Origin of the sequence: Zoogloea sp. (genome assembly GCF_023150065.1) — a bacterium.
In the GTDB taxonomy this organism is placed as follows: Bacteria; Pseudomonadota; Gammaproteobacteria; order Burkholderiales; family Rhodocyclaceae; genus Zoogloea.
In genome coordinates this window covers 1-111,095 of sequence record NZ_JAKLLN010000006.1, presented here as the reverse complement: position 1 = coordinate 111,095, position 111,095 = coordinate 1, and the positions used below count along the sequence as shown (strand labels likewise).

Below are 111,095 nucleotides of genomic sequence, written 5' to 3'. Positions count from 1 at the left end.
GCGGCGCACGGACTCCTCGGTCGGCGTGGTGATCGCTTCGTCGTAGGCGTTGGTGTGCAGCGAGTTGCAGTTGTCGTAGATGGCGATCAGGGCCTGCAGCGTGGTGCGGATGTCGTTGAAGTCCATTTCCTGGGCGTGCAGCGAGCGGCCGGAGGTCTGGATGTGGTACTTCAGCTTCTGGCTGCGCTCGTTGGCGCCGTACTTGTTCTTCATGGCCACCGCCCAGATGCGGCGGGCTACACGGCCGATCACCGAGTATTCCGGGTCCATGCCGTTGCTGAAGAAGAAGGACAGGTTGGGCGCGAAGTCATCGATCTGCATGCCCCGGGCCAGGTAGCTTTCCACGTAGGTGAAACCGTTGGACAGGGTGAAGGCGAGCTGGCTGATGGGGTTCGCACCGGCTTCGGCGATGTGGTAGCCGGAGATGGACACCGAGTAGAAGTTCTGGACCTGGTTATGGACGAAGAACTCCTGGATGTCGCCCATCATCTTGAGGGCGAACTCGGTGCTGAAGATGCAGGTGTTCTGGCCCTGATCTTCCTTGAGGATGTCGGCCTGCACGGTGCCGCGCACGCTGGCCAGGGTCCAGGCACGGATCTTCTGGACTTCGTCGTCAGTCGGTTCGCGCTCGTTCTGGGCGCGGAACTTGACCAGCTGCTGCTCCAGCGCGGTGTTGAAGAACATGGCCAGGATGATGGGCGCCGGGCCGTTGATGGTCATCGACACCGAGGTGGTCGGGTTGACCAGGTCGAAACCGTCGTACAGCACCTTCATGTCGTCCAGGGTGGCGATGGACACACCGGAGTTGCCGATCTTGCCGTAGATGTCCGGACGCGGATCCGGGTCGCAGCCATACAGCGTGACAGAGTCGAAGGCGGTGGAGAGGCGGTGCGCCGGCATGCCCTCGGACACACGCTTGAAGCGGCGGTTGGTGCGGAAGGCGTCGCCTTCACCGGCGAACATGCGGGTGGGGTCTTCCCCTTCGCGCTTGAAGGCGAACACGCCGGCGGTGTAGGGGAAGGAGCCGGGGACGTTCTCCTTCATCAGGAACTTGAGGGTCTCGCCGTCATCCTCGTAGGTGGGCAGGGCGACCTTGCGGATCTTGCTGCCGGACAGGGACTCGGAGGTGAGGACGGTGCGGATTTCCTTGTCGCGGATCTTCACCACGTACTCGTCGGCCGCGTACAGCTCGACGGTCTTCGGCCACATGTCGAGGAGCTTCTTGGCGGTGCCGGTGAGCTCGCCGTCCTTCAGCTCGATCAGCTCGTCAAACGAACCGGCGTCCTTGCTGCAGCCTTCGAAGAGCTTCTTGGAGATGCGCAGGGCCTGGCGCTCGCGGGCGACACGGGCCTGCTCGGCGGTGTGCTTGTGGTAGCCGCGCACCGAATCGGCGATCTCGGCCAGGTAGCGGGCCCGCTCGGCGGGGACGATGGCACGGCCGCGGCTGGAGGACTTGACACTGACGATAGGCAGCCGGGCCTTGCCGAGCTTGAGGCCCTTGGCCACCAGCGCCGGGGCGATGGACTGGAACAGGGCGGTCACGCCGTCGTCGTTGAAACGGGCGGCCATGGTGCCAAACACCGGCATCTGCTCGGTGGGGGTGGTGAACAACTCGCGGTTGCGCTGATACTGCTTGCGCACGTCACGCAGGGCATCTTCGGCGCCCTTGCGGTCGAACTTGTTGATGGCCACGAAGTCGGCGAAGTCGAGCATGTCGATCTTCTCGAGCTGGCTGGCGGCGCCGAACTCGGGAGTCATCACGTACAGGGACACATCGACGAAAGGCACGATGGCCGCGTCGCCCTGGCCGATGCCGGAGGTCTCGACGATGATCATGTCGAAACCGGCCAGGCGGGTGGCGGCGATGACTTCGGGCAGGGCGGCGGAGACTTCCTTGCCGGTGTCGCGGGTGGCCAGCGAGCGCATGAAGATGTTCGGATGCTCGATGGCGTTCATGCGGATGCGGTCGCCGAGCAGGGCGCCACCGGTGCGCTTGCGCGACGGGTCGATGGAGATGATGGCGAGCTTGAGCTTGTCGTCCTGATCGAGGCGGAAGCGGCGCACCAGCTCGTCGGTGAGGCTGGACTTGCCGGCGCCGCCGGTGCCGGTGATGCCCAGGGCCGGCACCTTGACGGCCTTGGCGGCCTCGATCAGGGCGGCCTTCACGTCGTCGCCATAGGCGCCATTCTCGAGGCCGGTGATGACGCGGGCCAGCGCCCGGCGGTCGCCGGACTTGAGGGCGGCGACGATGGTGTCGGCCCCCTTGGGCGCAGCCCCCGACAGGTCCTCGTCACAGCGCTCCACGAGGTCGTTGATCATGCCCTGCAGGCCCAGCACGGCGCCGTCTTCCGGCGAGTAGATGCGGGTCACGCCGTAGTCGTGGAGTTCCTTGATCTCGGCCGGCACGATCACGCCGCCGCCGCCGCCAAAGACCTTGATGTTCTCGCCGCCGTTCTCGCGCAGCAGGTCGATCATGTATTTGAAGAATTCCACGTGCCCACCCTGGTAGGACGTGATCGCGATACCCTGCACGTCTTCCTGCAGCGCGGCATTGACAATCTCGCCTACCGAGCGGTTGTGGCCAAGGTGGATGACCTCGGAGCCGGTGGATTGAAGAATCCGCCGCATGATGTTGATCGATGCATCGTGGCCGTCGAAAAGCGCCGCGGCGGTAACGAAGCGCACCTTGTTCTTGGGCTTGTAAGCGACGAGTTTCTTGGCAACGCTCAGGTCGGTCATGGTTGTCTCCCCCACATCATGTTTATCGATGCCTGCATGTTAGAAGGGTGACGGAACCTTAGCCATTGCCGTTGTCGACGGCTTTCGTGCAAAATCCGCCAAGCTGCAGCCGGCCCACCGGCGCCATTACCCAACGGACTGGAGGGAGCCCTTTGCCGAGCAAGCCCGCCCGTCAGGGCTCAACAGTATCAATGGGTTTCGTTACCGGCATGCTGGCCGGAATGCTGCGTCGCAACATCAACCCCGCCCTGCTGCTTGCCGAACTCGACATCGATCTTGCAGACGCAGCCACCCGGGTGCCCCTCGACCGCTACGCCACCCTCTACAACCTGGTGATCCGCGAACTGCACGACGAGGGCTTCGGCCTGTTCTCCGGCCCCATGGGGCCCGGCAGCTTCGAGTTCCTGTGCCGCGGCATGCTCGGCGCCCCCACCCTGGCCGACGGTCTCGACCGGGCGCGGCGATTTCTGGCCATCGTTCTCCCCGACCTGCAGGTCTGCGTGGTCCGGGGTGACGACCGGGCCGAACTGCACATCCGCGAGGCCCAGCCCCTGACCCCCACGCCGGACGACCCGGCCCGGGTGTTCGCCTTTGAATGGCTGCTGCGCCTGCTCCACAGCCTGTCCTGCTGGCTGGTGGGGCGCGGCCTGTCCCTCGATTCGGTGGACTTCCCCTTCTCCCCGCCGGCCCATGCGGACGATTACGCGCTGGTCTACACTGCCCGCTCCCGTTTCATCGATGGCCCCCAGTTGACGGCCCGTTTCAATGCCACCCTGCTCGACCTGCCGATCCGCCGCGACGAAGCGGCCCTGTCCAGCTTTCTGGAAGGCGCGCCGGGCCGGATCAGCATGCTCTACCGGCGCGACCGCAACACCGTGACCCGCGTCCGCGACCTGATCCGCGACGCCCTGCCGGCCAGCCTGACCCAGGACGAAGCCGCCGACCGCCTGCACATGTCGCCGCGCACCCTGCACCGCCGCCTGGAAGAAGAAGGCGCCAGCTTCCGCGGCATCAAGGAGGCCCTGCGCCGGGACATGGCCCTGGCCCGCCTCACCAAGACCCGCCAGCCGATCTCCCAGGTTGCAGCCGACCTGGGCTATGCCGACACCTCGGCCTTCTACCGGGCCTTCACCGGCTGGACCGGCATGTCGCCGGAGCGCTACCGCAAACACCTCTCCCTCACCGCGCCCCCCAGCGGCGATCCGCAGCCCTGAGCGGGATGCCCGCGCCCCCATGCCTACCGACCTCTCCGCCCTGACCGAAGACCTGATCCGCGACGCCGACGGCCTGTTTGCCGGCCTGCTGCGCAATGCCATGATCGGCGTCTACATCATCCAGGACGACCTTTTCCGCTACGCCAACCCCCGTTTTGCCGACATGTTCGGCTACACCCAGGACGAGATCTGCAACCTCCTCGGCCCCGACGACCTGGTGACCCCCGGTGAGCAGGCCAAGGTGCGCGATGCCATCGGCACCCGCCTCGACGGGCTGTCCGACACCGCCCACTACAGCTTCGAGGGGGTGCGCAAGGACGGCAGCCGCATCGACCTGGAAGTCTTCGGCAACCGCACCGAGTTCGACGGTCGCCCGGCGATCATCGGCATGCTGGTGGACATCACCGCCCGCTGCGCCGCCGAACGCACCGCCAACGAACGCCTCAACTTCATCGGCCAGCTCATCGAGGCCATCCCCAGCCCCCTGTTCTTCAAGGACGCCGAAGCACGCTACCTGGGCTGCAACAAGGCCTTCGAGGCCTTCATCCGGCGCCCCCGGGACGAGCTGATCGGCCGCTCGGTGTTCGACATCTCCCCGCCCGAGCTGGCCGCGCGCTACCACGAGGCCGACCAGGCCCTCTTCGACGAGCCCGGAGTGCAGACCTACGAAGCCTCCGTCGAGGCCGCCGACGGCATGCGCCGGGATGTCATCTTCAACAAGGCCACCTGGCTGCGGGCCGACGGCAGCATGGGTGGGCTGGTGGGCGTCATCACCGACATCACCGAGCGCAAGCAGACCGAAGCCCTGGTGTGGGTGCAGGCCAACTACGACCCCCTCACCGGTCTGCCCAACCGCCGCCTGCTCCATGACCGCCTCGGCGAGCTGATGAAGAAGGCCCACCGGGACCACGCCAGCGTGGCCGTGCTGTACATCGACCTGGACCGCTTCAAGGAAGTGAACGACGCCCTCGGCCACGAGGCCGGCGACCAGTTGCTGATAGAGGCGGCGCGGCGCATCGTCGGCTGCGTGCGCGAATCCGACACGGTCGCCCGCCAGGGCGGTGACGAATTCACCGTGCTGCTGCCGGGGCTGTCGGAGCGCACACCGGTAGAGCGCATCGCCGAAGACATCATCGCCGCCATCGACCACCCCTTCCGCCTCGGCAACGACCTGGCTTATGTCTCGGCGAGCATCGGCGTCACATTCTTTCCCCAGGACGCCCTCACCCCGACCGACATCCTGAAGAACGCCGACCAGGCCATGTACCACGCCAAGGACGCCGGCAAGAACCGCTTCAGCTACTTCTCCCCTTCCATGCAGGAGCACGCCCTGCAGCGCCTGCAGCTGGGCAAGGATCTGCGCAGCGCCCTGGCCGAGGCCCAGCTGGAGCTGCATTTCCAGCCCATCCTGCACCTGGTCAGCGGCGAGGTGCGCAAGGCCGAGGCCCTGCTGCGCTGGAACCACCCCACTCGGGGCCAGATCCCCCCCGACGAGTTCATCCCGGTGGCCGAGGAGCTGGGCCTCATCGATGCCATCGGCACCTGGGTGTTCGAGCGGGCCATCGACTTCATCCTGCGCTGGCGCGCCCTTCACCCGCCCCCCGCCGGCATGCCCTGCCCGCTGCAGATCGCGGTCAACGCCTCGCCCCAGCAGTTTCTCCGCGGCCAGTCCCTCGAAGTGCTGATGCTGCGCCTGGAGAGCGTCGGGCTGCCCGGCTCGTGCATCGCCATCGAGATCACCGAGGGCCTGCTCCTCGACGAACAGCCCGCGGTCATCGCCCAGCTGGCCAGGCTCAGCGCCGCCGGCATCCAGGTGTCCATCGACGACTTCGGCACCGGCTACTCGGCCATGGCCTACCTCAAGCGCCTGGACATCGACACCCTCAAGATCGACCGCTCCTTCGTGCGCGACCTGACCACCGACCCGGGCGATCTGGCCATCACCGAGGCCATCATCGCCATGGCCCACAAGCTCGACATCAAGGTGGTCGCCGAGGGCGTGGAAACCCTTGCCCAGCGGGAACGTCTGAGTGCTGCCGGCTGCGACTACAGCCAGGGCTTCCTGTTCTCCCGCCCCCTTCCCGAGGCCGCCTTCTTCGACCTGATCGCCCCCACCACCCCATGATCGCCCGCATCACCCCCGTCTCCACCGGCCCCAGCCGCACCGGCACCCCGGAGGAGCTGCGCCGCTACGACCTGCTGCTGGCCGGCTTCGACCTCCTCGACCAGGCCATCGCCGTGTTCGACGCCAGCCCCAAGCTGGTCACCTGGAACAAGGCCATGCTGCGCCTGCTCGACTTTCCCGAATCCATGGTGCGGGTCGGCACGCCCTTTGAAGACTTCGTGCGCTTCAACATCCAGCGCGGCGAGTATGGCGGCAGCCACCGCAGCCCCACCGAAGTGGAGCGCCTGGTGGCCGAGCGCATGGCCGCCGTGCGGGCCTTCCAGCCCCACCACGCCGAGCGCACCCGCCCCAATGGCCAGGTGCTGTCCATCCGCGGTGTGCCGATCCCCAACCTGGGCTTCGTCACCCTGTGGACCGACGTCACCGAACAGCGCCGCTACGAGCAACTGATCGAGAGCCAGAACGCCGAGCTCGAGAACCGTGTGCGCGCCCGCACCGCCGAGCTCGAAGCCGCCACCACCCGGCTCGACAACGTGGCCGCCCAGCTGGCCCGCAGCGAAGAGCGCCTGCGCCTGATCATGGACGCCATTCCCGCCCTGATCGCCTACGTGGACTCCGGCGAGCGCTATCGCTTCGCCAACAAGGGCTACGCCGACTGGTTCGGCCTCGACAAGAACGCCATCGTCGGGCGCAGCATCGGAGAGGTCTTCGGCCCCGAAGCCTACGCCCAGATCAAGCCCTACCTGGAGCAGGCCGCCGCCGGCGAACAGGTCAGCTATGAATACTCGCGCACCAATGCCGACGGCAAACCCGTCTACGCCCGCAGCGCCGTAGTGCCGGAAGCCTCCCTGTCCGGCGGGGTGCAGGGCTTCTTCGTGCTGTCCATCGACATCACCGAACAGAAAGCCAGCCAGGCAGCCCTGATCCAGGCCCAGAAGATGGAAGCCGTGGGCCAGCTCACCGGCGGCCTGGCCCACGACTTCAACAACCTGCTCACCATCATCACCGGCAACCTGCACACCCTGCGCGACAAGCTGCCTGCCCACCAGGGCTTCGAGGACCACCTGGAGCCTGCTCTGGCGGCTGCCCGACGCGGCACCGAGCTGATCCGCCGCCTGCTCACCTTCTCCCGCCAGCAGCCCCTCGAACCCACCCCGGTCGAAGTGGGCGCCCTCGTCCATGGCATGAGCCAGCTACTGTCCCGCTCCCTTACCGAGCGCATCGACATCAAGCTCGAGCTGCCCACCGAAAAGCTCCACGCCCTGGTGGACCCCCATCAGCTCGAAAACGCCCTGCTCAACCTGGCCATCAACGCCCGCGATGCCATGCCCGGCGGCGGCACCCTCACCATCGCCCTGGCCACCCGCCACGTCTCGCCCAGCCTGGCCCTGCTGGTGGAAGTCCCGGCCGGCGACTACGTGCAGTTCGACGTCTCCGACACGGGCACCGGCATTTCCCCCGAGCTGATGCCGCGCCTGTTCGAGCCCTTTTTCACCACCAAGGCCTTCGGCGCCGGCAGCGGCCTCGGCCTGGCCATGGTGTATGGCTTCATCCGCCAGTCGGGGGGCAACATCCGCATCCTCAGCACACCGGGCAAGGGCACCAACGTGCGCTTCATCGTGCCGATGAGCGACAGCCCTCCCCCACCACCGCCCGCCCCGCGCCACGCCACGGCCAGCAGCGCCAACCAGAATCGCCTGACCCTCCTGGTGGAAGACGAGCCCGAAGTACGCAAGGTCATCCGCCAGCAGCTCACCGAGCTGGGCTTTCCCGTCATCAAGGCCAGCAACGGCGTCGAAGCCCGGGCAATGCTCGAAGCCGTCGACGACATCGCCCTGCTCGTCTCCGACACCGTCATGCCCGGCCTGGGCGGGCGCGAGCTGGCCGCCGCCGCCCGCAAGCTGCGCCCGCAACTGCCCATCCTGCTCATCACCGGCTACGCCACCGGTGATGTGCCGGCCGGCGGCCCCAACATCCCGACCCTGCGCAAGCCCTTCGACCGGGCGGCCCTCGCCGCGGCCCTCGCCGCCCTCGACTACCCGGAGACCCCGGCACCATGACCACCCCCGACAAGGACACCCCCCTCATCTTCGTCGTCGAGGACGAAGCCGACATCGCCCGGCTCATCGCCAGCACCCTCGGCGAATACGGCTTCCGCACCGAAACCTTCGGCACCGGCCGGGCCCTGCTCGCCAAAGTCCGGCGCGCTCAGCCCGAACTGGCCATCCTCGACCTGGGCCTGCCCGACATGGACGGCCTGCAGGTGCTGCGCGAGCTGCAGGAGCAGCACCCCTGCGCCGCCCTCATCCTCACCGGCCGCGACGGCCTCACCGACCGGGTGCTGGGCCTTGAGCTGGGCGCCGACGACTACCTCGTCAAACCCTTCGAACCCCGCGAGCTCGTCGCCCGGGTGCGCTCCATCCTGCGGCGCTACCAGAAAGCCCCCGCCAGCGAAGCCACCGGCCACACCGGCGCACGCTTCGCCGGCTGGCACTTCGACATCGGCCGCCTCAACCTGTGCACCGAAGACGGCCGCGAAGTCTCCCTCTCCGCCGCCGAAGCCGCCCTGCTGCAGACCCTGCTCAAGCGCCCCAACAAGATCCTCACCCGCGAACAGCTGATCGGCGAGCGCGACCTGGACCCCTTCGACCGCAGCATCGACGTGCGCATCTCCCGCCTGCGCCGCAAGCTCGAGGACGATCCCCAGGACCCGAAGATCATCAAGACGGTGTACGGCGCGGGCTACCTGCTGTGCGCCAGCGTGGAGTGGGAGTGAAACTCCCGTAAAATCCCCTTTCCTGTAAGGAGGGAAAAACCAATCATGACAAGACCATTCAAAGTCCTCGGCGTCCAGCAGATCGCCATCGGCGGGCCGTCCAAGGACCGCCTGCGTACCCTGTGGGTCGACATGTTCGGCCTCGAGGTCACCGGCAACTTCGTGTCCGAACGCGAAAACGTGGACGAGGACATCACCGCCATGGGCAAGGGCCCGTTCAAGGTCGAAGTAGACCTGATGCAGCCCCTCGACCCCGAGAAGAAGCCCGCCGTGCACACCACCCCGCTGAACCACGTGGGCCTGTGGATCGACGACCTGCCCAAGGCCGTCGAGTGGCTCTCCGCCAACGGCGTGCGCTTTGCGCCGGGCGGCATCCGCAAGGGCGCCGCCGGTTTCGACATCACCTTCCTCCACCCCAAGGGCAACGAAGAGTTCCCCATCGGGGGTGAAGGCGTGCTGATCGAACTGGTCCAGGCGCCGCCCGAAGTGATCGACGCCTTCGCCAGACTGGCAGGCTGATCGCTGCTGCACGTAAAAAGGGCCGGCCTCCTTGCGGGGGCCGGCCCTTTTCCTTTTCAGGCGCTAAATCAGAGGCTGCGGGCCTGGAAAGTGTTGCACGCCGCCAGTTGCCCCGACTCCATGCCGCGCTTGAACCAGCGCATGCGCTGCTCGGCCGAGCCGTGGGTGAAGCTGTCGGGCACGGCGTAGCCCTGGGCCTGCTTCTGCAGGGTGTCGTCGCCGATGGCCGTGGCCGCCTGCAGGGCTTCCTCCACATCGCCGGCCTCGAGGATGCCCCGGGCTGCGTCGGCATTCTTCGCCCACACCCCGGCAAGGCAGTCGGCCTGCAGCTCCAGACGCACCGACAGGGCGTTGGCCTCCCGCTCCGAGGCCCGCTCCCGCGCGGCCTGCACCTTGCCCGAGATGCCCAGCAGGTTCTGCACGTGGTGGCCGACCTCGTGGGCGATCACGTAGGCCTGGGCGAAGTCTCCCGGCGCCTTGTAGCGGCTCTTCAGCTCCTGGTAGAAGGACAGATCGATATACACCTTCTGGTCAGCGGGGCAATAGAACGGCCCCATCGCCGCCTGGCCGACCCCACAGGCCGTGCGCGTGGCCCCGGAGAAGAGCACCAGGGTCGGCTCGGAATACTGCTTGCCGTTCTGGCGGAAGATCTGCTGCCAGGTGTCCTCGGTTTCGGCCAGCACATGGCGGATGAACTTCGACTCCGCATCGTTGGCCGGCGGTCCCGCAGGGCGCGAGCTCTCCGCCGGAGCCGGCGCCTGGATGGCCTGATTCAGCACGATGCTCGGATCAACCCCGAAATACATGGCCACCAGGGCCAGCACGATGGTGCCCAGGCCGATGCCCTTGCCCCCCACGGGCAGGCCACCGCCGCCGCCGCCGCCGCGGCGATCCTCGACGTTCTCGCTTTCCCGGCTGTTATCGAAACGCATGGAGTTTCCTTTTCTGGATCAGGCCGCAAGGGTGAGGCGTGGCGCCCCCTTGTTCAAGTCAATATGCCAGCAAATGACGTCAAATAGTGTGTCTCAAGCGATCATTCCAGGGGAATTAAACGGGCTGCCAGCGCCCGTCGGCGAGGCTGCCCGGGTTTTGCGCCGCAACATTTTTCTTGTGCCGTCAGCGCTTTACCACTATAGTGCGCGGTCCGGTGCAAAGCGGTTCGCACCGAGTCACATCGTCCCTGACCTTCTTATATCTCCCGTATTCGACGAGAGGTTGTCCTGATCGGTTAGTGCCGATATGCCAGTCAGGCAGCCCAACTGTTGCGCGCATTCCCTGCGCGGCGACGCGTTGCCGTTTTTTCTTCGCGGGCACCGCATCCGCAATACCAAAGATAAGGAAGCGAACATGGATTTCGCCAGCCTCGGCCTGTCCGAGAACATCGTCAAAGCCGTTGCAGACGCCGGCTACACCGAACCCACCGCCGTTCAGCAAGCCGCCATCCCCGCTGCGCTTGCCGGCAAGGATCTCGTCGTATCGAGCCAGACCGGCTCCGGCAAGACCGCCGCCTTCATGCTGCCGTCCCTGCAGCGCCTGACCGCCGAACCGACCATCAAGGCCCGCGGGCCCCGCGTGCTGGTGCTCACCCCGACCCGCGAACTGGCCGTCCAGGTCACCGACGCCTGCAAGGGCTACGGCAAGAACCTGCGCTACGCCAAGGCCGTCAGCGTGGTCGGCGGCATGCCCTACCCGGTGCAGAACAAGCTGCTGTCCAGCCCCTATGAAATCCTGGTGGCCACCCCCGGCCGCCTGATGGACCAGATGAACAGCGGCCGCATCGACTTCGCCCGCCTGGAAATCCTGATCCTCGACGAAGCCGACCGCATGCTCGACATGGGCTTCGTGGACGACATCGAGGCCATCGTCGCCAAGCTGCCGGCCAACCGCCAGACCCTGTTCTTCTCCGCCACCCTCGACGGCCAGGTCGCCCGCATGATGCAGCGCCTGCTGAAGGACCCGGAGCGCATCGAGATCGCCTCCGCCCAGACCCGCCACGAGAACATCGAGCAGCGCCTGATGGTGGCCGACGACATCAGCCACAAGAACCGTCTCCTCGACGGCCTGCTGCGTGATGTCGGCGTCGAACAGGCCATCGTGTTCACCGCCACCAAGCGCGACGCCGATGCCCTGACCCTGAACCTGGAATCCCAGGGTCACTCGGTGGCCGCCCTCCACGGCGACATGAACCAGCGCATGCGCACCCGTACCCTCGACCAGCTGCGTCGCGGCCACCTGCGCGTCCTCATCGCCACCGACGTGGCTGCCCGCGGCATCGACGTGCGCACCATCAGCCACGTGATCAACTACGACCTGCCCAAGGTGGCCGCCGACTACGTGCACCGCATCGGCCGCACCGGTCGCGGTGGTTCCAACGGCGTGGCCATCAGCCTGGCCGAACGCCGCGACGTGCGCCTGCTGCGCGCCATCGAGCGTTACACCCGCCAGCCCCTGGCCGTGCACACCCTGCCCGGCCTCGAGCCGCGCAGCACCATGCCCGCCGACGAGCGCCGCCCTGGCGGCCCGCGTCGCGATGGTGGCCGCAGCTTCGGCAACGGCGGCGGTCGCTTCGGTGACAAGCGCCCGTCCGGTGGTTTCGGCGGCGGCCGCGGTGACCGCGAACCGCGTCGTGACGCCGATGGCCGCCCCGCCAGCCCCTGGGCCGGCAACGGCGAAGGCCGTCGCGATTTCCGTGACGCGCCCCGCCGCGCCGACGGCGCCCCGCGCCACCCGGAGCACCGCACCGAGTTCCCCCACGTGGCCAAGCGCAGCTCCACCCACCACAACAGTGGCGGTGGTTTTGGCGGCGCCCGCAGTGAAGGCACCGGCGGCAAGCCCCGCGCCGGCCGCACCTTCAATCGCGACCGCTAAGACAGGATCCGGCCGGGCTCAACCCCGGCCTATCCCGCAAAGGGCGCCCACGGGCGCCCTTTTTCATTGCCCCACCCCGCGCCGGTCGGCAGGAATAGGGGCAAAAGCCCCCTCACTTCACGGGGTCGAATTGCGCCCCCCTGTCTATGATGGAAGAAAACAAACGCGCAAGCGGACCTCCGCTCGCCCTCCGCTTCCATTCCAAAAGGGGAAAAACCATGAAGATCACCAGTCCCATCGTTGGCGAAGTCGACGTGTCCGCCGATCGCATCATCGACTTCCCGGCCGGTCTCCCCGGCTTCGAGGCCTGCCGCCAGTTCACCCTGCTGCACAGCGAAGGCAACGACGCGCCCAAGCTCTTCGTGCTCCAGTGCCTCGACGACCCGGAAGTGGCCTTCACCGTCACCCCCCCCGACATCGTCGGCCTCAATTACGAATTCACCCTCACCGACGACGAAGTCGCCAACCTGCAGCTGGGCAATGCCGACGACGCCAGCGTGCTGCTGATCGTCAGCCGCGGCGAACCGGGCGCCTCCCCCGTCCGTGCCAACGTGATGGCCCCGCTGGTCGTCAACACCGCCACCCGTCGCGGCGTGCAGAAGATCATCGGCAAGGTGGACACCAGCGTGACCCTGAAGGCCGTGGCCTGATCCCATTCCGCTGCCCGATGAAAACGGGGCGCCCTCGGGCGCCCCGTTTTTTTGCCATCTGCCGGCCCCTCAATACAGCAGGAAGGCCTCGCGCAACTCTTCCCACTCCCGCTCGTCGGCGAAGGCCTGGGCATCCAGGTCGCCGGGGCGGGCAGTGGCGTCATCCACCCACTGGCGCAGGCTCTCCGAGCCATTGATGAGGTCGATGGCGAGCCGGTTGTGCTCGTACTCGTAAGGGAAATCCCGCCACAGGGGGTAATCCCGCTGCACGCGGCGAATGGCCTTGAAGGCCAGGGCCTGCAGGCGCCAGGGGCGGAAGGCCGCATGCTTGTAGTGGGTGGGGTCTTCGACGTGGATCTGCACCCCGTTGCACAGCTTGCCCACGTGCTTGTGGAAGGTGGGCTCGAACCAGCACTCGCGCAGGCGGCAGCCGGCCAGCCACTTTGGCGCAATCGCCTGCATCTGGGCAATGACCTGGCGGGCGTCGATGTCCGGCGCCCCAAACAGCTCCAGCGGCCGCGTGGTGCCCCGCCCTTCCGAGAGGGTCGTGCCCTCCAGCATCACCGTGCCCGCATAGGCCCGGGCCATGGACAGGTTGGGGGCGTTGGGGCTGGGGTTGATCCAGCTGCGCTCGGTCACCGGCCAGCCGTAGCCAGGGGCCGCGTCCGGCTCCCAGCCGGTCATGGTGATCACTGAGCATTCCACGTCGAGCTTGAGAGTGGCGATGAACCAGCGGGCCAGCTCCCCCATGGTCATGCCGTGACGCATGGGCATGGGCCCGGCACCGACGAAACTCTCCCAGCCCGGCTGCAGCAGGGTGCCCTCCACCGGCCGGCCGGCGGGGTTGGGGCGGTCGAGCACCCACACCGCTTTCTTGTGCTTGGCCGCGGCCTCCAGCACATAGCGCAGGGTGGTGATGAAGGTGTAGATGCGGCAGCCCAGATCCTGCAGATCGACAAGCAGCACGTCGAAGCGGTCCATCATCGTCGCCGTGGGCCGGCGCACCTCACCGTACAGGCTGAACACGGGGATGCCGTGCTGCGGGTCAAAGTAGTCGGACGACTCGACCATGTTGTCCTGCTTGTCGCCGCGCAGGCCGTGCTGGGGCCCGAAGGCTGCCGACAGCTGGATGTCGGGCAGCGCCGCCAGGGCGTCGATGGCGTGCTCCAGGTTGCGGGTGACGGAGGCCGGGTGGGCCAGCAGTGCGACCCGCTTGCCCGCCAGGGGGCGGCGCAGGGCGGGGTCGGCAAGGAGGCGGTCGAGACCGAACTGGATCATGGTGTCGGGGCCGGTAAGGCGAAGGCAAAGCCGTCGCGATGGTGAAAATCGGGCTTGCCGGGCGGATGGCCCAGGGCCCAGTAATGGAGGCCGCCGTCAGCGCGCTCGACAACGGCGGTGATCGCCAGATGCAGCGCACCGGTGGGCAGGGCGGCCGCGGGGAGCGTCGCCTCGAGCGTCAGGGCATCCCCCGCACGCTGCCAGTCGAGCTGCGGCGCCGGCAGGGCGGGGCTGTCGATGCGCGCCCGGTAGGCGGAGAAATCAAAGCGCATCCACTGCCCGCCAGGCGAGAAATTGAACTCCCGGTAGGCCTCCCCTCCTTCCGCCCGCACGAACAGCTCGAAGCAGGTGTGCGCCCACAGGCGCTCGACGGGCAGGCCGCCGTCGGGAATTCGCAGGCCGTCCACCGCGCCCGTCAGCCGGTAGCGCAAGCGCAAGCCTCCGTCCGCGCTGGGGGCGATCTCCACACCAATCGCCCGCACAAGGGCATCCGGGGTGTCCGGGTGGCAGATGAGTTGGAGGCGCGACAGGGGCATGGTGCTCAAGAGGGCGTCGGACCCTGCAGTTTAGCGGGTCCGGGCAACACGTTAAACTCCCGTCACTTTCTGCGGTCCATCCTCACCTGCCTTTCGCTGCCACCCCATGTCCGCCCCCCATCACCCCATCCAGCGCAGCCTCTGGGACCGCCTGCGTCAGGTCGCCCTGTTCGAGATCGGCGGCCTCGTGCTGATCAGCCCGCCCTTCGTGTGGCTGTCCGGCGTGCCGGCCATGGACTCCATCGGCCTGCTGCTCATCCTGGCCCTGATCGCGGCCCTCTGGAACGGCGCCTACAACACCAGCTTCGACTGGATCGAGGGGCGCCTCACCGGCCGCACCGCCGACCGCCGCCCTTGGTCCCTGCGTGCCGCCCATGCCGTCGGCTTTGAAAGCGGCCTGCTGCTCATGACCCTGCCGGTGATCGTGCTGTGGACCGGCATGGCGTGGCTGACGGCCCTGGTGGCCGACATCGGCCTGGCCCTCGCCTACATGGTCTATGCCTTCGGCTTCAACCTGGCCTACGACCGCCTGTTTCCCATCTCCACCCCACCCGCCCCCACCCCCTGAAGAGCGAGCCTCCCCATGCCCACCACCACCCTCACCATCACCGGCATGCAGTCCGACGACTGTCTGCGCACCGTCATGAACGCCATCCAGGACCTGCCCTGCATCGGCTACGTGGATGTCTCCCTGGAAACCGGCCACGCCGAGATCGAGCACACCAGCATGGTCACCGAAGGCGACATCCGCTCCGCCATTGAAGAAGCCGGGTTTCCGACGCGCTGAGCGTTGGGATGGTCGAGTGTATTCGACCGCCTCACGTTGAACACCGGCAGACCAGTTACCGGAAACCTGCCCGCTATAATCCGGCCCTTCGCTCCCCAGGAATCCACCGTGTCCGACCGCCTCGCCGTCCTTCCCCAGTATCTGATCCCCAAACAGGCCCTCACCATGCTGGCCGGCAAGCTGGCCAGTGCGCGGGCTGGCGGGCTCACCACCTCGGTGATCCGCTGGTTCGTCGGGCGCTACGGGGTCAACATGGCCGAGGCGGCCAACCCGGACATCGCCAGCTACGCCAGCTTCAACGATTTCTTCACCCGCCCCCTCAAGGCCGACGCCCGCCCCCTGGCCGATGCCGACTTCATCTGCCCGGTGGACGGCGCCATCAGCCAGTTCGGGCACATCGACCGGGACCGCATCTTCCAGGCCAAGGGCCACGACTACTCCACCCACGCCCTGGTGGGCGGCGACCGGGACCTGGCCATCCAGTTCCAGGACGGCGAGTTCGCCACCCTCTACCTCAGCCCCCGGGACTATCACCGCATCCACATGCCCTGCGACGGCCGCCTGACCCGCATGATCTACGTGCCCGGCGCCCTGTTCTCGGTCAATCCCACCACCGCCCGGGGCGTACCCGGCCTGTTCGCCCGCAACGAACGGGTGGTGTGCGTGTTCGAGAACGACCAGATCGGCCCCTTTGTGCTGGTGCAGGTGGGCGCCACCATCGTCGGCAGCATGGCCACCGTGTGGCAGGGCCAGATCAACCCGCCCCGCCCCGGCAAGATCCGCGAATGGGACTACGCCCCCGGCAAGGTCACGCTCAAGAAGGGCGACGAGATGGGGCGTTTCCTGCTCGGCTCCACCGTGGTGATGCTCTTCCCCAAGAAACGCATCGGTTTCACCCCCGACTGGGCCCCCGCCCGCGCCATCCGCATGGGCGAAGCCATGGGCCGGCTGGCCGTATAGCCTTCGCCCGCAGGGTCAAACGGCCTCCAAGCCTGAGGAAGAACCCATGCCCGTTCTGCCGATCATCGTCATCGCCCAGCTCTTCGGCACGTCCCTGTGGTTCTCGGCCAACGCCGCCGGCGACGACCTGATGCGGGCCTGGCAGCTGGTACCCGCCGATCTGGGCCGGCTCACCAACGCCGTGCAGCTGGGCTTCATCCTCGGCACCCTCGGTTTCTCCCTCACCGGCCTGGCCGACCGCTTCCCGGCCAGCCGTATCTTTGCCTTGTGCGCCCTGCTCGGCGCCGCCGCCAACGCCGGCTTTGCCCTCTTCGCCAGTGGCATGGACTCGGCCCTGCTGTTCCGCTTCGGCGTGGGTCTGGCCCTGGCCGGGGTCTACCCCCTGGGCATGAAGCTCGTGGTCAGCTGGGTGCCGGAGCAGGCCGGCTCGGCCCTGGCCTGGCTGGTGGGCATGCTCACCCTGGGCACCGCCCTGCCCCACGGCGTGCGCTTTCTGGAGACCGGCTGGGGCTGGCAGTCCACGGTGCTGGTGTCGTCCGGCCTGGCCGTGCTCGCCGCCGGCCTCATCAGCCGCCTGGGGGACGGCCCGCACCTGGTGCGCAAGCCCGGCACCCCACCCCTGCGCCTGGGGCGCGTACTGCTCACCTACACCGAACCCCGCTTCCGCGCCTCGGCCCTGGGCTACTTCGGCCACATGTGGGAGCTCTACGCCTTCTGGACCCTGGTGCCCCTGCTGGTCGGCACCATCGCCCAGGGCAAGGCCTCCGGCCCGGCCTTCGCCGTCATCGGCATCGGCGCCGCCGGCTGTGTGCTGGGCGGCTTTGCCAGCCGCAAGATCGGCAGCGCCCGCGTAGCCGCCATCGCCCTGGCCATCTCTGCAAGCTGCTGTGCCGCCTACCCCTTCCTCAAGGGCAGCCCCGAATGGCTGCTGGCCCTGGTGATGCTGGTGTGGGGCGCCAGCGTGGTGGCCGACTCGCCCCACTTCTCGGCCCTGTCGGCCCGGGCCTGCCCGCCGGAAATCGTCGGCAGCGCCCTCGCCTTCCAGAACGCCATCGGCTTCGCCATCACCATGGTGTCCATCACCCTCAGTACCCGCCTGTGGCCGCAGTTGCAGGAGCAGGTCGCCTGGCTACTGCTGCCCGGGCCGCTGCTGGGGCTAGCGGCGCTGGCGCCCCTTTGGTGGCCCCTTGGGCGGCAGCGCTGAGCGGATGGCAGACACCACCGCTCATCCACCCGGTGCGCCCTTCCGCCTCGACAGCACCAGCAAGTGCACCATGCCCAGCACCGGGGCGGCGAACACGAGAGCCAGCCACCCGGGCGCTGCCCGGCCCGCGGCGATCAGGGTGGCTGCCGTACCCAGGGCCAAGCCAATATATTGCAACCCGGTTCCCGGCCAGGGCCGCTCATGGACGACATTGCGGAGCAGATTGGCGACAGATGCCACGCCCCATCCTCCCGCGATGACCAGGCATAGCCCCAGCCCCCAGTCGCCTCCCGGGCGCCCCCCGAGGGAAATCAGCATGACGGGCAGGAAGAACAGTCCCAGGAGCCATATCCCCAAGGCCGGGCCAAAGAGCACCGCACACTCAACGAGCAGCCATCCAGATCGAACACGCGTCATGCGTTGATCCTCAGGATTTTCACCGCCCCACCCACCACCACCGCCCCGATCAGGCTGCCGATCACCCAGTCCGGCCAGGGGTGTCCCAGCCAGGCCACGAGCAGCCCGGCGACGATGACGCCCACGTTGGCCAGGGCGTCGTTGGCGGTAAAGATATAGCTGGCTTTCATATGGGCACCGCCATTGCGGTGGCGGGCGATGAGGGCCATGCAGGTGAGATTGGCGGCCAGGGCCAGGGCGGAAATGCCCATCATGGCGGTGGCGAGAGTGGCGGAGCCGTACAGCACATGGTGGATCACCCGGCCGAACAGGCCGATGCCGAGGACCAGCTGCAACCAGCCCGCCAGATGGGCGGCGCGTAACTGCAGCACCGTACCGCGCCCCACGGCGTAGAGGGCCACCCCATAAACGGCGGCGTCGGCAAACATGTCGAGGCCGTCGGCGAGCAGGCCGGAGGACTCGGCCCACCAGCCCGCCAGGCCTTCGATCAAGAACATCACCGCATTGATGGCCAGCAGCCAGCTCAACGCCCGGCGCTCGGCGGCCGCATCAATGGCCGGGGCCGCCGGCAGAGCGCCGGCCGGGCCGCTGACCAGGCGTTCCGCGCCCATTCCCAGGCGGGCGATGCGTACCTCGATCTCATCCGTAGGCAGGCTGTGCCAGACGGTCACGGTGCGGGCCATCAGGTCGAAGGCCAGGGCCTGGGTGTGGCCGTCCAGGGCCATGCGCACCAGCTGCTCCTCGCCCGGGCAATCCATGTCGCCCACCCGGAAGGTGGAGCGGAAGCGGGCCTCCCCCGCCGCTACGCCGGCCGCCACCGATGGGCTGGCCGCCGCGCAGGCACAGGCACCCGTGCAGGCACCACTCGTTGATTCACTCATCCCATTCCTCCCTCGCGCGCCGCCAATGCGCAGGCGCCGTCGCCCGGATGGTAGCCTTTCATCCTTGCCTCACCCAGCCCGCCCGCCATGAACGCCCCGCTGATCCGCTACGTCGAGCCCGTCTTCCGCCCGCCCTCCGAAGCCGAATCCCTGATCCTGCCCGTCACCGACGGCTGCTCCTGGAACGCCTGCACCTTCTGCGAGATGTATACCGCCCCCCAGAAGGCCTTCCGCGCCCGCAGCGAGGACGAGGTGCTGGAGAGCATCCGCCAGGTGGGCGAGCGCTACGGCGACCGGGTGCGCCGCATCTTCCTGGCCGACGGCGACGCCCTGGTGCTGCCCACCCGCCGCCTGCTGGCCATCCTGGAGGCCATCAAGACGCACCTGCCCGCCGTGCACCGGGTCTCCAGCTACTGCCTGGCCCGCAACCTCAAGAAGAAGACCGTGGCCGAGCTCATCAGCCTGCGCGAGGCCGGCCTGCGCATGGCCTACCTGGGCGCCGAATCCGGCGACGACCAGGTGCTAAAAAAGGTGCAGAAGGGCGAAACCCATGACAGCACCCACGCCGCCCTCGACAAGCTCGGCGACGCCGGCATCACCCGCTCGGTGATGATCCTCAACGGGCTGGGCGGGCAGATCCACAGCGACCAGCACGCCGACCACTCCGCCCGCCTCGCCAACGCCACCCAGCCCGAGTTCCTGTCCACCCTGGTGGTGAGCTTCCCCCAGGGCGAAGCGCGCTTCCGCGCCGGCTTTCCCGAATGGGAACCCCTGGACCAAGCCGGCCTGTTCCGTGAGATGGAGCGCTTTCTGTCGCAACTGGAACTACGCCGCACCGTGTTCCGCTCGGATCACGCCAGCAACTTTCTGATCCTGAAGGGCACGCTGGGGGCGGACAAGGAGAGGCTGCTGACACAGGTGAGACAGGCCATCGCGGACCCCGGCGGGGCGCACCTGCGGCCGGAGTGGGCGCGGGGGTTGTAGCCAGCATGCGCTTGATACAGTTCCTGACCCGCGCCGCGGCGCGCACCAAGCAGCAGCTCACCCACCTGGACAGCCAGCCCCTGGGCCGGGCGGTGCTGGTGGTTGTGCTGTTGCTCGACATGTTCATCCTGATGTCGATCTTCGACGGGCTGGCGGCGCATACCCGCCAGCTCACCGCGCCGGACGAATACATCCCCCACACCTGCCGCGCGCTGGTGATCGACCAGACGTGGACCGCGGACAAGCGTCTCGGCCAGCTATCCGCGTTGGCGACGGCCGCCAGCACCAGCCCTTACCCGCCCCGCGAGCACAGGGCCGAATACCATCCGCTGTGCGCACCCTATCTGGAGCAGATCACCCGCATCCAGGCCGACAAGGCCCTAGTGCGTCTCTTCGAGACCCACCAGAAAGTCGAGCGGGAGGTGCGCGACCAGCAGCTCGCCATCGACCGCCTGAAGGGCGCCTACGACACCTCGCTGCTGGAGCGCATGGCCGGCGACGCGCCCGGCCAGACGGCGGTGGACGCCAGCCGGGCCGAGTTCCGCAGCCGCACGGCCGCCCTCGACGGCCTGAAGGCCCAGGCCGCAACGCTGGCGCAGACGATCAACGCCCACGACGACATCCAGGCTCTGTGGGCGGCCCTGGAGAAGCCGTCGCAAGCCGACCGGGAACAGCTGCGCGACGAGCTGCAGCGCCTCAACTTCTGGTTTCCGGTGAAGCAGCTGGGCATGCAGCTGATCTTCCTGCTGCCGCTGTTCCTGATCTTTTACGCCTGGAACAGCGCCAGCCTGCGCGGCGGGCGGGGTCTGCAGGCTCTGGTGTCGGCGCATCTGCTGGTGGTGAGCTTCATCCCCATCCTCTTCAAGCTGGTCGAGGCGGTGTATCGGATCATTCCGCACCGGCTGCTGGCCGCGCTGTTCGAGTTTCTTGAGGCCTTCCGGCTGGTGGCGATCTGGCACTACCTGGTGATGGCGGCCGTCATCGCCACCGCGCTGGTGGTGATCCATGTCCTGCAGAAGAAGCTCTTCTCCCGGGAGCAGCTGCTGGAGCGGCGCATCGCCCGGGGCGAATGCCAGGGCTGCGGCAAGCACCTGCCCGCCGATTCGTCCGCCTGCCCCTTCTGCGGCTACGCCCAGTTCAGCCCTTGCCCCAGCTGCCAGGGGCTGATGCACCGGCACGCGCGCTTCTGCCACCACTGCGGCCAGCCGGCGGCAGGCGATGTGGGGTCGGGTTCATCCTGACAGGGGAAGCGACTTGTGGGGGCGAGGGGTAGGGGCGACTTCAGTCGCCCATCCGCGCAGAAGTCTCCCCACCGATCGCTCCCCTATTGGCGTCACAGGAAGTCACAGCAGGGCCTTCCAGGCCACCTTATCCTTCGCCGCCCGGATCGTGACGACAGCACTGGAAGGCATAAAGACCGGCATCAGCCTGTCGGATTTCTTTACATCAAGAGGAATTAATTCACAGCCAAAAAATGGAGAGTCGCGCTAGGTGCGGAAAGCCTGAAACAGGCAGGAAGCTTGCTTTATCAGCCTGAGGGGCTGCATGTGCCCCCGGAGAATCACTGATGCGCACCCCGCCCCTGTCCAAACTCTTCCTCTGCTGCACGCTGCTGATCGTCGCTGCGCTCGCCCTGCCCACCCCTGCCCGGGCCGCCGTGGCCACCGGCGCCGCGCTGAGCAATCCGGTCACCACGCCGTCCGCCGCCAGCGAGCCCATCAGCCCCCCACCTGCCGACAACAACCTGCAGGCACTGATGACCCCCACCGCCCTCGACGAGCAGGGGCGCACCACACCCCTGTCGGCCGCGCTGGCCAACGAGCCCGCGGCCGTCGTCGCGCCGGAACCCTCCGCCCTGCTGCTGCTGGCCATCGGCATCGGGCTGCTGTGGCTGATCCGCCGCAAGCGCTAACGCGCTTTTCATCCCCTAGCCCTTACCCCATTCTCACGCCCCAGGACAGGTAGCCTTTCACGGGCGCCAGCCGGAGCCGATGCTATGCTCGACGGATTCGCCGCCGGCATTGGCCCGGCGGCCTCAGTGACATCCGGAGCCCTGCCCATGAAATCTGCCTTCGCTCTCCGCGGCACGAGCCTCGCCATCGGCCTGGCCCTCGCCGCCCCAGCCCTGCTGGCCCAGACGCAAGCCCCGATCCGCCCGATCTCCCCCCCGGCCGCCACGCTCAAGCCCGTGGTGCCGCCGGTGACCGCGCCGGCCGTGGCTCCGGTCGCGCCCGTCGCCGCTCCACCCACCGCCCCGGGTGCCATCGCTCCCGTCACGGGTGTCGCACCCCTCGATCCCAACGCGCCGCCCCCGGCCCCGCCTCCCCCGCCCCTATCCGACATCATCTTCACCAATGGCGAGGTGCTGACCCTCGACGACAAGCGCCCCACCGCCCAGGCCGTGGCCATCAAGGGCAGCAAGATCATCGCCGTGGGCAAGGCCAAGGACATCCTGGCCCGCTGGAAGAGCGAAGGCACCGAGGTGGTGGACCTGGCCGGCAAGACCCTGGTGCCGGGCTTCATCGACAGCTGGGGGCAGATGGCCCGCATGGGCCTGTACTCGGTGGCTGCCCAGGTGCAGTCGCCCCCCGAGGGCAAGGTGACCGACACCAACGGCCTGCTGCGCGAGCTGCGCGAATGGGGCCGGGGCGACCTGGCCAAGCGCTTCGGCTGGATCATCGGTTTCGGCTACGACGATACCCACCTGCGCGAACAGCGCCGCCCCAGCCGGACCGACCTGGACAGCGTGAGCCGTGACACCCCGATGATCGTGGTGCATTACTCCGGCAGCCACCTGGTGGCCAACAGCAAGGCCCTGGAGCTGGCCGGCATCGGCCGCGACAGCATCGACCCGCCGGGGGGCAGCATCGGCCGCTGGCCGGGCTCGAAGGAACCCGACGGGGTGCTCGAGGGCGCCGCCGCCACTGCCCTGCTCGGCGCCCTGCCGCAACTGCCCAGGGACGACCGCCAGGCCATGATCCAGCAGGGCCAGACCCTCTACCTGCAAGCCGGCTACACCACCGCCGTGGAGGCCCGCGCCACCCCCGACGACCTGGCCCTGTACACCCAGGCCGCCGACACCGGTGCCCTCAAGCTCGACGTACTGCTGTATGCCGACCTGGCCAGCGCCGGCGCCAGCCTGAAGGGCAACAAGATCATCGGGCCCAAGTACTACAAGGGCCACCTCAAGCTGGCCGGCGTGTCCTTCGTGCTCGACGGCAACGCCGAAGACCGCAGCGCCTGGCTCACCCAGCCCTACCAGCTGCCGCCCCCGGGCAAGCGCACCCCCTTTGCCGGCTACCCGGGCACCACCGACGAGGCGGCGACCGAGCTGTTCTCCCGCGCCTACGCCGGCGGCTGGCAGGTGGCCGTGCAGGCCAATGGCGACGCCGCCATCGACCAGTTCATCAGCGGCCTGCAGACGGCCAGCAGCAAACACCCGGGCAAGGACCGCCGCCCCCTGCTGGCCGGCGGCCAGACCCTGCGCGACGATCAGCTCGATACCCTCAAGACCCTCGGCGTGAGCCTGGCCGTGGCGCCACGCCGCCTGGGCCTGTCCCTGGCCACGCTCAAGGACTACGCCCTGGGCGAAGAGCGCACGGCCCGCTTCATCCCTGCAGGCACCGCCGCGGGCAAGGGCCTGCCGGTGCTGCTGGCTGGTGACGCCTCGCAGATCGAGCCGACGCCCTTCGCCACCCAGGCCGCTGCCATCAAACGCCCGCTGGGCGAGGCCCAGCAGCTCAGTCCCCTGGACGCCCTCAAGGCCCTCACCCTGCTGCCCGCCCGCCAGCTCGGCGAGGAAAAGCTCAAGGGCAGCATCGCCACCGGCAAGCTCGCCGACCTCACGGTGCTCTCCGCCAACCCGCTCAAGACGCCCGCCGACAGGCTCGGCGAGATCAGGGTGATCGGCACTGTGAAGGAAGGGGTGACGGTGTTCGGCGGCAGCGAAGGCGGCGTGCCGATCCTGCGCTGATACCGGCTGACGGTGGAAGGAAGGCCTGCAGGGGCGACTTCAGTCGCCCATCGCGCGTCGATCACAGGCATGCCCTTGGTCGAAGTCCGCGGGCGACTGAAGTCGCCCCTGCAAACGAGGCCACATCGACCATCGGATGACGCGTCAGACTGAGGACGCCAGGTTCATCCCACAGAAGGCGCGCTGCCTCGACCCTTTCAGCGCAGGTTCGACAGATACTCCACCACGGCCTCGACGTTCCGCTCACCGAGGCCGGAAACCGCCGCCGTCATGGGCGGGTAGGTGCGCTCGCCGCTGAGCTTGAGATAGCGCATCAGGCTGCGGCGCAGGTACTCGGGCTGCTGGCCGGCGAGGCGGGGAAAGTTTTCACCGCCGCGGGCATCGGCCCCGTGGCAGCGCACGCAGTTCTTCTCGAAGTGATCGCGCCCCTCGGCCGCCCGGGCCGCCGACGGTGTCCCCGCCGGCACCACCGGCTGGGCCGCGTAGAACACGGCGATCTGCGCCTTTTCCTCGGCGCTGAGCACCTTCATCAGGCCCTGCATGAAGGCGTCCTTGCGCCGGCCGTTGAGGAAGGCATCGATCTTGCCGAGCACGTAGCCCGGATGCTGGCCCGCCAGGTTGGGGACTTCGCCGTACTTGCTGAGCCCTGTTTCACCGTGGCAGTTGGCGCAGAAGAAGGCGGCTTTGCGGCCGGCATCCTGGGCGATCTTCTGATCCGGCGGGCGGGCCTTGTTGATCCGCTCCAGAATGTCCCGGGGATCGGGCGGATCTGCCAGCACCGCTCCGGCCATCAGTGCCAACCCCAGGCCGAGGGCGGCACAACGGCATCTGACACCTCTTGATTTGCTGACCATACCGCTGGACTCCATGGACGCTCACGACAGGCCGCCGACGGCGGAATCTGCCGAATTGTAGTTCGGCGCAGCCCTGCCCACTACAATCCTGCTTCTTTCCCCTCCGGACCCCGCCATGCAGCCCGTTTCCCCCTCCCCTCATGTCGCCATTGTCGGTGGCGGCCCGGCTGGCCTGATGGCCGCCGAGATCTTGCTCCGGGGTGGGGTGCAGGTGGATCTCTTCGACGCCATGCCCTCGGTGGGGCGCAAGTTCCTGCTGGCCGGCAGGGGCGGGCTCAACATCACCCACTCGGAGCACCTGGAGCACTTCACCCGCCGCTACGGTGAGCGGGAGGGCGTCCTCGCGCCCCTGGTGACCACCTTCGACCCGACGGCCCTGCGCGCCTGGGTCGAGGCGCTGGGCGTCAGCACCTTCGTGGGCAGCTCGGGGCGGGTCTTTCCGGCGGAGATGAAGGCCGCGCCCCTGCTGCGCGCCTGGCTCACCCGCCTGCGGGACGCCGGCCTGCGCATCCACGTGCGCCATCGCTGGACCGGCTGGGCCGACGATGGCGCCCTGCGCTTCAGCACCCCGGCGGGCGAGCACACCCACCCGGCCGACGCCACCGTGCTGGCCCTGGGCGGTGGCAGCTGGGCGCGGCTGGGGTCGGACGGCGCCTGGGTGCCATTGCTGGCCGCCCGGGGCATCGAGGTGGCCCCCCTGGAGGCCGCCAACTGCGGCTTCATCGCCGCGTCGCCACGGGTGGCGCCGGGCACCGGCTGGAGCGCCCATTTCCGCGAGCGCTTTGCCGGCCAGCCCCTCAAGTCCATCGCCCTGGCCATCGACGGCGACCCGGCCCCGATGCGCACCGGCGAAGCCATGATCAGCGACGACGGTATCGAGGGCAGCCTGGTATACGCCCTGTCGGCCGCCATCCGCGCCCGCCTCAAGGCCGACGGCCAGGCCACCCTGCGCATCGACCTGGCCCCCGGCCGCAGCCTGGAGCGGGTGCGCACCGAGGTGGCCCACCCCCGGGGCGCCCGCTCCCTGTCCAGCCATCTGCAGAGCCGGGTGGGCATTGCCGGCGTGCGCATGGCCCTGCTGCGGGAATGCCTGCCCGACGAGGCCTTCGCCGACCCCGGGCGCCTCGCCGCCGCGATCAAGGGCCTGCCCCTGCCGCTGGTGGCGCCCCGCCCCATGGACGAGGCCATCAGCACCGCCGGCGGCGTGCGCTTCGAGGGGCTGGACAAAGCCCTGATGCTGCGCAGCCACCCGGGCGTGTTCTGTGCCGGCGAGATGCTGGACTGGGACGCCCCCACCGGCGGCTACCTGCTCACCGCCAGCCTCGCCACCGGGCGCCGGGCCGGCGAGGGGGCACTGGCCTGGCTGGCTCGCCCGGCACGGTGACGCCGATTCACAGCTTGTAACATTGGCAACATCCCCGGCAGATTAGAGTCCAAGCTCATCATTCCTTCGGGAGCATTGCCATGGGCATCATTTCCACCATCGTCATCGGCCTGCTGGTCGGCCTCGTCGCCCGCTTCGTCAAACCCGGCGACGACAGCATGGGCTGGATCAAGACCATCCTGTTCGGCATCGGCGGCTCCATCGCCGCCACCTACGGCGGCCAGGCCCTGGGCCTGTATCAGGCCGGCCAGGGGGCGGGCTTCATCGGCTCCGTGATTGGCGCAGTGATCCTGCTGGTCGTCGCCGGCAAGCTGTCCAGCAAGGGCTGAGGCCCGGGGCGTTACAATCAGGGGCTGACGGCACACGCCGTCAGCCCTTTTCTTTGCTTTCTCCGGGAGCCCATCATGATGCTTCGTCCCGTCATCGCCACCCTGCTGGCGACCTTCGGCCTTTCCCAATCCGCCCTTGCCATCGAGGCCCCGGCCCGCTTCAAGTCCGAGTACGCGCGCTGTGAGAAGGTGGTGCTCGAACAACATCCCGGCAAGATCGTCAAGGTGGAGCTCAAGCGCGAGAAGGGGCGCCCGGTGTTCGAGTTCGACGTGGAAGGCAGCGACAAGACCTGGGATGTGGAATGCGATGCCCGCAGCGGCAAGATCACTGAAGTCGAACAGGAAGTGGTCAGCGCCGACTCTCCACAGTTCAAGGAGAAGGCCCGCATCAGCCTGGAAGAGGCCAAGGCCATCGCCCTGAAGAAGTACCCCGGCACCATCGTCGAAACCGAATTCGAGATCGAAGCCGACGGCTCGGCCTCCTACGAGTTCGACATCGCCCGCAAGAACGGCAAGGAGATGAAGGTGGAGGTCGATGCCACCAGCGGCAAGATCGTCGAAGCCAACCGGGAGCTGTGGCAGTCCGGCAAGGAATAAACACAGGCCGGACCGCTTGGCCGGCCGGGAACTGCACACGGAACGGGGCTGTCCATCGGCCATTCCCGGAAACGCCCCACCGTGCGCCACTCCGACGACGCCCCTCTTTCAGCACGACTCTCCGCCGTAGCCCCGGCCGCCTATGCGCAGAGCCGTAACCACGTCGCGGGCGCCGTCACCGGGCTATCGCCATGGATCACCCACGGTTGCATCCCGGTCCCGGAACTGACCGAACGCTTCGGCCTGACAGGCCAGGACATGCTGGCCTGTCAGCTGGGCTGGCGGGAGTTCTTCCAGCACGTGTGGGGCTACCTGGGGGACAGCATTCTGGCCGACATCCGCCCCGGCCTACCCGGCATTTCCTACACCGACACGCTCCCCTTTGCCCCCACCCCATGAGCTGGCGGCGCAAGTGGGCGCGCTGCTGGGACGAGGTCCGCTACTGCTCCGACGCCTGCCGCCGCAGCGCCAAAGCATGAGCATCCGCCACCTGGTGCTGGTGCTGGGCGACCAGCTCAGCCACGACAACCCGGCCCTGGCCGGCTTCGACCCCGCCTGTGACCGCATCCTGATGGTGGAGGCCCCGGCCGAAGCCACCCACGTATGGACCCACAAGGCGCGCATCGCGCTCTTTCTGTCGGCCATGCGCCACTTCGCCGCCGAACTGGCGGAGCGGGGCTGGCCGGTGGACTACCTGCGCCTGGGCGAGCACCCCCACGACAAGCTCGAGGCCGCCTGGCGGGCCGCCATCACGCAGCACGCGCCCGCCGGAGTGGTGGTCTGCGAGCCGGGTGAATGGCGCCTTGAGCAGACCCTGAAGCAGCTCGGCGAGACGCTCGGCCTGCCCGTGGCCCTGCGCCCCGACAGCCACTTCCTGGCCAGCCGGGCGGCCTTTCAGCGCTGGGCCGGCGAGCGCGAGACCCTGCTGATGGAGCACTTCTACCGTGCCATGCGCAAGCACCACCAGGTGCTCATGGACGGCAAGGAGCCCGCCGGCGGCACCTGGAACTTCGACAAGGACAACCGCCAGGCCTTCGGCCGCGGCGGCCCGGCGGGCCTGCCCCCCGCAGCGCGCTTCGCACCCGACGCCATCACCCGGGCGGTGCTGGCGAGCGTGGAAACACACTTCGCCGACCACCCGGGCAGCCTGGCCCACTTTGCCTGGCCGGTGACCCGGGCCGATGCCCTGCAGGCCCTCACGGCCTTCATCCGCGACCGCCTGCCGGGCTTTGGCGCCCACCAGGACGCCATGTGGACCGACGAGCCCTTCCTGTGGCACAGCCTGCTGGCGCCGGCCCTCAACCTCAAGCTGCTCGACCCGCGGGAGGTGATCCGCGCCGCCGAGGACGCCTGGCGGAGCGGGCATGCGCCCCTGGCCGCCGTCGAAGGCTTCATCCGTCAGATCCTGGGCTGGCGGGAGTTCATCCGCGGCGTGTATTGGCGCGACCAGCCCGGCATGGGCGAAGCCAACCACTTCGGCCACACCCGGCCGCTGCCGGCGTGGTTCTGGACGGGCGAGACCCGCATGAACTGCCAGCGCCAGGTGATCCGCCAGACCCTCTCCCACGGTTACGCCCACCACATCCAGCGCCTCATGGTGACCGGCAACTTCGCCCTGCTGGCCGAGCTGTCACCCCAGGCGGTGGCGGCGTGGTTCCTGGCGGTGTACGTGGATGCGGTGGAATGGGTCGAGCTGCCCAACGTGGCGGGCATGGCCCTGTACGCCAACGGCGGGCGCTTCACCAGCAAGCCCTACGTGGCCAGCGGTGCCTACATCAAGCGCATGAGCAACTACTGCGCCGGCTGCAGCTACAGCCCGGAGGTGAAGACCGGCCCCCGGGCCTGCCCGGTCAGCACCTTCTACTGGGATTTCCTCGACCGCCACGCAGACATGCTGGCCGCCAACCCCCGCTGCACCCTGATGTTCAAGCCCCTGGCGCGGATGGACGCAGCGGAGCGGGCGGCCATCCGCAGCCAGGCCCAGGCCCTGGGCGAGGCCCTCGACAGCCTGTAGGCCGCCGCTTGTGCAGGGGCGGGCCGCGATCGATCCGGAAACGGACTAGGGAACGATCACGAAATCCGGGTTGGCCACGGCAAACACGGCCTCCCGGTCCGGCGCCGGGGGGTAGATCCAGCGGGTGTTGATCTCGCGCTTGAGGGCCTTGCCTTCCTCCCCGGTCAGGCACACCTGCCTATCCCAGCCTTCGGTATACAGCGCCCCCCACGGCCCCAGATCCAGGCAGGTCACGTACTTGGGCTGGCTGTAGGGGTGCAGGGGCAGGCCGAGCAGCCCGGCCGCGGCGTTGTAGCCGGCAACCCGCCCGAGGCTCAGGGCATGCTGGCAGGACATCAGGGCCGCATTGCCCAGGCCGTCGGTGAGCGCATGGGCCATGTCGCCGGTCACCAGGATGTCGGCCGCGCCTTCTGCCTGCAGGAAGGCGTCGACGAATACCCGCCCCACCTCGTCCCGGCGGCCAGGCACCTGCGCACCGAGGGGGTGGGCCCGGGCGCCGGCCGTCCACACCACGGTGGCGGCGTCGATGCGCAGCCCGGTGGACAGGGTCACGCCCCCCTCATCCACGGCGCTCACCGCGGCATTCGGGACGATCTCGACACCACACTCGGCCAGCGCCGCCTCGATCATCGGGCGCGGCGCGGCCCCCAGATCGGGGCCGATCCCGCCTGCCCGCTCGACCACCACGACCCGGACAGCCGCCCCGGCCCCCAGCACCCCACGCAGCCGGTCCGGCATCTCCGCCGCCGTCTCGATGCCGGTGAGGCCGCCACCGGCAACGACGACGGTGTTGCGGGCCGCCGAGTCGGGGCGGGAGGCCAGCGCCTGGAGATGCGCCGCCAGGGCCCTCGCGCCCTCGATCTGGTCGACGTTGAGGGCGTACTCCGCCAGGCCGGGGACGGGCGGCGTGAAGAGCTGGCTGCCCGCGGCCAGCACGAAGCGGTCGTAGTCGAGAGTGAGACGGGAGCCGTCGGCCTCCACCACCACCTGGCGCGCCTCCGCCCGGATCTCGACCACCCGCCCCGCCATGTGGCGAACCCCCAGGGCATTGAACAGGGGCAGCACATCCGGCTCCATGTTGTCGATGACGGCCTCGTACAAACGCGGCCGGATGACCATCCGGGGGGCCGGGGACACCACCGTGATGCACACGCGGCCCTCCTGCCCGGCAAGGGCCACGGCACGGGCTGCCGCAGCGGCGGCCCAGACACCGGCAAACCCCGAGCCGGCAATGACGATGTTGTGCTTTTTCATGGTGAAAGCTCCTTTATGACGTGAAATGCCGGGCGCAGTGATCCCCGGCCGCAGACGTGCGGCCACCGTCACGGCGCGTCCGGCAGGCGCACCGAGTCAGAATCAGGGGAAAGGGAAGACGGACCGGAGCGGCGCTCCGGCAGCAATCAGGAGGAGGGTTCGGGAAGCTTCGGCGGGCGTCCAGGCTTCTTGCTCCTGGCCCGCTCGCCCATCCACTCGTCCACATCGATGAAGAACTCGCCCGGCGCCTTGCGCGCAAAGACCGCCGCGATGCTGCCCAGGGAGTGGGCGGCCAGTTCGCCGCGCATGGCGTCTTCGGCCTTGCGCATCACGGCGTGGATGGCACACATGCCGGAGGTGGCCCAATCGGGCGCAGCCCCCTCGAAGACGGCGCAGCGCTCACGGATCTCCTGGCAGTCGAAGAGGGGCTTTTCGCCCTCTATCGCATCGACGATTTCCAGCAGGCTGATGCGCTCGGGCGCCCGCGCCAGGCGGTAGCCGCCCCGCGCCCCGTCGCTGGCCGTGACGATCCCGGCCTTCTCGAGCCTGGGAAAGATCTTGGCGAGGAAACTCGGCGAGACCCCCTGCAGTTCTGCCAGGTCCCGGCTACTCAGGGGCGTGTCGCCCGCATTGACCAACCACAGCAGGCAGTGGATCCCGTATTCGACGCTTGAAGTGATGTGTGCCATAACGCGGACTGTACTCATCCTCGTTTTTCCGCGCAACAATAACGCGGACAATTTTTGTCTTTGTTTTACGGCGAGCGCAGGGTGGGCGATCACACCGCCATCAACCCGGCCCCGTGAGCCCCTCGGCGGCGCTGCGGGTGCGAGTGGCGGCCTCACACACCCAGTCCCGGAAGCAGGCCACCTCCTCACGGGGCGTATCGCTGGCGCCGATGAGCCAGTAGCCCCGCTCGAGCACCTGGCGGCGGGCGGCGCCGACGGGCTGGAGGCGCCCCTCGGCGATCAGGTCGGAGAGCAGCTCGGCCCGCCCGATGGCCACCCCCTGGCCGGCCACGGCGGCCTGGATCAATTGGTCGTAGTGGTTGAAATGCAGCACAGCCCGCGGGCGCACCCCCTCCAGCCCAAGGGTGGCCAGCCAGTCGGCCCAGCCCAGCCAGGGGAAGTTCGGATCGTCGTAGTTCATCAGGGCCACCGTCGGCAGCGTGTCCCGGGTCAGCTCGGTCAGGCCCAGGGACGGGCTGGCGACGGGAAAGACCGTCTCGCCGAACAGGCGCACGCTGCCCGCCGGGGCATCCGAATCGACGCAGTGGCGCAGGGCCAGGTCGATGCCCTCCCGGCGCAGATCCACCACCCGGTTGCTGCTGGCCAGGCGCACGTCGATATCGGGGTAGCGGGTCTGGAAGTCACGCAGATGGGGCAGCAGCCACAGGGCGGTGATGCCCAGGCTAGCCGTTACGGTGACCGGCAGGTTCGGTCGATCCGCACGCAGGCTGGCAGCGAGATCACCGTAATCGCGCAGCCAGCCGCTGGCCAGGCGATACAGGCGCTCCCCCTCCGGGGTCAGGGACAGGGCCCGGGTTCGGCGCACAAACAGGCTCACCCCGAGCGCCTCCTCAAGGGTCTGGATCTGGCGGCTGACGGCCGACTGGGTCAGGCACAGCTGGGCGGCGGCGCGGGTGAAGCTGAGGCTGCGGGCCGCTGCGACGAAGCCGCGCAGGGGGTCCAGGGGCGGCAGCCGGAGAAGGGGATCATCCATGAGAAAAACGCATCCTTTCGATGCCGATTATCCGTTTGTGAAGCCATGTCTGGACGCCAATACTGCAGCCATACCCGCCATCGCAATGCGCACCGCGCATCCTGAGCGGCTCTGGAGAGAACCATGACCGAGCATTCAAGCCCCCGCCGCGTGTGCCTCGAAGGCCACGCCTCGACGGTGCTGCCGGAGGGTGTCGGCACCCTGGTGGCCTGCACCTCGGGCTGCGTGTGGCTGACCCGCTACGGCGACCCACGCGACCTCATCCTTCACGCTGGCGACAGCTTCCGCATCGACGGCCCCGGCACGGTGGTGATGACCGCTCATCATGGCGCGGTGCTGCAGATCTTTCCGGGCCAGGCGCCTCTTCCGGCCCGACGCGGCCTCGCTGCCCGTCTGACGGGGCTGCTCGCACCCCGCTGGCACAGCGCCGCACGCCGCCTGGCCGGTGGGTCCATGCACGAGTGCTAGACTGAAGCGTTGCCCGGCGCCGGAGCCCCCATGAACAAACAGACCCTGGAATTCTGGTTCGAGTTCGCCAGTTCCTACTCTTACCTGAGCGTGATGCGCATCGAGCCCCTGGCCCGGGCGGCGGGGGTGACGCTGCAATGGCGCCCCTTCCTCCTCGGGCCGGTGTTCCTGTCCCTGGGCTGGAACGACTCGCCCTTCAACATCTACCCGCCCAAGGGGCGCTACATGTGGCGCGACCTGGCCCGCCTGGCCCAGCGCTACGGCCTGCCCCTACAGGTGCCTTCACGCTTCCCGCGCAACGGCCTGCTCGCCGCCCGGGTTGCCCTGGCCGGCACCGATGAGGCGTGGATGGCGGATTTCTGCCGGGCGGTGATGCGTGCCAACTTTGCGGAAGACCGGGACATTGCAGAGGTGGAGGTGATCCGCAGCATCCTGGCCGCCCTCGGCTTGCCGGCGGAGGCCATCCTGGCCCGTGCGGAGAGCCCGGAGAACAAGCTGGCCCTGCGCCAGCAAACCGAAAAGGCCGGGGAGATCGGCCTGTTCGGCGCCCCCAGCTTCGTCACCCCGGATGGAGAGCTGTTCTGGGGCAACGACCGGCTGGAGGATGCGCTGGAGTGGGTGAAGACCCGCGCCACCGCAGCCTGACAGCCCGCCCGGACGTCGCCCCGGGCGCTTACTTGCCGAGCAGCGGCGCGGCGGCATCCCCCGAGGGCTTGCCGGATTCCGCCTTGCGGGCCTTCTCGGCTTTCTTCTCTGCCGCCTTGACCGCACGCTCGTTGTAATAGGCCTTGTCGCTCTTCGCCTGCTCGGCCCGGCCCTCGGCAGCCCGGGCTTCGGCGGCCCGGCGGTGGGCATCGGCCGTGTCCTTGCGATTGCGGTCGGCAGCGGCCTTCATGGCCTGGCTCTTGCCATCCTGTTCGCGCTTGACCCGCGCCGCATCCTTCTCCGAGAACTGGCGCAGACGGGTTTCGCTGTCGGCCCGGTTGCGGGCTTCCTGTTCGGCCCGCTCGACCGCCTTGGTCGGTGCATCCCGGGCTTCGTCGGCCTTGCGTTCGTTGAAGCGCCGGTTCTTTTCAGCCAGTTCGATACGGCCCGCCTCGTTGTCCATCTCCCGCGCCTTGCGCACATCGGCCACCCGGCGGGCGCGGGACTCATCGATGCAGCGATTCACCAGAAAGCGCTCGTAACAGGCAATCTCTTCGGTCTTGAAGCGCACTTCCGCCGCCCTGCGCAGGGTGGCCGCTTCGGTCTTGAGCTTCTCGGCACGGGCCAGCTCGGCCGCAGGATCGGCAGGCACCGCAGCTTCCTGGGCCCGGGCGGGGCCACCGGCCAAGGCAGCAAGCAGGAGGGATGACAGGCAGGCGGACAGGAGAGGCAGGCGGGGCTGACGCATGGTACTGGCAGGACTGAAGGCTTTTGGACCGCTTACAATACCGGATTTACCGCCCGGTTTCCTCCCCGTCCTGCTGCCGTGATCCAGTTTCGCAACCTCCGCCTCGCCCGGGGCGTCAAGACCCTCATCGAAGGCGCCAGCCTGCAGATCCACCCCGGCTGGAAAGTCGGCCTGACCGGCGCCAACGGCTGCGGCAAGTCCAGCCTGTTCGGCCTGCTGCGGGGCGAGCTCCACCAGGACGCCGGCGACCTGGAGATGCCGGCTACCTGGACCATCGCCCACGTGGCCCAGGAGACCCCCGCCCTGTCCTGCCCGGCCATCGACTACGCCCTGGATGGCGACACCGAGCTGCGGCGCATCGAAGCCGCCCTGACCAAGGCCGAAGCCGCCCACGATGGCGAGGAGATCGGCCACCTCCATGGCCGCCTGCAGGAGATCGGTGGCTACGCCGCCCGCGCCCGTGCCGCCGCCCTGCTCGACGGCCTGGGCTTCAAGACGGCCGACCTGGAACGCCCGGTGGCCGATTTCTCCGGCGGCTGGCGCATGCGCCTCAACCTGGCCCAGGCCCTGATGTGCCGCTCCGACCTGCTGCTGCTGGACGAGCCCACCAACCACCTCGACCTGGACGCCGTCATCTGGCTGGAGCAGTGGCTCACCGACTACCGCGGCACCCTGGTGCTGATCTCCCACGACCGGGACTTCCTCGACGCCGTGGTGAATCAGATCGCCCACATCGAAGGCCAGCGGCTCACCCTCTACGCCGGCGGCTATTCCGATTTCGAACGCCAGCGCGCCGAACGCCTGTCCCAGCAGCAGTCGATGTTCGAGAAGCAGCAGCGCGAGCGCGCCCACCTGCAGAAATACGTGGACCGCTTCCGCGCCAAGGCCACCAAGGCCCGCCAGGCCCAGAGCCGCATCAAGGCCCTGGAGCGCATGGAGACCATCGCTGCGGCCCACATCGACACCCCTTTCACCTTCAGCTTCCGGGAATGCGGCCAGGCCCCCGACCCCCTGCTGCAGATCGAGGACGCCGCCGCCGGCTACGCCGACGCGCCCATCCTGTCGGGCATGAAACTGACCATCCGCCCGGGTGAGCGCATCGGCCTGCTCGGCCGCAACGGCGCCGGCAAATCGACCCTCATCAAGTTGCTCTCCGGCGGGCTCAGGCCCAGTGCCGGCGTACGCCGTGAAGGCAAGGGCCTGGAGATGGGCTACTTCGCCCAGCACGCCCTCGAGAGCCTGCGCCCGGACGAATCCCCCCTGCAGCACATGCTGCGCCTCGACCCCCAGACCCGCGAACAGGAACTCCGCAACTACCTGGGCGGCTTCGATTTTCATGGGGACATGGCGACCACGCCCTGCGGCCCCTTCTCGGGCGGCGAAAAATCCCGCCTGGCCCTGGCGCTGCTGATCTGGCACAAGCCCAACCTGCTGCTGCTCGACGAACCCACCAACCACCTCGACCTGGAGATGCGCCACGCCCTCACCCTGGCCCTGCAGGACTACGAGGGCGGGATGGTCATCGTGTCCCACGACCGGGCCCTGCTGCGCGCCACCTGCGACCGCTTCCTGCTGGTGGACGGCGGCCGGCTCAGCCCCTTTGATGGCGATCTCGACGACTACAAGGCCTGGCTCGCCCAGCAGCGCGCCGCCGATGCCGCCGCCAGCCAGTGCCCCGACAGGGCCGCCGACAAGGCCAGCCGCAAGGCCGACCGGGAAACGGCCGCCGCCGACCGCCAGGCCCGCCTGGCCGCCCGCCGCCCCCTGCTGCGCGAGCTGGAACAGCTGGAGAAGAAGCTCAAGCCCTGGAGCACCGAGAAGACCCAGCTCGACGAACGCCTGGCCGACCCCGCGCTATACACCGGCCCCGAAGCCGGCGAAGTACCCAGGCTGCTCAAGCGCCAGGCCGAGCTGAGCGGACGCATCGACGAAGCCGAACTGCGCTGGCTCGAACTCCACGAGGCGCTGGAGGCGATCCCCGCCGACTGAGCCCCTCACACATCCCGCATCCCTGTGACCTTCCGCGACGCATTCGACACAAGCCGTCACGGCGTCTTTGTTAGAATCCGGGATTCGCCAAATCAACCGCCGTCATCTGGAGCTTCCCCGTGCAACTCGTCTGTCTCGACCTCGAAGGTGTTCTCGTCCCCGAAATCTGGATCGAATTCGCGGAGCGCACCGGCATTCCCGAACTCCGTCGCACCACCCGCGAGGAGCCTGACTACGACAAGCTGATGAAGTACCGCCTGGACCTGCTCAAGCAGCACAAGCTGGGCCTGCCCGACATCCAGAAGGTGATCTCCGAGATGGGCCCCGAGCCCGGCGCCAAGGACTTCCTCGACGCCCTGCGCCAGGACTTCCAGGTCATCATCCTGTCCGACACCTTCTACGAATTCGCCATGCCGCTGATGAAGCAGCTGGGCATGCCCACCCTGTTCTGCCACAAGCTCGAGGCCAACGCCGAAGGCTTCCTGGTGAACTACCACCTGCGCATGGCCAACCAGAAGAAGGAAGCCGTCCAGCGCTTCAAGGAAATCAACTTCAAGGTCATCGCCGCCGGCGACTCCTACAACGACACCGCGATGCTCAACGAAGCCCACGCCGGCATCCTCTTCCGCGCCCCGGCCAACGTCATCGCCGAGTTCCCGCAGTTCCCCGTCGAGCGCGAATACAGCGGCCTGATGGCCCAGATCCGCGCCGCCTCCGCCCGCATCTGATCCACCCATCGCACCCGGTCGCGGCCGCCGGCCGCCGGCCGGTGCCGGACCCGCCATGCACCGCGAACGCTTCTACACCCTCTCCGCCTCCTGCCCCGACCGCACCGGCATCGTTGCCAAGGTATCCGGCTTCATCGCCGAGCACCGGGGCTGGATCCTCGAAACCGCCCTGCACGCCGAGCCCGCCGTGGATGCCGACAACCGGGGGCGCTATTTCATGCGCATCGAGATCCGCGCCGACTCGCTGCCCTTCATGCTCAGCGAGTTCCGCGAGCGCTTCCGCCCCATCGCCGAAGAGCTCGAGATGGACTGGAAGATCACCGACTCGGCGGTGAAGAAGCGCGTGGTGGTGCTGGTGTCCAAGCAGGAGCACTGCCTCTACGACCTGCTGGCGCGCTGGCAGTCGAAAGAGCTCGACATCGAGATCCCCTGCGTGATCTCCAACCACGAGACCTTCCGCGGCTTCGTGGAGTGGCATGGCATTCCCTTCCACCATGTGCCCGTCACCGCCGACAACAAGGCCCAGGCCTACGCCGAGGTGCAGCGCCTGTTCGAGGAATCCCGGGGCGACACCATGGTGCTGGCGCGCTACATGCAGATCCTCTCGCCCGATCTGTGCAACGCCCACCCGGGCAAGATCCTCAACATCCACCACAGCTTCCTGCCCAGCTTCGTGGGCGCCAAGCCCTACCACCAGGCCTACGTCAAGGGCGTCAAGCTGATCGGCGCCACCTGCCACTACGTCACCGCCGAGCTGGACCAGGGCCCGATCGTAGAGCAGGACGTGATCCGCATCGACCACTCCGATTCGGTCGAGGACATGGTGCGCTACGGCAAGGACATCGAGAAAGCCGTGCTGGCCCGCGGCCTGCGCTACCACCTGGAAGACCGGGTGCTGGTGCATGGCAACAAGACGGTGGTGTTCCGCTGACCTTCGAGCGCTCTGCCTGAAAGGCCGGCCTCGCGCCGGCCTTTTTGTTTCTGGCGGACAGACAAAAAACAACGGGCGCCGAGGCGCCCGTTGTTTTTTCAGGAAACAGCTACCGCGATCAGTTGTGGTAGGCGGTTTCGCCGTGGGAGGTGATGTCGAGACCTTCCCGCTCTTCGTCTTCCGGCACCCGCAGACCGATGAACATATCCACCAGCTTGTAGGCGATGAAGGCGACGACTGCAGACCAGACGATGGTCATGCCGACGGCGGTGGCCTGGATGATGACCTGGTCGGAGATCGAGTAGGCATCAGCCACCTTGTTCTCCACGTAGTCCCAGATGCCGGCGCCGCCAAGGGACGGGGCCGCAAACACGCCGGTCAGGATGGCACCCAGGATGCCGCCCACGCCATGCACGCCGAACACGTCGAGGGAGTCGTCGGCACCGATCAGACGCTTCAGGCCATTGACACCCCACAGACACACGACACCAGCCAGCAGACCCATGACGATGGCACCGACCACACCGACCACACCGGCAGCCGGAGTGATGGCGACCAGGCCGGAGACGGCACCGGACGCAGCGCCCAGGCCGGACGGCTTGCCCTTGATGATCCACTCGGCGAACAGCCAGGACATGGCCGCAGCAGCGGTGGCAACCCAGGTATTGACCATGGCCAGGGCGGCGACGCCGTTGGCTTCCAGGGCGGAACCGGCGTTGAAGCCGAACCAGCCCACCCACAGCAGCGAGGCGCCGACGATGGTCAGGGTCAGGCTGTGCGGAGCGAAGGACTCACGACCGTAACCGATCCGCTTGCCCACCATGAAGGCACCCACCAGGCCGGCAACGGCGGCGTTGATGTGCACCACGGTGCCGCCGGCGAAGTCGAGGGCGCCATGCTGGAAGAGGTACCCGGCAGTGGCCGTGGCAGCAGCACCGGCATCCGCGGAGGTGTAGGCATCCGGACCCGCCCAGTACCAGACCATGTGCGCCATGGGCAGGTAGCTGAAGGTGAACCAGATGGCCGAGAACAGCAGCACCGCGGAGAACTTGATACGCTCGGCGAAGGCGCCGACGATCAGGGCCACGGTGATGGCAGCAAAGGCGCCCTGGAAGACCACGTAGATGAACTCGGAGATCACCACACCCTTGGTCCAGGTGGCGGCCACGGAGTCCGCCGTGATGCCCTTCAGCAGCACCTTGTCGAGGCCGCCGAAGAAGGCACTGCCCTCGGTGAAGGCGATGGAGTAGCCATACACCACCCACAGCACGGTGATCAGGGAGAACACCGCGAACACCTGCAGGAGCACCGACAGCATGTTCTTGGAGCGCACCAGGCCACCGTAGAACAGGGCCAGGCCAGGGATGGCCATCATGATGACGAGCACGGCGGCGACGATGATCCAGGCGTTGTCGCCCTTGTTGGGCACCGGGGCCGGCGCCGGAGCGGCTTCAGCCGGTGCGGCGGCCTCGGCCACCTTGGCTTCGGCAACAGGCGCGGCTGCCGGGGCAGCGGGCGCTTCAACCGGCTTTACCTCGGCCGTGGCAGTGACGGCAGGAGCGGCCACCGGCTCGACAGGGGCCGCAGCCTTGTCTTGTGCCAGTACGCTGCCCCCAAAGCTGACCGCCAGGCTGGCCAGCAGGGCTGCAATTGTTTTTCTCATGATTGAAGGCTCCCTTACAGCGCTTCGGCACCGGACTCGCCGGTACGGATACGGATGGCTTGTTCAAGGTCGAACACGAAGATCTTGCCGTCGCCGATCTTGCCGGTGCTGGCCGACTTCTCGATGGCTTCGATGACCTGATCCAGGATCTCGGTCTTCACCGCGGCCTCGATCTTCACCTTCGGCAGAAAATCGACCACATATTCGGCACCACGGTACAGCTCGGTGTGGCCCTTCTGGCGACCGAAGCCCTTGACCTCGGTCACGGTGATTCCCTGCACGCCGATGGCGGACAGCGCTTCGCGCACTTCGTCGAGTTTGAAGGGCTTGATGATGGCAGTTACGAGTTTCATGGCTGGGTTCCTCAGGCAGACGGCCGGAACACGGCCGCCATGCGGTTACGGGAATTAGAAGCTGCGGGTCACGGACAGAACCACGCGGTCCTTGCCCAGATCCTTGCCAAAAGCGTTGGTGTACCAGGCGCCGCTGGCGTTGGTGTTGATGTAGCTGAGGCCGACCACGGTGCCGCTGAAGTCCTTGGTCACGCCCAGCTTCCAGTCGGTGTAGGAAGCACCTTCGGAGCTGGAGCCGGCAACCCGCTGACGGCCCACGTGGCCCACCAGATTCAGGGTCGGGACCAGTTCATAGGTGGCGGTCAGGTCAAGGTAGCCGGAGTTCTTGCTGCCCACCCAGCCGAACAGGTCGCTGAAGGAGTGGGAGTACTTCAGGGTCAGGAAGGAATAGCCGGCAGCGACATAGCCTTCCAGGGTGTTCGGGTTGTTGCCGTAGCCGGAGCCCGGGTAGAAATACTGCAGCAGGCCCACGTCGTAGCTGAAGTCGCCGACGGTGTTCTTGAAGCCGCCGTAGAAGTCCATCTCGATGCTGTTGCTGACGGTGGAGTTGCCATCGGTCAGCCAGGACACGTTGGAGGCCCAGGTACCGACATACAGACCGCTGGAGTGCGCGTAGTCGAAGCCACCCTGCACAGCCGGCTTGCGGTTGGTCTGGCCGATACCGCGGTAGGTGTACTCGGATGCCAGCGTCACGTTGCTGGTGAAAGTGTGCTCAGGAGCAGCATCGGCGGCAGAAGCCATGGTCGGCAGAACAGCACTGGCAGCAATCAGGGCGGAGGCAATGACGGTCTTGCGCATGATAGGGGTTCTCCTCGTAATCAAAAGTTGGCAGGATCCACTTAGCAATCGATGTGCCAGTTTGGAATATCCCTATTTTTCAGCATCTTACGGTGTGTCGCTGACGCTTGCTGCGGCGCAGGAAAAATGCCGCGCGCACCAACTTGGTATCATGCACCAATAGAGGGCGCCACTTTGGTGCGCCCGGGGCGCCGGCCGTGCGACGACGACGGTGCTAAACTTTGAGCACAGGGGTTTCATGCCCCAGCCCTCCCCCCACTTCTGAGGTAAGCACCATGGCCAACCCGAAAATTCTCGACGACATCGGCTCCAAAGTTTCCGAACTGCTCGCCAGCAGCCCGGCCAAGGACATCGAGAAAAACGCCCGTGCGCTGCTCACCAGCGGCTTCTCCAAGCTTGATCTGGTGACCCGTGACGAGTTCGAGATCCAGCGCGAAGTGCTGGCCCGCACCCGCGAAAAGCTGGCCGACCTGGAAACCCGGGTGGCCCACCTGGAGGCCGAGCTGGCCGCCCGGCCCGCCTCCGCGGACTGAACCCGCACCGACACCCGCTGTCCCAGCGAGGGCGCTCAGGCGCCCTCGTTTGCTTCCTGCCCCTACTGCGGAGACACCCTTGAAGAAAGCCCTCGCCCTGCTCGCCTGCATCGCCGCCCCGGCCCTGGCCGCCCCGGTCAATTACACCGTCGACAGCAACCACACCTTCCCGGTCTTCGAGACCGACCACCTGGGCTTCTCCACCCAGCGCGGGCGCTTCAACAAGACCAGCGGCAAGATCACCCTCGACGTGGCCGCCCGCAAAGGCAGCGTGGACATCAGCATCGACGCCACCTCCATCGACATGGGCTTTGCCAAGTGGAACGAGAACATGCGCGGTGAGGGTTTCTTCAACACCGAGGCCTTTCCAACCATCAGCTTCAAGGCCGACCGTCTGCACTTCGAAGGTGACAAGCCGGTTTCCGCCGAGGGCAGCCTGACCCTGCTGGGCGTGACCCGGCCCGTCACCCTGAGCCTGACCCGCTTCCACTGTGCGCCCCACCCCCTCAACAAGCGCGAGACCTGCGGCGCCGACATCACCGCCCGCCTCAAGCGCTCCGAGTTCGGCATGACCAAGAACATCCCCTCGGTGAGCGACGAGGTGCGCCTGGTGATCGGCGTCGAGGCTTTCCGCGACGCGCCATGACATCCTGATACCGCGGGGCGCGCCCTGCGGTTAGACTCGCGCTTTACCCGAATCGGATAAATCGTGAGCCTGGCCATCCTGACAAGCCGCGCCCTCGTCGGCCTCCTCGCCCCGGAAGTCACCGTCGAGGTTCATCTCGCCAACGGGCTGCCGGCCTTCACCCTGGTCGGTCTCCCCGACGTCGAAGTACGTGAAGCCCGCGACCGGGTGCGGGCTGCGCTGCAGACCTCCCAGTTCGAATTTCCCCAACGGCGGATCACCGTCAACCTGGCCCCCGCCGACCTGCCCAAGGAAGGCGGCTGCTTCGACCTTCCCATCGCCCTGGGCATCCTCGCCGCCTCCGGGCAGATCCCGGCCGCAGGCCTGACTGGCTACGAGTTTGCCGGGGAGCTCTCCCTCACTGGCGAGCTGCGCCCCGTGCGTGGAGCCCTGGCCCTGGCGCGGCAGGCCGCCAGCAGCGGGCGCACCCTGATCCTGCCTGCCGCCAACGCCCCCGAAGCCGCCCTGGTACGCAGCGTCACCCTGCTGCCCGCCACCAGCCTGCTGGCCGTGGCGGCCCACCTGTGCGGGCACACGCTCCTCACGCCCTATGCCGGCCCGCCCCTCGTGCAGGCTCCGGGCTATCCCGACCTGGCCGACGTGAAAGGCCAGGCCCAGGCCCGCCGGGCCCTGGAGGTGGCGGCCAGCGGCCAGCATTCCCTGCTCCTGTTCGGCCCCCCGGGCACCGGCAAATCCATGCTCGCCCAGCGTCTGCCCGGCCTGCTCCCGCCCATGAGCGATGACGAAGCCCTTGAAAGCGCCGCCGTGCAATCGGTGGAGGGCAGCTTCCGGCCCGAGCGATGGGGCGCTCGACCGATGCGGGCACCGCACCACTCTGCGTCCACAGCGGCGCTGGTGGGCGGTGGCGGAACGCCCCGCCCCGGCGAGATCAGCCTGGCCCACCACGGCGTGCTGTTTCTCGATGAGCTGCCGGAATTCGAACGTCGTGTCCTGGAAGCCCTGCGCGAACCCCTGGAGAGTGGCCACATCACCATCTCCCGGGCCGCCCGCCGGGCCGAGTTCCCGGCCCGCTTCCAGCTGGTGGCCGCCATGAACCCCTGCCCCTGCGGCTACCACGGCCACCCGGACGGGCGCTGCCGGTGCTCCCCCGATCAGATCACCCGCTACCGCAACAAGCTATCCGGCCCGCTGCTCGACCGCATTGACCTGATCCTCGAAGTCCCGGTGCTGCCGGCCTCCGACCTTCAGTCGGCCCACAGCGGCGAGCCCAGTGCCGTCGTACGCGCACGGGTCGAGCAGACCTGGGCACGGCAGCTTGCGCGCCAGGGCAAGCCCAACGCCCAGCTCGCCGGGCAGGAGATCGAGCAGTGGTGCCAGCCCGGAGAGAAAGGTGCACAACTGTTACAAACCGCCATCGATCGCCTCGGCCTGTCAGCCCGCGGCTACCATCGCATCCTGAAGGTCGCGCGTACAATTGCGGACATGAACGGCGCCGATACTGTCGGCGCCTCCCATGTGGCCGAAGCCATCCAGAGCCGCAGGGGCCTCTGAAACATCGTCCAATCCCATCAGGAGTTCTCTCAAGTGGCATCCACCCCGTCTGCGGGCGCCCCCCGCGCCAAGAACTGGCTCGCCTGGTTCATCGGCTTCATCGTCGTGCTCGTGGCCCTGCTGGCCGGCTATACCTGGCTGGTGCTCAACTGGAGCTATTCGGCCGGTGAGCGTGCCGGTTACGTGCAGAAGTTTTCCCAGAAGGGCTGGCTGTGCAAGACCTGGGAAGGGGAGATGGCCATCGTCGCCATTCCCGGCAGCCTGCCCGAGATCTTCAAGTTCACCGTGCGCGACGACAAGGTGGCCGCCGCCATCAACGCCGACATGGGCAAGCGGGTGTCCATCTCCTATGAACAGCACGTGGGCATCCCCTCCACCTGCTTCGGCGAAACCGGCTACTACGTCGACAAGATCCACGTCATCGAGTAAGAACCACGCCCGCACGGGCGTGTCGAAACCCGCACCTCCTCCCGGCTCCCCTCTCCCATGCCCTACATCCAGCTGGCGGCGCTCCTCGCAGCGCTTGCCACCGTCGGTCCATTCTCGATCGACACCTATCTTCCGGCCCTCCACGCCATCGGCGCGGAGCTGAACGCCACCCCGCTGGAGGTGCAGCAGACCCTCACCGCCTACATGCTGCCCATGGGCGCCATGGTGCTGTGGCACGGAGCCTTCTCCGACGCCTGGGGCCGCAAGCCGGTGATCGTCGTGTCCATGCTGCTGTTCGCGCTGGCGTCGGTGGTGTGCGTGTTTGCCGACAGCATCGAGGCCCTGCTGGTCGGTCGGGCCCTCCAGGGCATCAGCGCCGGGGCCGGCATGGTGGTGGGGCGTGCAGTGGTACGCGACCTGATGGAAGGCCCCAAGGCCCAGCGCCTGATGAGCCATGTGAGCATGGCCTTTGCCATCGGCCCGGCGGTGGCACCCATCCTCGGCGGATGGATCCACGCGGCCTTCGGCTGGCGTGCGGTGTTCGTCTTCCTGGCCCTGCTCGGCCTCGCCCTGGCCGCCCTGAGCGCCTGGCGACTCCAGGAGAGCCACCCGCCCGCCGCCCGCCAGCCCCTGCACCCCGGCCCCCTGGCGCGCCGTTACCGCAGCGTGTTCTCGTCGCCCGGTTTCCTGCTGCTGAGCGTGGCGGTGAGCCTCAATTTCAACGCCTTCTTTATTTATGTACTGTCGGCGCCGGTGTTTCTGATGACCCATCTCGGCCTGGGTGAGACCGAGTTCGGCTGGATGTTCGTCCCCGGGGTGATCGGCATGATGTCGGGCTCGGCCCTGTCGGCCCGCCTGGCCGGGCGTCTCTCTCCCGCACGCACGATCCGTCTGGGCTACAGCCTGATGCTGGCGGCGGCGGGGTTCAACCTGGCGGTGAGCTTTCTGCTGCCCCCCGGCCTGCCCCAGTCGGTGCTGCCGATCATGGCCTACAACTTCGGCATGGCCATCGCCATGCCCAGCCTGACCCTGCTGGCCCTGGACCACTTCCCCACCCACCGAGGGCTCGCCTCCAGCTGCCAGAGCTTCGTGCAGATGCTGATCAGCTCGGTCACCGCCGGCCTCATCGCCCCCGCCCTGTGGGGCTCGGTCAGCAGCATGGCCGTGGGCATGGCCATCCTGCTGCTGCTCGGGCTGGGCTGTTTCATGGCCTGGTGGTGGCTGTTTCACCGGCACACATCCAGCACCGGGCCGGCATGAACTGGGCCGAGAGTATCGACCTGTACTGCGAGCGTACCGACGCCAGCCTGTGGTCGGAGCCCCTCAACGCCCTCAGCAACCTGGGTTTCCTGCTGGTCGCCGTGCTGCTCTGGAAGCGGGTGGCCGGCCGGGGGCGGGATCTGCAGCTACTGGACGGGCTGATCTTCGCCATCGGTCTGGGCAGCCTGGCCTTCCATACGCTCGCCACCCGCTGGGCGGCGCTGCTGGACATCGCTTTCATCGCCCTGTTCGTGCTGGTCTTCCACCAGCGCTTCCAGGTGCGCATCGGCGGCGCCGGCAATGCCAGGGCCTGGGCGGGGAGCGCCCTGTTCGTGGGCCTCGCCGTGCTCTTCTTGATGGCCACCCGGGCCCTCCCACCCCTCCCCCTGAACGGTTCGGAAATCTACCTGCCCCCCTTCGCCCTGCTACTGTGGTGCGCCGCGGCGGCGCGCCAGGTTCAGCCCGCCGCCGCCCGCTGGCTGGCCCGGGCCGCCGGGCTGTTTGTCATCAGCCTGGCCTGCCGGGTCAGCGACACCCTGCTGTGTGACAGCTGGCCCGCGGGCACCCATGTGGGCTGGCACCTGGTCAATGCCATGGTGCTGTACTGCTGCATGTGCGCCCTGCAGCTCACACCCCGTTCAGCTCCCGCTCGGCCCAGTACAGGGCAGTGATGGTCTTGGCGTCGGTGATGCGCCCGTCAAACACCGCTTCCCGGGCCTCGGCCAGGCTCAGGGTCAGGATCTCCAGGAATTCGCCTTCGTCCCAGGCATGCCCCACATGGCTCAGGCCCCGGGCCATGAAGATCTCGATGCGCTCGTTGGAGTAGCCGATGCACGGGTGCATCACCCCCAGGTAGCGCCAGTCTTCGGTCACGTAGCCGGTCTCTTCCTGCAGCTCGCGCCGTGCACAACGCAGGATGTCCTCGCCCGGATCGATCTTGCCGGCGGGCAACTCGAGAAAGGCGCGGCCCACCGGATAGCGGAACTGGCGCTCGAACACCAGCCGGCCATCGGGCAGCACCGGAATCACCACCACCGCACCGGGGTGCTTCACGTACTCCCGCACACCTTCCTTTCCATCGGGCAGGCTGACCCTGTCCCGGAACACATGCAGCAGACGGCCTTCGAAGACGGCCTCCGACGACAGGGCTTCTTCATGCAAGGGGTCCTTCATCCCGCTCTCCATTCCAGCTCTCGCTCAACACAAAGGCCGCAGCATCGCACCCAAGGGCGGCGGCTGACCAGTCCATCCGGCATAATCGTGGCACCTGGCCCCGGAAAACCGGAACGTGCACGACCCCTCCCCCGCCCTGCGTGACCACCTTTTCGACCCCAGCGGCGGGCTGATCTACCAACTGCGCGCCCTGCGCTACCGGCGCACGCTGTGGGCGGGCTTCCACGCCGCCGTGGCCGACTGGCTGAACGGCTGGCAGCCGGGCTGCCCGTCCCTGGTGATCATCGGCCCGAACGCCGGCCATGCCCTGCCGGCGGGCTTTCTGGCGCGCTTCGAACAGATTGTTGCCCTGGAGCCCGACCCCCTGGCCCGCCACCTGCTGGCACGCCGGGCCGATGCCGGGGGACTGCGCTTCGAGCGCCTTGACTGTCTGGCCACGTCGGACGGCTTGGCCAGGCTGGCGGCGCGCTTCCCCGACGCCGCCTTCCTGTTCTCCAACGTGCTCGGACAGGTCGCCGCACCGGGCGGCAGCTGGTCGTCCCTGCTCGTCCGCCATCTGCGCGAACGCCCCTGGGCGAGCTACCACGACGTGGTCTCCACGACACGGGCAGCGGTACATCAGGTACCGCTGCAGAGCGCGGCCGCCCTCGACCTGGAAGCCCTGCTGGCGCACTTCTGGGGGCGAGGCGAGATCACCGTGACCGACCACGAAACCCTGCATCTGGGCGGGCGCGGCCCCTGCGGCTATGCCGTATGGCCGATCACCCCGGCGCACTGGCATCTGGTGGAATGGGTGGTGAATCAGGCGTAGGTGTCGAGGGCCAAACCGGTGGTCGGGGCGCTTCCCCCGGTTTCACCGGCCCGCAGCCGTACGCGAACGCACGCTTTCGCCACCGGCGCGACCAGCGGGCGCCACCGCAAATGGGCTGAATGCCAAAGACGGACCGAGGGGAGAGATGGACATGGCCAGACACCTGCAACCGACGCTCTCAGCCTAGACGCTCAAAACCCCGCCGTCAGCCCGGCTGCGGCACTGACGCCAACAATGCCTCACTCCCCCAGATAGGCCGCCCGCACCTTCGGGTCAGCGAGCAGATCGGCGCCCGAGCCGCTGAGGGTGATCGCCCCGGACTCCATCACATAGGCCCGGCTGGAAAACTCCAGGGCCAGGTTGGCGTTCTGCTCCACCAGCAGCACGGTGACGCCTTCGGCAGCCACCGAGGCGATGACCTCGAAGATCTTTTCCACCACCAGCGGCGCCAGGCCCATGGAGGGCTCGTCCAGCAGCAGCAGCCGGGGCCGGGACAGCAGCGCCCGGCCGATGGCCACCATCTGCTGCTCGCCGCCGGAGAGGGTGCCGGCCACCTGCTGCAGGCGCTCCTTGACCCGCGGCAGCATGCCGAAGATGCGCTCCATGTCGGCGTCCACCGCGTCGTCGTCACGCCGGCAGTAGGCGCCCATGCGCAGGTTTTCCTCGACGGTCAGGCGGGTGAAGATGCCCCGCCCCTCGGGCACCAGGGCCAGGCCCTGGCGCAGGCGCTTGTGGGCCGGCAGCTTGTCGATGGGCTGCCCCTGGTAGAGGATCTGCCCGCCGACGGTGCCCAGGGTGCCGGCGATGGCGTTGAGGGTGGTGGTCTTGCCGGCGCCGTTGGCACCGATCAGCGACACCAGCTCGCCGGGGGCCAGCTCCAGGCTGATGCCCCGGACGGCCTCGATGGCCCCGTAGGCCACGCGAGTGTCGCGCAGTTGCAGGATGGGGGTGGCGTTGCTGCTGGCGCTCATGCGGCCGCTCCTGCCTTGTGGGTGCCGTGGCCGCCCAGGTAGGCGGCAATCACCGCCTCGTTCTTCTGCACCACCGCGGGTACGTCCTCGGCGATCTTCCTACCGAAATCGAGCACCGCCAGGCGGTCGCACAGGCCCATCACCAGCTTCACGTCGTGCTCGATGAGCAGCACGGTGACACCGTCGTGGCGGATGGTCTGGACCAGCTCGCGCAGCTTGCCGGTCTCGGTGGCGTTCATGCCGGCAGCGGGCTCGTCCAGGGCCAGCAGCTGGGGCTCGGTGGCCAGGGCCCGGGCGATCTCCAGGCGGCGCTGGTCGCCATACGAGAGGTTCTTCGACACGGTGTCGGCAAAGCGCTCGATGCCCACGTAGCGCAGCAGCTCAAAGGCGCGCTCGGTGATCAGGCGCTCCTCCTCCTTCGCCTGCCGGGTCTGCAGCAGGATGGAGAAAGGGTTGGCCCGGGAGCGGATGTGATGGCCGGCCATCACGTTCTCCAGGGCGGTCATCTCGCGGAACAGGCGGATGTTCTGGAAGGTCCGGGCGATGCCGGCGGCCACCACCTCGTGGGGCTTGCCGGTGGGCAGCTCGGTACCGTTGAAGACAACCTCGCCCTCCTCGGGCACGTAGGCGCCGGTGAGCACGTTGAAGAAAGTGGTCTTGCCCGCGCCGTTGGGGCCGATCAGGCCATACACCTCACCCTTGCGGATGGTCAGGGACACATCCGACAGGGCGGTGAGGCCGCCAAAGCGCTTGGTGATGTTGCGGGCTTCGAGCAGGGTGATCATTTGCCCGCCTCCCCGACGCCCACCACCAACTCGGGCCGGGAGTAGCGGCTGTGGGCGGGGATCAGGCCCGCCGGGCGCAGCAGCATCATGAAGATCATGGCCAGGGACAGGAGCAGCATGCGCAGCACCTCCGGGTCGAGCAGCACCTGGTTGAACACCGCCTGCTGCACCGGCACCGCCACATGGCGCAGGATTTCGGGCAGGGCGGTGAGCACCAGCGCCCCCACCACCACACCAGCCAGGTTGCCCATGCCGCCAAACACCACCATGGTCAGCACGGCGATGGACTCCATCAGGGAGAAACTCTCGGGTGACACGAAACCCTGGAAGGCGGCAAACAGCCCGCCCGCCACGCCGCCGAAGGTGGCGCCCAGCGAGAAGGCCAGCAGCTTCATGTTGCGGGTGTTGATGCCGATGGCCTTGGCCGCCAGCTCGTCGTCACGGATCGCCGCCCAGGCCCGCCCGACCCGGGAAATCTGCAGGCGCTGGACCAGGATGATGGACAGCACCACGAAGGCCAGGAAGACGTAGTAGTACAGGAACAGGGAGTTGATGGTGATCTCCTCCCCTATCCTGATGGGCCGCGAGATGTCCCAGCCGAACAGCACCAGGGGGTCGATCATGTTGATGCCCTGGGGCCCGTTGGTGATATTGACCGGGTGATTCAGGTTGTTCAGGAAGATGCGCACGATCTCCCCGAAGCCCAGGGTCACGATGGCCAGGTAGTCGCCCCGCAGGCGCAGGGTGGGCAGGCCCAGGATGATGCCGGCCAGGGCCGCAAAGACGGCCCCCAGGGGCAGCACCAGCCAGAAGGGCAGATGCAGCTCGAAATGGGGCGATGCCAGGAAGGCAAAGGTATAGGCCCCCACCGCGTAGAAGGCGATGTAGCCCAGGTCGAGCAGGCCGGCAAAACCCACCACCAGGTTGAGGCCGATGGCCAGCATCACGTAGAGCAGGGCAAAGTCGAGGATGCGCACCCAGGTCTTGCCGAAGAACATGGCGATCAGGGGGGCGGCCAGGGCGAGGGCAATCACCACCCAGCGGGCCGCCGCCGGGTTGCGCTTGCCGAGCCAGGGGATGGCGTTGGCGAGTTCGTTCATGATCAGATCGTCCTCAGGCTCGGTCTGCCACGCGCTCACCCAGCAGCCCGGTAGGCCGGAAGATGAGCACGATGCCCAGGATGATGAAGGCGAAGATGTCCTGGTAACTGGAGTTGAGGAAGCCGAAACTCAGGTCTTCGATATAGCCGGCGCCGATGGACTCCACCAGCCCCAGCAGCAGCCCGCCCAGCATGGCGCCGCCCAGGTTGCCGATCCCCCCCAGCACTGCCGCGGTGAAGGCCTTGAGGCCAGGCATGAAGCCCATGGCGTAGTGGGCGATGCCGTAATTGGACGAGAACATCACCCCGGCCACCGCAGCCAGGGCCGAGCCGATGATGAAGGTGGCGGCGATGATCTTGTTGGTGTCCACGCCCATCAGGCTGGCCACCTTGTGGTTCTCGGCGGTGGCACGCATGGCGCGGCCGAGGCGGGTCCTGTTGACCAGCAGCACCAGGGCCACCATCAGCACCGCCGACACCACCAGGATGACGATCTGCACCGGGGTGATGAACACGCCGGCGATGGGCTCGATGGGTGTCGTGGACACCAGCTGCGGGAAGGTGTGGTAGTTGCGGCCCCAGATGATCATGGCGATGGTCTGGAGCAGGAAGGACACGCCGATGGCGGTGATCAGGGGCGCCAGCCGCGGGGCGTTGCGCAGGCGGCGGTAGGCGGTGCGTTCGATGGTGTAGCCGAGGATCATGCACACCACCACCGAGATCGACAGCCCGGCCAGCAGGGTAGGGATGAGACCGAGATCAGGGGCGTGGAGCTGGAGCAGGCGTATCGCCTCCAGGGCCACCAGGGCACCGATCATCAGGATGTCGCCGTGGGCGAAATTGATCAGGCCGAGGATGCCATAGACCATGGTGTAGCCGAGGGCGACCAGCGCATACACGCTGCCCACGACGAGGCCGTTTACGGTTTGCTGGAGAAGGGTTTCCATGGAAACGACCGAAAAAGGGAAACAGGGGCACCGGGGCAGAGACGGCGTCGGGTCGAATTCATTCGACCCCATCCGCCAGAGACCGCCCCGGCAGGTTCAGACGAGCGTTACTGCAGCGCTTCCCACTTGCCGGCCTTGAACTGATAGACCGTCACCGCACCATCCTTGATGTCGCCCTTGGCGTCGAAGGCCACCGTGCCGATCACGCCGGGGAAGTTCACCTTGCCGATGCTGCCGGCGTACTTGGCCGGGTCGGCGCTGTTGGCGGCCTTCATGGCCTCGATGATGGCCGAGGCGGCATCGTAGGAGTACGGGGCGTAGATCTGCACGTCGGCGTTGAAGCGCTTCTTGAAGCGCTCGTTGAAGTTCTTGCCCCCGGGCATCTTCTCCAGGGGCAGGCCCGGCTGGGTGCAGTAGGCGTTGCCGCTGATGGCATCGCCGGCCAGCTTGATCACCTCGCCGGTACAGCCACCGTCACCGGTGATGAACTTGGCGTTGATACCGAGCTGCTTGATCTGCTTGAGCATCGGGCCGGCCTGGGTGTCCATGCCGCTATACACGATCACGTCGGGGTTCTGGGCCTTGATGCGGGTCAGGATGGCCAGGAAGTCGGTGGCCTTGTCGCTGGTGAACTCGCGCCCGGTGAGGCTGCCGCCATTGGCCTTGACGGCCTTCTCCACTTCATCCGCAAGGCCCTGGCCGTAGGCGGTACGGTCGTCGATCAGGGCCACCTTCTTGCCCAGCTTGGTGGCCGCGTACTTGCCGATGGCCAGGCCCTGCTGCACGTCGTTGGCGATGGTGCGGAAGGTGGCCTTGAAGTTCTGCTGGGTGAGCTTGGGGTTGGTGGAGGCCGGAGAGACCTGGGGCAGGCCGGCTTCGTTGTAGATGCGCGAGGCGGGGATGGAGGCGCCGGAATTGAGGTGCCCGACCACGCCCTTCACACCACTGTCGGCCAGGCGCTGGGCCACGGTGGTGGCAGTCTTGGGGTCGGCCTGGTCGTCCTCGGCCTGCACATCGAACTTGATCTTCTTGCCGCCGAGGGTCACGCCCTTGGCGTTGTACTCCTCGATGGCCAGGCGGACACCATTCTCGATGTCCTTGCCCAGGTGGGCCTGGGTGCCGGTGAGCGGCGCGGCGACGCCCAGCTTCACAACTTCCTGGGCGTGCACGGCGGATGCACCAAGACCGAGCACAGCAAGGGCGACAAGGCGGATTTTCATGCGGGTTTCTCCTCTGATTTGTGGGGTACGACGCTGACTAGCAACTTCGGGGCCGGTGAAGGGGGTGAGCACTTCCTCAGGGGCGGGCTTCCCACTTTCCGGCATTGAACTGGTAAAGCGTCACGCCGCCCTCGCGGCTGTCGCCGCTGGCATCGAAGGCGATGTTGCCGGTCACGCCCTTGAAGCTCACCTTCTGCAACTGAGGCAGGTACTTGGCCGGATCGGTGGAGCCGGCGGCCTTCATGGCCTCGATCAGGGCGGTGGCGGCGTCGTAACTGTAGGGCGCGTAGAGCTGTACCGACACGCCGAAACGCTTCTTGAAGCGCTCGTTGAACTCTTTCCCGCCCGGCATCTTGTCCATGGGGATGCCGGCCTGGGTGCAGTACACGTCGCTGCTCATGGCCGCGCCGGCAATCTTGATCATCTCGGCGGTGCAGGCGCCGTCGCCCCCCAGATACTTGGCGCCGATACCCAGCTGCTTCATCTGCTTGAGCAGCGGCGCGCCCTGGGCATCCATGCCGCCGTAGAAGACCGCGTCGGGCTGGGCCGCCTTGAGCTTGGTGAGGATGGCGGCGAAGTCGGTGGCCTTGTCGGTGGTGAACTCACGCCCCACCGGTGGAGTGCCGAGCTTCTTCAGGCTGTCCACCAACGCGTCGGCCAGGCCCTGGCCGTAGGCGGTGCGATCGTCGATCACGGCGATGCGCTTCGCCTTGAGTACCTCGGTGGCAAAGCGGGCCATGGCCGCGCCCTGCTGCAGGTCGTTGGCGATGACCCGGTAAGTGGTGCGGAACTTCTGCTGGGTGAGTTTGGGGCTGGTGGACGACGGCGTGATCGCCGGAATGCCGGACTGCTCGTAGATGCGCGAAGCCGGAATCGACGCGCCGGAGGTGACATGGCCCACCACACCCTTCACGCCGGCATCGGCCAGGCGCTGGGCCACGGTGGTGGCGGTGCGCGGGTCGGCCTGGTCGTCCTCGGCCTGCAGCTCGAACCTGATCTTCTGCCCGCCGATGGTCACACCCTTGGCGTTGGCGTCGTCGAGGGCCAGCTGGGCGCCGTACTGCTCGTCCTTGCCCACGTGGGCGATCGGCCCCGTCAGCGGGCCGGCAAAGCCGATCTTCACCACGGTCTGGGCCAGGCTGACAGAGCTGCCCGCCACCAACACGCCGGCCAGGGCCAGCTTCATTGTGCTGTGTTTCACCTGTTCGTCCTCCGCCAAGAGTCTTCATGCCAGAATGGGCATTCGGCTTTCTGCCCACAATGAGGTGGATTGTAACCAAGCCCGGCCGCTTTGGCGGGACGCGGGCCCATCCGGAGATCCTTCGATGCGCAGGCTGTCTTCCCTCTTTTTCGGCGCCGTCGCCGTGGCCGGTCTGGCCGCCTGCGATGCCGTCACCCTGAATGAACTCAAACCCGGCGTCTCCACCGGCTACGAAGTGCGCGACAAGCTCGGCAAGCCCGGCATCGAGTGGCGCAACGACGACGGCAGCGTGACCTGGGAGTACACCCGTCAGCCGGAAGGGACGGAGTGCTTCATGGCCACGGTCGGGCCTGACAACATCCTCAGGAGCCTCGAGAACGTGCTCACCCCCCAGAACTTCGCCCGGGTTCAGCCCGGCTGGACGAAGGACCAGGTGCGCCGCCTGCTGGGCAAACCACGCTCGGTACAGACCTTCGCCCTGAAAAAGGAGGAGGTGTGGGACTGGCGCCTGCCCCCCGAATTCAGCGCCGACGTTTTCTTCAATATCCACTTCGGCGAGAACGGACAGGTCACCACCACCAGCCGCTCGGTTCAGCCGCGGGGCTGATCCAGGTCAACAGGCCATCCCGACCGGGTAAGATTGATTCAAGACAAGGCGTACAACAGCCGTTACACGGTTCCTCCCCCAAGCCCATGCCCTGGAACCCGTCATGCGCCAAAATCTGCCTGTCACACAGAACGAATATCCGATTGCCGAGGGTGCGGCGATCATCAGCCGCACCGACCTCGCCGGAAAGATCGTCTATTGCAACGACGAGTTCGTTGTCGCCAGCGGCTTCAACCGTGAAGAGGTCATCGGCGAACCCCACAACATCCTGCGCCACCCGGACATGCCGCCAGAGGCCTACCGGGACATGTGGGCCACCCTGCAGCAGGGGCGCCCATGGAGCGGCATCGTCAAGAACCGTCGCAAGAACGGCGATTTCTACTGGGTACGCGCCACGGCCACGCCCCTCGCCGATGGCTCGGGCTACATGTCGGTGCGCATCAAGGCCCGGCGCGAAGAAATCAGCGGCGCCGAAGCGCTCTACGCCCGCATGCGCCAGGACCCGGGCATCCGCCTCGCCGAAGGCAGCCTCGCCCCGAGCGGCGTGGGCGCCGCCATCACCCGGGCCCTGCCCCGCACCGGGCTGGCAACCCGCATCGGCCTCATCAATGCCGGCCTGGCCGCCCTGTGCCTGACCATCGGCCTTGCCGGGCTGAATGCCACCGACCGGGCGCGCAGCACCATCGACGCCCTTCACCAGGGGCAGGTCCAGGCGCTCCAGCAGGCAGCGCCGGACACCCCCGCCCGGGAGCAGCTGAAGCGTCTGACCGACACCAGCGAGGCGGCCCGAAGCCGCATCGAGGCTGACTATGACCACACCCGGAACCTGCTGGGCGCCTTAGGTGCCGGCGGCGTGGCCGTGGCCGCCGTAGCCAGCTGGCTGCTCATCCGGCGTCTGCGCCAATCGGTTGACGCAGGCAAGCGCGTGGCCGAGGCCATCGCCGCCGGCAACATGCTGCAGCCCCTGCCCGCCGCCAGCAGCGACGAACTCGGCCAGCTCATCGTGCACCTGGCGGTGATGCGCAACAATCTGCATGAGCTGATCGCCTCGATCCGCAATGAGGTGAAGGTGCTGCTCGGCAACGCCAGCAGCCTGAGCGGCACCGCCAGCGACACCCGGATGCTGGCCGAGGCCCAGTCGGAATCCGCATCGGCCATGGCGGCCGCCATCGAGCAGCTGTCCGTCTCCATCGACCACATCAGCGACCACGCCCGGGAATCCCGGGAGCTGTCGGAGCATTCAGGCCAGCAGGCGGCCCTGGGCTCCCGGGTCATCGGTGACGCCCTCAGCGAAATGCGCGGCATCGCCGATTCGGTCAACCACACGGCCCAATCCGTGCGCAACCTGGAAGGCCTGTCCGGCGAGATCTCGATGATTGTCGGGGTGATCCGCGAGATCGCCGACCAGACCAACCTGCTCGCCCTGAATGCCGCCATCGAGGCCGCGCGGGCAGGCGAATCGGGGCGGGGCTTTGCGGTGGTTGCCGACGAGGTACGCAAGCTGGCCGAACGCACGGCCAACTCCACCGCCGAGATCACCTCGATGATCGAACGCATCCAGGCCGCCACCCGCAGCGCCGCCGACGACATGGATGGCGGGGTCGAACGGGTGAGCCGCGGCGTGGCCCTGGCCGATCAGGCCGGCAGCACCATCCACACCATCCATGACAGCAGCCGGCAGGTGCTGAGTTCGGTGGAGGGCATCACCCTCGGCCTCAGCGAGCAGTCCACGGCGGCCCGGGACATTGCCCAGCGGGTCGAGCAGATCGCCGGCGCATCGGAATCCAATGCCGCCAGCGCCGCACGCATCACCCACGCGGCCGGCGAACTGGAAGACCTGGCCCGGACGCTGGAGACCCTGTCAGGCCGCTTCCGGATCGCCTGAGCGGCATCCGCTGGAAGGACAGGTGCTCCATCGTGCACATCGCATGGAGCACCTGCTCCATTATTAAACACCACCCCATGCCAATTGCTGCGACGCGGCATTCTGAGACAGTCCACACAAGAGACTGATAAAGAAAGAATTTCTCCCCATAAGCAAGGCTGATCACCCCCTGGCACGGCCCCTGCTGATAAGGATCAACGCTGCACGAAGCGTTTTCAATCCAAATCCAGGAGGAGACTTCCATGCTGTATGCACTGCCCGGTTCCGCCGACGCCAAGGTTCAATACAAGTCCAAGTACGACAACTTCATCGGCGGCAAGTGGGTTGCCCCGGTCAAGGGCGAGTACTTCGACGTCATCACCCCGATCACCGGCAAGGCATACACCAAGGCCGCCCGCTCCACCGCCGAGGACATCGAGCTGGCCCTGGACGCCGCCCACGCTGTCGCCGACAAGTTTGGCCGCACCTCCGCTGGCGAGCGCTCCAACCTGCTGCTGAAGATCGCCGACCGCCTGGAAGCCAACCTGGAACTGCTGGCCTACGCCGAGACCGTCGATAACGGCAAGCCGATCCGCGAAACCCTGAACGCCGACATCCCCCTGGCCGTCGACCACTTCCGCTACTTCGCCGGCTGCCTGCGTTCCCAGGAAGGCGCCCTGTCCGAGATCGACGAGAACACCGTCGCCTACCATTTCCATGAGCCCCTGGGCGTGGTCGGTCAGATCATCCCCTGGAACTTCCCGATCCTGATGGCCGCCTGGAAGCTGGCTCCCGCCATCGGCGCCGGCAACTGCGTGGTCCTGAAGCCCGCCGAATCCACCCCGATCTCCATCCTGGTGCTGGCCGAGCTGATCGCCGACCTGCTGCCCCCGGGCGTGCTGAACATCGTCAATGGTTTCGGCCGCGAAGCCGGCATGCCGCTGGCCACCAGCAAGCGCATCGCCAAGATCGCCTTCACCGGCTCCACCGCCACCGGCCGCGTCATCGCCCAGGCCGCCGCCACCAGCCTGATCCCCGCCACCCTGGAACTGGGCGGCAAGTCCCCCAACGTGTTCTTCGAAGACATCGCCGCCGCTGACGACGCCTTCTTCGACAAGGCCATCGAAGGCCTGGTGCTGTTCGCCTTCAACCAGGGCGAAGTGTGCACCTGCCCGTCCCGCGCCCTGATCCAGGAATCCATCTACGACAAGTTCATCGAACGTGCCGTGGCCCGCGTCAAGCTGATCAAGCAGGGCAACCCGCTGGATACCGACACCATGATCGGTGCCCAGGCCTCCGCCGACCAGCTCGGCAAGATCAAGTCCTACCTGGAAGTGGGCAAGGCCGAAGGCGCGCAAGTGCTGGTTGGCGGCGACCAGGCCCACCTCGGCGGCGATCTGTCCGGCGGTTACTACGTGCAGCCGACCCTCTTCAAGGGCCACAACAAGATGCGCGTGTTCCAGGAAGAAATCTTCGGACCGGTGCTCGCCGTGACCACCTTCAAGGACGAAGCCGAAGCCCTCGCCATCGCCAACGACACCGTCTATGGCCTCGGCGCCGGCGTGTGGAGCCGTGACGGCAGCCGTGCCTACCGCATGGGCCGCAACATCAAGGCTGGCCGCGTGTGGACCAACTGCTACCACGCCTACCCGGCCCACGCTGCCTTCGGCGGCTACAAGGAATCCGGCATCGGCCGTGAAACCCACAAGGTCATGCTCGACCACTACCAGCAGACCAAGAACCTGCTGGTCAGCTACAGCCCGAACGCACTGGGCTTCTTCTGATCCAAGTGTTGTACGTGTAAGGCAAGGTGTTACGGGGCGAGGCCACTCGCCCCGTTTTTTTCGTTTACCTCACCCGAGGACGCAACGATGGTCGATCGCATCACCGCCACCGAGGCCGCCCTGCAGTTCATCGACGAACTGCGCGCCGAATTCGGCCCCCTGCTGTTCCTGCTCTCCGGAGGGTGCTGTGACGGCAGCGTACCCAACTGCTACAAGGTCGGCGAGATCCTGCCCGGACAGACGATGATCCTGCTTGGCCAGGTCGGCGGGGCCGACTTCTACCTGGGGCATCAGGAATTCCAGTACTACGAGAACAGCCAGCTGATCCTCGACGTCCGGCCGGGCAACGGCGGCGACTTCTCCCTCGACTGCGGCCGGGGCAAGGCCTTCCTTACCCAGTCACGCCTCCTCTCCGACGCCGAGCTGGCCACCCTCAAGCCCATCGACGGCGCCTGAGGCGCCGCAGGGCATCCTTACTCCGGCACCACGACCAGGGAGCCGTCGGGCAGACGGTAGGCCGTGCCTGCCCGAACACCCCCTTCGGCCGTGGTCGCCGCCCCCTCACCCTGAAAACGCTCGACTTTCGGGCCATCGGGCAGCGCGCGCGCGCCCTGGCCTGCCGGGGGCATGCGTGCCAGCGCCAGCAGCAGGGCCGCCACGAGAACCAGGAACACGTCGATCAGATTGACCAGGGACAACAGGGGGTCATCCCCCTCCCCTTCGTCGGTCAGGCGCAGGCGGATCCGGCTCATCGGGCGAGCCCTTCCTTTTCGATGGCCAGCAGATCGGCGGCGTACCAGCGCCGGCGCACACTCACCACCATATAGCTCAGGGCAGCGGCGATCAAGGCCAGGATCACCGCCGAAAACGCCACAATCAGGCTGCGCGACACATCGCCGAGGCTGCCGTCACCGAGCGCCTTGAGGGCCGGCCCCATGGGGATCATGGTCGCCACCAGCCCCAGCAGCGGCGCCACCCGGGTGGCGATGCGGGCGAACTCCAGGCGCGCCAGGGCCAGGGCCTCCAGATCCGCCAGCAGCAGGCCGGGGTCGCGACGGCGGGCCTCGGCCAGCTCGAAGCCGGCCGCCACCCCGGCCCGCCGCTGACGGGCCTGCCACAGGAAGGCCCCGAGGGCATAGAAGGCGTGCGCAAAGAGCAGGCCGATGGCCAGCAACACGGGGATCAGGAAGAGCTGGCTGGCCGCATACATCAGGCCGTCGATGGAAGCATTCATGGTTCAGATACGGAGAGTGGAGAAAGGGGTGGAAAAAGCGGGGAAGTGTCGGGCGCAGCCCTGGCGAAACGCCCCGGCCAGCAGGAGCAGGACGATTGCGGCGGCAAGTGGGGCCGCGTCCGGCTGGGCTGAGCCCCCGCTGACGGGGAGCGGCACCAGGCGCTGCGCGGCGCGCACCTGTCGGGGCGCGGGCAGCTGCACAGGCAGCGATGTGGGGGACGTCGCGGGCACCGTCAGGGCGGGCTGGGGCGCCGCTACCACGGCAAGCAGCTGTCTGGCCCTGACCGGCCTGGGCGGGGATGCGGGAGCGTCGCCGGCGGGAGCGGCCTCTTCGAACAGCACCCCGGGCAGGGGCGCAGCGGCTGCCACGGCAGGAGGCGCCGTGCCCACGCCCCGGGCCATCCCGTCCCGGTCACCCACGTGATAGCCGGTGCGCAGGAACTCGATGGCGTCCGGGTTGCCGTCGGCAGCGGCGGCCTCGAACCACTGGCGCGCCGCGGCCACATCCCGGGCCACGCCCTTGCCCTCTTGAAGGGCACTGGCGTAGTGGAGCTTGCCGAGGGTGGCATAGGGCGAATCGCCCGCTTCGGCAGCCCGGCGCATCAGCTCCGCAGCGGCCGGCAGATCGGGCGCGCCCAGGGCGCCGTCCTGCAGCATCAGGGCCTTCCAGATCATCGCGCCAATGTAGCCGGCCTCGATGCAGCGGTCGAAGATGCGCATGGCGGTGACGTGGTCACCGCATTTCTCGAAGAGATAGCCCTTGCTGCACACCATCATGCTGGCGGGCTGATCAGCCATGTATTCGAGGGTCTGGTCGCCCACCACGTGGGCCAGGTCGGTGGGCTCGCCGGTCTGGGGCACCGGCCCACCGCAAAACAGGTTGTTGGCGGCCACGCTGCCGGACAACAGGGCCGTGACCAGCAAGGTGGCGGTGAGAAGTATCCGCATGGGCGTTCCGTAGGTCGATGACGGACGGCGCCACCCGGCACCGTCCCTGCGCAAGGACTCTAAGGCCCGCTGCCCCGCCCGGTCTGCAGCATCCTGCCCGGGTCAGGGCGGGCAATTTGCCCGTGCGGCCGGCGCCATGCGGGCCGGGCGAAATGCCCACCGTTTTGCGGGCAGGCTGACCTCGGCGGCCCCCTCTGCGGCGGGTTCTACTGGAGCCCGCCATCCGGCCCAACCCAAAAGGAGAGACATCCATGCCCCCGCATTTCGACGCCAACACCATCCCCTGGCAGCCCTTCGGCGACTTTCCCCACTTCGCCTTCTGCATCCTGCAGGTGGACATGCAGCAGCGCATCGCCGACGTACTGTTCCGCTTCGACGCCAACCAGCAGATCGTGCTGCATCGCCACAAGGCCCTCAACCACACCTTCGTGGTGCAGGGGGAACACCGCCTGTACGAGATGGACGGGCGCCTGCGCGAGGTGCGCCCCGCCGGCAGCCATACGGTGTCACCGGCCAGCGAGACGCCCCACCGGGAAGGGGGCGGCGCCACCGACGCCATCGTGCTGTTCAGCATGCGGCCGCAGCCGGGGGAGATCCTCTACGAGATCCTCGATGACGCCGGTCAGCCCATCGCGGAGATCACCCTGGAAACCCTCCAGGCCATCTTCGAGGCCCGGCAGCAGGCCGCCGCCGAAGCCGCCTGAGGGGCTCAGATCAGGCCCATGCGCAGCGCCAGCCGGGTCAGCTCGATGTCGCTGCGCACCCCGAGCTTGCTCTTGATCTGGTAGTGACAGTTCTGCACCGTCTTGGCAGAGATGGACAGACGCGCGCCGATCTCGTCGGCACTGCAGCCGTCCAGCAGCAGGCGCAGGATCTCGAACTCCCGGGGGGCCAGCTCGGCCAGGCGCTCCCGCGGGCGGTCGATGAGGGCCAGGGCCAGCTCGGGGGCGATATCCGGGCTGATCACCTGGCGCCGCGCCGCCACCTGGTACACCGCACTCACCAGCACCTCCGGCGGACTGCTCTTGGTGACGTAGCCGAGGGCACCGGCGCGCAGGGCCTGGGTGGCGAAGAGCGGCTCCCGGTGCATGGTGAAGACCAGGATGCGGGCCGCGGGGTCGCGCTGGAGCAGGCGCCGGATCAGCTCCACGCCCCCCATGTCGGGGAGCCCCAGATCCAGCACCAGCACATCCGGCATCAGCGCCCTGTACTGGTCCATGGCCTCCCGCGCGCTGGCGGCTTCGCCGACGATGAGCAGGTCCGGGCGTGCCTCGAGCAGGCGTCGGTAGCCCTCCCGCACGATGGCATGGTCATCCACCAGCACCAGACGGCAGGCCTCACTCATGATTCATCTCCACGGCCCGCACGGCCTCTGCCGGAAAATCCGCCTCCACCCGCATGCCCCTGGGCCGCCGCGGCTGCAGGGCAAAGCGCCCGCCCAGGGCCTCTACCCGCTCATGCATGCCGAGCACCCCCAGGCCGCTGCCCGCCGTCGGCTCCTTGCGCCCCGTGCCGTCGTCATCCACCTGCAGGCGACAGCCCGTCTCATCACACTCCAGCCCGATGACCACCTGCTGCGGCTTGCCATGGCGCAGGGCGTTGGTAAGACTCTCCTGGACGATGCGGTACAGGCCGGTGCGCAACGCGTCGGGCAGGGCGTCGATCTCGCCACGCAGCTCGAGCTCGAAGCGGCAGTCGGGCTGGCGGCGCTGCCATCCGCCCACCAGCTCGCCGAGGGCCGCCTGCAGGCCGAACTCCTCCAGCCCCACCGGGCGCAGCTGCAGCAGGATGCCCTGCAGGCTCTCCATCATGTGCGCCGTCACCGCCGCCACCGCGCGAGCGGCCGGCAACAGATCCGGGTCCCGCGTCTCGGCACGCCCCCTGATGAAAGCGGCCTCGGCGCCGATCGACGCCAGGCACTGGCCAAACTCGTCATGCAGCTCCCGAGCCAGCCGCCGGCGCTCCTCCTCCCGCACGGCCAGCAGGCGCAGGGCCAGGTGGCGCTGGGCAGCCAGCGTCTTCTGCAGCTGCTCGGCCAGGTGATCGAAGCCGGCGGCGATACGACGCAACTCGATCAGCCGGGGGCGCGGCATGCGCGCAGTCAGTTCGCCGGCCTCCATGCGCCCCAGCACCGCCAGGATCTGGTCGGCGGGGCGCAGGGCCCGGTGCACCGGCCGGTAGATCAGCAGATTGAGCAGCAGGATGCCCAGGGTCATGCCCAGCACGGTCTGGATCTGTTTCCACACCGCCAGGCTCTCGCTGTCCAGGTCCGGCGTCACCACGAACTCCCCCACCTTGACCCCCGGGTACTGGCCGATCACGCCCCGGTACTGCAGCTCCGGCCCGATCAGCCTGGCCAACGCCCAGCGCACGCCGGCCGGCGCTTCGCCCCCGGCGTGGAAGCAGCGCCGGACCACCGGCCGCTTGTAGATGTCGTCCACCGCCACGCAGATGCCCAGTAGCGGGCCGATACCGTCCAGGGAAGCCAGGGTCATCCCGTCCAGGCTGCGGCGAAAGGCGTCCCGGGTCTGGTCCGCCTCGCCGGCGATCAGGCGCTCCACGGTGTTGCCGGTGCGCTGGATGTGGGTGCCGATGCGCTCCACCGCCTGCTGCAACACCACCGCGCTGGCCGCCACGCCAATGGCCAGGGCGAACAGGCTCACCCGCAGCAGCAGATGACGCTTCAGGTCGACGGCGGCAGCCTCCTGCGCCTCTTTCAGGTGCTCACTCATGCTTCCCCCGGCGGCCGCGGAACCATACCATACTGAATTAGTCGGATTTACCGGATGGCGCCCTCGGCGCCTCGGGGCGCAGCTTAGCCCATCCCCGGCAGGCAAATTGCCCGACCCACAACCACAACCACAACCACAACGACAACCGCCCCCCAACAATCATGCACACCCTCGAGACCCTGCCCTTCGACAACGCCTTTGCGCGCCTGCCGTCCGCCTTTTACACGCGCCTGGCGCCCGAACCGCTGCCCCGCCCCTACCTCGTGGCCGCCAGCACCGAGGTGGCCGCGCTGATCGGGCTGGATCCGGCCGAGCTGGCTCGCCCCGAGTTCCCCCAGATCTTTGCTGGCAATCACCTGCTGCCCGGCAGCGAGCCCCTCGCCGCGGTCTATTCCGGCCATCAGTTCGGCGTGTGGGCCGGCCAGCTCGGCGACGGGCGCGCCCATCTTCTCGGCGAGATCGCCGGGCCGGGGCGCGGCTGGGAGATCCAGCTCAAGGGAGCGGGCCAGACGCCCTACTCGCGCTTCGCCGACGGGCGCGCCGTGCTGCGCTCGAGCATCCGCGAGTATCTCTGTTCGGAGGCCATGGCGGCCCTCGGCATCCCCACCACCCGGGCCCTGTGCGTGGTCGGCTCCGACGCCCCGGTGCGCCGGGAAACCATCGAGACCGCCGCCGTCGTCACCCGCCTGGCCCCCAGTTTCATCCGCTTCGGCTCCTTCGAGCACTGGCGGGTGCTGCGCCAGATGGACACCCTGCACCAGCTCGCCGACCACGTGATCGACCGCTTCCGCCCCGAATGCCGTGACGCCGCCAACCCCTACGACGCCCTGCTGCGCGACGTGGGCCGACGCACCGGCGAGCTCATCGCCCACTGGCAGGCGGTCGGCTTCATGCACGGGGTGATGAACACCGACAACATGTCCATCCTCGGCCTGACCCTCGACTACGGCCCCTTCGGCTTCATGGACGCCTTTGACGCCGGCCACATCTGCAACCACTCGGACGACCACGGCCGCTACAGCTACAAGTCGCAGCCGCAGATCGGTCACTGGAACCTCTACGCCCTGGGCCGCGCACTGGCTCCGCTGATCGGCGATCAGGCCACCGTCCAGGCCGCCATCGAAGAGAGTTACGCCCCGGCCTTCGAACGCCATTTCATGGACCTGACGCGCGCCAAGCTCGGCCTCGCCCAGACCCTGCCCGGCGACGAGGACTTCATCGGTGAGACCTTCGGTCTGCTCCAGGACCACCACCCCGACTACACCCTGTTCTTCCGCCAGCTCGGCCGCCTGCCGGCGCAGGTGGAAGAGGCCGGGCGCGTGGCCGCCGACGCCCCCCTGCGCGACCTCTTCATCGACCGCGCCGCCGCCGATGCGTGGCTGGCCATGTGGCGCGCCCGCCTGGGTGCCGAAGCCCGCCCCGACGCCGCGCGCCAGTCCGCCATGCAGGCCGTGAATCCGAAATACGTGCTGCGCAACTGGATCGCCGAATCCGCCATCCGGGCTGCACGCGCCGGCGACTACAGCGAAGTGCACGCCGTGCATGCCTGCCTGTCGCGCCCTTTCGACGAGCAGCCCGAATACGAGCGCTTCGCCGCCGCCCCGCCTGACTGGGCCGAAGGACTGGCGGTGAGCTGTTCGAGCTGAGGCCATAGCGGGGAAATGTGTCGACATTTTTTACAACCGAGCGGTCCCCTGTGACGCGGGTCACAATTTTTCGTTAATTTTCATTAACATAAAATTGTGTGTCATCTGGTCTGAGAATTGCATACCTTGCATGTCTGTCAGGTTTGACCAGCACATCGCTACTCCACCTGAAAGATCAAGCAGCCTGCTCCATCCCCGGACCTGATGATCACAGGCGCAATCTCGGAGACAACCCATGAATAACGCCGGCCCCCGCGCCACAAGAAAGCACCTATCCCTGCTGGTTTCCATGGCTGCGCTGGTCATGTCCGGCGCAGCCACCACCGCCCACGCCGCGGCAGACCTTTCCCGCCTGGAAAGCCTGCTCAGCGCGACCCCCGAAGGGGGCTGGGTGAAGGTCAGCACCAACGCCTTCTCCTCGGCCAAACCGACCGGCGCAGCCGCCATCGGCAACGGCTACAACAACCCGGGCGCCGTCGTCATCGCCTGGAGCTCCGTGGCCTGGGATTCCGCCAACGGCGATCTGCTCCTGTGGGGCGGTGGCCACGGCAACTATTCCGGCAATGAGATGTACGTCTGGGATGGTGCAACCGGCGCCTGGGATCGGGGCTCCCTGCCGAGCCGTCTCGATGCCAACAATTTCGTCGTTGACAGTGCCGCACCCCAGTCGTCCCACACCTACGACAACAACCTTTACCTGCCCGTGAGCGGCATGTTCGTGACCTTCGGTGGTGCGGCCTTCCAGAATGGGGACAGGTTCCAGACCTTCGACGGCACCACGGTCAGCCCGGCTGGTCCGTGGCTGTGGGATCCCAGCAAGGCCGACCCGAACAAGGTCGGCGGCACCACCGGCTCCGGCTGGGACCCCTCCTCCGTTGGCGGCGAGATGTGGACCAACCGCTTCACCCAGACCACCGGCACGGGCCCCGAGAGCTTCATCAACGCGGCAACCGCCTACCGCACCGAGAACGGCAAGGACGTGGTGTACATCGCGGCAGACCGGGGCGCTTCCGGCTTCCCCTCCCTGTACCGCTACACCCTGGGTGATTTCCGGAACGGGGGCCTGGACACCTGGGAAAAGGTCGGCGAGATGTACAACAGCGCCGCCTATGCGGGCGCCGCCACCATCGACACCAAGAACAATCTGTTCCTCCGGACCACGATCACCGCGGGCAAATACACGTCCAACCTGGCGGTCTGGGATCTGAACAAGTCCAACCCGGCCAATCCCGGGGCAAACCTGGACGTCGGCGTGCAACTGGTGGATGAGTTCGGCAATCCCTTCCCGATGAACACCAAGTTCTCCATCGAGTACGACTCGAAGACGGGTCAGATCCTGCTGTGGGACGGCTCCGATCAGGGCACCGTATGGGCCGTGACGCCCGCCTACGACGCCAACGGCAAAATGCTCACCACCTGGGTGGCGAAAAAGCTGATCAGCACCACCTTCGCCCAGCCCGGCGGCGACTTCATCACCGGCGTTTTCGGCAAGTGGAACTACATCGAGGAACTCGATGCCTTCATCGCCCTGAACGAGTACTCCGCCACCACCGGTGACGCAGAGGTCTGGCTCTACAAGCCGCTGTCCACCACCACCACGGTCCCGCCCGGCAACACGGTCGCGGAGCCGAGCGCAGTTGCACTCCTCATGGCCAGCCTTGGCCTGCTCGGCCTGGCCCGGCGCCGCAACCAGCCACGCGTCTGACATGACGACGCGCCATCACGGCTATCCCTGCCGTGATGGCGCGGGCGGCGGAGAGCCCCGCTCCGCGGGGCCCTACCCGCCGCGCTCACCTCCGACATTCAGGTACCGTGTGTCATACGCCACGGTTCCTTCCGAATAGTCCGGGCTCAAGCCTGCCAGGCCCTGCCGCAGCGCAAGCCACCCGTGTTAAATTTCATGCTCATATGGCTGAGCACTCAGCCAGGTCCAGCGCGCCGCCCTGCGGCAAGAACGATGGGATAAACGACTTCGGTCCCCATATCCCGCACACGGGCACCTGCTGCCCCCCAAGGAGAGGCCAATGAGCCATACCGACAAAAGGATCGGTTTCGTCCTGCTGTCGAACTCAGCGTGCCCCCTGCCGAGCACCCGTATCGCCGTGCTCAACCTTTTTCCGCTCCTGAGGGCCGCCGGCTACGACCCCGAGATCGTTTTCGAACCAGCCGATGCCACCGAGACGCCCGACCTCTCCGGACTGACCGAACGCGTAAAGGCGCGGGGCTGCAGCCTGGTCTTCTTCCAGAAAGTTCATGGCCCCAGCGTGCTGACCGAAATGCGCAGGCTGCGCGACATCGGCATCCGCACGGTCTATGGCGTATGCGATCGCATCGACGACGAGATCGTGGGCGCCACCGATGCCACGACAATCGTCACCGAGTTCCTGCGCCAGCAGCACGCACCCGAACTGCGTGAACGGATCCACATCGTGCACGACGGCATCGAACGCCCCGATATCTGTCACCCGCATGACGGCAGCGCAGGCAACACCCCGGCCTCCAGGCTACGGGCGGTGCTGGTCACATCCTCGGCCCTGGAAACGATCCCGGTGATCGGACGCCTCCCGCGCCATCTCGATCTCACCGTCGTCGGCCGCTACCCGGAGAGCCCCAGCCTCAAGCAGGCCATCCGCGGGCACCTCAAGCGCGCCCTGCTCCAGCCCAGCCAGCCCGGCCTGGGTACCCTGCGCAGCGCCGGCTTCCAGACCCGCGCCTGGCACCCCGAGCGGGTCTATGCCGATCTCCTCGACACCGACATCGGCATCATCCCCGTGGACACCCGCTTCGACCCGCTGCCCGGCCGCAAGGTGTCTTACTGGGAGGTGAAATCCGAGAACCGTCTGACCCTCAAGATGGCCCTGGGGCTGCCGGTCATTGCCAGCCCGGTACCCGCCTATCTGGACATCGTCGAACAGGGCATCAATGGCTACATCGCCCGCAGCCGCGCCGAATGGCTCGACGCCATTGACGCCCTGCGCAGCCCGGACCACCGCCGGCAGATCGGGCTTGCCGCCCGCCGCACGGTGCTGGAGCGCTTTTCGATGGAGGCCCAGGCCAGAAAGCTGATCGGCGTCTTCGAAAAGCTGCTGGTCGGCGCCGAGCAGCCCGCCTGAAGCAAACCTCTAAGTAAAGACGAATCCCCCGTGGCTCCCCGCCACGGCCCCCACCAGCACCACCAGGCTCACAGCCAGCAACACCGTGTGGAGCCGCTGGATGGTGGCCATGGCACCGACGGGATCGCGCCGGGCCCGCGCCTCGAAAACCCGGTGCAGCACGAAGGGTTCGAGCACGAAGAGCATCAGCGCGAACGCCGTCCATACCGCCACCATGCCGTGCATCCACCACCAGTTTGCCGGATCGGCAAAGCGCGCCCAGGCATCCAGACGCCAGACCAGCCACAGACCCGATGCACCGGCCAGCAGCACGCTCCAGCGGGCGATGGCGGCAAAGCGCTGCTCCAGGCGCTCGAACAGATCCAGCTGGGCCTGCCCGTCCGCCAGCGCGCGGCAGGCCGGCAACAGCACCCAGGTCACGAAGGCCACGCCACCAATCCAGACCAGCACCGCGAGCACATGCAGGGCACGGGCGATGGCAAAGTCGTTGAAACCACTCACGGGGTCTTCCTTTCCGGTTTTGGCGCGCTGAAGGACGCCTCGTTGTGGCGCGCCGCCTCGCCGCTCACCCACTGGAGCAGCGGCCCCTCCGGGTTGTTCAGCTGGGTCGTCTCGCAGGCGCTGACGCACTGGGCGCACTGGGTACAGGTGAACATGGCCCGCTTGATGTTGCGGGGCTTGAGGCGCATCGGGCAGACGTGGTCGCAGGCGCTGTAGCAGCTGGCACAGTCGGCCGCCCGGTCGCGGGTGAAGCCCACCACCATGGCCGAGCGGTTGCCCATCCAGGCGAGGCTCTGGAACAGCCCGACGGCGCAGGCGTAACGGCAGAAGAGATGACGCGCGAACAAGAACTCGGCCGACAGCACCAGCGTTCCGGCGGTGATGAAGATGAACTCGTTGCGGGTCGGCGCCCCGGCCAGAAGATGGCCATAGACCTGGAACGGCGGCAGCAGGTAGGTCAGCAGCACCACCGCCCAGACAAAGGCGAACCCCACCGCCAGGGGCACGGTCACCAGCCACCATGCCCGATCGTAGCGCACCGGCGTACCGTCGGGCTCCCGGGGCGGCAGCGGGCGCGACTCCCACAGGCTGGGGCGGCCGGTAGCACGGCGCATGTACGCGTTGATGGTCTCCACCACCGAGAAATGCGGGCACAGCCAGCCGCAGTAAAGCCGCCCCCAGCGCCACGCCACCCAGAGCAGCAGCGCCCCCACCCCGAGGATGGGCAGCAGCACCCGGCCGATCACCCGCGCCACGGCCCCCGGGGCATCGATCGCCCCCCGGGTGAAATCATCCAGGCCCGCGTGCCATTCGAAACCCAGCAGCCAGGCATGCCCGGCGACCAGATCGAAGCGCAGCAGGTCGAACACCGGCGCCAGCACGAAAAGCACGAAGAAGCCGGCCTGCGCCCAGCGCCGCAGGGACTGGCGCGGCCGGCCGGGAACGGCGGCCGGCACGATGGGGATGACGCGCGGTGCGCCCATCAGCGGGGCCCGATCAACGGAAAGCGGAAAGGCTTGCCGGCCAGCGCCCGGGCCAGGCCGATAGCCCCGCAGAAGATCAGCGTGGAGTGGCAGGTGGTGAAATACAGAATCACCACGACCCAGGTGGAGGCAGACCCGTAACCACCGGCAAGAATGATCGCCCCGTTGGCCAGGACCAGCAGCACGCCGGCCCACAGGCTGGCCGCGACGGTCTGGCGCAGGTGTCCGCGGGCCAACTCCGGGGCACTCCGGCGCTGCAGCCACCACAGCACCAGCAGGGCAGCAAAACCCAGGCCCGGAATGAGCATCAGGTTGGCGAGGTAGAGCGCCTCAGCCGCGACGGCAATCTCGCGGCCCGGGACATCCGGATCGGGGGCAGTGGGTTCCATGGGCAAAACGAGCTTAGCGCCACCACCTGCGAAGGGACTTGACCCGGGACAAACTCTTCGGGTGATACGCTCAGATCACTTCCAGCAGCTTGCTGCGCAGCTGCTCCGCTTCCCGACGGCCATCCCGGGACGAGACGATGGCGTGATACCACTCGTCGAACAGCGAGCGCAGCTCGGCCGGGCTGCGGGCCGCCTCGACCCGGTCCTGGAGGGAGCTGGTCCCCAGGGCGCCGACGAAGGCGTTGAGGGTGTTGAGCATGAAGTTGCGGGCCTTCTGCAGGCGCACCGGATCATCACCCGGAGGGTGCAGGCGGAAGGCCGTCAGGGAGGCCGGGGGCACCGGCACGCCAGCGGCACCCTGCCCGCCGGACGGGCCGATCATCTCGATGTAGGCGTCCTCTTCGAGCAGGCCCAGGGTGTGCAGCAGGTCGTCGTACTGCAGCATGCCGCGCAGCTCTTCGACGCTGCGCTTGCCGTCCACGAAGATCAGGACCCGGCGCACCCGGGGGCTCAGGCCGCCGGAACGGGTTTCAATCTCCTCGTGCCCCTTGCGGGTCTTGGCAAAAATGACACCCATGGTCTCTCCTCTGCACGTACCGGCCTGTCATCGCTGCATCCGGCCGTCCGGTGGCAGCCATTGTAACGACAATGGAATGTGGCGGGCGATCCGCCGCAACCCGCGCCGGCCTTGCAGCATGTAACGCCCGGGCCCCCCGCCCTCCGGAGAGGGTAAAGTGGAGCGGCCCGCTTCGATCCGGAGGAGAACACGCCATGCGCAACACACTGCTTGTCAGCCTGGGCCTGCTGGCCCTGCTGGGCACCACGCCAAGCCACGCCGTCGATGTGGATCTGAGCATCCGCGCACCGGGCGTCTCACTTTACATCGGCGACCGGGATCGCGATGGACGCTACTGGGACGGCCGCAGCTGGCGTGACGCGCGCTGGTGGCACGACAACTGTCATCGCTACGAGAAGCACCGCAATTTCCGCGGTCATTGCACCCCGCCGGCCCATCACGACCACCCGTCCCACTGCCCCCCGGGGCAGGCCAAGAAAGGGCGCTGCTGAGGCTGTGCCTCAGTGCTCGGCGGCCAGCTGGACGGCCAGCCGCCGGGCCTGGGCCAGACGCGCCGCACCGCCCTCCAGGCCGTCGATGAAACGGCGGGGGATACCCGCCAGCCCCACCTGGGCGCCAGCCAGGGCCCCGGCAAGGATGGCCCGGGCCTGGTTCTGCCCGCCGCCATTGACCGCATGCAGCACGGCCGACTCGAAGTCGTCTGCAAAACGCGCGGCCAGGTAGTAGGCCGCGGGAAACTGGTGATACACCGCGCAGGGCATGCCATAGACCAGCGACACCTTCCAGGCGGGCTCGATGCGGATGTCCGGGTCATGGGCAGCCGCCGCCATGGCCGACGGCCCCAACAGCGCGTCCGGTGACGGAAAGCGCCCCGCCACCGCAGCCTCCTGCTCGCCGGGCCTGGGCGCGCCGAGACGGCCACGGGTGACGGCGTGGAAGGGGAGCTCCCCGCTCTTGACCCGGGCCATCAGCTTGCCCGACAGGGCCGCATCGAGGGGATGCCCCTCCACCAGCATGCCCAGCACCGCACCAAAAGCCACGGTCATGGCCACCACGGTGCCGTCGGTCTGGGTAAGCAGGGTGTTGCGGGTCAGGGCCGCGGCCAGTTCGGCCGGTCGCAGGGCATAGCGCACGGCAATGGCCAGCCCCCGCTCGGCGGCCTCGGTGGTGTCGGCATTGCTGCCGCACTGGCCCCAGGGCAGGCCTTCGCCCACCCGGCGACGCCAGGCTTCGCGGATCGACTGGCTGGTGTAGCCCCCCGGCCCGGCCATCGGCGTACCGTCGATCTGCGGAAAGAAATCCTCATCCAGCCGACGGCAGAAATCCGCCTCGTCGTAAGCCCCCCGGGCCACCAGGGAATCCAGCGTCAGGGCCAGCAGCACACCAGCCTGGGAAGCCTGACCGGCTTTCAGGCCGGCGTGGTAACGCCCGGGGAGGGGATCGGTATAGCCATCGATCCAGTCTCCGTAATCGGCCCGGAGCTCATCCAGGTCGTAATACCAGTGGGGGCCGAGGGCCAGGGCATCGCCGATGAAGGCGCCCATCAGCGCCCCCGCGGCACGGTCCTGCAGGGATTGGGTAGGCATGGCGGGCTCCACAGCACAAAACCTTCAGACGGCTTTGTCCGGCGCCCGTTCCATCACCGCGGCAAAGAACTGCCAGGCCAGGCGCAGGGCATCGGGGCCTTCCGGGTCGGAAAACGCCTGCCCGGCCGCGCCGCCGCTCCAGGCATGCCCCAGGCCATGCACCCGCAACAGCCGCACGTAGGGCCGGCGCCCCAGCTTCCAGTCCTGGCGGGTGAGGCGGCGCCGGCTGCCACGATGGATCTCGCCACTGCTCAGGCTCATCTTCGTCCCCTCGGGCAGCAGGTCTGCCCACAGCCCGGCCGCAGCTTCGGCGTTGGCGTAGGAGACCACCGGATCGAAGTCCCCGTGGATCAGCAGCACCGGCGGCGCAGCACGCCCGTTGAGGGCCCGGGCGATGGGCTCGGCGTCGGGGGAGCGCCGGCCGCGCATGGTCTGCCCTGCCTGCAGCGGCGTGACCGCGCTGTAGGGCGCGGCACCGGAGTGACTGCCGACGGCAGCGAAACGATCCGGAAACTCGAGACCCAGGGTCAGGGCCATCGCCCCCCCGGCGGACAGGCCGAGAGCGCACAGGGGTCCACCGATGCGCGGGTGGGTGCTCACCGCATGATCGACGATGGCCATCAGGATTCGGGTCTCCATGCCCACCCGGGCATCGCTGCCGAACCAGTTCCAGCAGCGCTGGGGGTTGGCCTCCTGGGCCTGCTCGGGCATCAGCACGGCAAAGCCACGCTCCCGGGCCACGGCAGCACAACGGGTAGACGCCGCGAAGGCGGCCGTATCCTGGGCGCAGCCGTGCAGGAGCAGCAGCAGCGGGATCGGGCGGCGGGCACTCGCGCCGCTCGGGATGAACAGGCGGTAGCGGCGCATGGCCAGCGGGCCCAGCCCCCAGCGCCCCTCATGCCAGCGCCCACCGCTGGCCGCGGCCGGCGCTTCGGCAGGGGTGGCGATGCCCGACATGACATGACGGGCCGAGCTGGCCAGACGCCCCCCCGCGGCGAGGCCCTGGCGGGTGGCGGCCTTGCCGATCTTTGTCGACTGGCGCACCCCGGCACGGGTCAGCTTGAACAGGGCGGATACGAGGGGAGACTTGCGACGGGCCATGGCGTGGCTCCTCGAAAAAGCAAAAAGGCCCCGAAGGGCCTCTTTGCATCAATCCGCAAGGATCGATCGATTCATCAGGCAACCTTCAGGGCGCTGGCAGCGGCCTTGGTGCCCTTTTCAACGTTCTCGACGGCAACCAGGGTGGCCTTCTCGACGCTGGCCTGGGCGGCAGCGGCGACTTGCTTGGCGGCCTTCTGGGCACCTTCGTAGGCCGAGCTGGCGTTGGCCAGGGCGGTCTTCACGGCCTTGATGGCGGGCTCGGAGCCGGCCGGGGCGTTCTTGAAGAGGTTTTCCAGGGCGACATCCACGTTCTTGGACAGGGCGGCGGCTTCGGCTTCGACCAGCTTGGTCAGCTCTTCCTGGGTGTCACCACCGATGCCGGACAGGCTGCGGCCGTAGGCCACGGACTTCTCGACGGCGGGGGTCACGGCGCCCAGGTTCAGGGCGGCCAGGGCCTGCGGGTCCTTGGCGGCGAGCACAGCCTTGGAGAAGGCAACGCTGTCGTCAAAGGCGTTGCGGGCGGTGGCCAGGTTCAGGCTGGACACGCGCTCGACGGCGGTGAAGAGGGTGGTCACGAAGCTGGTGGCGGACTTCAGGCCGGCTTCAGCGTTGGCTTTGGAGGCGGCGACGATTTGCTCGGGGGTAACGGACATGATGATCTCCTCAAGTGGGTTGGCTTGCGATCACCGAAAGTGATTCGGTATGGCGCTATGTTGCACCGCACAAAAAAAGAAAGCAAGCGTTTTTTGTGCGGTGCACAAATTATTTTGCGTGCGCCATTTTGCCCCCTCGGATCACGCCTTTCCGTCCACCTCGAAGGCCTCTCCCGTCGCAAAGAACTGACCGCCGGAAACATAGTGGATGCTGCTCCGGCCCTGCTCCGGAAAATGCCAGCGGCCGTCCGAATACATGTCCGGATCGGCCCATGCCGCCACCACCTCCCCAAGAAAGAGATCATAGGTGCGCTGGATGTGGGGTTCGTCGATCACCCGGCACTCGAGCCAGCCGATGCACCCTGCCGGCAGGGGCGCCAGGACCTGGCTGGCCGGCAGCACGTCCAGCTCCAGCGCCTCGAACTTGTCACCCTCGCGCCCCGAGCACGAGCCGGCGGCGAGGGTCCGCTCGGCCAGATCACGCCCCGGAATGGCGAGCACGAACTGGCCCGAAGCTTCGATCAGCTCGCGGGTCAGGGTGGCCTTGTCGATGACCACGGCCACCTTGGGCGGGTCGAAATCGAGGGGCATGTTCCAGGCCGCCGCCATCACGTTGCGACGGTCGCCATGGGCAGACGAAACCAGCACCGTGGGACCGTGGTTGAGGAGGCGGTAAGCCTGGGTCAGGGGAACGGACTGGAGAGGGGACGGGGCGTTCATGGTGATGGGAGACAAATCAAGTCGGTAAGGGAGGCTGGCCGCGGGGCATGTCCCGGCAGTTGACGGACACCGGGCACAGGGCGGCGGCGATGACCTGCACCGCCCGCTCGGGCCGCGCCGCACCGCACATGAACACATCCACCGCGGCAAAGCCGTGTTCCGGCCAGGTGTGGATGCTGATGTGGGACTCCTGCAGCAGCAGCACGCCGGTGACCCCCAGCCCCGGGCCGAAGGGGTGGAAGTGCCCACCCACCGGCGTGGCGCCCGCGGCCCGGGCGGCTTCGCGCAGCAGGGTCTCGATGGCCAGGGGGTCGAGCAGGCGCTCGGCAGGCACGCCATGAAAATCCGCCAGCAGATGCAGCCCCCGGGGCAGATGGGCGTCGGCGCTCACTTGTGCCCCCCGCCGCCGGACGACCAGCTCCCGGAGCCACTGCCGCCGCTGTTGCCCCAGCTGCGGCCGCCACTGCGGTCATTGACGTGCTCGAGGTTGAAGAGTGTGACCATCACCAGCACGACCACTCCGAGAACGATGTAGCTCATCCGTGACATCGTTCAGTCGTCCAGTACGTCGGTGTAAACCGGGAGCCACAGGATGCCGATGGCGATGACGATCAGCACCCAGCTGTACAGCCCGCCCATGAAGGCGATGGGCACATTCACCAGCAGCACCAGCACCGTGAAGACCCACGCCAGGGGGCGCAGCTGGCCCCGGTCCACCGTGGCGACGGCGGCGAGGGAGTCGAGGGATGCGACAGGGCCGGTGATGCGCCCCTTCTTGCCGAACCAGCCATCCACCGTGGCGGCCGGCACCCGCTGGGCCAGGGACCAGCCCAGCTCGGACGGGCTGCGCTCGCTGGTGAGGGTGCCGCGGCTGCCCCGATAGTCCGTGATCGAAACGCTGTCGCCGACCTTCACCCGCCAGTTGAAGGCGCCGGCGGCCCGAACCACCTGGGCACCGTAGGCCTGCATGCGGGTGTAGGCAGCGCCTTCATAACGCACGGCGCTGGACGAAACGGACTCCGGCCAGGTGTCGAGGACCCGCACCTTGTCCCAGCCGGCCGTCGACTCCACCAGCCACAGGAAACCGGCGATCTCGTTGAACAGCAGATACTCGACCCATTCCTCCGCCTCGCCGATCTCCCGGCACTTCATCAGGCCGATCAGGGTCCAGGGCTTGCCGTCGATGCTGGCCTCGTCGCCCAGGGACAGGGTGGTGGCCTGCATGGCTTCCCGGCGGCTGGCGTCCATCACTTCAAGCGTACCGGTGCTGGCGTCGCTCTCGGTGCCGCAAGCCGGGCAATGGAGGTGGGCGGCCACCGCCGGACGCCAGGTGATGGCGGTTCCGCAGGCCGGGCAGGCCAGGGTCGCAGCCTTGCCCTTGAGGCGGCCGGCGCTGCCGGCGATCTCGTCAGGCGAGCGCAACAGCTGGCAGCGCAGGTCCTCCAGCTTCACCGCCTTGCCCGCATAACGGCGGGGTTTGGGGCCTTCGGAATAATCCAGGGTAAGGAAGCGCACGCCCTGGCGGTAGTCCGCCACCTTCGCCTCCCAGCCGGGGCCGACCTGGAAAGGCAGCTCGCCCTCCCCGGCGGTACAGCGCGCGGTGCGCAGGTCGGACGCGGTGAAACTGGCACCGTCCCAGGCGTACTGCCCGCCCGGCACGATCTGGCCGAAGGGCGGGGCATCATCGGCCAGCCCGGTATCGAGGGTCACCGCGTACTGGCCGGAGGCGTCCGACAGCCAGCCGGCGCTGCCGTCGTCGAAGAGGATGTACCACTCGTTCCAGAAACCATCCTCGTAGCGCAGCTGGATGCGCCCGACCACGCCGAAGGCCTGGCCGGCATACATACCCGAGGTGGTGATGCGGATGGGGGAGTAATCCTCCAGCACCACCGCCATCTTGCCGGCGTCACGTACCGCATCGCCCTCCCGCAGCAGGGTGCTGTGGCAGTACTCGCACACGGCCATGGCCGAGGTGGCCGAACGGAAGGCGACCTCCGCGCCGCAGCTGGGGCAGGCGAGCTTGAACACCCGGCGCTTATCCGATCAGCTTCTTGAGGATCTCCGCCTTGGCGGAATCGTAGTCGGCCTGGGTCACCAGGCCCTTGTCGAGGAGGGCCTTGAGCTTGGCGAGGCGCGCCTCCGGATCATCGGCAGCGGCAGCCGGGGCTGCGACCGGGGTGGCGGACGGAGCCACCGCGGGAGTCTGGCTGCCACGCAGGGCATCCATCATCACCTGCCCCATGCCCACGCCAGCGGCCAGGCCGGCGCCCACCCCCGCCAGGCCGCCCTCGTTCTGGGCCGCCAGGGGCACCGAGTTGGCCACCTGGTACTGGGTATATTTGCCCAAGTCGCCCACCATGCCCATGGAGATGCGGGTGTCGATGGCCTTCTGCAGCTCTTCCGGCAGGGAGATGTTCTCCACGGCGAAGTTGTCGAGCGCGAGGCCATAACGTTCAAAGGTCGGCGTCATGGCCTCGCGCATGCGATCGGCCAGCAGCACCTGGTTGGCCGCCATGTCCAGGAAGGGCACATCCGCACCGCCCAGGGTGGCGCTCATGGTCGCCACCACCAGGTTGCGCAGCTGCTGCTCCAGCTCGTCTACGGTGTACTCGGCGCGGGTACCGCTGATCTCGGTGAAGAACCTGCGCGGATCCGCCAGCTTGTAGGAGTACATGCCGAAGGCGCGCAGGCGCACCATGCCGAAATCCTTGTCGCGGAGGGTGACCGGCTGGGGGGTGCCCCACTTGCGACCGAGCTGCAGACGGGTGCTGAAGAAATACACATCGGACTTGAAGGGCGACTCGAAGAGCTTGTCCCAGTTCTTCAGGTTGGTGAGCACAGGGATGGTCTGGGTGGTGAGCGTGTACCTGCCCGGCCCGAACACGTCGGCCACCTTGCCTTCATTGACGAAGACCGCCATCTGCGAGTCGCGCACGGTCAGGCTGGCGCCGTACTGGATCTCGAAATCCTCCATGGGATAACGCCAGGCCAGGGTGCCGTCGGCATCCTCGTTCCACTGGAGGACGTCGATGAACTGCTTCTTGATGAAGGATCCGATGCTCATGCTTGCTCCCGATGTTGGATGTTCAGGTATTCAGTGACCGCAAGCCCCGGGCGCCCGGAGCCGGAGCAGGTGAAGTCAGGACATGCAGGCCGCGTTGAGGATGCCGACCACCAGCGCCACCGTTCCGGCAAAGGCGCCGGCAGCCACGTTGTTGGCGGCGAGCTGCTCGGGGAGGCGGGGGACCAGCCGGCCCAGCAGCACATAGGTGAGCAACTGCACCGACAGGCCCGCCACGCTCCAGATCAGGAACTGCTGCAGGCTGTCGTTGTGGAGGATGCTCGACGCCACGGTGAGGGAAAAACCGATGACGGCGCCCCCCAGGGACAGGGCTGGCGCAACGATGCCCTGACGGATCAGCGAAAGCTCGCAAAAGGGGGTGACCCGCAGGTAGATGCTGGCGAAGAGCAGCACCATGAACAGGCCGGACAGCAAGTGCACGACGTAATTGTAAAGCGGCTCCATCAGCGGAATCCTCGGCGACCGGGCGAGTATTTAGCCAGCATTCCCCGTGCCCGGCAAGCGCTTTCCGGGTAGAGTCCGCAGCCATGTCCGCACCCCGAATTCCCCCCGCCACCCCCGCCTCCACCCGCCCAGCGAGCGGCCTGCCCGACCGCCTGCTGATCCTGTCGGTGTTCGTCGTGGCCTCCTGCGGCCTGGCCTACGAACTGATCGCCGGCGCCCTGTCGAGCTACCTGCTCGGCGACTCGGTGCTGCAGTTCTCGTCGATCATCGGCTGCTATCTGTTCGCCATGGGCGTGGGCTCGCACCTTTCAAAGTACGTGGACGACCGGGACGTGCTGGCGCGCTTCATCGACATCGAGCTGCTGGTGGGGCTGATCGGCGGCATGTCGGCGACCCTGCTGTTCCTGCTCTTCGCCTGGATGGCGGCCCCCTTCCGCAGCGCCCTATACGCCCTGGTCTTCCTCCTTGGCGTGCTGGTGGGCATGGAGATTCCGCTGGTGATGCGCGTCCTGCACAGCCGCCAGGCCAGCTTCAGCGAACTGGTGAGCCGGGTGCTGACCTTCGACTACCTGGGCGCCCTGGCCGTGTCCCTGCTCTTTCCCCTGGTGCTGGCCCCCAAGCTGGGCCTGTCGCGCACCGGTTTCCTGTTCGGCATGGCCAACGTGGCCGTGGCCCTGTGGACGCTGTGGTATTACCGCCGGGAGATCCCCCGGCTGCGCAGCCGCCTGACCCGCGGCGCCCTGGTCATGGCCTTCCTGGCCGGCGGCCTGGCCGTCTCCGAAAAACTCACCCACTGGGCCGAGCGCGGCCTCTTCGGCGACGAGGTGATCTTCGCCACCACCACCCCCTACCAGCGCATCGCCGTGACCCGCTGGAAGGACGACACCCGCCTCCACATCAACGGCAACCTGCAGTTCTCCAGCCGAGACGAGCACCGCTACCACGAGGCCCTGGTGCACCCGGCCCTGCAGACCCTGCCCTGGGCCCGCTCGGTACTGGTGCTGGGCGGCGGCGACGGCCTGGCGGTGCGCGAAGTCCTGCGCCACGCCCAGGTGGAACGGGTCACCCTGGTGGACCTGGACCCGGCCATGACCGACCTGTTCACCCGCAACGAGTATCTGTCCGGGCTCAACGGGCAGGCCCTGTCCAACCCCCGGGTCACGGTCATCAACGCCGATGCCGGCCAGTGGCTGGAGACCCACAGCGAGGTCTTCGACCTGATCATCGCCGACTTCCCCGACCCCTCCAGCTTCGGCCTCGGCAAGCTCTACTCGGTGCCCATGTATCGCCTCATGGCCAAGCACCTGTCGGCCCGGGGTGCCCTGGTGGTGCAGTCCACCTCACCGTGGTTCGCCCCGCGCAGCTTCTGGTGCATCGATGCCACCCTGCGCGAGGCCGGCTTCCACACCCACCCCTACCATGCCCACGTCCCCTCCTTCGGTGAATGGGGTTTCAACCTTGCCACCCGTCAGCCGGGCTACACGCCCCCGACGGCCTACAGCGTGCCCACCCGCTACCTGGACGCGGAAACCACCCGGCTGATGTTCCAGTTTCCCGCCGACATGCAGCGCCTGCCCGTCGATCCCAACCACCTCAACGACCAGCGGCTGGTGCATTACTTCCAGCAGGACTGGAACAACGTGGTGCGTTGATGGAGCGGCGCGGCTTTCTGCGGGCCAGTGGGGCCGCCGGGCTCGGACTGGCCCTGCCGGCCTGCCGCGGCCTGGCGCACCTGGGCATCCCGATCCACATCCGCCAGCCCGGCCTGGCCGAGGGGCATCGTCTGCGTGACGCCGGGCCGCTGCCCGTACCGACCCGGGAGATCCGCACCGGTGTGGCCATCCTCGGCAGCGGGGTGGCGGGGCTCACGGCCGCCTGGCGACTGGCCCGGGACGGGTATGACGACTTCCTCCTCATCGACGGCCCGGAGCCCGACGGCAACGCCGCTGCCGGCCGCTTCGACAGCCCCTCAGGCCCCCTGCCCCACCCCCGCGGCGCCCACTACCTGCCCCTGCCTTCGATGGAATCCCGGGGAGTGCGGGAGCTGCTATTCGAGCTCGGCGTGATCGAGGCCGAACCCTTCTCGGAACGCCCACGCTTCAGTGAAGCGGCCCTGGTCCACGCCCCGGACGAGCGCCTGTTTTTCGACGGCGCCTGGCACGAAGGCCTGCTGCCCACCGAACAGGTGAATGCGGACGAAGCCGGGCAGCATCGGCGCTTCCTCGCCGAGATGGCGGCCCTGACCCGCCGCCGGGGCAGCGACGGCCGCCGCCTGTTCTGTGTGCCGAAGGCGCTTTCATCCACGGATGCGGAATGGCACCAACTCGACACCCTGAGCTTTCGCGACTGGCTGACGGCCCGCGCTTACAGCGCCCCCAGCCTGCACACCTGGCTCGACTATGTGTGCCGGGACGAATACGGTGCGGGCCCGGAACACGTATCGGCCTGGGCCGGCCTGCATTACTTCGCCAGCCGCGGCGGGCACGCCGCCAATGCCGCCGACGGCACCCTGCTCACCTGGCCCGAGGGCCTGGCCTTTCTGGCCCGGGGCCTGCGCAGCCGGGTGCCCCCTGCCCGGCAGCAGCCCGGCTACGCCCTGCGCATCGATGAAACCCGCGAGGGCGTGGCCATCCTCTGCCAGAACGCCGCCGGTCCCTTCCTGCTCCACGCGCGCCGCGCCATCTGCGCCATGCCCCTGCACGTGGCGGCACGGGTCATTCCCCATCTGCGCGACTACGGCTTCGACCCGGCCCGGCATCTGCCCGCCCAGGCCCCCTGGCTGGTGGCCAACTTTCTGCTCGACGGCTTTCCCACCGAGCCGGTGGAGTCGCCCCTGGCCTGGGACAACGTGATCCATGGCAGCCCGGGCCTGGGCTGGGTCGTCTCCACCCACCAGTGGCTGCGGGCCGCCAAGCCCGCCCACACGGTCTTCACCGCCTACCGGGCCCTGGCCGACCAGGCGCCCGCCGACGCCCGGCAACGACTGCTGGCCATGCGCCCGGACGAACTTCTGGAACTGGCCGCCGTCGACCTGAAGCAGGCCTATGGCGCCCTCGAGCTGTGGCGCCGGACCCAGGCTGTGGACATCACGGTACGGGGTCACGGCATGGCCATCCCGGGCTGCGGCAGCCTGAACGACCCCGGCCTGGCCGCCCTCCAGGCCGCCGACGGGCGCCTGCTGTTTGCCCACGCCGATCTGTCCGGCTATTCGGTTTTCGAGGAAGCCAGCTGGTGGGGCGAACGGGCCGCCCGGCTGGCCGCCACCCGCTAGGGAGACCCACCTACATGCAATCCGCCCCCGAACCTCGCAGGAGAAGCTGGCTGCGCAGCCTGCTGGCTGCCCCGGTGGTCCTCTATGGGGCGGCTCTTGCCGCCATCGGCCTGAAGCAGGAAGACCTGCTCTTCCACCCGGAGCCCCTGCCGGCAGATTTCAGCTTCACCGGCCTCTACCCACCGGAGCAGGATTTCGAGGAGCTGCGCATTCCCGTCGATGGTGCCGAGCTCAGCGCGCTGCTGTTCCGCCAGCCCGCCAGCCGCGGCCTGGTCTTCTACCTGCACGGCAATGCGGGAAACCTCGTGGGCTGGACGCGCAACATCGCCTTTTACCGCCACCTCGGCTTCGATCTGTTCATGCTCGACTACCGGGGCTTCGGCAAGAGCACCGGCCGCATCAGCAGCGAGGCGCAGCTCCACGCCGACGTACGTGCCGCGTGGGCGCGGGTGACGCCGGCCTACGCCGGCAAGCCGGTGGTGATCCTGGGCCGCTCCCTGGGCAGCGGTCTGGCCACCCAGCTGGCGGCCGAGGTGACACCGGCCCTGCTGATCCTGGTGACGCCCTACACCAGCGTGGAACGCCTAGCCACCGAGCAGTTTCCCCTGGTCCCGGCAGCGCTGCTGAAATACCCCCTGCGCACCGATCGGCTGATCGGCACGGTCAAAAGCCCGATCCTGATCGCCCACGGGGACGCGGACGAGCTGATTCCCTTCGAGCACGCCCGCCAACTGGTGGCGGCAAGCGACGGACGCGCCACGCTGCTGCGCGTGGAAGGCGCCCGGCACGCGGACATCCACGAGTTTCCGGCCTACCTGGAAGGGCTGTCGCAGCGCATCATGGCCCTGGGCAATACGGGTAAAAGCATCAGCGTGCCACCACATTGACGCCCGGGCGAAGATCCGCTTCGTCGATATAACCGACGCCGCCCGGCAACGCAGCCACCAGACGGCTCACCTCGGCAGCATTGACGACTTCCCTTGGCGGGACACCCTTGCCCACGTAGCGGCGCACCGTCCAGTAGGCGGTGTAACGCTCCTCATCCGTGCTCACCCAGCGGACGAGAAAACGATTGCGCACGGCATCTCCCACGGGCAGATCGATGGGCGTCACACGAACACCCGCCACTTCCACCACCTTGCCGGTATAGATGCGCTCCACGGTCACGCGGTCAAGACGCGGCACCGACGGATGGGCAATCAGCACGACGTCCCCGGCCTGTACGGCCGGCGACAGGCCACTCAAGGCAAAGGCCAGCATCAGGGAGCCGAGGAGACGGACGCGAGGCAAGTGGCTCACCTCAGAAGGAGAAGCTGTAAGAAAGCGAGAACACATCCAGCTTCTGCCCACGGCTGGATGCGCCCAGCGGCGCATCGTAGAACGCCGATGTGAGCCCGGTATGGGTGCGCTGCCACTCAGCCTTCAGCACCTGTCCACGCCCCAGGGCATAACTCGTCCCCAAGGCAAGGGTGTGCTGATCAAAGACCAGGGCCGAATCCGCCCCCCAGCGCTGGGTCAGATTGACCACTGCGGCCCCCGGCACCGACGACGGCAGCCGGCTTCCTTCCAGTGTCGCGTAGAGACTTCGCGCATGTTCGGACGAGCGCAGCGACGCCCCATACACATAGGGCGTCCACGCCCCCATCGGCTTGAGCACCGCCAGATAGCCCGCCAGGGAGTTGGTACCCGATGCCAGGCTCATCCTCTCGCTGCGCCGCCACGCCAGCTCGCTGATGAGGCTGAAGCCGGCCCCCAGCTCGCGCTCCAGCCCGACCGACAGGGTGTAAAAGCGCACGCTGTCCTTCATCGGCACGCCAGGCCCCGGAATGCGGGGATCCGTCTGATAGTAGCCAACGCCCGGCGCCACCGGGACGTAAGGATAATCCACGCCAAATTTCAGGGTATCCAGCTGGGAATCCCAGGCCAGCACACTGACACGAAAACGGCTCTCGGCCTCCCGGACGGTAAGGATGGTCCCCACAAAAGCACCGGAAATGCCTTCATGCCAGCCCCCCGATACGGCACCGGGGACAAGCAGCGGATCATCCCGTAAATACACCCGCCAAGTCCCCTGCGCCCATCCTGCAAACCCCTCCAGATCCACATCCGTGCTACCAAGGAACCAGCTGCGGCCAACCGACAAACCGTAAAAGTCCCAGGTCGGCAGAATCGAATAGACCTCGATCGGCAGCCGCGCAAAAGGGAAGGTGGTGCCGACGTCGATATTCTCCGAATACAGCAGCATCGGGATGCGCAGCTTGCCTGCCCTGAGGATGAGCTCGTTGCTGGGCCGCCAGGCAAGGAAGGCCCACGGCAGGCGCACGTTCCACTCCTTGTCGCTGCTCTCGGACGGCGCAAACCGCGCCTGGACTGTTGCCGTCACTTCCGGCGTCAGCACCGCATCGGCCTGGAAGCCGAGGAGCGAATCCCGGGTCAGGGTGCCGTCGCTGTCGATGAAGCGCTGATAACGGTGCTCGTTCCCTGACCGGGCATAACCCAGAGTGCCAAAGGATGAGAGACGGACATCAGCGCTCTCTGCCGCATAGGCGCACGAAGAGACGGCCAGACCGGCGAGGATGACTCCAAGAAATCGACGCATGGCAAAAGCAGAGGCGAGGCGCACCGGCGCAAGGATCAGACGGTACGATTATCCCAGCAACCAACACCCGGGATGAGCAGCAATTGCACACCCCGCCGACACGGGCCGGACGGAATCAGACCTGACTCACGGCCGTGGTCGCGGGCAACGGACTGGACTCCTCCAACGCATTGTCGGAGGGAAGGACCTGCGCAAGCCCGGCCACGATGACCTGCAGGTGTTCCTCCAGGCTTTTCAGCGCCATGCGGGCACGGTTGTTGTCACCCGCATGGGCTGCCGCCTCGAGGCGCCCGGCCAGGGCCGAGACCTCGGTCATGCCGAGCAGGCCGGCGCGCCCCTTGAGGGTATGGGCGAAGGAGGCCACTTGATCCCAGGCCCGATCATCCACGGCGGCCCGCAGTTCCACCGGACCGCCGGCAAACTGCAGGCGGAACTTGGCCAGCAGGCGCGGGTAGAGGGTGGGGCTGATGCCCGTGTCGTTGATCGCACAGCGGGCGTCCAGACCTGGAATGTCGTCCAGCCCGGCCAGCACCACCGAGCCCGAGGCCGCCACCGGCAGATCGGCCAGATCCGGCGCCCCCGGGTAGTGCTGGCGCAGCACCTTGTACAGATCGCTCAGCTCGTAGGGCTTGTTGAGGCAGCCGTTCATGCCGATGGCCAGGCAGCGCTCCAGCACGGCACGGCCGCTGTGGGCCGACAAGGCGTAGATGGGCAGGTCGTCATAGGCGGGCTGGGCACGAAGCTGGCGCACCGCCTCGTAGCCATCCATCACCGGCATCTGCAGGTCCATGAACACCAGTGCGTAGTGATCGGGGGGCTGGGCGGAGAGCTGCCCGAGGGCATCCCGGCCATCCCCGGCGGTATCCACCTCGACCCCCCAGCGCCCCATCAGGGCAATGGCCACATCGCGCCCGGTGGCGTTGTCTTCCACCAGCAGCACACGCATGCCGTCGAGGGCGCCGGTGGCCACCTCGCCACTGCCGGAGCTCGCCACGACACGGCCCAGCACCGCGTCACAAAGGCGTCGCAGCACCCCGGGCAGCACCGGTTTGTCGCAGAAATGCAGGCCATCGCGCCGGATCTCCGAAGCCTCTCCGTCAATGCCCCGGGGCATGGACATGAGGGCCACGTGATGGGGCGCGAGGTCGGGCTGCTGCTGCAGGATCTCGAGGATCGCTCCACCATCCTTGTCGGGCAGCGACCAGTCGAGGAAGAGCAGGTCGTAAGGCAGCCCGTCAGTCCGGGCGGCTTCCAGGCAGCTCAGCACCTCCGCGCCACAGCTGACCGCATCCACGTCGTCGATCCCCTCGAAGTTGAGCAGATCGATGAGGGCCAGGCGGGCCTCGGGGTAGTCATCGGCCACCAGCACACGCAGGCTGGGGCCGGGCTTGTCCGCCGGAGCCGTCTGGCGGCGCTCGTCCCGGGCCAGGGGCAGCAGCACCTGGAACACGCTCCCCCGCTTGGGCACGCTGTGCACCCGGATGTCGCCCCCCATCAGATCCACCAGCCGGCGCACGATGGCCAGGCCCAGGCCGGTTCCGCCGTACTGGCGGGTAGTGGCACCGTCGGCCTGCACGAAGTCCTCGAACAGGCGCTCGATCTGGTCGGTGCGCATGCCGATGCCGGTGTCTTCGACGATCAGACTGAGCATCAGACGCCCGTCCTCCGCCGTCTGGCCATCGACCCGCAGGGACACGTGACCGGAAGGGGTGAATTTGACCGCGTTGGACAACAGGTTGCCCAGCACCTGCCCGATGCGCAGCGGGTCTCCGACGAGGGACTCGGCCAGCAGGCTGCCGCTGCCGGGGCGCGCCTCGAAGAGCAGTTCCACGCCCTTCTCCAGAGCGGCCCGCTCGACCAGCAGATAAGCGCTGGAGATCACCTCCTCGAGGCGGAAGGGCACGCTCTCCAGTTCCAGCCGCCCGGCTTCGATCTTGGAGAAATCCAGGATGTCGTTGACGGTATCGAGCAGGCTGCGCCCGGCCATCCGGATCTTCTCGGCGTAGTCCCGCTGGCGCGGCGGCAGCGGGCTATGGAGGATCAGCTCGGCCATGCCGATCACCGCATTGAGCGGGGTACGGATTTCATGACTCATGTTGGCGAGGAACATGGACTTGGCCTGGGTTGCCTGCTCGGCCCGGGCGCTGGCCTCCTTCAGCGCCGACTCGATGTCCTCACGCTCGTGGATGTCGCGCTCGATGGCCGTGGCCATGGAGTTGAAGGCGTCCCGCAGCACCCGCACCTCCTCCACGCCCCCCTCGCCCGTCACCCGCACATCGTACTGGCCACGGGCCAGCCGACCGGTGGCGGCGGACATGCCTTCAAGGGGGATGAGCACCTTGCTGCGTGTGGTGCGCAGCCCGAACAGCACCAGCAGGGCCGCGCTCCCCATGGCCACGATCACCGCGATGATCCAGTTGCGCAGGTGCTGGCGCGCCTCCTCCACCTGGCGTCCGGTGCGCTGGTCCACCTGTTCCAGCAGCCGGGCCACGGCCACCGCGACACGGGCGTGCTGGTGATCGTATTCCTGCCCATGAACCAGCTTCACGGCCAGATCGGGGTGGGGCTGCCCGTCGGAGACGAAGGCGCGGGTGGTGGGATCGTAGAGCCCCTGGGTAGCGGCGAAGGCCACCTGCTCGAGCTGCTTGAGGGCCTCGGATTCGGCCAGCACCGCCTCCAGGGCAGCCAGCTCGGCCCCCTGGAAACCCAGGCTCACCATGCGCGAACGCATCGATATCCGGGGCCCGTCCACCGGCGGCTCGAAGGCCGTCTCTCCGGCAATCACACGGTCCCAGTAGCTGGCCGCGCTGCCTTTCTCGACCGCGGGCTTCTCGCCTTCGCGAATCGCCAGAATGGCGTAGTAATAGGTGAGATAGCGCGTCTCGCGGGTCACCACGTAGCTGCGCACGAGACGGCCGAGGGTATCCATCTCGCGGCGGAGCTCGCCGACGAGGTGCAGTGCTTCGATCCGCTCGTCCTGCACCGCCTGGGCCCGGTCAAAGGCGTTCAGCACCAGCAGGGAAATCACCCCGTTGATCGCAACCATCAGCAACAGGGCCGCGGAGAAGATCAGGGATAGCTTGCTGAGTTTCATGGCCGTTCAAGAGCTTACACGGCCCCGGGCCTCAGGTAGCGTGGCAGGCTTTACGGCGACGCACAGATTCACTAAGCAGGTCGAGAACGCAGTAGAACGCCCCCGCCGCCAGGGGCGGATTGGCCACCGGCCAGCCCAGCCCGGGCAGGGCTGCGCGCCAGGTCCAGTTGCCCAGCCAGGTTCCCCACAGCTCCATGCCGAGGGACAGCAGAAACATCGTGATGTAGAGCCGCGGTGAGGGCCCCCGCCACACGCAGACCAGAAAGACCGCCAGCAGGGCCGGCCCCATCCAGTCGATGCCGGCCACCGCCAGGGCGCTGACCGCCGCCAGGGCCAGCCAGGGCGTGAGGGCAATCACCCGCCCGGGCACGCGCCCGGCCCACTGCAGGCCCAGCCAGTAGAGAAGCACGTGCCCCGGCGGCACGAACAGGGGCAGGTTGCCGAGACGATAGTCGTACAAGCCCCACACCAGCGACAGCACCACTTCACCGGCAGTGGCGATGAGCAGGCAGGCCACCAGCCGCAGGCGCAAACCTGCCGCCTGGACCATCAGCACAGCGAAGAGCAGCCATACCCACAGGCTCACCAGGGGTTGCCCCCAGGCCCCGCCATGGCGATCCACCGCCAGCCCCACCAGGATGGTGAGCACGACGAGGATGGGCTGGATGACGGGTTTCACGGTGATGCGGAGCCCGCGTCGGGCACGGAGCGTGTGCGCGCCCGACGATGGAAGAACCGGAGGCTTACTGGATGCCCTGGCTGGACAGGTATTCCTCGTAGGTGCCGCGGTAGTCCACGATGTCGCCGGGGCCGCGGATCTCGAGGATGCGGGTGGCGATGGACGACACGAAGGCCCGGTCGTGGGAGACGAAGAACAGGGTGCCGCTGAAATCAGCGATACCCGAGTTGAGGGACTCGATGGACTCCATGTCCATGTGGTTGGTCGGCTCATCCAGCAGCAGCACGTTCTTGCGCTGGAGCATGAGCTTGCCGAAGAGCATGCGGCCCTGCTCGCCCCCGGAGATCACCTTGACCGACTTCTTCACGTCGTCACCCTTGAAGAGCAGACGACCGAGCGTGCCGCGGATCAGGGTCTCGGCATCGTCACCCTCGTAGCCGCCCTCGCGCACGTATCCGCTGATCCAGTCGGTAAGATTTTCGCCGCTGGCGAAGTCTTCGGCGTGATCCTGGGCGTAATAACCCAGCTTGGCCTTCTCGGCCCATTTGATGGTGCCGAACTGGGGCGCCAGGCCATGCAGGCCGGTGCCCACCAGCAGCTTCAGCAGCGTGGTCTTGCCGATGCCGTTCTCGCCGATGATGGCGATGCGGTCGTTGGCGTCGGCGGTGAAGGTGAAGTTCTTGATGATCGGGTTGGCCGGATCGTAACCGAAGGTCAGGTTCTCGATCTCGACGGCCTGGCGGTGCAGCTTTTCCTTCTCGTCGTAGTCGAAGCGGATCCACGGATACTGGCGGCTCGAGGGCTTGAACTCCTCGATCTTGATCTTCTCGATCTGCTTGGCGCGGCTGGTGGCCTGGCGGGCCTTGGACTTGTTTGCCGAGAAGCGGCGCACGAACTCCTGCAGTTCCTGGACCTTCTCCTTGGCCTTCTGGTTGGCGTTGGACTGGCGCTCGCGGGCCTGGGTGGAGGCCTCGATGTAGTCGTCCCAGTTACCGGGCCACACCTGAATGCGGCCGTAGTCCAGATCCGCCATGTGGGTACACACCTGGTTCAGGAAGTGGCGGTCGTGGGAGATGATGATCATGGTGGAGTTGCGCTCGTTGAGCACGTCTTCCAGCCAGCGGATGGTGTTGATGTCCAGGTTGTTGGTCGGTTCGTCCAGCAGGAGGATGTCCGGATTGGCAAACAGGGCCTGGGCCAGCAGCACGCGCAGCTTCCAGCCCGGCGCCACTTCACGCATCAGGCCAGCGTGCTGCTCGGTGGGGATGCCCACCCCGTGCAGCAGCTCGCCGGCCCGGGCCTCGGCGGTGTAGCCGTCGTACTCGGCAAAGTGGCCCTCCAGCTCGGCGGCCTTCATGTAGTCCTCTTCGGTGGCCTCCGGGTTGGCGTAGATCGCATCCTTCTCCTGCATGCAGGTCCACATCTCGGCATGCCCCTGCATCACCACATCGAGCACCCGCACATCCTCGTAACCGAACTGGTCCTGGCGCAGGAAGGCCATGCGCTCGCCACTGTCGAGGGCCACGTTGCCCGCGGACGGCTCGAGCACGCCGGCCAGGATCTTCATGAAGGTGGACTTGCCGGCCCCGTTGGCGCCGATCAGGCCGTAGCGGTTGCCGTCACCGAACTTGACGGAGACGTTCTCGAACAGGGGCTTGGCCCCGAACTGCATGGTGATGTTGTTGGCGATGAGCACGGCAGGAATTCCTCAATTTTCGGGGGCCAGGGCGGCCAAACGAAAACGCCGGCGCATGGCCGGCGAAGCTGGTACGGAATTTATCATATCTTTCAAGCACCTGGGCAGATTTCACAGCACCCGCCCGGAGCCTGAAGCAGCGCTCGCCCGCCCCACGCCTAGATCAGGGAAGGGCCCGTCACGATCGCCGCCGCCTCCTTCTCCGAGATGCGGATGGTGGCGGTGGCAATCACATGAACCGTCAGCCAGTCATGCAGACGGGCCGCCCCCTCACCCTCGAAGGAAAGGAAGCGGCAACCAAACAGCCCGCCCTCTTCACCCAGCACAAAGTTCATGCCCTGCGCCATGCCGCGGATCTCGTCGGGCACGCCTTCGATCTGCAGCACAAAGGGGAAAGGACCGCTGCCCAGGGGCGGCACCCCCGCTGGCAGACTGAACCCCTCCAGGGAAAGGTCGTTCAGTGGCCGGCGCTGCCCGTCGATGACCGCCCAGAAACAGACGCTGCCCCAGCGCTTGGCCACAAAGCGCTGGCGACGGCGGCGCTCCTGATGCTCCACGCCGATACTTCCCAGATCTTCAGCCATCTAATCGCCCCGAAAACATCAAAATCACATAATTACACAAATAATTGCAAATTATTCCGAAAAAAACAATTCCAGGATACTGAATTTGAATACAAAAAAATGCAGGCGGCGAATTCATCAATTAAACAAAAACGCGGCCAACGGAATTAAACATGAATTTACAATCAAGTGTCGAGGGATTTGACACTTCTTAATGTCACCCTTTTACACACTTTACAATATATTGATTTATTTGAAATATCCCACTTCAGGCACACCTTTTGCTCAAAGAAGGCCAGGCAGCGTCGGCACCACCAAGCTGCCAATAATTTTCACAAATTTCTCACTGGAGTTCTATTCATGAAGAAGACCCTTCTGGCCCTGGCCCTGATCGCCGCCGGTTCCGCCCAAGCTGCCACCATCACCCAATCCGCTGCCCTGAACCTGGAAACCACCGAGATCCACCAGATCTTCAACATCAACAAGTTTGATTCCGCTCTGGGCACCCTGACCGGCGTCGCCATCACCCTGGACGGCGAAGCCATCTCCAGCGCCACCCTGACCAACACCGCCGCTCAAGCTCAGCGCTTCCAGTTCGGCAGCACCCTGAACCTGTACCTGGACGGCGCCGGCCTCTCCGAAGTCCTGGCCCTGAACCTGTTCAACTACAACAGCCAGATCCAAGTTGGCCAGACCGTCAACCTGGGCACCGTGAACCCGTCCGACAGCCTGCTGATCAACGCAGCTGACCTGTCCGCCTTCATCGGCACCGGCACCACCTCCTTCACCTGCGACAGCCTGGTTTCCAACAGCCAAGCCGGCGGCGGCGGCAACATCACCGTTGTCCAGAACACCCAAGCCGGTTGCGGCCTGAGCGTTGTTTACACCTACGACGTTCCGACCACCCCGCCCGCTCAAGTGCCGGAACCCGCCTCCATGGCGCTGGTCGGCCTCGGCATGATGGGCCTGGCTGCCATCCGTCGTCGCAAGTAATTCTCCCTGCATCCCCGGCCTCCGGGGAGCAGAGCAGAATGGAAAAGGCTGCCGCAAGGCGGCCTTTTTTACGTCAACACACCGGCGCACAGAACTTTCCAAGCCCATCGCCATACGAACATATGCAGGACATTTTCCCTCGACATGGCGCGGCATTTCCCCTAGCACATGAGGGATAGGCACAAGCCCGGGCGTCGAAAGATTTGACACTTCTTGATGCATATGTTTTTTGGATTTTACAATCCATTGATTTTTATACAAAATTTAAACTGGCATACACATTGCTAAAGACATGATAGCAAGCCAGCACCACCCAACAGTCCCGGCTTTCACCATTTTCCACTGGAGTTTCATCAATGAAAAAGACCCTTCTCGCCCTGGCACTGATCGCCGCTGGCACCGTCCAGGCTGGCGTCATCACCCAAACCGCTGCCCTGACCCTCGAAACCACCGAGATCCATCAGGTCTTCAACATCAACAAGTTTGACGCCACCCTGGGCACCCTGACCGGTGTCTCCGTCATCCTGAACGGCGAAGCCCTCTCCACCGTCACCCTGCTGAACACCGCCGCCCAATCCCAGCGCTTCGGCTTCGTCAGCGACCTGACCCTGTTCCTGGACGGTGCCGGCCTGTCCCAAACCCTGGCGCTGAACCTCTTCACCTTCCCCCCGACCGTCCTGCCGGTTGGCGTGCTGACCGATCTGGGCACCGCCAACCCCACCGACAGCCTGACCTTCAGCGCGTCTGACCTGAGCCAGTTCATCGGCACCGGCACCACCAGCTTCACCTGCGAAAGCCTGGTGGTTAACACCCAGTCCGGCGGTGGCGGCAACATCCGCGTGACCCAGGAAACCCAAGCCGGTTGCGGCCTGTCCGTGGTTTACACCTACGACACCCCGTCCAACCCGACTCCGGAACCCGCCTCCATGGCCCTGGTCGGCCTCGGCATGCTCGGTCTGGCTGCCATCCGTCGTCGCAAGTAATTCTCTTCGCTCCCCGGGCACCCGGGAAGCGCAGCAGGATGAGAGGGGCTGCCGCAAGGCGGCCCTTTTTTCGTCCACCATTTACACCACAGCGTCCTGCAAACCTCACCGATACCTGCGCCTCCTGCTCCGCACCCTCCTTCGGAGGCCATACCCCTTCCCTGGCCAGCACGATTGCATGGGAGCCATTCTCCCTCAAAGCGGGAACTGCAGCACATTGAGGAATGATAAATTTCCTCAAAACGATCAAAATTAACCAAAACGATAAATACGAAACACTCCGAAACAACCTGATCGGCCTAGGCTCGGTATCTTCAGGGGGTGTTGAAACGAATCCGGCCTGACGCCCGGGAAGCCCTTTTTTCCGGTCCGCACAGTGATTCAAGACGATGGGGTGCTCCGTGATCAAGACTGTTCTCGCGCTGGCGCTGGCCGCTGGCATGGCGGCTGGCTCCGCCCACGGGGCGAGCCTGTCCTTCAGCAATGCCAACTCACTGACGCCGATCTCCCAGGACGGGATCCTGGATCTCTTTGACGCCAATATCGGCACCCTGCACAAGGTCCGGCTGACCCTGTCGGGCACGGGGAACAGCACCTTCGTGCTCAACAACACGTCGGGGAGCGGCCAGACCGTCACTGCCAGCTCCGTCATCCTGATGTATTTCAGCAGCTCGCTGCCCAGCCTCAACACCACCCTGGATGTCCTCATGCCGGCCCTCCAGATGCAGGCTTCCACCGGCCCGGTCAGCCTGGATGCAGGCATGGGCGCCCGCATCGGCCCGGTGATCAGCAGCGCGACCCTGACGCTGGACACGCTGACGCCCGGCCTGTTCGCCCAGGCGGGCGGCGGCAATTTCACGATCTACTGCGAGAATTCGGACGACAGGCAGCTGGCTGGCGGCAACAGCACGGTCACGCTCGGCCTCGTCACCCAGGCCGGCTGTGGCGCCACGGTGGAATACGACTACACGCCCCGGGCCAGCCCGATTCCGGAGCCGACCTCCATGGCCCTGCTCGGGCTCGGCATGGCAGGCTTGCTGGCCACGGTCCGCCGTCGCAAGCGCGGGGGCTGAGGACCCACTCATTCGGCATCACCATCCTGCGCCGCAACCGGCGAGGCTGGCGCCCGTGCGCCGCCTCCAGGAGGTGTCGAATTCAATCGACGACGGGCTTCCGGTTACCGGCCTGCCCGTGGCTCACGCTGCGGAGGTCGAATGAGTTCGACCCCACGGGCATGTCTGCCTATTACTCCTCGTCCATTGCAGCCGAGGTGTACACCGCCTGAACATCGTCCAGGGACTCCAAGGCGTCGAGCAGCTTCTGCATGCGCAGGGCATCATCGCCAGCGAGCTCGGTTTCGTTGAGGGGCTTCATGGTGACTTCGCCGAACTCGGCGGTGAAGCCGGCCTTTTCCAGGGCCTCGCGCACATCGCCGAACTGGTAGGGGTCGGTCAGGACTTCGATGGAGCCGTCGTCGTTGGTGGCCACGTCGTCGGCACCGGCCTCGAGGGCGGCTTCCATCAGTGCATCTTCAGAGGTGCCCGGGGCGAACAGCAGCTGGCCGCAGTGCTTGAACTGGAAGGCCACACAGCCGTCGGTGCCCATGTTGCCGCCGTACTTGTTGAAGGCGTGACGCACGTCCGCCACGGTGCGGGTCTTGTTGTCGGTCAGGCAGTCCACCATCACCGCGGCGCCGGCAATGCCGTAGCCCTCGTAACGCGACTCTTCATAGGTCACGCCTTCCAGCTCGCCGGTACCCTTCTTGACCGCACGGTCGATGTTGTCGGCGGGCATGTTGACGGCCTTGGCCTTGTCCACCGCCAGGCGCAGGCGCGGGTTGAAAGCGGCATCGCCTCCACCCATGCGGGCCGCCACGGTGATTTCCTTGGCCAGCCGGGAGAAGACCCGGCCGCGCTTCTCGTCCTGCCGGCCCTTGCGGTGCTGGATATTGGCCCACTTGGAATGACCCGCCATGATTCTGTGTCCTTGCTTCGCGACGTAAAGGCGCGATTTTACCCCGCCACCTGTTTTTCGCGCAGCTTCGCGACTGATCCGCGTCAATTTCAACCCGATTCCACCGGATTTCATACCCAAGGCAGATCCTTGCCCGATAATCCCGTTCACCGTTTTTTCGCCCCGTCTGCCAGGAGAGATTCATGACCGCGCCGCTGCTCATCGCCAAGTCCAAGGACAAGGAAATCCATCTGCTGCCCCAGCTGGCCAACCGCCATGGCCTCATCACCGGCGCCACCGGCACCGGCAAGACCGTCACCCTGCAGAAGATGGCAGAGGCCTTCGCCAGCATCGGCGTCCCGGTGTTCATGGCCGACGTGAAGGGCGACCTGTCCGGCGTCGGCGCGGCCGGCGTCGAATCCCCCAAGCTCAAGGAGCGCCTGGCCGCCCTGGGCATCAGCGAGTTCGCGCCCCGGGCCAATACCGCCGTGTTCTGGGATGTCTTCGGCGAAGCCGGCCACCCGGTGCGGGCCACCGTGTCCGACATGGGACCGATGCTGCTGGCGCGCCTGCTCAACCTCAACGACACCCAGGCCGGCGTGCTGCAGCTGGTGTTCAAGATCGCCGACGACCAGGGCCTCTTGATCATCGATCTGAAGGACCTGCGCGCCACCATCCAGTACGTGGGCGACAACGCCAAGGAATTCACCACCCAGTACGGCAACATCTCCGCCGCCTCCATCGGCGCCATCCAGCGTGGCCTGCTCGGCATCGAAACCCAGGGCGGCGACAAGTTCTTCGGCGAGCCCATGCTCGATATCGCCGACCTGATGCAGACCGACGCCGACGGCCGTGGCGTGATCAACATCCTGGCCGCCGACAAGCTCTACAACGCCCCCAAGCTGTACTCCACCTTCCTGCTGTGGATGCTGGCCGAGCTCTTCGAGCAGCTGCCGGAAGTCGGCGACGTGGACAAGCCCAAGCTGGTGTTCTTCTTCGACGAGGCCCACCTGCTCTTCAACGAGGCCCCCAAGGCCCTGCTCGAGAAGATCGAGCAGGTGGTGCGCCTGATCCGCTCCAAGGGCGTGGGTGTGTACTTCGTCACCCAGAACCCGCTGGACGTCCCCGAGACGGTGCTGGGACAGCTCGGCAACCGCGTCCAGCATGCCCTGCGTGCCTTCACCCCGCGGGACCAGAAGGCCGTCAAGACCGCCGCCGAAACCATGCGCGCCAACCCCGAGTTCGACGCCGCCACGGTCATCACCGAACTCGGCGTGGGTGAAGCCCTGATCTCCTTCCTCGACGAAAAGGGCCGCCCCCACATCGTCGAGCGCGCCTCCATCATCGCCCCGGCCTCCCGCCTCGGCCCCCTCACCCCCAGCGAACGCAAGGCCGCCATCGAAGGCTCGGTGATCTACGGGCACTACGAAGAAGTGGTGGACCGGGAATCCGCCTTCGAGAAGCTCCAGGGCGGTAGCAGCGCGGCCCCGGCAGCCGGCAACCCGGCCCCCCGCGGTGGTCAGGCGGCCCCGGCAGAAGAAAGCGGCGGCGGCCTGTTCGGCGGCCTCAGCGACATCCTCTTCGGCAGCACCGGCCCCCGCGGCGGGCGCCACCCCGGCCTCGCCGAAACCGCCGCCAAGAGCGTGGCCCGCACCGTCGGCTCCACCATCGGGCGGGAGATCGTGCGCGGCGTGCTCGGCTCCATCCTCGGTGGCGGCAGCCGGCGTCGCTGAGCCCGTGTCCGACAGGCGTACGCCCAGGCCCCCTGCTCCCTTCGCCGTTCCCGGCAGCCGCCTGTCGCGCCTCGCGCGGCTGGGCGGCCTCGCCTCGGGGGTGGCCGGCGGCATGCTCGCCGAGGGTCTGCGCCAGCTCGCCCAGGGCCGGCGGCCCAGCGTCAGTGAGCTGCTGCTGACGCCCGCCAATGCCCGTCGGGTCACCGATCAGCTCTCCCAGTTGCGCGGTGCCGCCATGAAGGTGGGGCAGCTGCTGTCCATGGACGCCGGCGACCTGCTGCCGCCCGAACTCGCCGACATCCTGGCCCGCCTGCGCGCCGATGCCCGCCCCATGCCCATGAGCCAGCTGGTCACGGTACTGGAGGCCAGCTGGGGGCCGGGCTGGGAGAAACAGTTCCGACGCTTTTCCTTCACCCCCATGGCCGCCGCCTCCATCGGCCAGGTGCATGCCGCCGAAACCCTGGACGGACAGCCCCTGGCCATCAAGGTGCAGTACCCGGGGGTACGCCAGAGCATCTCCAGCGATGTGGACAACGTCGCCACCCTGCTGCGCCTGTCCGGGCTGCTGCCTTCCTCCCTGGATGTGGCGCCCCTGCTCGGCGAGGCCAAGCGACAGCTCCACGAAGAAGCCGACTACCTGCGGGAGGGCGCGCAGCTCCAGCGCTTCGGCGCCCTGCTGGCCGACAGCCCCGACTACACCCTCCCCGGGGTGCACCAGGGGCTCACCACCCCCGACATCCTGGTCATGGGCTTCGTGGACGGCGTGCCGGTGGAGTCACTGGCATCCGCGCCCCAGGCGGAGCGCGACCGGATGATGGGCCTGCTGTTCTCCCTGCTGTTCCGGGAGATCCTGGAATTCCATCTGGTTCAGACCGACCCCAACTTCGCAAACTACCGCTACGACAGCGCCTCCCGGCGCCTGGTGCTGCTGGATTTCGGCGCCACCCGGGCCTACTCCCCGGCCATGGTGGATGCCTACCGGCGCCTGCTGAGCGGTGGCGCCCTGGGCGACACGGCCGGCATGAACGCCGCCGCCAGCGAGATCGGCTATTTCCAGGCCGACATCCGGGAGCACCATCGCCGCCTGGTGCTGGACATCTTCACCCAGGCCTGCGAGCCCCTCCGCCACAGCGGCCCCTACGACTTCGGCACCTCGGACCTGGCCCTGCGCATCCGCGATGTGGGCCTCAGGCTGGGCATGGACCGGGAGTTCTGGCACACCCCGCCAGCCGATGCCCTGTTCCTGCACCGCAAGATCGGCGGCCTTTATCTGCTGGCTGCGCGGCTCAAGGCCAGGGTCGATATTCGCGCCCTGTTCCTGCGCCACGCGGTCGAGGCCGCGGCCGCGGCCGCGGCCACGCTCAAACCCCTTTGAGCACCGGGGCTTCCCAGTCCTGGTAGTCGTCGGTCTGGCGGATGCGCAGGGCGCGTTCGGCCGAGCGCAGGGTGTTCTCGATCAGCATGGTCACCGTCATCGGGCCGACGCCGCCCGGCACCGGGGTGATCCAGCTGGCCTTCTCCTTCACCCCTTCAAAATCCACGTCGCCGACGATCTTGCCGTCAGGCAAACGATTGATGCCCACGTCGATGACGATGGCGCCCTGCTTGACCATCTGCGGCACGATCAGCCCGGGCTTGCCCGCCGCCACGATCAGGATGTCGGCGAGGATGGTGTGCTGGGCCAGATCCCGCGTCTTTGCGTGGCACAGCGTCACCGTGGCTTCCCGCTGCAGCAGCATCAGGGCCATGGGCTTGCCGACGATGTTGCTGGCCCCCACCACCACCACGTTCTGGCCCGCTACGTCGGTGCCGGTGGTGTCGAGCAGCAATTGCACGCCGTAGGGGGTGCAGGGCGGGAAGATGGTGTTGCCCACCACCAGGCCGCCGACGTTGTAGAGGTGAAAGCCGTCCACGTCCTTGTGCACGCTGATCGCCTCCAGCACCTTGCGCCCGTCGATGTGGGGCGGCAGCGGCAGCTGGATGAGGATGCCGTGCACCGCCGGGTCGGCGTTGAGACGGGCGATGGTGGCCAGCACCTCGGATTCCACCGTGTCGCCCGGCAGGGCGATATGGAAGGAGCGCACGCCGCATTCCTCGCAGGCCTTCACCTTGTTGCCCACATACACCCGGCTGGCCGGGTTGTCGCCCACCAGGATCACCGCCAGGCCAGGGGTGACGCCCTGCGCCACCAGGGCGCCGACGCGGGTCTTGAAGCCTTCGCGCAGCTGTTTCGAGAGGGCCTTGCCGTCGATGATGCGGGCAGTCATGAATTCAGTCTCCTGCAAAAAAACGGGGCGGCCCGAAAGCCGCCCCGGTGAAACGCCTTGCGGGGCGAGAGGGAGAAACAGGGTTGCGGGCCGGCCGGTGATCAGACTCCGCGGGCGACTTGTAGGGGCGACTTCAGTCGCCCATCCGCACGTTGATCACCGGCATGCCGTTGATCGAAGTCCGCGGGCGACTGAAGTCGCCCCTACAGATGTCGATCACCGGCGCGCCTTTTGCTCAGAAGCCCCGGCCGGGGATCCAGTTGGTGCCGGCCAGGGGCACGCCGGCCATGGCGGCGGCTTCGATGGTCAGGGCGACCAGGTCTTCCGGCTCCAGGTGATGCACGTTCTGCTTGCCGCAGGCCCGGGCGATGGTGGTGAGCTCCATGTTCAGGGTTTTGAGGTAGTTCTTGAGGTGCTTGGCCCCCACCGCCGGCGACAGGCGCTGCTCCAGGATGGCGTCCTGGGTGGTGATGCCGACCGGGCACTTGCCGGTGTGGCAGTGGTGGCAGAAGCCCGGGGTGGTGCCCAGCGCGTTGTAGTCGGCGATGGCGTCGTGGTGGCCGCCGTTCTGGAAGTAGGTCTCGCCGTTGCAGCCCAGGGCCACCAGCACGCCCTGGCCGATGGCCACCGCGTCGGCGCCCATGGCGAGGGCCTTGGCCACGTCGGCGCCGGTGCGGATGCCGCCGGAGACGATGAGCTGGACCTTGCCCTTCATATCGAGGTCTTCCAGGGCATTCACGGCCTGGCGCACGGCGGCCAGGGTGGGGATGCCCACGTGTTCGATGAAGCAGGTCTGGGTGGCGGCGGTGCCCCCCTGCATGCCATCCACCACCACCACGTCGGCGCCGGAATGCACGGCCAGCTTGACGTCGTTGAAGGTGCGGGTGGCCCCCACCTTCACGTAGATGGGCTTCTCCCAGTCGGTGATCTCGCGCAGCTCCTGGATCTTGATGGCCAGATCGTCCGGGCCGGTCCAGTCCGGGTGACGGCAGGCGGAGCGCTGATCCACGCCTTCCGGCAGGGTGCGCATCTTGGCGACGCGGGGGTTCACCTTCTGGCCCAGCAGCATGCCGCCGCCGCCCGGCTTGGCGCCCTGGCCGATCACCACCTCGATGGCGTCGGCCTTGCGCAGGTCGTCCGGGTTGAAGCCGTAGCGGGAGGGCAGGCACTGGTAGATCAGCGTTCTGGAGGAGCGGCGCTCTTCCTGGGTCATGCCGCCGTCACCGGTGGTGGTGGAGGTGCCCATCTCGGTGGCGGCCAGGCCCAGGGCCTCCTTCACGTTGGCCGACAGGGCGCCGAAGCTCATGCCGGCGATGGTGATAGGGATGTCCAGCTCGATGGGCTTCTTGGCGAAGCGGGTGCCGAGCACGGTCTTGGTCAGGCACTTCTCCCGGTAGCCTTCCAGCGGGTAGCGGGACATGGAGGCACCCAGAAAGACGAGATCATCGAAGTTGGGCAGCTTGCGCTTGGCGCCCATGCCGCGGATCTCGTACAACCCGTGGGCGGCAGCATTGCGGATGTAGTCGAGGGTCTTGCGGTCGAAGCCGTAGGATTCCTCGCGGGAGAGGTTCTTGAATTGCACGGGTTTGGTTTCCATGATCGTATCCTTGGTAGTCCGGGTGGGCGCGAGCCGCGGGCTCAGTATTCCTGGTTGGCGTCGGCGTTCCAGTGGTAGAGGGAACGCTTGGAGGCGATGCGCTTGAAGGCCTTGGGGTCGTGGTCGAGGCCGGCCTGGTCGAGCAGGCTGGCCACGGCGGCGATGTCCTCGGCGCTCATCTCTTCGTACTGGGCGTCGGCGCCGAGGGACTTGACCTCACCCTTCACGTAGAGCACGGCCTCGTACAGCGAATCGCCCAGGGCGTCGCCGGCGTCGCCGCAGATCACCATGCGGCCGGCCTGGGCCATGAAGGCCGAGAAGCTGCCCACCGAGCCGCCGACGACGATGTTGCCGCCCTTCAGGGAGATGCCGCAGCGCAGGCCGGCGTCACCCTCGATGACCAGCAGGCCGCCGTGGGCCGAGGCGCCAGCGCCGTTGCTGGCGAAGCCCTTGACGTGCACCTTGCCGCTCATCATGTTCTCGGCCACGCCGGTGCCGGCGCTGCCGGTAATGGTGACGGTGGCCGCCTTGTTCATGCCGCCGGCGTAGTAGCCGGCATGGCCGACCACTTCGACGTCGATGGGGCAGTCGAGGCCGACCGCGATGTTGTGGGCACCGTCGGGGTTGAGGACGGTCACGTGGCCGACTTTGCCTTCCTTGGCACCCGTGTGCAGGAAGGTGTTGAGCTCCCGCAGGGGCTGTGCGGCCAGGTCGAAGGTCAGGCGTTCCATACGTACATCTCCTCGGGGGCGGGTTCAAAAACAGTGGCGTGCTTGATGCCGGGCAGGTGGGCCAGGGAACGGAATTCGGAGGCGATGGCCACGTAGTCGTCGGTCTCGGCCACCACCGCCGGCTTGCAGGCGAAGGGGTCGCGGATCAGGGCCAGCTTGTCGGGGGTGCCCATCAGAAAGGTGAAGAAGCCGTCCAGCTCTTCAAAACCCTTCTGCAGCGCGGTCTCCAGGTCGTCCCCTTCACGCAGGCGCCATTCCAGGAAGCGGCAGGCGGCCTCGGTGTCGTTGTCGGTCTCGAAGCGGATGCCCCGCGGCTCGAGCATGCGGCGGATGCCGTTGGGGTTGGACAGCGAGCCGTTGTGCACCAGGCAGAAGTCCTCCCCAGCGGTGAAGGGGTGGGCGCGGTCGGGGGTCACGGCGGATTCGGTGGCCATGCGGGTGTGGCCCACCAGGTGGGAGCCGGTCAGCTTGTCGAAGCCGTAGCGGGCGGCCACCTCGGCCGGGGTGCCGATGTCCTTGTAGAGGTCGATGCTGCGCCCCGTGGACAGGATGTGCAGCTTGGGGTGGTGCTCGGCGATCCAGCGCTTGATGATGGCCGGGGCCACGTCGAAGCTCAGGATGGCGTGGTTGCCCTTGGGCTCGACGCTCACCGCGACGCCCAGGTGCTCCTTGAGGGCGTGGCCCAGGCCCAGCCAGTTGAAGTCGGCGCCGTCTTCGGTGAGGCCGGAGTAGATGCTGATCTTGCGCTCGGTCTCGGCGAGGGGGTTGCCGAACACCGCCAGGCCGGCAGAGTCGGGGCCGCGCTCGGTCATGCCGATGAGCATGGGCACCATCAACTCGCCGAGTTTTTCACGCAGGGCCGGTGTCTTCACCAGCAATCCGACGATTCCACACATGGTTGCTTCTCCTTCGTTAAGTCTTTGATTCGTTGATCCTGTTTCGTCTGAACCTGCAGGGGCTCAGAAAAATTCCAGGTAGTTCTTGATTTCCCAGTCGGACACGTGGCGCATGTACTCCACCCACTCCATGTGCTTGAGGCGCAGGAACTCGCCGGCCACAGGGCCGAGGGCCTTGCACAGCACGGTGTCCTTCTCCAGGGCCAGCAGGGCTTCGTGGAGGTTCTGGGGCAGGATCTCGATGCCGGCGGCCTTCAGCTCTTCCGGGCTGAGGGCGTACAGGTTCTGGTTGTGGGGTTCGCCCGGGTCCAGGTTGCGCTCGATGCCGTCGAGGCCGGCGGCGATCACCGCGGCGGTGGCCAGGTAGGGGTTGCAGGCGCCGTCGGGCAGGCGCAGCTCCAGGCGGCCGTGGGGGATGCGCACCATCGACGAGCGGTTGTTGTCCCCGTAGCTGATGTAGGCCGGGGCCCAGGTGGCGCCGGTGAGGGAGCGGCCCACCACCAGGCGCTTGTAGCTGTTGACCGTGGGGGCGCAGATCGCCGCCAGGGCCGGCGCGTGGGCCAGGATGCCGCCCAGGAACTGGTAGGCCAGCTTGGACAGGCCCAGGCCGCGCTTGTCGCTCTTGTCGGCAAACAGGTTGGTCTTGCCGTCGCCGATGGACATGTGGATGTGCATCCCGTTGCCCGGCCGGTTGGCGAAGGGCTTGGGCATGAAGGAGCAAATCATGCCCAGGTCGTTGGCGATCTCCGAGGCGGCCATCTTGAACAGCAGGTAGTGGTCGGCAGAGGTCAGGCAGTCGGCGTAGGTGTAGTTGATCTCGAACTGGCCGTTGGCGTCCTCGTGGTCGATCTGATAGACGTCCACATCCACCGCCCGCAGGCTGTCGGTGAGGGTTTCGAGAAACTCGCGGTTGCGCGACAGGCCCTTGTAGTCGTAGCAGGGCTTGGGCAGCGTGTCGGTGGGATCGGTGGGGATGATGTTGCCGTCGGCATCCTTCTTGAGCAGGGAGAACTCCGGCTCCAGCCCGGTGAAGAAGGTGAAGCCCTTGGCCTCCAGGCGCTTGACCTGATCCTTGAGCACCACGCGGGTGTCCAGAGGCCAGGGCTCGCCCTTCACATGGCCGTCGCAGGCGATGCGGGCGTAGCCGGGCTGCCAGGGCACCAGGGTGAGGGTGTCCAGATCACCGATGGCCATGTAGTCGGGGCCGTTGGGCTCGATGCCGAGGCCCCACACCGCGAAGCCCGCAAAGCCGGCTCCGGTGGTGAGAATGCTCTCGAAATGGGCGGCGGGAACTGCCTTGGTCTTGGCGGTGCCGTGGATGTCGACAAACTGCGCCAATACGTACTTGACGTCGTTGTCGACGAGAAACTGCTTGGCTTCTGTGGGCGTCATGGCCGCTCTCCTGAAAGTGGGTTGGGTTCGGGCGATTCAGTTGAAGCTGTGGGGGGCAACGGCGCCGCCACCCAGCTCGGTGGCGATGCCGAGCAGGGTTTCCCACAGGTAATGTCCATACGTGCCGTCGCACCAGATGCGTGCGGCCGGCAGCCCCTTGCGCACCTCCGGGATCACGGTGACGCCGACCCCGACCATCGAGGTGAGCACCACCGGCCGCCGGGCCGGGTCGAGGGGGCGAAGATTGACGTTGCAGGTCTGGCGCAGCAGCTCGTCCAGGCGTGCCCCGCCGACGATCAGCGCGGCGTCCTGGCGCAGCACCGGGTACACACCGGGGCCACGGGGCGCAGCGGCGATGGGGGCGATCAGGGCATCCGGGCCTTCGACCAGGAACTCGGTGAAGCCCAGCCGGGCGATCAGCCCACCGCCGTCAAGCGGCAGCCAGCTGTTGGTCTCGGGCGGGATGGGCAGGCCGAGGCTTTCCAGCCAGGCGATGGCACCGGGGCCCTTGCAGCCGTGGCGGGCCGTGAGGGACACATCGGCGATGCCAAGGCTGGCGGCCGCGGCGGCCTGGTCTTGCGGCTTGAGGAGCGTGGTGGCGAGGAGTTCGGCCACCGGGCTCACGGCGAGGTTTGTACTTGTTGGAGTACCTCCGTGCTGCGCACTGCGGTGCGAGCCTGCTTGGGGACGGCCCGGCGCAGCGCTCTCTGCGGCCTCCTTCTGCTTGAGGTTGTCCGGGTCGTAGAACGGGGTGGTGCTGACCTGGGCCTGCACCAGCGTGCCGTCGGTGAGGCGGATGCTGACGGTGCCGCCGGGGACGGCCAGATCGGGCCGCAGGAAGGCCAGGCCGATGGTGCGATCGAGGCTGGGGCTGAAGGCGATGCTGGTGACGCGGCCGGCGATGTCGCTGCCGTCGATGACCAGGTTGCACTCCAGGGGCACGGCGCCGCTGTAGCCCACCGGGAAGGTGATGCCGGCGAGCTGCTGCTTGCGCGGCTTCCTGGCGATGGCGGCGAGGCTGCGCTGGCCGACGAAGAAGGGCTTGGTCATCTTCACCGCCCAGTCCATGCCCACCTCCAGCGGGGTGGTGAGGCCATCGGTGTCCTGGCTGATGATGATGTGACCCTTCTCGAGGCGCAGCAGGCGCTGGGCCTCCACACCGAAGGGGCGAATGCCATGGGCCCTGCCGGCCTGCATCAGGGCGTCCCACAGGGCACCGCCGCTGGCGGCGGGCACGTGGATCTCGTACCCCCACTCGCCGACGAAGCCGACCCGCATCAGGCGGGCGGCAATGCCGGCCACCTCGCCCTCGCGCACCGCCAGGTAGGGGAAGGCGGCGGCCGACAAGTCCATGCCGGTGAGGCCGGCCAGCACCTCGCGGGATTTCGGCCCGGCCAGGTTCACCGCGGCAAAGGCGCCGGTGTGATTGACGATGCCGCAGTCCAGGCGCCACATCGTATTGAGGCGCGACAGCTCCCTGTAGATCGTGGCGGCCCCGGAGGTGGTGGTGGTGAAGTAGAAGTGGTCGTCAGCCAGGCGGGCCACCACGCCGTCGTCGATGACCACGCCGGACTCGTCGCACATCACGGCGTAGCGGGTCATGCCGACCTTGAGGTTGGCGTAGTTGGAGGTGTACACCCGCTCCAGGAACTCGGCGGCCTGGGGGCCGATGACCTCCAGCTTGCCCAGGGTGCCCACGTCGATGATGCCGACGCCGTTGCGCACCGCATGGGCCTCGCCGCGGATGCAGGCCAGGCGGTCCTGGCCGGCGACCTGGTAATACTCGGGGCGCTGCCACACGCCGGCCGGCATCCACTTGGCGCCGAGGGCGTCGTGGCGGCTGGTGAGGGGGGTGCGACGCTCCGGGTTGAAGCCGCGCCCGGCCAGGATGGCCATGGGGACCGGGTGGTAGAAGGGGCGCGCCGTGGTGGTGCCGACCTGCTGGGGCTCCTTGCCGGTGAGGCGGGCCAGGATGCGCAGCCCGTTCATGTTGGAGTGCTTGCCCTGGCTGGGGCCCATGCCGTTGGTGGAGAAGCGCTTGAGCAGCTCGATGTTGTCGAAGCCCTCCTGCACGGCGTTGCAGAAATCCTTGAACTGCAGGTCTTCATCGAAATCGACGAAGTTCTTGCCGGCCGGGTGATCGACGATGGGCCAGGGGTGGCTGGGGCTCTCGGCTTCGGGGGGCAGGGCCTCGCCGCTGGCCTGGCCGAAGCCGGCGGCGGCGGCGGCGTGGCTGCCGGCGCGGGTGCCGTCGGCCATGCGCCGGGCCAGCTCATGCACGCCATTGACGCGGCCACAGGCAAACACGCCGTCGGGCAGCACGTCGGGGACGAACTGTTCGACCTTCCTGTCGTAGCGCATGCGGGTGCCGGCCTGGTACAGCAGGTTGGCGGCGGGCGCCCAGCCGGTGCTCATCAGGATGCCGTCGCAGGCGATGTCGCGGCGGCTGGCGCCGGGGCTGCCATCGGCCTGCAGCGGCGCAACGCGGGCGCCGGCGCACAGGCCCTTGCCGTCGGGCAGGGCTTCGACCACGGCGTGGCCGCCGAGGATCTCGACACCGGACTGCTGCAGCAGGCGCGCCAGGGGGTCGGCGCTGCCGGCGGTGGAGCGCAGGTCCACCACGGCGGCCACACCCACACCCTGGGCCAGCAGGTCGAGAGCGGCCCGGTAGCCGTCGGCGTTGGCGACCAGCACCACCGCCTTGTTCACCGGCTTGACGCCGTAGCGGTACATCAGGCGCTGGGCGGCGCTGGCCAGCATCACGCCGGGCAGGTCGTTGTTGTGGAAGACGGCAGGCTGCTCGAAGGCGCCGCTGGCCACCACCACGCTGCCGGCGCGCATCTTGAGCATGCGCTCAGCGCTGACCAGGGGAATCCAGTGGTCCTTGTAGTAACCGGCGGCGTAGGTGCCGGTGAGCACGCGGATGCGCGGCTGGGCCGCCACCTTGACGAGCAGCTCGGCGAGCAGGCGACGGCGGCTGGCTTCGTTGCCGATCTGGTAGCTGGCGCTGCCACCGGCCCGGGCGTTCTCATCCACCACCACCACGTCGGCGCCCTGGGCGGCGGCGGAGAGGGCGGCCGACAGGCCGGAGGGCCCGGCGCCGATCACCAGCACGTCACAGAAGTCGTAGGCCTTGGGGGTGCTGCGATGGGGCGCCTGCAGATCCACCCGGCCGAGGCCGGTCATGTAGCGGAACATGCGCTCCCACATGGGGAAGAGCTTGCGGGTGTGGAAGGCCTTGTAATAGAAGCCCACCGGCAGGAAGCGCGCCATCTTGCCCAGGAAGCGGCCCTTGTCGGCTTCGAGGCTGCCGAAGGTGTTGACCGCGTTCAGGTCCATGCCGGCGACGAGCGGGGTGACGTCGGCGCGCACGTTGGGGGTGCCGCCCAGCTGGTGCAGGGCGTTGGTGTCATGGTTGGCCAGGGACAGCACGCCCCGCGGCCGGTGGTACTTGAAGCTGCGGCCGAGGACGCGCACATCGGCGCCCCACAGGGCCGAGCTGATGGTGTCGCCCTCGTAGCCCTTGTAGCTGCGGCCTTCGAAGCGGAATTCGAGGGGGCGGGAGCGGTCGATCCACTCGCCGCTGGTGGCGGGCAAACGCATCATTCTTCTCCCTGATGAAAGTAGGTCTTGAGCACGACGTCCTTCTCGGTGTCACGCTCGGCGATGAACCAGGTGTTGCTGGGGGTGTGGCACCACCACTCCTTCTTCACCCCGGGAGCGCCGTTGCGGTTGAAGACGTAGTCGGCCCATTCGTCGTCGCTGGCCAGGTTCGGGTTGGGCATGGGGCGCACTTCGCCCCAGTAGAAAAACTCGGAGACGGGGCGGGGGCCGTTGAGGGGGCAGGTCAGGATCTTCATGGTGGTTTTCCTCTCGGTGGCCGACTCAGTGGCCCACGCTCGCTGCGCCCTTTTCGCCGGTGAGGGCGTAGTTGCGGAAGCGGTCCATGGAGAAGCCGGTGATCAGCGGATGCGGGGTGTCGTTGACCAGGGTGTGGGCCATGGTCTTGCCGCAGACGGGGGTGGCCTTGAAGCCCCAGGTGCCCCAGCCGGAATCCAGGTAGAAACCTTCGACCGGGGTCTTGCCCATGATCGGGGCGAAGTCGGGGGTCATGTCGGCCATGCCGGCCCACTGGCGCATCACCTTCACACCGGAGAGGAAGGGGAACATCTCCAGCATGTGGGTGCTGAGGCCCTCGACAAAATCCAGGGTGGAGCGGGTGCCGTGCAGCTCGTACGGGTCCAGGGAGGCGCCCATCACCAGCTCGCCGCGGGCCGACTGGCTGATGTAGACGTGCAGGCTGCCGGACACCAGGATGGGGTCGAGCCAGGGCTTGATGGGCTCGCTGACCATGGCCTGCAGCGGGTGGATGTAGAGGGGCGTCTTGACGTCCACCATCTTGAGGATGCGCGGGGTGGAGCCGGCCACGGCACACAGCACCTTGCCGGTGGAGATGTAGCCGCGGGATGTCTTGACGCCCTTGACCTTGCCGGCCTGCACATCGATGCCCAGTACTTCGGTCTGCTGGTGGATCTCCACGCCGCGCTGGTCGGCACCGCGGCCGTAACCCCAGGCCACCGCGTCGTGGCGGGCCACCGAACCCGGCGCGTGGTACAGGGCGCCGAGGATGGGGGCGTGGCCGGCACAGGACAGGTCGATCATCGGCGCGGCTTCCTTCACCGCCTCCGGGCCGACCACCTCGGAGTTCACCCCGTAGTGCTTGTTCACCTCGGCACGCCAGCGCATGGTGCGCAGGGCGGAGTCGGTGTGGGCCAGGGTGAAGTGGCCGCGGTTGGCGTAGAACAGGTTCAGGTCGAAGTCGGTGGATAGGTCCTGCCACAGCTTCACCGACTCGTCGTAGAACTTGACGCCCTCGGGGGTCAGGTAGTTGGAGCGGATGATGGTGGTGTTGCGGCCGGTGTTGCCGCCGCCGATGTAGCCCTTCTCGAGCACGCACACATTGGTGATGCCGTGCTCCTTGGCCAGGTAGTAGGCCGCCGACAGGCCGTGGCCGCCGGCCCCGATGATGACCACGTCGTAGCTCGGCTTGAGCTTCTCGTGGAAGGTGAACATCCGGGGCTCCGGATGCTTCTTGTTCAGCGCAAAGCGCAGGAGTCGCCAGGGCATTTTCGAGTCCTCAGATAGCCATGCGGGAAACGGCTTGGGCCGCCCGCAGCACGGGGATGAAGGGCAGGCCGGTGATCAGCGTCCGCGGGCGACTGAAGTCGCCCCTACGGGGGGTGGCCGGGCTCATCGGAAGACGACCGTCTTGTTGCCATGCACCAGCACCCGGTCTTCCAGGTGGTAGCGCAGGCCCCGGGCCAGTACGGCCTTCTCGATGTCCTTGCCATAGCGCACCAGGTCGTCCGGGGCGTCCGAGTGGTCCACCCGGATCACGTCCTGTTCGATGATCGGCCCCTGGTCCAGCTCGCTGGTCACGTAGTGGCAGGTGGCGCCGATCAGCTTCACGCCCCGGGTGTAGGCCTGGTGGTAGGGCTTGGCGCCGACGAAGCTGGGCAAAAAGCTGTGGTGGATGTTGATGATCTGCCCCGGGTAGTTCTCGCACAGCTCGGGCGACAGGATCTGCATGTAGCGGGCCAGCACCATCACATCGCCTTCGGCTTCGCGGAACAGGTCGGCCACCTTGGCGTAGGCCGCCGGCTTGTTCTCCGGCGTGACCGGCACGTGATGGAAGGGGATGCCGTGCCATTCCACGAAGCCGCGGAAGGTCTCGTGGTTGGAGATCACACAGGGGATCTCGATGTTCAGCTCGTCGGCCTGCCAGCGCGCCAGCAGGTCGTACAGACAGTGCTCCTGCTTGGACACCAGGATCACCACGCGCTTCTTGCGGGCGCTGTCGCTGATGCGCCAGTCCATCTGGAACTCGGCGGCGATGGGGGCGAACTTGTCGCGCAGGGCCTCGATGCCGAAGGGCAGCGAGTCGGCCAGGATCTCCTGGCGCATGAAGAAGCGGCCTGCCTCGGCGTCGGCGTGGTGATTGGCTTCGGTGATCCAGCCCTGGTTCTGGGCCAGGAAGCCACTCACGGCGGCCACGATGCCAACCCGATCAGGGCAGGACAGGGACAGGGTGTAACGACGACTCGATGACATGCTCTCAACTCCGTCAGGAAGTTCATGTAGAGAATTATTTTTTCGTATGGTGCATCGCACCCCGAATCATGTCAACTATTTTTCCTACAGTGAAACAAATGCCGCCTGTGCAATAATCCCGGCATCCTTATTTCGGCGGGAGATCCCCCATGAGCGACACCGACAGCTCCGGCAGCCTGGAGCGCTACCTGGGCAACACCATTCGTGATCTGCGCCAGAAACATGGGCTGACCATCGCCGACGTGGCCAGCCTGGCGGGCATCAGTCGGGGCATGCTGTCGAAGATCGAGAACGCCCAGACCGCCACCAGCCTCGACACCCTGTCGCGCCTGGCCGGCGCCCTGGGGGTGTCCATCGCCACCCTGTTCCGGGGCTACGACGTGCGCGACGGGAGCGCACAGCTGGTGAAGAAGGGGGAAGGCATGGAGGTGGTGCGGCGGGGCACCAAGAAGGGCCACACCTATCATCTGCTGGCTTACGATCAGGGCCCGACCAAGGTCTTCGAGCCCTTCCTGATCACCATCGACCACGAATCCGAAACCTTCCCGATCTTCGAGCACCCGGGCACCGAGTTCATCTACATGCTCGAAGGCGAGATCGAGTACCGCCACGGGCAGAACACCTATGTGCTCACCCCGGGGGATTCCCTCACCTTCCGGGCCGATATCCCGCACGGTCCCGAGAAGCTCACCCAATGCCCGATCCGCTTTCTCAGCGTGCTGATGTACCCCAACCCGGGCGACGCCACCTGAGCCCAGGCCACCAGGGCCTGCCCCGCCCGGAACATCCGGACGGGGTAGGCCCTGCAGCAGACAGCGGATGGATCAGTGGTGGTAGGCCGACTCGCCGTGGGCGCTCAAGTCGAGGCCTTCCCGCTCGTCCTCCTCGCTGACGCGCAGGCCGATGGTCAGGTCGATGAGCTTGAAGGCGATGTAGGACACCACCCCGGACCACACCACCGCCGTACCCACACCCCAGGCCTGGGCCACCATCTGGGCGCCCATGTCGAAGGTGCCGGGCGCATTGGCCACGTAGTCCCATACACCGGCACCGCCCAGCTCCGGCGCGGCAAACACGCCGACCAGCAGGGCCCCCAGGATGCCGCCCACGCCATGCACGCCGAACACGTCGAGGCTGTCATCCACACCCAGCATGCGCTTGAGGCCATTGACGCCCCAGTAGCACACGATGCCGCCGAGGAAGCCCATGATGATGGCGCCCATGGGGCCGACCAGGCCGCAGGCCGGGGTGATCACCACCAGGCCGGCAATGGCGCCGGAGACGGCACCCAGCATCGACGGCTTGCCCTTGAAGATCGCCTCGACGATGGTCCACGCCACCGTGGCGGCGCAGGTGGCGACCAGGGTGTTGAAGAAGGCCAGGCTGGCGGTGGCACCGGCTTCCAGCGCCGAACCCACGTTGAAGCCGAACCAGCCCACGAACAGCAGCGAGGCGCCGACCAGGGTCATGGTCAGGCTGTGGGGAGCCATGGACTCACGACGGTAGCCGATGCGCGGCCCCACCATGTAGGCCCCCACCAGCGCGGCCACGCCGGCGTTGATGTGCACCACCGTGCCGCCTGCAAAGTCCAGCGCGCCCTTGTTGAACAGGAAACCGGCGAACTCGCCCGCCTTGGCCGCAGCTTCGGCCGAGGTGAAGGCATCCGGGCCGGCCCAGTACCAGACCATGTGGGCCATCGGGATGTAGGAGAAGGTGAACCACAGCACCATGAAGATCAGCACCGCCGAGAACTTGATGCGCTCGGCGAAGCCCCCGATGATCAGCGCCGGCGTGATGGCGGCGAAGGTCAGCTCGAAGGAGGCGAACAGGTATTCGGGCAGCACCACGCCCTTGCTGAAGGTGGCCACTACCGTCTCGGGCGTCACCCCCTTCATGAACAGTTTGTCGAAGCCGCCGATGAAGGCATTGCCGTCGGTGAAGGCCAGGCTGTAGCCATACACGGCCCACAGCACGCCGAGCAGACAGAAGATCACCAGGGTCTGCATGAGCACGGACAGCATGTTCTTGGCGCGGACCATGCCGCCATAGAACAGGCCGAGGCCCGGGGTGGCCATCATCACCACCAGCAAGGTGGCGGTGATCAGCCAGGCGGTGTCGCCCTTGTTGGGTACCGGCGCCGGCGGGGCACCGTCGGCCCAGCCCGGGGTGGAAAAGAGTGCGGCCGCAAGGAAGGGCGCGAAAGCGAGCAAGCGTTTCATGGGATTCTCCTTAGATGGCGGCCGTACCGGACTCGCCGGTACGGATGCGGACGGCCCGGGTGAGATCGAAGACGAAAATCTTTCCGTCGCCGATCTTGCCGGTGGCCGCAGCCTGTTCGATGGCGGCAATGGCGGTCTCGAGCACGTCGTCGGGCACGGCGGCCTCGATCTTCACCTTGGGCAGAAAATCCACCACGTACTCGGCGCCCCGGTAGAGCTCGGTATGCCCCTTCTGGCGGCCAAAGCCCTTCACGTCGGTCACGGTCAGCCCCTGCACGCCGACGGCGTTGAGGGCCATGCGGACCTCGTCGAGCTTGAAGGGTTTGATGATTGCGCTAATCCACTTCATGGCGCCCTCCGCAAGGGACGGCGCCCACGGCCGGGATGGCCGGGCTGCTGTGCTGGATCTTCATGGGACATGGCTCCTGTTTGCACTCAATGAAAAAAAGTTTCTCAATAAGAAGCAGGAGCTGTGCCAAGGGCCGAGGACACGAAAAATCAAGGATTTAGCGCCACCGCCAGGCAGCCCATGCACAAGAACCCGGCATCACCCGCCGCCGCTGCACCAAAGGAGGTCTCGACGCCCTGCCCCGCGTGCCCGGTACAGCCTTGAAATGAAAAGACATTCCCCACCCGAAAGCCCCCCCACCCCCATCCCGCCTCCGGGCATGGATGAATTTTTTCAATCGCGGGCTTCACAAATCGCGGGTTTCCTGTATAGTGCCGGCCTTCGGACAAGGCGCTTTCAACAGGCGTCTGCAGTACTTAAAGTCCAATGCGGCAGTAGCTCAGTTGGTAGAGCGCAACCTTGCCAAGGTTGAGGTCGAGAGTTCGAGACTCTTCTGCCGCTCCAGTTTTCCCGTCCCCCAGACAGCCATCTGGCCAGGACACAATGGGATAAGGCTCATGTAGCTCAGTGGCAGAGCACTCCCTTGGTAAGGGAGAGGTCGGCAGTTCAATCCTGCCCATGAGCACCACCCGATTGGCAAAAAGGCCGGTTCCGCAAGGAATCGGCCTTTTTGCTTTGGCGGTCGGGACAGCGGTCCACTTGCCCGCCGGGGCGAGGTGCTTCTAATGTGGGGTCGAATTCATTCGACCGCGGACGCCGATCAAAGGCAGGCCAATGATTCAGCGCGCGGAGGTCGAATGAATTGGCGCTGTTCGCGTTAAGTATGGAAAGGGTTTTCGCCCTCGGCAGGTAAGGCTCTCCATGCCTGGCAGGGTGGCCGTTACTGGCCGGCTTTCCGTTTTTTTTGCGTGACATTGGCCGGGTGTTCGCCCCGGCGGGCGACTGACTTTCTTGCTTCGCCAAGAAAGTCAGCAAAGAAGGCGACCCGCCA

108 protein-coding genes and 2 tRNA genes (1 of these 110 running past the window's edge) are annotated in these 111,095 nt (G+C 67.3%); 53 read left to right on the top strand and 57 right to left on the bottom strand.

Annotated features, from left to right (window positions below):
* On the bottom strand, positions 1-2,739 hold the 5' portion of the coding sequence (gene icmF / locus L6Q67_RS09615) for a fused isobutyryl-CoA mutase/GTPase IcmF (RefSeq protein ID WP_296568466.1). The gene continues 528 nt to the left of window position 1, outside the view; only the first 2,739 of its 3,267 coding nucleotides appear in the window; it begins with the start codon at positions 2,737-2,739; its stop codon lies off the left edge, out of view.
* 191 nt (positions 2,740-2,930) lie between these two features.
* On the opposite strand from icmF, the gene L6Q67_RS09610 reads away from it, so the two are divergent.
* The 5 genes from L6Q67_RS09610 to L6Q67_RS09590 are packed head-to-tail and all read left to right on the top strand — an operon-like array spanning position 2,931 to position 9,373.
* Positions 2,931-3,953, top strand: a complete 1,023-nt coding sequence (locus L6Q67_RS09610; RefSeq protein WP_296568463.1) for an AraC family transcriptional regulator — start codon at positions 2,931-2,933, stop codon at positions 3,951-3,953.
* A 19-nt stretch (positions 3,954-3,972) separates the two neighbouring features.
* A complete protein-coding gene (locus tag L6Q67_RS09605) occupies positions 3,973-6,078 on the top strand; it encodes an EAL domain-containing protein (RefSeq protein ID WP_296568462.1) in 2,106 nt (701 codons plus the stop codon).
* Complete coding sequence (locus L6Q67_RS09600; RefSeq protein WP_296568458.1) at positions 6,075-8,138, top strand: PAS-domain containing protein; 2,064 nt, start codon at positions 6,075-6,077, stop codon at positions 8,136-8,138. Before L6Q67_RS09605 ends, L6Q67_RS09600 begins: the two co-directional genes overlap by 4 nt.
* Entirely contained in the window at positions 8,135-8,854 is a 720-nt protein-coding gene (locus L6Q67_RS09595; RefSeq protein ID WP_296568456.1) for a response regulator transcription factor, read from the top strand. Before L6Q67_RS09600 ends, L6Q67_RS09595 begins: the two co-directional genes overlap by 4 nt.
* Positions 8,855-8,896: 42 nt before the next feature.
* Complete coding sequence (locus tag L6Q67_RS09590; protein ID WP_296568694.1) at positions 8,897-9,373, top strand: VOC family protein; 477 nt, start codon at positions 8,897-8,899, stop codon at positions 9,371-9,373.
* 68 nt (positions 9,374-9,441) lie between these two features.
* Here L6Q67_RS09590 and L6Q67_RS09585 read toward each other — a convergent pair whose 3' ends face one another.
* Positions 9,442-10,305: a neutral zinc metallopeptidase gene (locus L6Q67_RS09585; RefSeq protein ID WP_296568453.1), complete on the bottom strand. Its 864-nt coding sequence runs from the start codon at positions 10,303-10,305 to the stop codon at positions 9,442-9,444.
* A gap of 415 nt (positions 10,306-10,720) precedes the next feature.
* Between L6Q67_RS09585 and L6Q67_RS09580 the strand changes: the two genes are divergently transcribed.
* Together L6Q67_RS09580 and fliW are read left to right on the top strand one after the other, a co-directional pair.
* Positions 10,721-12,241 (top strand): DEAD/DEAH box helicase, encoded by a 1,521-nt coding sequence (locus L6Q67_RS09580; RefSeq protein ID WP_296568451.1) that lies wholly within the window; start codon positions 10,721-10,723, stop codon positions 12,239-12,241.
* 218 nt (positions 12,242-12,459) lie between these two features.
* Positions 12,460-12,891: a flagellar assembly protein FliW gene (gene fliW, locus L6Q67_RS09575; RefSeq protein WP_296568449.1), complete on the top strand. Its 432-nt coding sequence runs from the start codon at positions 12,460-12,462 to the stop codon at positions 12,889-12,891.
* Between the two features lie 69 nt (positions 12,892-12,960).
* Here fliW and L6Q67_RS09570 read toward each other — a convergent pair whose 3' ends face one another.
* Together L6Q67_RS09570 and L6Q67_RS09565 are read right to left on the bottom strand one after the other, a co-directional pair.
* Entirely contained in the window at positions 12,961-14,169 is a 1,209-nt protein-coding gene (locus tag L6Q67_RS09570; RefSeq protein ID WP_296568448.1) for a DUF1343 domain-containing protein, read from the bottom strand.
* Positions 14,166-14,705 carry a DOMON-like domain-containing protein gene (locus tag L6Q67_RS09565; protein ID WP_296568691.1) on the bottom strand — a complete coding sequence of 180 codons (540 nt, stop codon included), beginning with the start codon at positions 14,703-14,705 and terminating at the stop codon, positions 14,166-14,168. The genes L6Q67_RS09570 and L6Q67_RS09565 overlap by 4 nt, the downstream gene beginning before the upstream one ends.
* Positions 14,706-14,811: 106 nt before the next feature.
* Here L6Q67_RS09565 and L6Q67_RS09560 point away from each other — a divergent pair, with 106 nt between their 5' ends.
* From L6Q67_RS09560 to L6Q67_RS09545, 4 genes are all read left to right on the top strand, one after another.
* Positions 14,812-15,273, top strand: coding sequence for a PACE efflux transporter (locus tag L6Q67_RS09560; protein WP_296568446.1), 462 nt, complete (start codon positions 14,812-14,814; stop codon positions 15,271-15,273).
* A 15-nt stretch (positions 15,274-15,288) separates the two neighbouring features.
* Positions 15,289-15,492, top strand: a complete 204-nt coding sequence (locus L6Q67_RS09555; protein WP_296568444.1) for a heavy-metal-associated domain-containing protein — start codon at positions 15,289-15,291, stop codon at positions 15,490-15,492.
* A 108-nt stretch (positions 15,493-15,600) separates the two neighbouring features.
* Positions 15,601-16,452 (top strand): archaetidylserine decarboxylase, encoded by an 852-nt coding sequence (gene asd / locus L6Q67_RS09550; RefSeq protein ID WP_296568442.1) that lies wholly within the window; start codon positions 15,601-15,603, stop codon positions 16,450-16,452.
* 46 nt (positions 16,453-16,498) lie between these two features.
* Positions 16,499-17,656 carry an MFS transporter gene (locus L6Q67_RS09545; RefSeq protein ID WP_296568440.1) on the top strand — a complete coding sequence of 386 codons (1,158 nt, stop codon included), beginning with the start codon at positions 16,499-16,501 and terminating at the stop codon, positions 17,654-17,656.
* A 21-nt stretch (positions 17,657-17,677) separates the two neighbouring features.
* Here the strand turns inward: L6Q67_RS09545 and L6Q67_RS09540 are convergent, their stop codons facing one another.
* Positions 17,678-18,073 (bottom strand): hypothetical protein, encoded by a 396-nt coding sequence (locus tag L6Q67_RS09540; RefSeq protein WP_296568438.1) that lies wholly within the window; start codon positions 18,071-18,073, stop codon positions 17,678-17,680.
* Positions 18,070-18,954 carry a cation transporter gene (locus L6Q67_RS09535; protein ID WP_296568436.1) on the bottom strand — a complete coding sequence of 295 codons (885 nt, stop codon included), beginning with the start codon at positions 18,952-18,954 and terminating at the stop codon, positions 18,070-18,072. Before L6Q67_RS09535 ends, L6Q67_RS09540 begins: the two co-directional genes overlap by 4 nt.
* 87 nt (positions 18,955-19,041) lie before the next feature.
* On the opposite strand from L6Q67_RS09535, the gene L6Q67_RS09530 reads away from it, so the two are divergent.
* The 4 genes from L6Q67_RS09530 (at position 19,042) to L6Q67_RS09515 (ending at position 23,911) form a co-directional block, all read left to right on the top strand.
* The gene (locus L6Q67_RS09530) at positions 19,042-19,938 is read left to right on the top strand and encodes a radical SAM protein (protein ID WP_296568434.1); all 897 of its coding nucleotides are present in this window, start codon (positions 19,042-19,044) and stop codon (positions 19,936-19,938) included.
* 5 nt (positions 19,939-19,943) lie between these two features.
* A complete protein-coding gene (locus L6Q67_RS09525) occupies positions 19,944-21,179 on the top strand; it encodes a zinc ribbon domain-containing protein (protein ID WP_296568432.1) in 1,236 nt (411 codons plus the stop codon).
* A gap of 326 nt (positions 21,180-21,505) precedes the next feature.
* Positions 21,506-21,850, top strand: a complete 345-nt coding sequence (locus L6Q67_RS09520) for a PEP-CTERM sorting domain-containing protein (RefSeq protein WP_296568431.1) — start codon at positions 21,506-21,508, stop codon at positions 21,848-21,850.
* A gap of 147 nt (positions 21,851-21,997) precedes the next feature.
* Entirely contained in the window at positions 21,998-23,911 is a 1,914-nt protein-coding gene (locus tag L6Q67_RS09515) for an amidohydrolase (protein WP_296568429.1), read from the top strand.
* Between the two features lie 197 nt (positions 23,912-24,108).
* Here L6Q67_RS09515 and L6Q67_RS09510 read toward each other — a convergent pair whose 3' ends face one another.
* Positions 24,109-24,765, bottom strand: a complete 657-nt coding sequence (locus L6Q67_RS09510; protein ID WP_296568422.1) for a c-type cytochrome — start codon at positions 24,763-24,765, stop codon at positions 24,109-24,111.
* Positions 24,766-24,880: 115 nt separating this feature from the next.
* Between L6Q67_RS09510 and L6Q67_RS09505 the strand changes: the two genes are divergently transcribed.
* From L6Q67_RS09505 to L6Q67_RS09480, 6 genes are all read left to right on the top strand, one after another.
* Positions 24,881-26,149, top strand: coding sequence for a TIGR03862 family flavoprotein (locus tag L6Q67_RS09505; protein ID WP_296568421.1), 1,269 nt, complete (start codon positions 24,881-24,883; stop codon positions 26,147-26,149).
* 80 nt (positions 26,150-26,229) lie between these two features.
* Positions 26,230-26,478, top strand: coding sequence for a GlsB/YeaQ/YmgE family stress response membrane protein (locus L6Q67_RS09500; protein WP_296568419.1), 249 nt, complete (start codon positions 26,230-26,232; stop codon positions 26,476-26,478).
* Between the two features lie 75 nt (positions 26,479-26,553).
* Positions 26,554-27,075, top strand: coding sequence for a PepSY domain-containing protein (locus L6Q67_RS09495; protein WP_296568416.1), 522 nt, complete (start codon positions 26,554-26,556; stop codon positions 27,073-27,075).
* Between the two features lie 81 nt (positions 27,076-27,156).
* On the top strand, positions 27,157-27,474 hold the full coding sequence (locus L6Q67_RS09490) for a hypothetical protein (RefSeq protein ID WP_296568704.1): 318 nt from the start codon (positions 27,157-27,159) through the stop codon (positions 27,472-27,474).
* Positions 27,471-27,554, top strand: coding sequence for a DUF2256 domain-containing protein (locus L6Q67_RS09485; protein WP_296568689.1), 84 nt, complete (start codon positions 27,471-27,473; stop codon positions 27,552-27,554). The genes L6Q67_RS09490 and L6Q67_RS09485 overlap by 4 nt, the downstream gene beginning before the upstream one ends.
* Positions 27,551-29,089: a cryptochrome/photolyase family protein gene (locus tag L6Q67_RS09480; protein ID WP_296568414.1), complete on the top strand. Its 1,539-nt coding sequence runs from the start codon at positions 27,551-27,553 to the stop codon at positions 29,087-29,089. Before L6Q67_RS09485 ends, L6Q67_RS09480 begins: the two co-directional genes overlap by 4 nt.
* Before the next feature lie 45 nt (positions 29,090-29,134).
* Here L6Q67_RS09480 and L6Q67_RS09475 read toward each other — a convergent pair whose 3' ends face one another.
* The 3 genes from L6Q67_RS09475 to L6Q67_RS09465 all read right to left on the bottom strand — a co-directional run bounded on the left by L6Q67_RS09475 (position 29,135) and on the right by L6Q67_RS09465 (position 32,065).
* On the bottom strand, positions 29,135-30,343 hold the full coding sequence (locus L6Q67_RS09475) for an FAD-dependent oxidoreductase (RefSeq protein WP_296568411.1): 1,209 nt from the start codon (positions 30,341-30,343) through the stop codon (positions 29,135-29,137).
* Positions 30,344-30,489: 146 nt separating this feature from the next.
* Entirely contained in the window at positions 30,490-31,050 is a 561-nt protein-coding gene (locus L6Q67_RS09470; protein WP_296568409.1) for an Rrf2 family transcriptional regulator, read from the bottom strand.
* Positions 31,051-31,132: 82 nt separating this feature from the next.
* Positions 31,133-32,065, bottom strand: a complete 933-nt coding sequence (locus tag L6Q67_RS09465; RefSeq protein WP_296568407.1) for a LysR substrate-binding domain-containing protein — start codon at positions 32,063-32,065, stop codon at positions 31,133-31,135.
* A 123-nt stretch (positions 32,066-32,188) separates the two neighbouring features.
* Between L6Q67_RS09465 and L6Q67_RS09460 the strand changes: the two genes are divergently transcribed.
* Together L6Q67_RS09460 and L6Q67_RS09455 are read left to right on the top strand one after the other, a co-directional pair.
* Entirely contained in the window at positions 32,189-32,533 is a 345-nt protein-coding gene (locus tag L6Q67_RS09460; protein WP_296568406.1) for a DUF2917 domain-containing protein, read from the top strand.
* Positions 32,534-32,563: 30 nt separating this feature from the next.
* Entirely contained in the window at positions 32,564-33,178 is a 615-nt protein-coding gene (locus L6Q67_RS09455; protein ID WP_296568404.1) for a 2-hydroxychromene-2-carboxylate isomerase, read from the top strand.
* A gap of 28 nt (positions 33,179-33,206) precedes the next feature.
* On the opposite strand, the gene L6Q67_RS09450 is transcribed toward L6Q67_RS09455, so the two are convergent.
* Positions 33,207-33,926 carry a hypothetical protein gene (locus L6Q67_RS09450; RefSeq protein WP_296568403.1) on the bottom strand — a complete coding sequence of 240 codons (720 nt, stop codon included), beginning with the start codon at positions 33,924-33,926 and terminating at the stop codon, positions 33,207-33,209.
* A 78-nt stretch (positions 33,927-34,004) separates the two neighbouring features.
* Between L6Q67_RS09450 and L6Q67_RS09445 the strand changes: the two genes are divergently transcribed.
* From L6Q67_RS09445 to purU (L6Q67_RS09435), 3 genes are all read left to right on the top strand, one after another.
* Positions 34,005-35,915, top strand: coding sequence for an ATP-binding cassette domain-containing protein (locus L6Q67_RS09445; RefSeq protein ID WP_296568400.1), 1,911 nt, complete (start codon positions 34,005-34,007; stop codon positions 35,913-35,915).
* A gap of 119 nt (positions 35,916-36,034) precedes the next feature.
* Complete coding sequence (thrH, locus tag L6Q67_RS09440; protein WP_296568398.1) at positions 36,035-36,643, top strand: bifunctional phosphoserine phosphatase/homoserine phosphotransferase ThrH; 609 nt, start codon at positions 36,035-36,037, stop codon at positions 36,641-36,643.
* 55 nt (positions 36,644-36,698) lie between these two features.
* Positions 36,699-37,574, top strand: a complete 876-nt coding sequence (gene purU, locus L6Q67_RS09435; RefSeq protein WP_296568397.1) for a formyltetrahydrofolate deformylase — start codon at positions 36,699-36,701, stop codon at positions 37,572-37,574.
* A gap of 118 nt (positions 37,575-37,692) precedes the next feature.
* Here purU (L6Q67_RS09435) and amt read toward each other — a convergent pair whose 3' ends face one another.
* From amt to L6Q67_RS09420, 3 genes are read right to left on the bottom strand one after another with little or no spacing between them, the layout of a single operon-like run.
* Positions 37,693-39,237, bottom strand: coding sequence for an ammonium transporter (amt, locus tag L6Q67_RS09430; protein ID WP_296568395.1), 1,545 nt, complete (start codon positions 39,235-39,237; stop codon positions 37,693-37,695).
* Between the two features lie 14 nt (positions 39,238-39,251).
* Positions 39,252-39,590: a P-II family nitrogen regulator gene (gene glnK, locus L6Q67_RS09425; protein ID WP_079434291.1), complete on the bottom strand. Its 339-nt coding sequence runs from the start codon at positions 39,588-39,590 to the stop codon at positions 39,252-39,254.
* Between the two features lie 54 nt (positions 39,591-39,644).
* A complete protein-coding gene (locus L6Q67_RS09420) occupies positions 39,645-40,388 on the bottom strand; it encodes a TorF family putative porin (RefSeq protein ID WP_296568392.1) in 744 nt (247 codons plus the stop codon).
* A gap of 275 nt (positions 40,389-40,663) precedes the next feature.
* Here L6Q67_RS09420 and L6Q67_RS09415 point away from each other — a divergent pair, with 275 nt between their 5' ends.
* From L6Q67_RS09415 to L6Q67_RS09390, 6 genes are all read left to right on the top strand, one after another.
* Positions 40,664-40,921 (top strand): accessory factor UbiK family protein, encoded by a 258-nt coding sequence (locus tag L6Q67_RS09415; protein ID WP_296568391.1) that lies wholly within the window; start codon positions 40,664-40,666, stop codon positions 40,919-40,921.
* A 79-nt stretch (positions 40,922-41,000) separates the two neighbouring features.
* Positions 41,001-41,567, top strand: coding sequence for a YceI family protein (locus tag L6Q67_RS09410; protein WP_296568390.1), 567 nt, complete (start codon positions 41,001-41,003; stop codon positions 41,565-41,567).
* A 63-nt stretch (positions 41,568-41,630) separates the two neighbouring features.
* The gene (locus L6Q67_RS09405) at positions 41,631-43,118 is read left to right on the top strand and encodes a YifB family Mg chelatase-like AAA ATPase (protein ID WP_296568389.1); all 1,488 of its coding nucleotides are present in this window, start codon (positions 41,631-41,633) and stop codon (positions 43,116-43,118) included.
* A 33-nt stretch (positions 43,119-43,151) separates the two neighbouring features.
* Complete coding sequence (locus tag L6Q67_RS09400) at positions 43,152-43,547, top strand: hypothetical protein (RefSeq protein WP_296568388.1); 396 nt, start codon at positions 43,152-43,154, stop codon at positions 43,545-43,547.
* Positions 43,548-43,604: 57 nt separating this feature from the next.
* Complete coding sequence (locus L6Q67_RS09395) at positions 43,605-44,807, top strand: multidrug effflux MFS transporter (protein ID WP_296568387.1); 1,203 nt, start codon at positions 43,605-43,607, stop codon at positions 44,805-44,807.
* On the top strand, positions 44,804-45,478 hold the full coding sequence (locus tag L6Q67_RS09390; RefSeq protein WP_296568386.1) for a hypothetical protein: 675 nt from the start codon (positions 44,804-44,806) through the stop codon (positions 45,476-45,478). The genes L6Q67_RS09395 and L6Q67_RS09390 overlap by 4 nt, the downstream gene beginning before the upstream one ends.
* Here L6Q67_RS09390 and L6Q67_RS09385 read toward each other — a convergent pair.
* Positions 45,435-45,980, bottom strand: coding sequence for an NUDIX hydrolase (locus tag L6Q67_RS09385; RefSeq protein ID WP_296568385.1), 546 nt, complete (start codon positions 45,978-45,980; stop codon positions 45,435-45,437). The genes L6Q67_RS09390 and L6Q67_RS09385 overlap by 44 nt on opposite strands.
* 115 nt (positions 45,981-46,095) lie before the next feature.
* Here L6Q67_RS09385 and L6Q67_RS09380 point away from each other — a divergent pair, with 115 nt between their 5' ends.
* Positions 46,096-46,791 carry a hypothetical protein gene (locus L6Q67_RS09380; RefSeq protein WP_296568384.1) on the top strand — a complete coding sequence of 232 codons (696 nt, stop codon included), beginning with the start codon at positions 46,096-46,098 and terminating at the stop codon, positions 46,789-46,791.
* Positions 46,792-47,030: 239 nt separating this feature from the next.
* On the opposite strand, the gene L6Q67_RS09375 is transcribed toward L6Q67_RS09380, so the two are convergent.
* The 6 genes from L6Q67_RS09375 to L6Q67_RS09350 all read right to left on the bottom strand — a co-directional run bounded on the left by L6Q67_RS09375 (position 47,031) and on the right by L6Q67_RS09350 (position 53,014).
* A complete protein-coding gene (locus tag L6Q67_RS09375; protein ID WP_296568383.1) occupies positions 47,031-47,762 on the bottom strand; it encodes an ABC transporter ATP-binding protein in 732 nt (243 codons plus the stop codon).
* On the bottom strand, positions 47,759-48,547 hold the full coding sequence (locus tag L6Q67_RS09370; RefSeq protein ID WP_296568382.1) for an ABC transporter ATP-binding protein: 789 nt from the start codon (positions 48,545-48,547) through the stop codon (positions 47,759-47,761). The genes L6Q67_RS09375 and L6Q67_RS09370 overlap by 4 nt, the downstream gene beginning before the upstream one ends.
* Positions 48,544-49,647 (bottom strand): ABC transporter ATP-binding protein, encoded by a 1,104-nt coding sequence (locus tag L6Q67_RS09365; RefSeq protein WP_296568381.1) that lies wholly within the window; start codon positions 49,645-49,647, stop codon positions 48,544-48,546. Before L6Q67_RS09365 ends, L6Q67_RS09370 begins: the two co-directional genes overlap by 4 nt.
* A 13-nt stretch (positions 49,648-49,660) precedes the next feature.
* Complete coding sequence (locus L6Q67_RS09360; RefSeq protein WP_296568380.1) at positions 49,661-50,593, bottom strand: branched-chain amino acid ABC transporter permease; 933 nt, start codon at positions 50,591-50,593, stop codon at positions 49,661-49,663.
* Between the two features lie 107 nt (positions 50,594-50,700).
* Positions 50,701-51,813, bottom strand: a complete 1,113-nt coding sequence (locus tag L6Q67_RS09355) for a branched-chain amino acid ABC transporter substrate-binding protein (protein ID WP_296568379.1) — start codon at positions 51,811-51,813, stop codon at positions 50,701-50,703.
* Between the two features lie 76 nt (positions 51,814-51,889).
* On the bottom strand, positions 51,890-53,014 hold the full coding sequence (locus L6Q67_RS09350; RefSeq protein ID WP_296568378.1) for a branched-chain amino acid ABC transporter substrate-binding protein: 1,125 nt from the start codon (positions 53,012-53,014) through the stop codon (positions 51,890-51,892).
* Between the two features lie 124 nt (positions 53,015-53,138).
* Here L6Q67_RS09350 and bamE point away from each other — a divergent pair, with 124 nt between their 5' ends.
* The 4 genes from bamE (at position 53,139) to L6Q67_RS09330 (ending at position 57,725) form a co-directional block, all read left to right on the top strand.
* Entirely contained in the window at positions 53,139-53,621 is a 483-nt protein-coding gene (gene bamE / locus L6Q67_RS09345; protein WP_296568377.1) for an outer membrane protein assembly factor BamE, read from the top strand.
* 103 nt (positions 53,622-53,724) lie between these two features.
* A complete protein-coding gene (locus L6Q67_RS09340; RefSeq protein WP_296568376.1) occupies positions 53,725-55,506 on the top strand; it encodes a PAS domain-containing methyl-accepting chemotaxis protein in 1,782 nt (593 codons plus the stop codon).
* 242 nt (positions 55,507-55,748) lie between these two features.
* Positions 55,749-57,269 (top strand): aldehyde dehydrogenase, encoded by a 1,521-nt coding sequence (adh, locus tag L6Q67_RS09335; protein ID WP_296568375.1) that lies wholly within the window; start codon positions 55,749-55,751, stop codon positions 57,267-57,269.
* An 87-nt stretch (positions 57,270-57,356) separates the two neighbouring features.
* Positions 57,357-57,725: a DUF779 domain-containing protein gene (locus L6Q67_RS09330; protein WP_296568374.1), complete on the top strand. Its 369-nt coding sequence runs from the start codon at positions 57,357-57,359 to the stop codon at positions 57,723-57,725.
* Positions 57,726-57,742: 17 nt separating this feature from the next.
* On the opposite strand, the gene L6Q67_RS09325 is transcribed toward L6Q67_RS09330, so the two are convergent.
* The 3 genes from L6Q67_RS09325 to L6Q67_RS09315 are packed head-to-tail and all read right to left on the bottom strand — an operon-like array spanning position 57,743 to position 59,451.
* Positions 57,743-58,021 (bottom strand): hypothetical protein, encoded by a 279-nt coding sequence (locus tag L6Q67_RS09325; RefSeq protein WP_296568373.1) that lies wholly within the window; start codon positions 58,019-58,021, stop codon positions 57,743-57,745.
* Positions 58,018-58,503 (bottom strand): MotA/TolQ/ExbB proton channel family protein, encoded by a 486-nt coding sequence (locus L6Q67_RS09320; RefSeq protein ID WP_296568372.1) that lies wholly within the window; start codon positions 58,501-58,503, stop codon positions 58,018-58,020. The genes L6Q67_RS09325 and L6Q67_RS09320 overlap by 4 nt, the downstream gene beginning before the upstream one ends.
* Before the next feature lie 3 nt (positions 58,504-58,506).
* A complete protein-coding gene (locus tag L6Q67_RS09315) occupies positions 58,507-59,451 on the bottom strand; it encodes a hypothetical protein (RefSeq protein ID WP_296568371.1) in 945 nt (314 codons plus the stop codon).
* Between the two features lie 251 nt (positions 59,452-59,702).
* On the opposite strand from L6Q67_RS09315, the gene L6Q67_RS09310 reads away from it, so the two are divergent.
* Entirely contained in the window at positions 59,703-60,155 is a 453-nt protein-coding gene (locus L6Q67_RS09310) for a regulator (protein ID WP_296568370.1), read from the top strand.
* A 5-nt stretch (positions 60,156-60,160) separates the two neighbouring features.
* Here the strand turns inward: L6Q67_RS09310 and L6Q67_RS09305 are convergent, their stop codons facing one another.
* Positions 60,161-60,796 carry a response regulator transcription factor gene (locus L6Q67_RS09305; RefSeq protein WP_296568369.1) on the bottom strand — a complete coding sequence of 212 codons (636 nt, stop codon included), beginning with the start codon at positions 60,794-60,796 and terminating at the stop codon, positions 60,161-60,163.
* Positions 60,789-62,183, bottom strand: coding sequence for an ATP-binding protein (locus L6Q67_RS09300; RefSeq protein ID WP_296568368.1), 1,395 nt, complete (start codon positions 62,181-62,183; stop codon positions 60,789-60,791). Before L6Q67_RS09300 ends, L6Q67_RS09305 begins: the two co-directional genes overlap by 8 nt.
* A 161-nt stretch (positions 62,184-62,344) precedes the next feature.
* Here L6Q67_RS09300 and L6Q67_RS09295 point away from each other — a divergent pair, with 161 nt between their 5' ends.
* From L6Q67_RS09295 to L6Q67_RS09285, 3 genes are all read left to right on the top strand, one after another.
* A complete protein-coding gene (locus L6Q67_RS09295; protein ID WP_296568366.1) occupies positions 62,345-63,829 on the top strand; it encodes a YdiU family protein in 1,485 nt (494 codons plus the stop codon).
* Between the two features lie 235 nt (positions 63,830-64,064).
* Positions 64,065-65,534 (top strand): hypothetical protein, encoded by a 1,470-nt coding sequence (locus L6Q67_RS09290; protein ID WP_296568365.1) that lies wholly within the window; start codon positions 64,065-64,067, stop codon positions 65,532-65,534.
* A 319-nt stretch (positions 65,535-65,853) separates the two neighbouring features.
* Complete coding sequence (locus L6Q67_RS09285) at positions 65,854-66,942, top strand: glycosyltransferase (RefSeq protein ID WP_296568363.1); 1,089 nt, start codon at positions 65,854-65,856, stop codon at positions 66,940-66,942.
* Positions 66,943-66,951: 9 nt separating this feature from the next.
* Here the strand turns inward: L6Q67_RS09285 and L6Q67_RS09280 are convergent, their stop codons facing one another.
* The 4 genes from L6Q67_RS09280 to L6Q67_RS09265 form a co-directional block, all read right to left on the bottom strand.
* A complete protein-coding gene (locus tag L6Q67_RS09280; RefSeq protein WP_296568362.1) occupies positions 66,952-67,443 on the bottom strand; it encodes a hypothetical protein in 492 nt (163 codons plus the stop codon).
* Positions 67,440-68,426: a 4Fe-4S binding protein gene (locus L6Q67_RS09275; protein WP_296568359.1), complete on the bottom strand. Its 987-nt coding sequence runs from the start codon at positions 68,424-68,426 to the stop codon at positions 67,440-67,442. The genes L6Q67_RS09280 and L6Q67_RS09275 overlap by 4 nt, the downstream gene beginning before the upstream one ends.
* Complete coding sequence (locus L6Q67_RS09270; RefSeq protein ID WP_296568358.1) at positions 68,426-68,815, bottom strand: hypothetical protein; 390 nt, start codon at positions 68,813-68,815, stop codon at positions 68,426-68,428. The genes L6Q67_RS09275 and L6Q67_RS09270 overlap by 1 nt, the downstream gene beginning before the upstream one ends.
* 70 nt (positions 68,816-68,885) lie before the next feature.
* On the bottom strand, positions 68,886-69,392 hold the full coding sequence (locus L6Q67_RS09265) for a hypothetical protein (protein ID WP_296568356.1): 507 nt from the start codon (positions 69,390-69,392) through the stop codon (positions 68,886-68,888).
* A gap of 194 nt (positions 69,393-69,586) precedes the next feature.
* On the opposite strand from L6Q67_RS09265, the gene L6Q67_RS09260 reads away from it, so the two are divergent.
* Entirely contained in the window at positions 69,587-69,883 is a 297-nt protein-coding gene (locus L6Q67_RS09260; RefSeq protein WP_296568353.1) for a DUF2502 domain-containing protein, read from the top strand.
* 9 nt (positions 69,884-69,892) lie between these two features.
* Here the strand turns inward: L6Q67_RS09260 and L6Q67_RS09255 are convergent, their stop codons facing one another.
* The 9 genes from L6Q67_RS09255 to L6Q67_RS09215 form a co-directional block, all read right to left on the bottom strand.
* Positions 69,893-70,978 (bottom strand): ADP-ribosylglycohydrolase family protein, encoded by a 1,086-nt coding sequence (locus L6Q67_RS09255; protein ID WP_296568351.1) that lies wholly within the window; start codon positions 70,976-70,978, stop codon positions 69,893-69,895.
* Between the two features lie 24 nt (positions 70,979-71,002).
* The gene (locus tag L6Q67_RS09250) at positions 71,003-72,079 is read right to left on the bottom strand and encodes a PHB depolymerase family esterase (RefSeq protein ID WP_296568349.1); all 1,077 of its coding nucleotides are present in this window, start codon (positions 72,077-72,079) and stop codon (positions 71,003-71,005) included.
* 74 nt (positions 72,080-72,153) lie between these two features.
* Positions 72,154-72,732, bottom strand: a complete 579-nt coding sequence (locus L6Q67_RS09245; protein WP_296568347.1) for a phasin family protein — start codon at positions 72,730-72,732, stop codon at positions 72,154-72,156.
* Positions 72,733-72,873: 141 nt separating this feature from the next.
* Positions 72,874-73,452: a flavin reductase family protein gene (locus tag L6Q67_RS09240; protein ID WP_296568345.1), complete on the bottom strand. Its 579-nt coding sequence runs from the start codon at positions 73,450-73,452 to the stop codon at positions 72,874-72,876.
* A 16-nt stretch (positions 73,453-73,468) separates the two neighbouring features.
* Positions 73,469-73,843 carry an adenosylmethionine decarboxylase gene (gene speD / locus L6Q67_RS09235; protein ID WP_296568343.1) on the bottom strand — a complete coding sequence of 125 codons (375 nt, stop codon included), beginning with the start codon at positions 73,841-73,843 and terminating at the stop codon, positions 73,469-73,471.
* Positions 73,840-73,992, bottom strand: a complete 153-nt coding sequence (locus L6Q67_RS09230) for a hypothetical protein (RefSeq protein ID WP_296568341.1) — start codon at positions 73,990-73,992, stop codon at positions 73,840-73,842. Before L6Q67_RS09230 ends, speD begins: the two co-directional genes overlap by 4 nt.
* A gap of 12 nt (positions 73,993-74,004) precedes the next feature.
* Entirely contained in the window at positions 74,005-75,480 is a 1,476-nt protein-coding gene (locus L6Q67_RS09225; RefSeq protein WP_296568339.1) for a DUF4178 domain-containing protein, read from the bottom strand.
* A gap of 7 nt (positions 75,481-75,487) precedes the next feature.
* Positions 75,488-76,516, bottom strand: a complete 1,029-nt coding sequence (locus L6Q67_RS09220; RefSeq protein ID WP_296568337.1) for an SPFH domain-containing protein — start codon at positions 76,514-76,516, stop codon at positions 75,488-75,490.
* Between the two features lie 75 nt (positions 76,517-76,591).
* The gene (locus tag L6Q67_RS09215) at positions 76,592-76,978 is read right to left on the bottom strand and encodes a DUF350 domain-containing protein (protein WP_296568335.1); all 387 of its coding nucleotides are present in this window, start codon (positions 76,976-76,978) and stop codon (positions 76,592-76,594) included.
* 83 nt (positions 76,979-77,061) lie between these two features.
* Between L6Q67_RS09215 and L6Q67_RS09210 the strand changes: the two genes are divergently transcribed.
* From L6Q67_RS09210 to L6Q67_RS09200, 3 genes are read left to right on the top strand one after another with little or no spacing between them, the layout of a single operon-like run.
* A complete protein-coding gene (locus L6Q67_RS09210; RefSeq protein WP_296568334.1) occupies positions 77,062-78,630 on the top strand; it encodes a polyamine aminopropyltransferase in 1,569 nt (522 codons plus the stop codon).
* Positions 78,630-80,249: an NAD(P)-binding protein gene (locus L6Q67_RS09205; protein WP_296568332.1), complete on the top strand. Its 1,620-nt coding sequence runs from the start codon at positions 78,630-78,632 to the stop codon at positions 80,247-80,249. Before L6Q67_RS09210 ends, L6Q67_RS09205 begins: the two co-directional genes overlap by 1 nt.
* A gap of 14 nt (positions 80,250-80,263) precedes the next feature.
* The gene (locus L6Q67_RS09200; RefSeq protein ID WP_296568330.1) at positions 80,264-81,136 is read left to right on the top strand and encodes an alpha/beta fold hydrolase; all 873 of its coding nucleotides are present in this window, start codon (positions 80,264-80,266) and stop codon (positions 81,134-81,136) included.
* On the opposite strand, the gene L6Q67_RS09195 is transcribed toward L6Q67_RS09200, so the two are convergent.
* The 6 genes from L6Q67_RS09195 to L6Q67_RS09170 all read right to left on the bottom strand — a co-directional run bounded on the left by L6Q67_RS09195 (position 81,117) and on the right by L6Q67_RS09170 (position 88,901).
* Positions 81,117-81,539: a hypothetical protein gene (locus tag L6Q67_RS09195; RefSeq protein ID WP_296568328.1), complete on the bottom strand. Its 423-nt coding sequence runs from the start codon at positions 81,537-81,539 to the stop codon at positions 81,117-81,119. The genes L6Q67_RS09200 and L6Q67_RS09195 overlap by 20 nt on opposite strands.
* Positions 81,540-81,549: 10 nt before the next feature.
* Positions 81,550-82,848: a hypothetical protein gene (locus tag L6Q67_RS09190; protein ID WP_296568325.1), complete on the bottom strand. Its 1,299-nt coding sequence runs from the start codon at positions 82,846-82,848 to the stop codon at positions 81,550-81,552.
* A gap of 115 nt (positions 82,849-82,963) precedes the next feature.
* Positions 82,964-85,942: a hybrid sensor histidine kinase/response regulator gene (locus L6Q67_RS09185; protein WP_296568323.1), complete on the bottom strand. Its 2,979-nt coding sequence runs from the start codon at positions 85,940-85,942 to the stop codon at positions 82,964-82,966.
* Positions 85,943-85,973: 31 nt separating this feature from the next.
* Positions 85,974-86,621, bottom strand: a complete 648-nt coding sequence (locus L6Q67_RS09180) for a hypothetical protein (RefSeq protein ID WP_296568321.1) — start codon at positions 86,619-86,621, stop codon at positions 85,974-85,976.
* A gap of 64 nt (positions 86,622-86,685) precedes the next feature.
* Entirely contained in the window at positions 86,686-88,317 is a 1,632-nt protein-coding gene (locus tag L6Q67_RS09175; protein ID WP_296568319.1) for an ABC-F family ATPase, read from the bottom strand.
* A gap of 158 nt (positions 88,318-88,475) precedes the next feature.
* Positions 88,476-88,901 carry a PilZ domain-containing protein gene (locus tag L6Q67_RS09170; protein ID WP_296568317.1) on the bottom strand — a complete coding sequence of 142 codons (426 nt, stop codon included), beginning with the start codon at positions 88,899-88,901 and terminating at the stop codon, positions 88,476-88,478.
* Positions 88,902-89,240: 339 nt separating this feature from the next.
* Between L6Q67_RS09170 and L6Q67_RS09165 the strand changes: the two genes are divergently transcribed.
* From L6Q67_RS09165 to L6Q67_RS09155, 3 genes are all read left to right on the top strand, one after another.
* On the top strand, positions 89,241-89,873 hold the full coding sequence (locus L6Q67_RS09165; protein WP_296568315.1) for a PEP-CTERM sorting domain-containing protein: 633 nt from the start codon (positions 89,241-89,243) through the stop codon (positions 89,871-89,873).
* Between the two features lie 356 nt (positions 89,874-90,229).
* Positions 90,230-90,856: a PEP-CTERM sorting domain-containing protein gene (locus L6Q67_RS09160; RefSeq protein WP_296568313.1), complete on the top strand. Its 627-nt coding sequence runs from the start codon at positions 90,230-90,232 to the stop codon at positions 90,854-90,856.
* 401 nt (positions 90,857-91,257) lie between these two features.
* Positions 91,258-91,929: a choice-of-anchor E domain-containing protein gene (locus tag L6Q67_RS09155; protein ID WP_296568311.1), complete on the top strand. Its 672-nt coding sequence runs from the start codon at positions 91,258-91,260 to the stop codon at positions 91,927-91,929.
* Positions 91,930-92,101: 172 nt separating this feature from the next.
* Here L6Q67_RS09155 and L6Q67_RS09150 read toward each other — a convergent pair whose 3' ends face one another.
* Positions 92,102-92,830 carry a YebC/PmpR family DNA-binding transcriptional regulator gene (locus L6Q67_RS09150; RefSeq protein ID WP_296568309.1) on the bottom strand — a complete coding sequence of 243 codons (729 nt, stop codon included), beginning with the start codon at positions 92,828-92,830 and terminating at the stop codon, positions 92,102-92,104.
* A gap of 182 nt (positions 92,831-93,012) precedes the next feature.
* On the opposite strand from L6Q67_RS09150, the gene L6Q67_RS09145 reads away from it, so the two are divergent.
* Complete coding sequence (locus L6Q67_RS09145; RefSeq protein WP_296568308.1) at positions 93,013-94,542, top strand: helicase HerA-like C-terminal domain-containing protein; 1,530 nt, start codon at positions 93,013-93,015, stop codon at positions 94,540-94,542.
* Between the two features lie 4 nt (positions 94,543-94,546).
* On the top strand, positions 94,547-95,917 hold the full coding sequence (locus L6Q67_RS09140) for an AarF/ABC1/UbiB kinase family protein (protein WP_296568307.1): 1,371 nt from the start codon (positions 94,547-94,549) through the stop codon (positions 95,915-95,917).
* Here L6Q67_RS09140 and folD read toward each other — a convergent pair.
* From folD to purU (L6Q67_RS09095), 9 genes are all read right to left on the bottom strand, one after another.
* Positions 95,904-96,809, bottom strand: coding sequence for a bifunctional methylenetetrahydrofolate dehydrogenase/methenyltetrahydrofolate cyclohydrolase FolD (gene folD / locus L6Q67_RS09135; RefSeq protein WP_296568305.1), 906 nt, complete (start codon positions 96,807-96,809; stop codon positions 95,904-95,906). The genes L6Q67_RS09140 and folD overlap by 14 nt on opposite strands.
* A 235-nt stretch (positions 96,810-97,044) precedes the next feature.
* Positions 97,045-98,406 carry an FMN-binding glutamate synthase family protein gene (locus tag L6Q67_RS09130; RefSeq protein WP_296568303.1) on the bottom strand — a complete coding sequence of 454 codons (1,362 nt, stop codon included), beginning with the start codon at positions 98,404-98,406 and terminating at the stop codon, positions 97,045-97,047.
* 41 nt (positions 98,407-98,447) lie between these two features.
* Positions 98,448-99,137 (bottom strand): protein glxC, encoded by a 690-nt coding sequence (locus tag L6Q67_RS09125; RefSeq protein WP_296568301.1) that lies wholly within the window; start codon positions 99,135-99,137, stop codon positions 98,448-98,450.
* The gene (locus L6Q67_RS09120; protein WP_296568299.1) at positions 99,125-100,033 is read right to left on the bottom strand and encodes a class II glutamine amidotransferase; all 909 of its coding nucleotides are present in this window, start codon (positions 100,031-100,033) and stop codon (positions 99,125-99,127) included. Before L6Q67_RS09120 ends, L6Q67_RS09125 begins: the two co-directional genes overlap by 13 nt.
* Before the next feature lie 63 nt (positions 100,034-100,096).
* Positions 100,097-101,425, bottom strand: coding sequence for a type III glutamate--ammonia ligase (gene glnT / locus L6Q67_RS09115; RefSeq protein WP_296568297.1), 1,329 nt, complete (start codon positions 101,423-101,425; stop codon positions 100,097-100,099).
* A 36-nt stretch (positions 101,426-101,461) separates the two neighbouring features.
* On the bottom strand, positions 101,462-105,031 hold the full coding sequence (locus L6Q67_RS09110; protein ID WP_296568295.1) for a 2Fe-2S iron-sulfur cluster-binding protein: 3,570 nt from the start codon (positions 105,029-105,031) through the stop codon (positions 101,462-101,464).
* Entirely contained in the window at positions 105,028-105,285 is a 258-nt protein-coding gene (locus L6Q67_RS09105; RefSeq protein ID WP_296568293.1) for a sarcosine oxidase subunit delta, read from the bottom strand. The genes L6Q67_RS09110 and L6Q67_RS09105 overlap by 4 nt, the downstream gene beginning before the upstream one ends.
* A 25-nt stretch (positions 105,286-105,310) precedes the next feature.
* Positions 105,311-106,552 carry an FAD-dependent oxidoreductase gene (locus L6Q67_RS09100; RefSeq protein ID WP_296568291.1) on the bottom strand — a complete coding sequence of 414 codons (1,242 nt, stop codon included), beginning with the start codon at positions 106,550-106,552 and terminating at the stop codon, positions 105,311-105,313.
* A 123-nt stretch (positions 106,553-106,675) separates the two neighbouring features.
* Complete coding sequence (gene purU, locus L6Q67_RS09095) at positions 106,676-107,536, bottom strand: formyltetrahydrofolate deformylase (RefSeq protein ID WP_296568289.1); 861 nt, start codon at positions 107,534-107,536, stop codon at positions 106,676-106,678.
* Positions 107,537-107,685: 149 nt separating this feature from the next.
* Between purU (L6Q67_RS09095) and L6Q67_RS09090 the strand changes: the two genes are divergently transcribed.
* A complete protein-coding gene (locus L6Q67_RS09090; protein ID WP_296568286.1) occupies positions 107,686-108,288 on the top strand; it encodes an XRE family transcriptional regulator in 603 nt (200 codons plus the stop codon).
* Positions 108,289-108,360: 72 nt separating this feature from the next.
* Here the strand turns inward: L6Q67_RS09090 and L6Q67_RS09085 are convergent, their stop codons facing one another.
* Positions 108,361-109,755, bottom strand: a complete 1,395-nt coding sequence (locus L6Q67_RS09085; protein ID WP_296568284.1) for an ammonium transporter — start codon at positions 109,753-109,755, stop codon at positions 108,361-108,363.
* A 10-nt stretch (positions 109,756-109,765) separates the two neighbouring features.
* Positions 109,766-110,104 (bottom strand): P-II family nitrogen regulator, encoded by a 339-nt coding sequence (locus L6Q67_RS09080; RefSeq protein WP_296568282.1) that lies wholly within the window; start codon positions 110,102-110,104, stop codon positions 109,766-109,768.
* Positions 110,105-110,532: 428 nt separating this feature from the next.
* On the opposite strand from L6Q67_RS09080, the gene L6Q67_RS09075 reads away from it, so the two are divergent.
* Positions 110,533-110,608 (top strand) — tRNA-Gly (locus L6Q67_RS09075).
* 49 nt (positions 110,609-110,657) lie between these two features.
* Positions 110,658-110,732: transfer RNA gene (locus tag L6Q67_RS09070), tRNA-Thr, on the top strand.
* The last annotated feature ends 363 nt before the right edge of the window (positions 110,733-111,095 follow it).

Excerpts from the sequence above, each read along its gene's own strand:
- L6Q67_RS09610 (WP_296568463.1), top strand. The coding sequence starts at position 2,931 with ATGGGTTTCGTTACCGGCATGCTGGCCGGAATGCTGCGTCGCAACATC.
- L6Q67_RS09605 (WP_296568462.1), top strand. The coding sequence starts at position 3,973 with ATGCCTACCGACCTCTCCGCCCTGACCGAAGACCTGATCCGCGACGCC.
- L6Q67_RS09600 (WP_296568458.1), top strand. The coding sequence starts at position 6,075 with ATGATCGCCCGCATCACCCCCGTCTCCACCGGCCCCAGCCGCACCGGC.
- L6Q67_RS09595 (WP_296568456.1), top strand. The coding sequence starts at position 8,135 with ATGACCACCCCCGACAAGGACACCCCCCTCATCTTCGTCGTCGAGGAC.
- L6Q67_RS09585 (WP_296568453.1), bottom strand. The coding sequence starts at position 10,305 with ATGCGTTTCGATAACAGCCGGGAAAGCGAGAACGTCGAGGATCGCCGC.
- L6Q67_RS09580 (WP_296568451.1), top strand. The coding sequence starts at position 10,721 with ATGGATTTCGCCAGCCTCGGCCTGTCCGAGAACATCGTCAAAGCCGTT.
- fliW (WP_296568449.1), top strand. The coding sequence starts at position 12,460 with ATGAAGATCACCAGTCCCATCGTTGGCGAAGTCGACGTGTCCGCCGAT.
- L6Q67_RS09570 (WP_296568448.1), bottom strand. The coding sequence starts at position 14,169 with ATGATCCAGTTCGGTCTCGACCGCCTCCTTGCCGACCCCGCCCTGCGC.
- L6Q67_RS09565 (WP_296568691.1), bottom strand. The coding sequence starts at position 14,705 with ATGCCCCTGTCGCGCCTCCAACTCATCTGCCACCCGGACACCCCGGAT.
- L6Q67_RS09560 (WP_296568446.1), top strand. The coding sequence starts at position 14,812 with ATGTCCGCCCCCCATCACCCCATCCAGCGCAGCCTCTGGGACCGCCTG.
- L6Q67_RS09555 (WP_296568444.1), top strand. The coding sequence starts at position 15,289 with ATGCCCACCACCACCCTCACCATCACCGGCATGCAGTCCGACGACTGT.
- L6Q67_RS09545 (WP_296568440.1), top strand. The coding sequence starts at position 16,499 with ATGCCCGTTCTGCCGATCATCGTCATCGCCCAGCTCTTCGGCACGTCC.
- L6Q67_RS09540 (WP_296568438.1), bottom strand. The coding sequence starts at position 18,073 with ATGACGCGTGTTCGATCTGGATGGCTGCTCGTTGAGTGTGCGGTGCTC.
- L6Q67_RS09535 (WP_296568436.1), bottom strand. The coding sequence starts at position 18,954 with ATGAGTGAATCAACGAGTGGTGCCTGCACGGGTGCCTGTGCCTGCGCG.
- L6Q67_RS09530 (WP_296568434.1), top strand. The coding sequence starts at position 19,042 with ATGAACGCCCCGCTGATCCGCTACGTCGAGCCCGTCTTCCGCCCGCCC.
- L6Q67_RS09525 (WP_296568432.1), top strand. The coding sequence starts at position 19,944 with ATGCGCTTGATACAGTTCCTGACCCGCGCCGCGGCGCGCACCAAGCAG.
- L6Q67_RS09520 (WP_296568431.1), top strand. The coding sequence starts at position 21,506 with ATGCGCACCCCGCCCCTGTCCAAACTCTTCCTCTGCTGCACGCTGCTG.
- L6Q67_RS09515 (WP_296568429.1), top strand. The coding sequence starts at position 21,998 with ATGAAATCTGCCTTCGCTCTCCGCGGCACGAGCCTCGCCATCGGCCTG.
- L6Q67_RS09510 (WP_296568422.1), bottom strand. The coding sequence starts at position 24,765 with ATGGTCAGCAAATCAAGAGGTGTCAGATGCCGTTGTGCCGCCCTCGGC.
- L6Q67_RS09505 (WP_296568421.1), top strand. The coding sequence starts at position 24,881 with ATGCAGCCCGTTTCCCCCTCCCCTCATGTCGCCATTGTCGGTGGCGGC.
- L6Q67_RS09500 (WP_296568419.1), top strand. The coding sequence starts at position 26,230 with ATGGGCATCATTTCCACCATCGTCATCGGCCTGCTGGTCGGCCTCGTC.
- L6Q67_RS09495 (WP_296568416.1), top strand. The coding sequence starts at position 26,554 with ATGATGCTTCGTCCCGTCATCGCCACCCTGCTGGCGACCTTCGGCCTT.
- L6Q67_RS09485 (WP_296568689.1), top strand. The coding sequence starts at position 27,471 with ATGAGCTGGCGGCGCAAGTGGGCGCGCTGCTGGGACGAGGTCCGCTAC.
- L6Q67_RS09480 (WP_296568414.1), top strand. The coding sequence starts at position 27,551 with ATGAGCATCCGCCACCTGGTGCTGGTGCTGGGCGACCAGCTCAGCCAC.
- L6Q67_RS09475 (WP_296568411.1), bottom strand. The coding sequence starts at position 30,343 with ATGAAAAAGCACAACATCGTCATTGCCGGCTCGGGGTTTGCCGGTGTC.
- L6Q67_RS09470 (WP_296568409.1), bottom strand. The coding sequence starts at position 31,050 with ATGAGTACAGTCCGCGTTATGGCACACATCACTTCAAGCGTCGAATAC.
- L6Q67_RS09465 (WP_296568407.1), bottom strand. The coding sequence starts at position 32,065 with ATGGATGATCCCCTTCTCCGGCTGCCGCCCCTGGACCCCCTGCGCGGC.
- L6Q67_RS09460 (WP_296568406.1), top strand. The coding sequence starts at position 32,189 with ATGACCGAGCATTCAAGCCCCCGCCGCGTGTGCCTCGAAGGCCACGCC.
- L6Q67_RS09455 (WP_296568404.1), top strand. The coding sequence starts at position 32,564 with ATGAACAAACAGACCCTGGAATTCTGGTTCGAGTTCGCCAGTTCCTAC.
- L6Q67_RS09450 (WP_296568403.1), bottom strand. The coding sequence starts at position 33,926 with ATGCGTCAGCCCCGCCTGCCTCTCCTGTCCGCCTGCCTGTCATCCCTC.
- purU (WP_296568397.1), top strand. The coding sequence starts at position 36,699 with ATGCACCGCGAACGCTTCTACACCCTCTCCGCCTCCTGCCCCGACCGC.
- amt (WP_296568395.1), bottom strand. The coding sequence starts at position 39,237 with ATGAGAAAAACAATTGCAGCCCTGCTGGCCAGCCTGGCGGTCAGCTTT.
- glnK (WP_079434291.1), bottom strand. The coding sequence starts at position 39,590 with ATGAAACTCGTAACTGCCATCATCAAGCCCTTCAAACTCGACGAAGTG.
- L6Q67_RS09420 (WP_296568392.1), bottom strand. The coding sequence starts at position 40,388 with ATGCGCAAGACCGTCATTGCCTCCGCCCTGATTGCTGCCAGTGCTGTT.
- L6Q67_RS09415 (WP_296568391.1), top strand. The coding sequence starts at position 40,664 with ATGGCCAACCCGAAAATTCTCGACGACATCGGCTCCAAAGTTTCCGAA.
- L6Q67_RS09395 (WP_296568387.1), top strand. The coding sequence starts at position 43,605 with ATGCCCTACATCCAGCTGGCGGCGCTCCTCGCAGCGCTTGCCACCGTC.
- L6Q67_RS09390 (WP_296568386.1), top strand. The coding sequence starts at position 44,804 with ATGAACTGGGCCGAGAGTATCGACCTGTACTGCGAGCGTACCGACGCC.
- L6Q67_RS09385 (WP_296568385.1), bottom strand. The coding sequence starts at position 45,980 with ATGAAGGACCCCTTGCATGAAGAAGCCCTGTCGTCGGAGGCCGTCTTC.
- L6Q67_RS09375 (WP_296568383.1), bottom strand. The coding sequence starts at position 47,762 with ATGAGCGCCAGCAGCAACGCCACCCCCATCCTGCAACTGCGCGACACT.
- L6Q67_RS09370 (WP_296568382.1), bottom strand. The coding sequence starts at position 48,547 with ATGATCACCCTGCTCGAAGCCCGCAACATCACCAAGCGCTTTGGCGGC.
- L6Q67_RS09365 (WP_296568381.1), bottom strand. The coding sequence starts at position 49,647 with ATGAACGAACTCGCCAACGCCATCCCCTGGCTCGGCAAGCGCAACCCG.
- L6Q67_RS09360 (WP_296568380.1), bottom strand. The coding sequence starts at position 50,593 with ATGGAAACCCTTCTCCAGCAAACCGTAAACGGCCTCGTCGTGGGCAGC.
- L6Q67_RS09355 (WP_296568379.1), bottom strand. The coding sequence starts at position 51,813 with ATGAAAATCCGCCTTGTCGCCCTTGCTGTGCTCGGTCTTGGTGCATCC.
- bamE (WP_296568377.1), top strand. The coding sequence starts at position 53,139 with ATGCGCAGGCTGTCTTCCCTCTTTTTCGGCGCCGTCGCCGTGGCCGGT.
- L6Q67_RS09340 (WP_296568376.1), top strand. The coding sequence starts at position 53,725 with ATGCGCCAAAATCTGCCTGTCACACAGAACGAATATCCGATTGCCGAG.
- adh (WP_296568375.1), top strand. The coding sequence starts at position 55,749 with ATGCTGTATGCACTGCCCGGTTCCGCCGACGCCAAGGTTCAATACAAG.
- L6Q67_RS09330 (WP_296568374.1), top strand. The coding sequence starts at position 57,357 with ATGGTCGATCGCATCACCGCCACCGAGGCCGCCCTGCAGTTCATCGAC.
- L6Q67_RS09325 (WP_296568373.1), bottom strand. The coding sequence starts at position 58,021 with ATGAGCCGGATCCGCCTGCGCCTGACCGACGAAGGGGAGGGGGATGAC.
- L6Q67_RS09320 (WP_296568372.1), bottom strand. The coding sequence starts at position 58,503 with ATGAATGCTTCCATCGACGGCCTGATGTATGCGGCCAGCCAGCTCTTC.
- L6Q67_RS09315 (WP_296568371.1), bottom strand. The coding sequence starts at position 59,451 with ATGCGGATACTTCTCACCGCCACCTTGCTGGTCACGGCCCTGTTGTCC.
- L6Q67_RS09310 (WP_296568370.1), top strand. The coding sequence starts at position 59,703 with ATGCCCCCGCATTTCGACGCCAACACCATCCCCTGGCAGCCCTTCGGC.
- L6Q67_RS09305 (WP_296568369.1), bottom strand. The coding sequence starts at position 60,796 with ATGAGTGAGGCCTGCCGTCTGGTGCTGGTGGATGACCATGCCATCGTG.
- L6Q67_RS09300 (WP_296568368.1), bottom strand. The coding sequence starts at position 62,183 with ATGAGTGAGCACCTGAAAGAGGCGCAGGAGGCTGCCGCCGTCGACCTG.
- L6Q67_RS09295 (WP_296568366.1), top strand. The coding sequence starts at position 62,345 with ATGCACACCCTCGAGACCCTGCCCTTCGACAACGCCTTTGCGCGCCTG.
- L6Q67_RS09290 (WP_296568365.1), top strand. The coding sequence starts at position 64,065 with ATGAATAACGCCGGCCCCCGCGCCACAAGAAAGCACCTATCCCTGCTG.
- L6Q67_RS09285 (WP_296568363.1), top strand. The coding sequence starts at position 65,854 with ATGAGCCATACCGACAAAAGGATCGGTTTCGTCCTGCTGTCGAACTCA.
- L6Q67_RS09275 (WP_296568359.1), bottom strand. The coding sequence starts at position 68,426 with ATGGGCGCACCGCGCGTCATCCCCATCGTGCCGGCCGCCGTTCCCGGC.
- L6Q67_RS09270 (WP_296568358.1), bottom strand. The coding sequence starts at position 68,815 with ATGGAACCCACTGCCCCCGATCCGGATGTCCCGGGCCGCGAGATTGCC.
- L6Q67_RS09265 (WP_296568356.1), bottom strand. The coding sequence starts at position 69,392 with ATGGGTGTCATTTTTGCCAAGACCCGCAAGGGGCACGAGGAGATTGAA.
- L6Q67_RS09260 (WP_296568353.1), top strand. The coding sequence starts at position 69,587 with ATGCGCAACACACTGCTTGTCAGCCTGGGCCTGCTGGCCCTGCTGGGC.
- L6Q67_RS09255 (WP_296568351.1), bottom strand. The coding sequence starts at position 70,978 with ATGCCTACCCAATCCCTGCAGGACCGTGCCGCGGGGGCGCTGATGGGC.
- L6Q67_RS09250 (WP_296568349.1), bottom strand. The coding sequence starts at position 72,079 with ATGGCCCGTCGCAAGTCTCCCCTCGTATCCGCCCTGTTCAAGCTGACC.
- L6Q67_RS09245 (WP_296568347.1), bottom strand. The coding sequence starts at position 72,732 with ATGTCCGTTACCCCCGAGCAAATCGTCGCCGCCTCCAAAGCCAACGCT.
- L6Q67_RS09240 (WP_296568345.1), bottom strand. The coding sequence starts at position 73,452 with ATGAACGCCCCGTCCCCTCTCCAGTCCGTTCCCCTGACCCAGGCTTAC.
- L6Q67_RS09230 (WP_296568341.1), bottom strand. The coding sequence starts at position 73,992 with ATGAGCTACATCGTTCTCGGAGTGGTCGTGCTGGTGATGGTCACACTC.
- L6Q67_RS09220 (WP_296568337.1), bottom strand. The coding sequence starts at position 76,516 with ATGAGCATCGGATCCTTCATCAAGAAGCAGTTCATCGACGTCCTCCAG.
- L6Q67_RS09215 (WP_296568335.1), bottom strand. The coding sequence starts at position 76,978 with ATGGAGCCGCTTTACAATTACGTCGTGCACTTGCTGTCCGGCCTGTTC.
- L6Q67_RS09210 (WP_296568334.1), top strand. The coding sequence starts at position 77,062 with ATGTCCGCACCCCGAATTCCCCCCGCCACCCCCGCCTCCACCCGCCCA.
- L6Q67_RS09205 (WP_296568332.1), top strand. The coding sequence starts at position 78,630 with ATGGAGCGGCGCGGCTTTCTGCGGGCCAGTGGGGCCGCCGGGCTCGGA.
- L6Q67_RS09200 (WP_296568330.1), top strand. The coding sequence starts at position 80,264 with ATGCAATCCGCCCCCGAACCTCGCAGGAGAAGCTGGCTGCGCAGCCTG.
- L6Q67_RS09190 (WP_296568325.1), bottom strand. The coding sequence starts at position 82,848 with ATGCGTCGATTTCTTGGAGTCATCCTCGCCGGTCTGGCCGTCTCTTCG.
- L6Q67_RS09185 (WP_296568323.1), bottom strand. The coding sequence starts at position 85,942 with ATGAAACTCAGCAAGCTATCCCTGATCTTCTCCGCGGCCCTGTTGCTG.
- L6Q67_RS09170 (WP_296568317.1), bottom strand. The coding sequence starts at position 88,901 with ATGGCTGAAGATCTGGGAAGTATCGGCGTGGAGCATCAGGAGCGCCGC.
- L6Q67_RS09165 (WP_296568315.1), top strand. The coding sequence starts at position 89,241 with ATGAAGAAGACCCTTCTGGCCCTGGCCCTGATCGCCGCCGGTTCCGCC.
- L6Q67_RS09160 (WP_296568313.1), top strand. The coding sequence starts at position 90,230 with ATGAAAAAGACCCTTCTCGCCCTGGCACTGATCGCCGCTGGCACCGTC.
- L6Q67_RS09150 (WP_296568309.1), bottom strand. The coding sequence starts at position 92,830 with ATGGCGGGTCATTCCAAGTGGGCCAATATCCAGCACCGCAAGGGCCGG.
- L6Q67_RS09145 (WP_296568308.1), top strand. The coding sequence starts at position 93,013 with ATGACCGCGCCGCTGCTCATCGCCAAGTCCAAGGACAAGGAAATCCAT.
- folD (WP_296568305.1), bottom strand. The coding sequence starts at position 96,809 with ATGACTGCCCGCATCATCGACGGCAAGGCCCTCTCGAAACAGCTGCGC.
- L6Q67_RS09130 (WP_296568303.1), bottom strand. The coding sequence starts at position 98,406 with ATGGAAACCAAACCCGTGCAATTCAAGAACCTCTCCCGCGAGGAATCC.
- L6Q67_RS09125 (WP_296568301.1), bottom strand. The coding sequence starts at position 99,137 with ATGGAACGCCTGACCTTCGACCTGGCCGCACAGCCCCTGCGGGAGCTC.
- L6Q67_RS09120 (WP_296568299.1), bottom strand. The coding sequence starts at position 100,033 with ATGTGTGGAATCGTCGGATTGCTGGTGAAGACACCGGCCCTGCGTGAA.
- glnT (WP_296568297.1), bottom strand. The coding sequence starts at position 101,425 with ATGACGCCCACAGAAGCCAAGCAGTTTCTCGTCGACAACGACGTCAAG.
- L6Q67_RS09110 (WP_296568295.1), bottom strand. The coding sequence starts at position 105,031 with ATGATGCGTTTGCCCGCCACCAGCGGCGAGTGGATCGACCGCTCCCGC.
- L6Q67_RS09105 (WP_296568293.1), bottom strand. The coding sequence starts at position 105,285 with ATGAAGATCCTGACCTGCCCCCTCAACGGCCCCCGCCCCGTCTCCGAG.
- L6Q67_RS09100 (WP_296568291.1), bottom strand. The coding sequence starts at position 106,552 with ATGCCCTGGCGACTCCTGCGCTTTGCGCTGAACAAGAAGCATCCGGAG.
- purU (WP_296568289.1), bottom strand. The coding sequence starts at position 107,536 with ATGTCATCGAGTCGTCGTTACACCCTGTCCCTGTCCTGCCCTGATCGG.
- L6Q67_RS09090 (WP_296568286.1), top strand. The coding sequence starts at position 107,686 with ATGAGCGACACCGACAGCTCCGGCAGCCTGGAGCGCTACCTGGGCAAC.
- L6Q67_RS09085 (WP_296568284.1), bottom strand. The coding sequence starts at position 109,755 with ATGAAACGCTTGCTCGCTTTCGCGCCCTTCCTTGCGGCCGCACTCTTT.
- L6Q67_RS09080 (WP_296568282.1), bottom strand. The coding sequence starts at position 110,104 with ATGAAGTGGATTAGCGCAATCATCAAACCCTTCAAGCTCGACGAGGTC.